117 protein-coding genes and 4 pseudogenes (2 of these 121 running past the window's edge) are annotated in these 115,343 nt (G+C 52.8%); 42 read left to right on the top strand and 79 right to left on the bottom strand.

Annotated features, from left to right (window positions below; translation table 11 throughout):
• The 4 genes from AOA63_RS02950 to AOA63_RS02935 all read left to right on the top strand — a co-directional run.
• Positions 1-1,075: the 3' portion of a hypothetical protein gene (locus AOA63_RS02950; protein ID WP_053958318.1), read on the top strand. 86 nt of this gene lie to the left of the window's left edge; 1,075 of the gene's 1,161 nt are visible here — the last part of the coding sequence; its start codon lies beyond the left edge, outside the window; the stop codon is at positions 1,073-1,075.
• 178 nt (positions 1,076-1,253) lie between these two features.
• Positions 1,254-1,934, top strand: coding sequence for an EAL domain-containing protein (locus AOA63_RS02945; RefSeq protein ID WP_082343712.1), 681 nt, complete (start codon positions 1,254-1,256; stop codon positions 1,932-1,934).
• A gap of 28 nt (positions 1,935-1,962) precedes the next feature.
• Positions 1,963-2,184 carry a hypothetical protein gene (locus AOA63_RS02940; RefSeq protein ID WP_139061480.1) on the top strand — a complete coding sequence of 74 codons (222 nt, stop codon included), beginning with the start codon at positions 1,963-1,965 and terminating at the stop codon, positions 2,182-2,184.
• Positions 2,185-2,204: 20 nt separating this feature from the next.
• A complete protein-coding gene (locus tag AOA63_RS02935; RefSeq protein ID WP_053958315.1) occupies positions 2,205-2,582 on the top strand; it encodes a MarR family transcriptional regulator in 378 nt (125 codons plus the stop codon).
• Between the two features lie 37 nt (positions 2,583-2,619).
• On the opposite strand, the gene AOA63_RS02930 is transcribed toward AOA63_RS02935, so the two are convergent.
• The 4 genes from AOA63_RS02930 to AOA63_RS02915 are packed head-to-tail and all read right to left on the bottom strand — an operon-like array spanning position 2,620 to position 4,170.
• Positions 2,620-2,982: a hypothetical protein gene (locus tag AOA63_RS02930; RefSeq protein ID WP_053958314.1), complete on the bottom strand. Its 363-nt coding sequence runs from the start codon at positions 2,980-2,982 to the stop codon at positions 2,620-2,622.
• Entirely contained in the window at positions 2,973-3,284 is a 312-nt protein-coding gene (locus tag AOA63_RS02925; RefSeq protein WP_053958313.1) for a hypothetical protein, read from the bottom strand. The genes AOA63_RS02930 and AOA63_RS02925 overlap by 10 nt, the downstream gene beginning before the upstream one ends.
• The gene (locus AOA63_RS02920; protein WP_053958312.1) at positions 3,281-3,643 is read right to left on the bottom strand and encodes a hypothetical protein; all 363 of its coding nucleotides are present in this window, start codon (positions 3,641-3,643) and stop codon (positions 3,281-3,283) included. The genes AOA63_RS02925 and AOA63_RS02920 overlap by 4 nt, the downstream gene beginning before the upstream one ends.
• 23 nt (positions 3,644-3,666) lie before the next feature.
• On the bottom strand, positions 3,667-4,170 hold the full coding sequence (locus AOA63_RS02915) for a MerR family DNA-binding transcriptional regulator (RefSeq protein WP_053958311.1): 504 nt from the start codon (positions 4,168-4,170) through the stop codon (positions 3,667-3,669).
• A gap of 444 nt (positions 4,171-4,614) precedes the next feature.
• Between AOA63_RS02915 and AOA63_RS02910 the strand changes: the two genes are divergently transcribed.
• Positions 4,615-5,049: a prepilin peptidase gene (locus AOA63_RS02910; protein WP_053958310.1), complete on the top strand. Its 435-nt coding sequence runs from the start codon at positions 4,615-4,617 to the stop codon at positions 5,047-5,049.
• Positions 5,050-5,346: 297 nt separating this feature from the next.
• Here the strand turns inward: AOA63_RS02910 and AOA63_RS02905 are convergent, their stop codons facing one another.
• Complete coding sequence (locus AOA63_RS02905; protein ID WP_053958309.1) at positions 5,347-6,540, bottom strand: helix-turn-helix domain-containing protein; 1,194 nt, start codon at positions 6,538-6,540, stop codon at positions 5,347-5,349.
• A 339-nt stretch (positions 6,541-6,879) separates the two neighbouring features.
• On the opposite strand from AOA63_RS02905, the gene AOA63_RS02900 reads away from it, so the two are divergent.
• From AOA63_RS02900 to AOA63_RS02885, 3 genes are all read left to right on the top strand, one after another.
• Positions 6,880-7,866, top strand: coding sequence for a hypothetical protein (locus AOA63_RS02900; protein WP_053958308.1), 987 nt, complete (start codon positions 6,880-6,882; stop codon positions 7,864-7,866).
• A 109-nt stretch (positions 7,867-7,975) separates the two neighbouring features.
• Entirely contained in the window at positions 7,976-8,233 is a 258-nt protein-coding gene (locus tag AOA63_RS02895; RefSeq protein ID WP_139061479.1) for a hypothetical protein, read from the top strand.
• Positions 8,234-8,511: 278 nt separating this feature from the next.
• The gene (locus tag AOA63_RS02885; RefSeq protein WP_206742804.1) at positions 8,512-8,832 is read left to right on the top strand and encodes a hypothetical protein; all 321 of its coding nucleotides are present in this window, start codon (positions 8,512-8,514) and stop codon (positions 8,830-8,832) included.
• Here AOA63_RS02885 and AOA63_RS02880 read toward each other — a convergent pair.
• The 3 genes from AOA63_RS02880 to AOA63_RS02870 form a co-directional block, all read right to left on the bottom strand.
• Positions 8,829-9,044, bottom strand: a complete 216-nt coding sequence (locus tag AOA63_RS02880) for a hypothetical protein (protein WP_053958304.1) — start codon at positions 9,042-9,044, stop codon at positions 8,829-8,831. The two genes, AOA63_RS02885 and AOA63_RS02880, sit on opposite strands and share 4 nt — an antisense overlap.
• A 294-nt stretch (positions 9,045-9,338) precedes the next feature.
• On the bottom strand, positions 9,339-10,001 hold the full coding sequence (locus AOA63_RS02875) for a hypothetical protein (protein WP_053958303.1): 663 nt from the start codon (positions 9,999-10,001) through the stop codon (positions 9,339-9,341).
• Between the two features lie 43 nt (positions 10,002-10,044).
• A complete protein-coding gene (locus AOA63_RS02870) occupies positions 10,045-10,722 on the bottom strand; it encodes a sigma-70 family RNA polymerase sigma factor (RefSeq protein WP_053958302.1) in 678 nt (225 codons plus the stop codon).
• 526 nt (positions 10,723-11,248) lie between these two features.
• Here AOA63_RS02870 and AOA63_RS02865 point away from each other — a divergent pair.
• Positions 11,249-11,974, top strand: coding sequence for a polysaccharide deacetylase family protein (locus tag AOA63_RS02865; protein WP_053958301.1), 726 nt, complete (start codon positions 11,249-11,251; stop codon positions 11,972-11,974).
• Positions 11,975-12,480: 506 nt separating this feature from the next.
• Here AOA63_RS02865 and AOA63_RS02855 read toward each other — a convergent pair.
• The 10 genes and pseudogenes from AOA63_RS02855 to AOA63_RS02815 all read right to left on the bottom strand — a co-directional run bounded on the left by AOA63_RS02855 (position 12,481) and on the right by AOA63_RS02815 (position 20,322).
• Positions 12,481-13,005: a hypothetical protein gene (locus AOA63_RS02855; RefSeq protein ID WP_053958299.1), complete on the bottom strand. Its 525-nt coding sequence runs from the start codon at positions 13,003-13,005 to the stop codon at positions 12,481-12,483.
• A 187-nt stretch (positions 13,006-13,192) separates the two neighbouring features.
• Complete coding sequence (locus AOA63_RS02850) at positions 13,193-14,260, bottom strand: hypothetical protein (RefSeq protein ID WP_053958298.1); 1,068 nt, start codon at positions 14,258-14,260, stop codon at positions 13,193-13,195.
• Positions 14,261-14,352: 92 nt separating this feature from the next.
• A pseudogene (locus tag AOA63_RS02845) lies at positions 14,353-15,768 on the bottom strand (helicase-related protein); the annotation flags it as partial.
• Entirely contained in the window at positions 15,672-15,920 is a 249-nt protein-coding gene (locus tag AOA63_RS20535) for a DUF559 domain-containing protein (RefSeq protein ID WP_431607699.1), read from the bottom strand. The gene AOA63_RS20535 and the pseudogene AOA63_RS02845, both read right to left, overlap by 97 nt.
• Positions 15,853-17,082: a DEAD/DEAH box helicase gene (locus AOA63_RS02840; RefSeq protein ID WP_053958296.1), complete on the bottom strand. Its 1,230-nt coding sequence runs from the start codon at positions 17,080-17,082 to the stop codon at positions 15,853-15,855. The genes AOA63_RS20535 and AOA63_RS02840 overlap by 68 nt, the downstream gene beginning before the upstream one ends.
• A 5-nt stretch (positions 17,083-17,087) precedes the next feature.
• On the bottom strand, positions 17,088-17,486 hold the full coding sequence (locus AOA63_RS19960) for a hypothetical protein (protein ID WP_053958295.1): 399 nt from the start codon (positions 17,484-17,486) through the stop codon (positions 17,088-17,090).
• 85 nt (positions 17,487-17,571) lie between these two features.
• Positions 17,572-18,351 carry a hypothetical protein gene (locus AOA63_RS02830; RefSeq protein ID WP_053958294.1) on the bottom strand — a complete coding sequence of 260 codons (780 nt, stop codon included), beginning with the start codon at positions 18,349-18,351 and terminating at the stop codon, positions 17,572-17,574.
• Between the two features lie 95 nt (positions 18,352-18,446).
• The gene (locus AOA63_RS02825; protein WP_053960595.1) at positions 18,447-19,154 is read right to left on the bottom strand and encodes a hypothetical protein; all 708 of its coding nucleotides are present in this window, start codon (positions 19,152-19,154) and stop codon (positions 18,447-18,449) included.
• Between the two features lie 77 nt (positions 19,155-19,231).
• Entirely contained in the window at positions 19,232-20,095 is an 864-nt protein-coding gene (locus AOA63_RS02820; protein ID WP_082343709.1) for a PD-(D/E)XK nuclease family protein, read from the bottom strand.
• A complete protein-coding gene (locus AOA63_RS02815) occupies positions 20,092-20,322 on the bottom strand; it encodes a helix-turn-helix transcriptional regulator (protein WP_053958293.1) in 231 nt (76 codons plus the stop codon). The genes AOA63_RS02820 and AOA63_RS02815 overlap by 4 nt, the downstream gene beginning before the upstream one ends.
• A gap of 152 nt (positions 20,323-20,474) precedes the next feature.
• Here AOA63_RS02815 and AOA63_RS18835 point away from each other — a divergent pair, with 152 nt between their 5' ends.
• On the top strand, positions 20,475-21,080 hold the full coding sequence (locus AOA63_RS18835) for a helix-turn-helix domain-containing protein (RefSeq protein ID WP_082343708.1): 606 nt from the start codon (positions 20,475-20,477) through the stop codon (positions 21,078-21,080).
• On the opposite strand, the gene AOA63_RS02805 is transcribed toward AOA63_RS18835, so the two are convergent.
• Entirely contained in the window at positions 21,052-21,279 is a 228-nt protein-coding gene (locus AOA63_RS02805) for a hypothetical protein (protein WP_053958292.1), read from the bottom strand. The genes AOA63_RS18835 and AOA63_RS02805 overlap by 29 nt on opposite strands.
• A 183-nt stretch (positions 21,280-21,462) precedes the next feature.
• On the opposite strand from AOA63_RS02805, the gene AOA63_RS02800 reads away from it, so the two are divergent.
• The 3 genes from AOA63_RS02800 to AOA63_RS02790 all read left to right on the top strand — a co-directional run bounded on the left by AOA63_RS02800 (position 21,463) and on the right by AOA63_RS02790 (position 26,949).
• Entirely contained in the window at positions 21,463-23,067 is a 1,605-nt protein-coding gene (locus AOA63_RS02800; protein ID WP_053958291.1) for a helix-turn-helix domain-containing protein, read from the top strand.
• Between the two features lie 34 nt (positions 23,068-23,101).
• On the top strand, positions 23,102-23,908 hold the full coding sequence (locus AOA63_RS02795) for a 3'-5' exonuclease (protein ID WP_053958290.1): 807 nt from the start codon (positions 23,102-23,104) through the stop codon (positions 23,906-23,908).
• Between the two features lie 155 nt (positions 23,909-24,063).
• Positions 24,064-26,949: an MMPL family transporter gene (locus AOA63_RS02790; RefSeq protein ID WP_053958289.1), complete on the top strand. Its 2,886-nt coding sequence runs from the start codon at positions 24,064-24,066 to the stop codon at positions 26,947-26,949.
• A gap of 944 nt (positions 26,950-27,893) precedes the next feature.
• Here the strand turns inward: AOA63_RS02790 and AOA63_RS02785 are convergent.
• The gene (locus AOA63_RS02785) at positions 27,894-28,400 is read right to left on the bottom strand and encodes an Lrp/AsnC family transcriptional regulator (RefSeq protein WP_082343706.1); all 507 of its coding nucleotides are present in this window, start codon (positions 28,398-28,400) and stop codon (positions 27,894-27,896) included.
• Positions 28,401-28,581: 181 nt separating this feature from the next.
• Here AOA63_RS02785 and AOA63_RS02780 point away from each other — a divergent pair, with 181 nt between their 5' ends.
• Both AOA63_RS02780 and AOA63_RS02775 read left to right on the top strand, forming a co-directional pair.
• Positions 28,582-29,946 carry a KamA family radical SAM protein gene (locus AOA63_RS02780; protein WP_053958288.1) on the top strand — a complete coding sequence of 455 codons (1,365 nt, stop codon included), beginning with the start codon at positions 28,582-28,584 and terminating at the stop codon, positions 29,944-29,946.
• 3 nt (positions 29,947-29,949) lie between these two features.
• The gene (locus AOA63_RS02775; RefSeq protein ID WP_053958287.1) at positions 29,950-30,909 is read left to right on the top strand and encodes a DMT family transporter; all 960 of its coding nucleotides are present in this window, start codon (positions 29,950-29,952) and stop codon (positions 30,907-30,909) included.
• 833 nt (positions 30,910-31,742) lie between these two features.
• On the opposite strand, the gene AOA63_RS02770 is transcribed toward AOA63_RS02775, so the two are convergent.
• Positions 31,743-32,330 (bottom strand): recombinase family protein, encoded by a 588-nt coding sequence (locus AOA63_RS02770; protein ID WP_053958286.1) that lies wholly within the window; start codon positions 32,328-32,330, stop codon positions 31,743-31,745.
• 863 nt (positions 32,331-33,193) lie between these two features.
• On the opposite strand from AOA63_RS02770, the gene AOA63_RS02765 reads away from it, so the two are divergent.
• Positions 33,194-33,646 (top strand): hypothetical protein, encoded by a 453-nt coding sequence (locus tag AOA63_RS02765; RefSeq protein WP_053958285.1) that lies wholly within the window; start codon positions 33,194-33,196, stop codon positions 33,644-33,646.
• A gap of 305 nt (positions 33,647-33,951) precedes the next feature.
• Positions 33,952-36,462, top strand: a complete 2,511-nt coding sequence (locus tag AOA63_RS02760) for a UvrD-helicase domain-containing protein (protein ID WP_053958284.1) — start codon at positions 33,952-33,954, stop codon at positions 36,460-36,462.
• A gap of 376 nt (positions 36,463-36,838) precedes the next feature.
• Here the strand turns inward: AOA63_RS02760 and AOA63_RS02755 are convergent, their stop codons facing one another.
• Both AOA63_RS02755 and AOA63_RS02750 read right to left on the bottom strand, forming a co-directional pair.
• Positions 36,839-37,813: a HEPN domain-containing protein gene (locus tag AOA63_RS02755; RefSeq protein ID WP_053958283.1), complete on the bottom strand. Its 975-nt coding sequence runs from the start codon at positions 37,811-37,813 to the stop codon at positions 36,839-36,841.
• 105 nt (positions 37,814-37,918) lie between these two features.
• Positions 37,919-38,254 carry a hypothetical protein gene (locus tag AOA63_RS02750; protein WP_053958282.1) on the bottom strand — a complete coding sequence of 112 codons (336 nt, stop codon included), beginning with the start codon at positions 38,252-38,254 and terminating at the stop codon, positions 37,919-37,921.
• A gap of 1,013 nt (positions 38,255-39,267) precedes the next feature.
• On the opposite strand from AOA63_RS02750, the gene AOA63_RS02745 reads away from it, so the two are divergent.
• Positions 39,268-40,269 (top strand): hypothetical protein, encoded by a 1,002-nt coding sequence (locus tag AOA63_RS02745; protein WP_053958281.1) that lies wholly within the window; start codon positions 39,268-39,270, stop codon positions 40,267-40,269.
• A gap of 591 nt (positions 40,270-40,860) precedes the next feature.
• Here the strand turns inward: AOA63_RS02745 and AOA63_RS20530 are convergent.
• Positions 40,861-41,061: a M48 metallopeptidase family protein gene (locus tag AOA63_RS20530; protein ID WP_431607692.1), complete on the bottom strand. Its 201-nt coding sequence runs from the start codon at positions 41,059-41,061 to the stop codon at positions 40,861-40,863.
• Positions 41,062-41,205: 144 nt separating this feature from the next.
• Here AOA63_RS20530 and AOA63_RS02740 point away from each other — a divergent pair, with 144 nt between their 5' ends.
• Entirely contained in the window at positions 41,206-41,544 is a 339-nt protein-coding gene (locus AOA63_RS02740; RefSeq protein ID WP_139061477.1) for a hypothetical protein, read from the top strand.
• 343 nt (positions 41,545-41,887) lie between these two features.
• Here AOA63_RS02740 and AOA63_RS02735 read toward each other — a convergent pair whose 3' ends face one another.
• From AOA63_RS02735 to AOA63_RS02665, 15 genes are all read right to left on the bottom strand, one after another.
• Positions 41,888-42,166, bottom strand: coding sequence for an RRXRR domain-containing protein (locus AOA63_RS02735; RefSeq protein ID WP_053958279.1), 279 nt, complete (start codon positions 42,164-42,166; stop codon positions 41,888-41,890).
• Between the two features lie 219 nt (positions 42,167-42,385).
• Positions 42,386-43,144: a hypothetical protein gene (locus AOA63_RS02730; protein ID WP_053958278.1), complete on the bottom strand. Its 759-nt coding sequence runs from the start codon at positions 43,142-43,144 to the stop codon at positions 42,386-42,388.
• A gap of 8 nt (positions 43,145-43,152) precedes the next feature.
• On the bottom strand, positions 43,153-44,508 hold the full coding sequence (locus AOA63_RS02725) for an RHS repeat domain-containing protein (protein WP_139061476.1): 1,356 nt from the start codon (positions 44,506-44,508) through the stop codon (positions 43,153-43,155).
• A 102-nt stretch (positions 44,509-44,610) separates the two neighbouring features.
• Positions 44,611-46,191: an IS66 family transposase gene (tnpC, locus tag AOA63_RS02720; protein ID WP_053958276.1), complete on the bottom strand. Its 1,581-nt coding sequence runs from the start codon at positions 46,189-46,191 to the stop codon at positions 44,611-44,613.
• Positions 46,192-46,249: 58 nt separating this feature from the next.
• Positions 46,250-46,567, bottom strand: coding sequence for an IS66 family insertion sequence element accessory protein TnpB (gene tnpB / locus AOA63_RS02715; protein ID WP_171822594.1), 318 nt, complete (start codon positions 46,565-46,567; stop codon positions 46,250-46,252).
• Between the two features lie 27 nt (positions 46,568-46,594).
• A complete protein-coding gene (gene tnpA, locus AOA63_RS02710; RefSeq protein ID WP_053958275.1) occupies positions 46,595-46,918 on the bottom strand; it encodes an IS66 family insertion sequence element accessory protein TnpA in 324 nt (107 codons plus the stop codon).
• Positions 46,919-47,057: 139 nt separating this feature from the next.
• A complete protein-coding gene (locus AOA63_RS02705; RefSeq protein WP_053958274.1) occupies positions 47,058-47,399 on the bottom strand; it encodes a hypothetical protein in 342 nt (113 codons plus the stop codon).
• Between the two features lie 179 nt (positions 47,400-47,578).
• On the bottom strand, positions 47,579-48,733 hold the full coding sequence (locus AOA63_RS02700; RefSeq protein ID WP_053958273.1) for an ABC transporter permease: 1,155 nt from the start codon (positions 48,731-48,733) through the stop codon (positions 47,579-47,581).
• Positions 48,730-49,404 (bottom strand): ABC transporter ATP-binding protein, encoded by a 675-nt coding sequence (locus AOA63_RS02695; protein WP_053958272.1) that lies wholly within the window; start codon positions 49,402-49,404, stop codon positions 48,730-48,732. The genes AOA63_RS02700 and AOA63_RS02695 overlap by 4 nt, the downstream gene beginning before the upstream one ends.
• Entirely contained in the window at positions 49,394-50,455 is a 1,062-nt protein-coding gene (locus tag AOA63_RS02690; RefSeq protein ID WP_053958271.1) for a hypothetical protein, read from the bottom strand. Before AOA63_RS02690 ends, AOA63_RS02695 begins: the two co-directional genes overlap by 11 nt.
• A gap of 11 nt (positions 50,456-50,466) precedes the next feature.
• Positions 50,467-51,795, bottom strand: coding sequence for a cysteine peptidase family C39 domain-containing protein (locus tag AOA63_RS02685; RefSeq protein WP_053958270.1), 1,329 nt, complete (start codon positions 51,793-51,795; stop codon positions 50,467-50,469).
• Positions 51,796-51,880: 85 nt separating this feature from the next.
• Positions 51,881-52,300 carry a hypothetical protein gene (locus AOA63_RS02680; RefSeq protein WP_053958269.1) on the bottom strand — a complete coding sequence of 140 codons (420 nt, stop codon included), beginning with the start codon at positions 52,298-52,300 and terminating at the stop codon, positions 51,881-51,883.
• A 65-nt stretch (positions 52,301-52,365) separates the two neighbouring features.
• Positions 52,366-52,575, bottom strand: coding sequence for a hypothetical protein (locus AOA63_RS02675; RefSeq protein ID WP_053958268.1), 210 nt, complete (start codon positions 52,573-52,575; stop codon positions 52,366-52,368).
• A 69-nt stretch (positions 52,576-52,644) separates the two neighbouring features.
• Positions 52,645-52,845 carry a hypothetical protein gene (locus AOA63_RS02670; RefSeq protein ID WP_053958267.1) on the bottom strand — a complete coding sequence of 67 codons (201 nt, stop codon included), beginning with the start codon at positions 52,843-52,845 and terminating at the stop codon, positions 52,645-52,647.
• Positions 52,846-53,430: 585 nt separating this feature from the next.
• Entirely contained in the window at positions 53,431-53,661 is a 231-nt protein-coding gene (locus AOA63_RS02665; protein ID WP_053958266.1) for a hypothetical protein, read from the bottom strand.
• A gap of 179 nt (positions 53,662-53,840) precedes the next feature.
• Between AOA63_RS02665 and AOA63_RS20335 the strand changes: the two genes are divergently transcribed.
• A complete protein-coding gene (locus AOA63_RS20335) occupies positions 53,841-53,972 on the top strand; it encodes a hypothetical protein (protein ID WP_278276927.1) in 132 nt (43 codons plus the stop codon).
• Positions 53,973-54,104: 132 nt separating this feature from the next.
• On the opposite strand, the gene AOA63_RS02660 is transcribed toward AOA63_RS20335, so the two are convergent.
• Genes AOA63_RS02660 through AOA63_RS02650 form a run of 3 tightly spaced genes read right to left on the bottom strand, consistent with a single transcriptional unit; the run spans position 54,105 to position 57,184 of the window.
• The gene (locus tag AOA63_RS02660; protein WP_053958265.1) at positions 54,105-55,508 is read right to left on the bottom strand and encodes an MFS transporter; all 1,404 of its coding nucleotides are present in this window, start codon (positions 55,506-55,508) and stop codon (positions 54,105-54,107) included.
• A 7-nt stretch (positions 55,509-55,515) separates the two neighbouring features.
• A complete protein-coding gene (gene surE, locus AOA63_RS02655) occupies positions 55,516-56,322 on the bottom strand; it encodes a 5'/3'-nucleotidase SurE (RefSeq protein WP_053958264.1) in 807 nt (268 codons plus the stop codon).
• Position 56,323: 1 nt separating this feature from the next.
• Positions 56,324-57,184 (bottom strand): metallophosphoesterase family protein, encoded by an 861-nt coding sequence (locus tag AOA63_RS02650; RefSeq protein ID WP_053958263.1) that lies wholly within the window; start codon positions 57,182-57,184, stop codon positions 56,324-56,326.
• A gap of 444 nt (positions 57,185-57,628) precedes the next feature.
• Between AOA63_RS02650 and AOA63_RS02645 the strand changes: the two genes are divergently transcribed.
• Both AOA63_RS02645 and AOA63_RS02640 read left to right on the top strand, forming a co-directional pair.
• The gene (locus AOA63_RS02645; RefSeq protein WP_053958262.1) at positions 57,629-58,264 is read left to right on the top strand and encodes a helix-turn-helix domain-containing protein; all 636 of its coding nucleotides are present in this window, start codon (positions 57,629-57,631) and stop codon (positions 58,262-58,264) included.
• 744 nt (positions 58,265-59,008) lie between these two features.
• Positions 59,009-59,284, top strand: a complete 276-nt coding sequence (locus AOA63_RS02640) for a transposase (protein ID WP_139061473.1) — start codon at positions 59,009-59,011, stop codon at positions 59,282-59,284.
• Positions 59,285-59,566: 282 nt separating this feature from the next.
• Here AOA63_RS02640 and AOA63_RS02635 read toward each other — a convergent pair whose 3' ends face one another.
• Entirely contained in the window at positions 59,567-60,964 is a 1,398-nt protein-coding gene (locus tag AOA63_RS02635; RefSeq protein ID WP_053958260.1) for an IS110 family transposase, read from the bottom strand.
• A 14-nt stretch (positions 60,965-60,978) separates the two neighbouring features.
• On the bottom strand, positions 60,979-61,257 hold the full coding sequence (locus AOA63_RS19630) for a hypothetical protein (RefSeq protein WP_171822593.1): 279 nt from the start codon (positions 61,255-61,257) through the stop codon (positions 60,979-60,981).
• A gap of 100 nt (positions 61,258-61,357) precedes the next feature.
• Here AOA63_RS19630 and AOA63_RS02625 point away from each other — a divergent pair, with 100 nt between their 5' ends.
• Complete coding sequence (locus AOA63_RS02625; RefSeq protein WP_053958258.1) at positions 61,358-62,674, top strand: DDE-type integrase/transposase/recombinase; 1,317 nt, start codon at positions 61,358-61,360, stop codon at positions 62,672-62,674.
• 40 nt (positions 62,675-62,714) lie between these two features.
• Here AOA63_RS02625 and AOA63_RS02620 read toward each other — a convergent pair whose 3' ends face one another.
• The 3 genes from AOA63_RS02620 to AOA63_RS02610 are packed head-to-tail and all read right to left on the bottom strand — an operon-like array spanning position 62,715 to position 66,743.
• Positions 62,715-63,926 (bottom strand): ABC transporter ATP-binding protein, encoded by a 1,212-nt coding sequence (locus AOA63_RS02620; RefSeq protein ID WP_053958257.1) that lies wholly within the window; start codon positions 63,924-63,926, stop codon positions 62,715-62,717.
• Between the two features lie 7 nt (positions 63,927-63,933).
• Entirely contained in the window at positions 63,934-65,703 is a 1,770-nt protein-coding gene (locus tag AOA63_RS02615; protein ID WP_171822592.1) for an ABC transporter permease, read from the bottom strand.
• Positions 65,703-66,743 carry an ABC transporter substrate-binding protein gene (locus AOA63_RS02610; protein ID WP_053958255.1) on the bottom strand — a complete coding sequence of 347 codons (1,041 nt, stop codon included), beginning with the start codon at positions 66,741-66,743 and terminating at the stop codon, positions 65,703-65,705. Before AOA63_RS02610 ends, AOA63_RS02615 begins: the two co-directional genes overlap by 1 nt.
• A gap of 798 nt (positions 66,744-67,541) precedes the next feature.
• Between AOA63_RS02610 and AOA63_RS02605 the strand changes: the two genes are divergently transcribed.
• From AOA63_RS02605 to AOA63_RS02580, 6 genes are all read left to right on the top strand, one after another.
• Positions 67,542-68,042 carry a GNAT family N-acetyltransferase gene (locus tag AOA63_RS02605; RefSeq protein WP_053958254.1) on the top strand — a complete coding sequence of 167 codons (501 nt, stop codon included), beginning with the start codon at positions 67,542-67,544 and terminating at the stop codon, positions 68,040-68,042.
• Positions 68,043-68,640: 598 nt separating this feature from the next.
• Positions 68,641-69,438, top strand: coding sequence for an IclR family transcriptional regulator (locus AOA63_RS02600; protein WP_053960593.1), 798 nt, complete (start codon positions 68,641-68,643; stop codon positions 69,436-69,438).
• Positions 69,439-69,441: 3 nt separating this feature from the next.
• Complete coding sequence (locus AOA63_RS02595; protein ID WP_053957974.1) at positions 69,442-70,638, top strand: CaiB/BaiF CoA transferase family protein; 1,197 nt, start codon at positions 69,442-69,444, stop codon at positions 70,636-70,638.
• Positions 70,639-70,661: 23 nt separating this feature from the next.
• Positions 70,662-71,741 carry a hypothetical protein gene (locus tag AOA63_RS02590; RefSeq protein WP_053958253.1) on the top strand — a complete coding sequence of 360 codons (1,080 nt, stop codon included), beginning with the start codon at positions 70,662-70,664 and terminating at the stop codon, positions 71,739-71,741.
• Entirely contained in the window at positions 71,738-72,604 is an 867-nt protein-coding gene (locus AOA63_RS02585; protein ID WP_053957971.1) for a hydroxymethylglutaryl-CoA lyase, read from the top strand. Before AOA63_RS02590 ends, AOA63_RS02585 begins: the two co-directional genes overlap by 4 nt.
• Before the next feature lie 76 nt (positions 72,605-72,680).
• A complete protein-coding gene (locus AOA63_RS02580) occupies positions 72,681-74,042 on the top strand; it encodes an MFS transporter (protein WP_053958252.1) in 1,362 nt (453 codons plus the stop codon).
• A 106-nt stretch (positions 74,043-74,148) separates the two neighbouring features.
• On the opposite strand, the gene AOA63_RS02575 is transcribed toward AOA63_RS02580, so the two are convergent.
• From AOA63_RS02575 to AOA63_RS02535, 9 genes are all read right to left on the bottom strand, one after another.
• The gene (locus AOA63_RS02575) at positions 74,149-74,409 is read right to left on the bottom strand and encodes a hypothetical protein (RefSeq protein ID WP_053958251.1); all 261 of its coding nucleotides are present in this window, start codon (positions 74,407-74,409) and stop codon (positions 74,149-74,151) included.
• A 771-nt stretch (positions 74,410-75,180) separates the two neighbouring features.
• Positions 75,181-75,774, bottom strand: coding sequence for a LutC/YkgG family protein (locus AOA63_RS02570; protein WP_053958250.1), 594 nt, complete (start codon positions 75,772-75,774; stop codon positions 75,181-75,183).
• Positions 75,775-75,792: 18 nt separating this feature from the next.
• Positions 75,793-77,244 carry a lactate utilization protein B gene (locus tag AOA63_RS02565; RefSeq protein ID WP_053958249.1) on the bottom strand — a complete coding sequence of 484 codons (1,452 nt, stop codon included), beginning with the start codon at positions 77,242-77,244 and terminating at the stop codon, positions 75,793-75,795.
• Complete coding sequence (locus tag AOA63_RS02560) at positions 77,245-78,081, bottom strand: (Fe-S)-binding protein (protein WP_053958248.1); 837 nt, start codon at positions 78,079-78,081, stop codon at positions 77,245-77,247.
• Between the two features lie 139 nt (positions 78,082-78,220).
• The gene (gene rhmD, locus AOA63_RS02555) at positions 78,221-79,414 is read right to left on the bottom strand and encodes an L-rhamnonate dehydratase (protein WP_053958247.1); all 1,194 of its coding nucleotides are present in this window, start codon (positions 79,412-79,414) and stop codon (positions 78,221-78,223) included.
• 42 nt (positions 79,415-79,456) lie between these two features.
• Complete coding sequence (locus AOA63_RS02550) at positions 79,457-80,218, bottom strand: SDR family NAD(P)-dependent oxidoreductase (protein ID WP_053958246.1); 762 nt, start codon at positions 80,216-80,218, stop codon at positions 79,457-79,459.
• A gap of 30 nt (positions 80,219-80,248) precedes the next feature.
• On the bottom strand, positions 80,249-81,145 hold the full coding sequence (locus tag AOA63_RS02545; RefSeq protein ID WP_053958245.1) for a fumarylacetoacetate hydrolase family protein: 897 nt from the start codon (positions 81,143-81,145) through the stop codon (positions 80,249-80,251).
• Between the two features lie 87 nt (positions 81,146-81,232).
• Entirely contained in the window at positions 81,233-82,228 is a 996-nt protein-coding gene (locus AOA63_RS02540; protein ID WP_242848362.1) for a 2-dehydro-3-deoxy-L-rhamnonate dehydrogenase, read from the bottom strand.
• 36 nt (positions 82,229-82,264) lie between these two features.
• Positions 82,265-83,053, bottom strand: a complete 789-nt coding sequence (locus AOA63_RS02535) for a hypothetical protein (protein WP_053958243.1) — start codon at positions 83,051-83,053, stop codon at positions 82,265-82,267.
• A 213-nt stretch (positions 83,054-83,266) separates the two neighbouring features.
• Between AOA63_RS02535 and AOA63_RS02530 the strand changes: the two genes are divergently transcribed.
• The 4 genes from AOA63_RS02530 to AOA63_RS19625 all read left to right on the top strand — a co-directional run bounded on the left by AOA63_RS02530 (position 83,267) and on the right by AOA63_RS19625 (position 87,193).
• A complete protein-coding gene (locus tag AOA63_RS02530; RefSeq protein ID WP_053958242.1) occupies positions 83,267-84,049 on the top strand; it encodes an IclR family transcriptional regulator in 783 nt (260 codons plus the stop codon).
• A 135-nt stretch (positions 84,050-84,184) separates the two neighbouring features.
• Positions 84,185-85,522, top strand: a complete 1,338-nt coding sequence (locus AOA63_RS02525) for an MFS transporter (RefSeq protein WP_053958241.1) — start codon at positions 84,185-84,187, stop codon at positions 85,520-85,522.
• Between the two features lie 31 nt (positions 85,523-85,553).
• On the top strand, positions 85,554-85,865 hold the full coding sequence (locus AOA63_RS02520; protein WP_053958240.1) for an L-rhamnose mutarotase: 312 nt from the start codon (positions 85,554-85,556) through the stop codon (positions 85,863-85,865).
• A 1,181-nt stretch (positions 85,866-87,046) separates the two neighbouring features.
• Complete coding sequence (locus AOA63_RS19625) at positions 87,047-87,193, top strand: hypothetical protein (RefSeq protein WP_171822591.1); 147 nt, start codon at positions 87,047-87,049, stop codon at positions 87,191-87,193.
• Positions 87,194-87,259: 66 nt separating this feature from the next.
• Here the strand turns inward: AOA63_RS19625 and AOA63_RS19620 are convergent, their stop codons facing one another.
• The 4 genes from AOA63_RS19620 to AOA63_RS19615 form a co-directional block, all read right to left on the bottom strand.
• Complete coding sequence (locus AOA63_RS19620) at positions 87,260-87,397, bottom strand: hypothetical protein (protein ID WP_171822590.1); 138 nt, start codon at positions 87,395-87,397, stop codon at positions 87,260-87,262.
• Positions 87,398-87,914: 517 nt separating this feature from the next.
• Positions 87,915-88,451, bottom strand: a complete 537-nt coding sequence (locus AOA63_RS02510; RefSeq protein ID WP_053958238.1) for a hypothetical protein — start codon at positions 88,449-88,451, stop codon at positions 87,915-87,917.
• Positions 88,452-88,506: 55 nt separating this feature from the next.
• Positions 88,507-88,842 carry an HNH endonuclease gene (locus AOA63_RS02505; protein ID WP_053958237.1) on the bottom strand — a complete coding sequence of 112 codons (336 nt, stop codon included), beginning with the start codon at positions 88,840-88,842 and terminating at the stop codon, positions 88,507-88,509.
• 150 nt (positions 88,843-88,992) lie between these two features.
• On the bottom strand, positions 88,993-89,139 hold the full coding sequence (locus tag AOA63_RS19615; RefSeq protein WP_171822589.1) for a hypothetical protein: 147 nt from the start codon (positions 89,137-89,139) through the stop codon (positions 88,993-88,995).
• A gap of 899 nt (positions 89,140-90,038) precedes the next feature.
• Here AOA63_RS19615 and AOA63_RS02500 point away from each other — a divergent pair.
• Positions 90,039-90,854: a DUF6602 domain-containing protein gene (locus AOA63_RS02500; RefSeq protein ID WP_197648374.1), complete on the top strand. Its 816-nt coding sequence runs from the start codon at positions 90,039-90,041 to the stop codon at positions 90,852-90,854.
• 177 nt (positions 90,855-91,031) lie between these two features.
• Here AOA63_RS02500 and AOA63_RS19610 read toward each other — a convergent pair whose 3' ends face one another.
• The 5 genes from AOA63_RS19610 to AOA63_RS19605 all read right to left on the bottom strand — a co-directional run bounded on the left by AOA63_RS19610 (position 91,032) and on the right by AOA63_RS19605 (position 93,722).
• Positions 91,032-91,172 carry a hypothetical protein gene (locus AOA63_RS19610; RefSeq protein ID WP_171822588.1) on the bottom strand — a complete coding sequence of 47 codons (141 nt, stop codon included), beginning with the start codon at positions 91,170-91,172 and terminating at the stop codon, positions 91,032-91,034.
• Between the two features lie 151 nt (positions 91,173-91,323).
• Complete coding sequence (locus AOA63_RS02495) at positions 91,324-91,803, bottom strand: DUF4411 family protein (protein WP_053958236.1); 480 nt, start codon at positions 91,801-91,803, stop codon at positions 91,324-91,326.
• Positions 91,796-92,974, bottom strand: a complete 1,179-nt coding sequence (locus AOA63_RS02490; protein ID WP_053958235.1) for an XRE family transcriptional regulator — start codon at positions 92,972-92,974, stop codon at positions 91,796-91,798. Before AOA63_RS02490 ends, AOA63_RS02495 begins: the two co-directional genes overlap by 8 nt.
• Before the next feature lie 190 nt (positions 92,975-93,164).
• Positions 93,165-93,425 carry a hypothetical protein gene (locus AOA63_RS02485; protein WP_053958234.1) on the bottom strand — a complete coding sequence of 87 codons (261 nt, stop codon included), beginning with the start codon at positions 93,423-93,425 and terminating at the stop codon, positions 93,165-93,167.
• A gap of 138 nt (positions 93,426-93,563) precedes the next feature.
• The gene (locus AOA63_RS19605) at positions 93,564-93,722 is read right to left on the bottom strand and encodes a hypothetical protein (RefSeq protein WP_171822587.1); all 159 of its coding nucleotides are present in this window, start codon (positions 93,720-93,722) and stop codon (positions 93,564-93,566) included.
• Between the two features lie 818 nt (positions 93,723-94,540).
• Between AOA63_RS19605 and AOA63_RS02480 the strand changes: the two are divergent.
• Together AOA63_RS02480 and AOA63_RS02475 are read left to right on the top strand one after the other, a co-directional pair.
• Positions 94,541-94,882 (top strand): annotated as a pseudogene (locus tag AOA63_RS02480) (IS256 family transposase); the annotation flags it as partial.
• 86 nt (positions 94,883-94,968) lie between these two features.
• On the top strand, positions 94,969-95,175 hold the full coding sequence (locus tag AOA63_RS02475) for a hypothetical protein (protein WP_053958232.1): 207 nt from the start codon (positions 94,969-94,971) through the stop codon (positions 95,173-95,175).
• 226 nt (positions 95,176-95,401) lie between these two features.
• Here AOA63_RS02475 and AOA63_RS02470 read toward each other — a convergent pair whose 3' ends face one another.
• A complete protein-coding gene (locus AOA63_RS02470) occupies positions 95,402-95,710 on the bottom strand; it encodes a carboxymuconolactone decarboxylase family protein (protein ID WP_053958231.1) in 309 nt (102 codons plus the stop codon).
• A gap of 349 nt (positions 95,711-96,059) precedes the next feature.
• On the opposite strand from AOA63_RS02470, the gene AOA63_RS02465 reads away from it, so the two are divergent.
• The 3 genes and pseudogenes from AOA63_RS02465 to AOA63_RS20135 all read left to right on the top strand — a co-directional run.
• Positions 96,060-96,422: an ATP-binding protein gene (locus AOA63_RS02465; protein ID WP_053958230.1), complete on the top strand. Its 363-nt coding sequence runs from the start codon at positions 96,060-96,062 to the stop codon at positions 96,420-96,422.
• 261 nt (positions 96,423-96,683) lie between these two features.
• Positions 96,684-96,926 carry a hypothetical protein gene (locus AOA63_RS02460; protein ID WP_053958229.1) on the top strand — a complete coding sequence of 81 codons (243 nt, stop codon included), beginning with the start codon at positions 96,684-96,686 and terminating at the stop codon, positions 96,924-96,926.
• 158 nt (positions 96,927-97,084) lie between these two features.
• Positions 97,085-97,363, top strand: a pseudogene (locus AOA63_RS20135) (DUF4277 domain-containing protein); the annotation flags it as partial.
• Between the two features lie 33 nt (positions 97,364-97,396).
• On the opposite strand, the gene AOA63_RS20130 reads toward AOA63_RS20135, so the two are convergent.
• A complete protein-coding gene (locus AOA63_RS20130; RefSeq protein ID WP_053958227.1) occupies positions 97,397-98,347 on the bottom strand; it encodes a hypothetical protein in 951 nt (316 codons plus the stop codon).
• 48 nt (positions 98,348-98,395) lie between these two features.
• Positions 98,396-98,992 carry a TetR/AcrR family transcriptional regulator gene (locus AOA63_RS02445; RefSeq protein ID WP_053958226.1) on the bottom strand — a complete coding sequence of 199 codons (597 nt, stop codon included), beginning with the start codon at positions 98,990-98,992 and terminating at the stop codon, positions 98,396-98,398.
• A 1,134-nt stretch (positions 98,993-100,126) separates the two neighbouring features.
• Here AOA63_RS02445 and AOA63_RS02440 point away from each other — a divergent pair.
• The gene (locus AOA63_RS02440) at positions 100,127-102,229 is read left to right on the top strand and encodes an AAA family ATPase (protein ID WP_053958225.1); all 2,103 of its coding nucleotides are present in this window, start codon (positions 100,127-100,129) and stop codon (positions 102,227-102,229) included.
• A gap of 221 nt (positions 102,230-102,450) precedes the next feature.
• Here the strand turns inward: AOA63_RS02440 and AOA63_RS02435 are convergent, their stop codons facing one another.
• Positions 102,451-102,720 carry a hypothetical protein gene (locus AOA63_RS02435; protein WP_082343696.1) on the bottom strand — a complete coding sequence of 90 codons (270 nt, stop codon included), beginning with the start codon at positions 102,718-102,720 and terminating at the stop codon, positions 102,451-102,453.
• Positions 102,721-102,727: 7 nt separating this feature from the next.
• On the opposite strand from AOA63_RS02435, the gene AOA63_RS18820 reads away from it, so the two are divergent.
• Entirely contained in the window at positions 102,728-103,015 is a 288-nt protein-coding gene (locus AOA63_RS18820; protein ID WP_082343695.1) for a DDE-type integrase/transposase/recombinase, read from the top strand.
• Between the two features lie 319 nt (positions 103,016-103,334).
• Here AOA63_RS18820 and AOA63_RS02425 read toward each other — a convergent pair whose 3' ends face one another.
• The 10 genes and pseudogenes from AOA63_RS02425 to AOA63_RS02380 form a co-directional block, all read right to left on the bottom strand.
• Complete coding sequence (locus AOA63_RS02425; protein ID WP_053958223.1) at positions 103,335-103,595, bottom strand: hypothetical protein; 261 nt, start codon at positions 103,593-103,595, stop codon at positions 103,335-103,337.
• Between the two features lie 365 nt (positions 103,596-103,960).
• On the bottom strand, positions 103,961-106,423 hold the full coding sequence (locus tag AOA63_RS02420; protein ID WP_053958222.1) for a BsuBI/PstI family type II restriction endonuclease: 2,463 nt from the start codon (positions 106,421-106,423) through the stop codon (positions 103,961-103,963).
• A 725-nt stretch (positions 106,424-107,148) separates the two neighbouring features.
• On the bottom strand, positions 107,149-108,726 hold the full coding sequence (locus tag AOA63_RS02415; protein ID WP_053958221.1) for an amidohydrolase: 1,578 nt from the start codon (positions 108,724-108,726) through the stop codon (positions 107,149-107,151).
• Positions 108,723-110,141 (bottom strand): sodium:solute symporter family protein, encoded by a 1,419-nt coding sequence (locus AOA63_RS02410; protein WP_053958220.1) that lies wholly within the window; start codon positions 110,139-110,141, stop codon positions 108,723-108,725. Before AOA63_RS02410 ends, AOA63_RS02415 begins: the two co-directional genes overlap by 4 nt.
• Positions 110,138-110,353, bottom strand: coding sequence for a DUF3311 domain-containing protein (locus tag AOA63_RS02405; protein WP_171822585.1), 216 nt, complete (start codon positions 110,351-110,353; stop codon positions 110,138-110,140). Before AOA63_RS02405 ends, AOA63_RS02410 begins: the two co-directional genes overlap by 4 nt.
• A 176-nt stretch (positions 110,354-110,529) precedes the next feature.
• Positions 110,530-111,336 (bottom strand): GntR family transcriptional regulator, encoded by an 807-nt coding sequence (locus tag AOA63_RS02400; RefSeq protein ID WP_053958218.1) that lies wholly within the window; start codon positions 111,334-111,336, stop codon positions 110,530-110,532.
• 63 nt (positions 111,337-111,399) lie between these two features.
• The gene (locus AOA63_RS02395) at positions 111,400-112,794 is read right to left on the bottom strand and encodes an aminotransferase (RefSeq protein WP_053958217.1); all 1,395 of its coding nucleotides are present in this window, start codon (positions 112,792-112,794) and stop codon (positions 111,400-111,402) included.
• 463 nt (positions 112,795-113,257) lie between these two features.
• The gene (locus tag AOA63_RS20125) at positions 113,258-113,479 is read right to left on the bottom strand and encodes a 6-phosphogluconolactonase (protein WP_278276926.1); all 222 of its coding nucleotides are present in this window, start codon (positions 113,477-113,479) and stop codon (positions 113,258-113,260) included.
• Positions 113,480-113,874: 395 nt separating this feature from the next.
• A pseudogene (locus AOA63_RS20120) lies at positions 113,875-114,385 on the bottom strand (IS3 family transposase); the annotation flags it as partial.
• Positions 114,386-114,454: 69 nt separating this feature from the next.
• Complete coding sequence (locus tag AOA63_RS02380) at positions 114,455-115,117, bottom strand: GntR family transcriptional regulator (RefSeq protein WP_053958214.1); 663 nt, start codon at positions 115,115-115,117, stop codon at positions 114,455-114,457.
• A 132-nt stretch (positions 115,118-115,249) separates the two neighbouring features.
• Between AOA63_RS02380 and AOA63_RS02375 the strand changes: the two genes are divergently transcribed.
• Positions 115,250-115,343, top strand: the start of a protein-coding gene (locus AOA63_RS02375; RefSeq protein ID WP_053958213.1) for an asparaginase. It continues 878 nt past the right edge of the window; only the first 94 of its 972 coding nucleotides appear in the window; the start codon lies at positions 115,250-115,252; the stop codon falls past the right edge of the window.

Here is a 115,343-nt window from a genome sequence, read left to right as displayed (position 1 = left end):
GAGTTGGTCAGGAGGGGGCTGGTCATCGGGAGGATGGAGTACCCCCACGACCTCCAGTAGCGGGGGGAGCACCGGCGGCTGGAGCGGGGGTTGGAGTGCAGGAGATTTAACGGGTTTTACGATTGGAGGCGTTACCATCCCCACGGCGTCCCTGTCAGGAGTATCCGTTGGAGGATGGACCTATACGGGAACGACCTCGTCAGGAACATCAGGAGGATTGGGGAATGCGACGGGAACCAGTTTGCCATCCGGGGCCATCGTCACGGGCAACAGCTTATACTCCAATGGTTATTCCGATCCGTTGACCCAAACCATTGGGTCAAGTACTCCAGGATTTCAGTCGATAGGCGGGGGGCAATATACCTACAACGCTTGTGCAGCGCAAACCGGAGGACTCAACGCCTTTGTGAACGGGCAATCTGTCTGTCTCCCCGCTGGGCAGGGATGCCCTCCAGGTGAAGCCCAAATTGACGGCGATGGGGTCTGTCAGGGCACCGGGAGCGATAATCCGGGCATTTACCCCCAATGGACCTTCTCGGCGTGCGTCAATGGCTATCAAACCGAATATACGCATAACGTGCAAACCAACGCCATCGAAAGCCAAAGCACCGTGCCGTGTGTGGCGAATCCGGTCTCCACGACCGGAACCAGCACATCGTCTGTGCCGACGACTGGCACCAGCGCACCAACGTATACGCCCCCGCCCTACACTCCACCGCCGGTGGTCACAACGAGCACCCAAACGGTGGTCGGCACTTTTACGTTTGCCGCGTGCATGCCGAACCCTGAAGAAACGACGTACAACGGGCAATCCATTCAACCTCCGCAAAACGATCAGTGGGTGACGGCAGGCAATGCGCCACCGAACACGTTATTGCCGGGTCCTGGGTGGGCGATTGATGTCGCCCCGCAAACGCTCGTCACCACGACATGCACGGGCACCGGAGCGAATCAATCCTGCGTGCAATCGTCCCAACCCGATGGGTCCGTCTATCAAGAAGCCTACGACCCGAACGATTGCCCTTATCCCGTGGTGCAGTTTTCGCCCAATCCGACGGTAGGACAAAAAGGCTAAGACCTGTTCAAGGTGCCCCAGGAATTCCCACCGGAATCTTGGGGCGTTCTTGTATTGCAACGGGTTATCCATCGCTCATCGGAGACCTATCCCACAAGTCCGTGGATGCCCCCGAATGCTCCGTGTGAACGGGATCGGGCATCGAGAATAAATAACAGAGTGGACAAAGGAGATCGCTATGATGCTCACCGTCCCCCGTATTACCCTCTGGATCCAACCGATTTGTGAAACCGTGAGTGGCCGAGTGATTGGCCACGAGTGGTTGACCCGCTGGGAACACACCGAATCCGCCGCCAGCCTCTGGCAATGGGCGGATCAGCACGACCAGATTGCCGAAGTGGAACGCCACATTCTCAGCACCCTCCACGACTGGCGACACGAACCCGAAGCCCCATCGGGGATATGGTTCATCAATTTGCATCCGCGTGGTATTGCGTCCCGGTGGGATCCATCCGATGATCAGAACTCGCCCCGATTTTGGAGTCATGCCTTGGCTCCGGTGGTTTGGGAACTGCTCGAACAGCCAGGCTGGTTGTCCCCAGTGGTCACCGCCCTAGCACAAGAAGCCTCCATCGCGCTCGATGATTGGGGTGATAGTGTGGAATCCACCACCCGGTTAGTGACGTGGCCGGTTCGATGGGTCAAATTGGATCGCGTGATCACCCGACAATTGGGACAACCGGAATTCGCGGCGTGGATCCGATGGATCCAGCACTTTGCATTTGCGGCTCCCGTCTCCTGGGTGGCCGAAGGGGTGGAAACGCCCGAGGAAGCGGAAGCGGCCCGCGTGGCTCGCATCCCCTTCGTGCAAGGATTTGGGATTGCACCCCCCCGCCCCTATCGCACCATTGCATGGTAAAATACGGATAGGATACAGAGAGGGGGTGGTGGCCCTGGTGCAGTTACGCCGCATCACGGAAGACCCCGCGTGGCGATACGCCGTCACGCAAGACCCGCCCTTTGGCCCTGGGGGAACCCTGGCCGATTGCAACGGGGGCGATGCCCTCGAAATCTGGGGATCAACGTGGGATGACTCCGAGGACTGGGTCGAATTTCGCGTCATGGCAGGGACGACCGTGATCCGCTCGTGGCGGTTTTCGGGCTTTTAAGGACAGATGGGGGTGGAACCATGGCGACAAAACCTGAATGGTACGTGTTTTGGCAACGCCTGTGGCGAGGGCCTGATCTCCCGCGATCAGATGCCCCCCCATCCCCCGAACCCGTGCAGCCAGGGGAATTTCCCCACCGGATGCCGCCCCCGGTGACGCCCGCTCCCCGCTCGGTCTCCGGGCCGGGAAGTCCCGAATGGACCATGGTGCTTCACACGGTTCGTCGGTGGCCTCCGGGCACCCCCGTGACCTCGGATTTGCTGGCTCGACGGTTTGGCGTGGGTCGGGGGCAAGCCTGGCGGTGGTTGGAACGCCTGGAACAGGCGGGCATTGTTCAAGCGCAATGGGGTCCTCCCGATCAGACCGGTCGGCGCCGCAAACGGCGCGTGGTCGTGTGAGGGTCTGTCTCGTTGGGCCAGGGATCGTTGTCCTGGCCTATTGGACATATCCGGGGGGTAACGTCGTATCCCATTGGAGTGGAATGTGCGCATTATGTTCTTGCAGGGCCGCAAAGTATTGGGCTTGCGCGATGGGATGGGCCGACCAATACGGATCAAATACCCATCCGCGCAAAATAAAAACCGCGTGATACACAAAGGGTCGCCAATGACCGCGTTCCCAGACCTCAAAAAACTGGGGATGGGTTCCCTGGGCATGCAGATACGCCATGTGTCCCGACGGCACCGCCCGCAAAAACACTTCCACGACTTCCGTGCAATCGAGCGACGGGTGTAAGGGATGGGCGGCAATGTCCGCGCACAGACGCATCGCCCGATCCCACTCGGCATCTAGGGACACGGGATGTCCTCCCCCACAATCTGCAAGGCTTCGCGCCGATAGGCCTGGGCTTCCGGAGAGGTGTCACGGGATCCCCATGGATGGGGCGGCAAGTGCCAAAACGCACTCAAAAATCCCCCAATGTGCTCATCCCACTCGAACTGGTTTTGGGCTTGCAGGATCCATTGGGCCAATGGATGTTGCCGTTCCTCAACGGTGAGGTGATCGGACCACCATTGGATACGCTCGGTGGGGCTCCACGTCGTACACAGATCAACGGCTAGGAGCTTTTTCGCGATGGATTGATCCAGAGTGACGTTCATGACGGACCTCCTGCGGGTAAGGGTAAAGGCCATGCCACGATTTTGTGGTTTTCGATGCGACTGGCCAAAAATCGTTGCACACGCTCAGTCGCCCAGCGATCCCACCACGTTTGCAATAACGTGATCGCATTATCGTCCGTAATGCCGAGTTGAGTCCGCAGAAAGTCCACAAACAGGGGACTGCGCCCCTGCAACGTATTATACTGAAACCACGCAGGATGTTCGCGGTCTTCAGGGCTCAACACAGCCAGGACACAATCACCTAAATACACCCGGTATTTTGTCCCATCCCACGAGGCTTCGTGGAGCATGTGAGCAATCCAGAGTTTTTGATAAATCGATTCATACGATGGATCCATGTCATGGGCCTCCTTTTTGCGGGTCATAACCGAGGACGGTCCGCATCGGACGGTGTCGGCCACACGACTCGCACACCATACGCCTCGAACAACCGTTCTAAATACCCATATCCGTGCAACGCTAACCGGTCGGGCGAGGACACCAACACGATCTGAAATTCGTGCGCTTGGGCTCCGCACAAGACCTCGTGGAGCACCGGACGGTTGTCATCGTCCCCATTTCCCTGTTCTTGAAACACACGGATCACATCATATCCGTGTTGCCCCGCGTAGTCAATGCACCGGATGAGTTGCTCCGCCAGATCGGGTTCGGTGGGTGCGGGAGTCACTCGGGCATAAATGACGCATCGGGCGGAAGACACGGGAGACAAAAGACGTTGCACTTCGGGCATCGCATAAAGGCGACGATTGGTGGGAGATCGCACGGCGTGAATTTTGCCTTGCCGTTCCCACCGGCGCAACGTTTGGGGACTCACTCCGAGTCGTTGCGCCGCTTGTCCAATTGTAAGCCATTGTGATGATTTCATGGTGGAATTATATCACAATTGATCAGATCTGATCAAGATTTCTCCCCACTCCCATCCCGTGGCGAGAAGTCCGGTTTCGCTCCGATGTCCTGGGGTTCCGCAGGGTCCGGGGAATTCCGTACTCCGGGCGAATTGTTGGCGTTGCGGAGAGTCGAACCCCCCGTGTTAGAAAGGAGATGCCGATCATGCGAAAATCTACGGAGTCAAGACAGGATCCGATTCTGCCACAGAACTTACTGCGTGCTGCGTCATCCCAGGGTATGACAACCCTCGTGCGATTTCTGAGCCATCCCCAATATTATGGGTCCCGCCCCACAGTCCTCTGCATCGAAAGCGTTGACGAACTCACGTAGCAAAATGACGGGAGCACAGGGATTCGCGGGTAAAAAAGTTCAAAAGAACTGTGTTTTGCTAACCTCAAACAACGAAAGGCGGGTGACCTACGTGTGGGAATGGGTTGCCACGGGCCTCTGGGGACTCTTCGCCATCACTCAGGCCATTTCTGATGCTCGATACCGCTTACTCCCCTTTCATCGCACCGGCGCCGCGATGCTGATCGGGATTCTCGCAGATTTCGGCCTGGGTGGATTAGGCTCCTGGTGGGGGCATGGGATCGCCGCCCTCGCCTTTGGGGCCGCGGGCGTGGGGTTGTGGGCATTGGGCGGTCTGGGGTTGGGGGACGCGGCCACCTTCGCCGCATTTGGAGCCGTGTTTGGTGGGGGACTAACCTTGCTGATTATCGCGGCCAGCTACGGGATCATGAGTGTCGTGGCGATGGGGTTGTGGATGACCCATCGCCCGACTCGCAATCTGCCACTCGGTATCCCCTTGTGGCTTCTGTCCTTGGGGGCGTGGGCCTGGATAATGACCCCACATTAGTGACCGTCCAGGGGCAATGAGACTGCAAAACCCCTGCAATACACCCCGTCAAGCCCTGGTCCCCTATGGGACGTTCCCCCTCCTATTTTGGGTGCCTCGTTCGCAACTTCGGAGCCATTCCCTCTGCTGTCTGCCCTGCCAATCCTCACCACGCCTCCGCGATTCGGGACGATAAAAGAGCATCATCTCGGGGTGACCGATAACGGAGGAACGGTGCGTTAATGCATAGGGGGCGGAATTGCCCCCGACAACGGGCCAATCAGCAAAAGTCCAATAAGAATCCCGAGAATGCGATGCCTAATGCGCCATGTCATTGCTTGCTCCCTCCTCTTCTTCCCATCGAAAAATGGCCAGGCTTTCAGCCAACGTCATATTCTGGAGAGTGGCCAGGCGTTGCGCTAAGGCACTTCGCCGTGGGGATCCCCATGCTTGAAAAAATACCGCGGTGGCTCGCCAAAAATCGCGAACCTCTTGTCCGAGGCCAGCACACTGCTCGGCTTTGCGCACCCACTCCTGCCCTTCCTCCCAGGCTCCCGTGGCTCCACACCAATACAACCGTTCCGTAATCCAGGACAGCGGGAGGGGAGAACGCAACGTCCTTAATTCGGAAAATATGTGATCAACGTCATTCCATTGGCCTCTCATGCGTGCGATCACTAAACGATTCTGCTGAACCGCTTGCTGTAATGCGAGATCGGCCAATGCGTCCGCCAGATGGGCGGCTCGATCCAACGCCTCCAGACAGTCCGTCGGCCGATCCTGACTCAATTGCGCTGTAGTCCAACCAATCTGTGCCCAGGCTTCTAAACTCGCCCAATGATGATCCGCGGCTTCATGCCGCACCCCGTCAAATAACCGGGCCGCTTCGCGACAGTCGCCGAGAAGCCATCGACATGATGCCCGGTTAATCATCATCTTTAATCCCTGTTCGGTTTGGATCCCCGATCGGGTTTGGGCCAACTGATAGAAGAGCTCGGCGGTCGACAATTGATCCAACTCTCGATGCGCATGACCCAAAATCGCAAATAACCGGTAAGCATCTTCACGGGACAAGTCCGATTGGCCATGAACAAGGAGCGGCACGCCCCATTGCACCACGGCCTTCCACTGCTGTTGCGCCCAGGCCGTTTGTACTTGGTGCCAGTGAATCAATGGAATCCACGTCACAAAGTGAAAGGTCGTCGCAATCCACAAGGCGTGATCCCACCATGATTGTGCGTCTGCCCAGTGTTCCCGTCTTTCTGCTTGTTCTCCGGCCTTCAAACAGTGCAAAAATTGCGCATGCGCCGTATCCATACCGTGGCCCCCAAAAAACACATCCGTCGCCACCTGTAAACGTTGAGCCAAGTACTGGACATGTTCAAATGACGGTAAGCGGCGTTCGTGTTCATAATGACTGATTAAGGTGCGGGACAATCCCGGTGCCACTAAATCGTGTTGGGTCAAATGCCGCTCTTCCCGCAACGTGCGTAAGATTTGACCAAATCCCATAGGAATCCTTCCTCACATGACGAAAACTGACGTGACATGTTGTCACTAGCATACCGATTTATCGTGCAGAATGCTGGCGACTTTCAAAAAATTCCCTCAGAAAGATCGTCCTTTCATTCAATTGCCAGCCAGAGCCCTCACTCTGTCACTCTAGACAAAATCGCATATCTCCCTCATGTGCCACATGAGATGGTTTTTAATCCACTGGAACAGGCGTGATAATGAGTCACATCGTTACCTTTTGCCCTGCGGCTTCCCAGCTTTCATAGTAAGAACTAGCACCTATCGAGTTCACCGTGCGATTACCAAATATCCTAAAGTTTGAAAGGTGGAAAGATCGTGAATTCTTTGATCGTCAAAACAATGGGGATACTGGCAGGAACTTGTATATTAAGCCCCTTCTCTCCTGGGCGTGTTGGCACCACTACTAACACAGGCCCGATGCCCTTTGCTGAAGGAAAAGTTATCGTTAACAGTGAACGCAGTTTATCCATTAACCAAGGGCTAACCTCTCCTTATAATGTCGTCTCGTCATCACCAGACCCTGCTCCCCGGTCTGGAGGACTCACTTCGACACAAATTGTGACGCAAGAACAAAAATGGATCGCTCAATATAATCATCTGCATCATGCCCAATTCGATTCGGTAACGGGAACGGCTCCGACAGCGGCCACTATCGCACGGCAAAATGCGTACATTGTTCAACTTAAGCAAGAATCTCAGACGCCCCAATTCCAACAGCAATTGACCCGCCAGTGGGAAGCGCAGCACCCATCGTCATCCTCAATAGTTATTAAGTCCAATGAAATTAACATTCCTGTTGGCGCCATCAATGTCACTACCACATATCAACCCAGTTCGACCATGCATATAGATGATGGGGGCACAAAATATGCCTCCGATTTGACTATTGCGTATACAATCGCCGACGATATTGCCACGTATTTTCTTTCGACAGTGGGTAATATCGTTCTGGATGTAGCCAATCTCCTAGGGATATCGTTGAATAGCTATGTTCCGATGTCTTCCGAACTCTGGCATACCTACCGTTATGGCTATAAGAATGTTTATGTATGGAATGGAGCAAGCTGGGTATTGTGTCTCACAACGGGCGATCGGCAATGGTTTAAGCATGCGACCATCTCGTATGTCCCTGACGGATCAAGCTATACCACGGGTACCACATATAATTGGTTGCCGCCGGCATATGGACCTATCCATACAGATTTTTCTTATCTTTGGAACAATTCTTCATTGATGGATCAAGAAGCCGAGTCAAATTTTCAGCGTGGCATTTATACGTACGTGCCCTGGTACAATAGTTAGAAAGAAAACCGTTAAGGAGACAGTGAGATTGGAAGAGCAATCGAAGAATATCATTTTTTGCTCCCGCTGCGGGGATGAGATTGTCTCAAAAAATGACCTCGTTACCATTTTGCAATGGCCGGGCCTCATTGTGCCCTACCATTCTCGCTGTTACGGGGAACGAGCACAAGGTGGCAATCCCGCGGGCGCACCGCTCAACAGTGATGCCATGATATGGCTTATCGCGATCATGACTCCATTAGGCCTTGCTGGTTTCGTGTTCTCATCGTTCGCTCCTATTTGGCTTGTCTTAGCCTTAATTATTCCCATTTTACGATTGTCGTCGTGGCTGTTAATCGAACGCAAGGTTTCACGCGAAACACACTAAATTATCGTAATATTTTGGAGATCCAACAGGATGGTCAATATCGAAATGTTGACTATTCCTTGATCAATACCGTTCAAGTCTGGGAGTGCAGAAATCGGGGAGCGAATCTATGACTCAAAGGCGTTTGTGGGGGATGGCAAGCGGAGGCATTGTCCTTGTAGGAGCTGGATGGTTTGGGGTATGGAAATTGAGCATTGCCCCTACAGCAACAGCGGCACCCCTCCCAATTAATCTGAATACGTATGTCCCTACGGATTTGGCCGCAAAGCCTGTTGCCCGTGTCAAGCGGACTCAAGGTGGCCACCTCACAAACCAGCGCGATTACGTCGGTCATGACCTATATTGATCATGTGTATCCGGCTGACGCGCGAACGATGCCCATTCGGGTGACCAGTACCCGTTTCATTCGTGCGAATTCGCTGGTTCCCCTCATTGGAACCCAATATCTGTGGTTAGTGGCCGTGTCAGGTATCCCGAATCAATGGTCGAATTCAGCGTCCTCTCCCTATAGTGATAGTTTGTTCATCGTGAGGGCCGAAACAGGAAAAGTTCTTGAACAAATCGTCACAGGTCCCCTAACGGGGCATCTAGGAAACTAACCAGGTGTCGTCCTTGTGAACGGTCCATGGGTCTGAGTGGCCAATGGCGTTTTATACCCCAATCCGCAGGGCGCAGACAATAACCGCGTACTCCGGATTTTTACCCCATCTGGCGTGCTCCCGAATAATTGCCCCATAAAAAATCCGGTCGGGGTGGCGGCCAACGGTTCCCATGCATGGGTAATGGCAGGAATGCCCTTTGGCGCATACATCCATTGTCAACCGCTCACGCAACCGCAACGGTCCTTGATTTTCGTGTAGGGGTCTCGGTTCCCGCTAACTACCCACCGCAACCATCTTTGGCTGCTCGCTGATCATGGACAGCTCGTCGCCGTGTCTGTCACCATGCATAAAGACTCTTATTCCAGAATGCCCCAGGCATAAAAGAAATGGTAATGTACCATAATCCTATCTATCCTTCTTGGCAGGGTTTAATGACAATCTCAGAATCTTAGGCTAAAGCACCCCATTGTTTGCCGTGGGTGTGAGGACGGTCTGTCAGTCGATTATCCCCCGATCACCATCACTAACCCCAAGACAATGAGGACTACCGCGGTGACCTGATGGGCGTGGTTTTCGAGCCAGGTTCCTTCCGCCACCTGATATCCTCCCCAAAGAGCTATGAGACTCAACCCGGCGATGGTGAGAATCGTTACCAAGGCAAACACGACGACGACGGCCACGGCGGTAGGACCATTCACGGCTAGTGCGCCGACAAACACGGGCAAAACGCTCACATCGGGCGACGCAGCAATTCCGGTGGAAATGAGCCAGGCGCTCCGCCTTGAAGAATGCGAGTGGGCTTGGTGTGTGGGGGCCTGATCGTAATGTGCGTCATGGTCATGGGTATGATGTCGTCGGCTATGTCCTCGCGTCCTAATTCCAAATGCCACACCAGTAACAACCAGCACCGCCCCGACAAGCGGGACGTCCCAACGCAGAATTCCTTTAACCCCATACCCCACCACTAACACCAAGCCGGCCAAAACAACCGTGCCTAGCACATGACCCACTCCCGTCCCCAGGGCGATGCGCAGAGTCCGCGTTCGGGACCATCGCTGTGCTCGTGCGACGAGAGCAATAGGCATCCAATGATCCGGCAAGACCGCGTGGATGAATGCCACAGTGCCCGCAGCGAGCAACAGAGCCCATGTCGTGGCCGATCCCATGTCTCCTGCCCCCTTTCCATCCCCGGTGCGTGGGGCCCCGACATTACCGGGCCGTCATCCCCTTTTCGCGTAATTTACGCCGAGCACGCTGCAATGCGTTATCGACCGTCTTTCGCGAGCGTCCCCAGCGTCGCGCGACGTCCTCATACGAGTATCCTGCCGCAATATCCCACACTACCCGCCACTCTAAGAGGGTGAGATCGTGAAGGGCCGCGTAAAGATCCGTTCGCATTTGATGGCGTTCGAGAACCTGTAAGGGATCGAGATCGGCCGCATTCCCCGCGAAGCCTACAGGGTGTCGACGATCCTCTGTCCAATCTGGCGCATCCCACCGCAGCAGGCGACCGTCCATGGAACGTTTCTGGCGATAGGCTTGCCGTACCATGTCATCCAGTCGTCGACGAATGACAAAACGCAGCCATGCTTCTAGCGGCACATGCCGCTCGGGTTCGTACTGCATTACCGCTTGCCACACCCCAATCCGCGCAATTTGCCACAAATCGTCCCGGTCTTGCACCCATGACGGGCCATAATAGGTCCGCAATAGAAGCCGCAAAAGCGGCTTAACCGCATCAAAAATCTGCTCCCACGCCGTCTCGTCCCCGGATTGGGCTCGCATCACCCAGTCCAACCACGGAGCGTCATCGAGATAAGAGCGTCTGGAGCGAAGATCGGACGACTGCACCCTATCTGGAAGTCCTAGGAATACATGATTCGTCATAGTTTTCCTCATTTCTTTTCGTGGACCAAAAACGCGGCCATCTTCCCACGCCGCGTATTGCGAAATGAACGCCCACGCACAGGACAGCATCCCATCAAATCTACCAGAGGCATAATCGACAAGTACATCGGCACATCTTCATGAGCGTATACCCGATTCACCGCATGATATCGTTCCCGCCCTAACGATTAGAGCATACCTTAAACGCCTTTACGGTCTATTCTCCCTATCGGGCGTCATCGTATCATCCCTGGCCGCCTGTCGCGATGGATTGCTCGGTCTCTCATCACGCTCGCATGGGGCCCATTTGTCTATTTCGCCCACTCGTGGGTCCACCTTTCGCTGATGAAAAGTGACGTTCGGCATAAACCCCTGGAACTCCTTTTTCCCGCATGACTTTTTTGTCGAAATTCAATGTCGAACACGTGCAACACCGGTCCTGAATGTTGGGGCCCATACGGGGGATCGGAATGCATAATCCGGCCCGTCGATCCGCATGCTAGAGAAAAAAGGAGGATCCCTTGCCATGATGATCGGGTTCGGGGCAGCGGCCGGGATTGCCGCCAGGCTCCATCTCACTTCGGCAGCCGTTGCGCCCATTATCCGCCAGGCGATGACACCCCATAAGGTAGTCGCGCTCACTTTCGATGACGGTCCGAGTCCCCGATGGACGCCCAAAGTCTTGGCCGTGTTGCACAAAGATCACGTGCACGCGACGTTCTTTATCATTGGCTCTCATGCGTTACGTCATCCTGCCCTTGTCCGCGATGAACAGCGAGCAGGGATGGACATAGAAAGTCATGGACACCAGCACCTCATTCTCCGTCATCGGACGGCGGCGGAGGTTCGTCAAGAAGTCGAGTATAACGCACACATCCTGAAATCCTTGGGCGTCCCTCATCCCACGTTGTACCGCCTGCCGGGCGGGGCAGCAGATCCTATCGCGTTGCAGGTGCTGGGGCAAATGGGCTATCGCGTCATTGGCTGGAGCATCGATCCCCGCGATTGGCAACATCGGTATAGCGCCGCCCAAATGGTTCATCGGATCGCAACCCAGATCCATCCCGGTGCCATAATCATCTTTCACGACGGGCCGAACGGTTCCCAAGCCACCGTGGATACCGTGGCTCAGATTATTCCGGCTCTCAAACGTGACGGGTACCGCTTCCTTACGGTCCCCCAACTGTTACAGGACGAAGCGCAAGCTCAACACCGCTCCCCGGGAACTCCGCACGCTAGCGTATTCCCATAGATTCCCAGACACGTCGGAGACCCTGTCGCCATACCCTGGTCAAAACAGCCAAGGGAGGCACGCAAGGTGTCCCGTCCAAATGCAACACGCTGTCCCCGCTGCCCCTCGGAGCAGTTGGTGGCAGCGGCCTGTCGCGGTGATTTGATCGCATGGTGGAAAACCTGGCATCAGTGGCGAAAGACCGCCCCGTCCGCCATACCCTGTGTCCGGTGTTCCCGACGAAACACTCATCCATCGTCAGAAGGTCCGTCATAAAAGGCGATCCGATACAAAACTTAGGAATTGCGCCAGACAACGATTACGCAAAAGGGGGTGGTGGCCTTCGAACCCATGGCAATTGAACGGGGTGTTTCCATGCCTAAAAAGAGCGGGGACATCCCTGACCCACATCACCAGACACGATCCTGGACCAAGGTGTTTGGCCTTGGGACCGTTGGGGGTTTTACCTATGACCACCATCCTAATAAGGTTTGCGAGCGCCTTTACATAGCACGATCCCTTTTGGCTTAAAACGGGAACACTAGATTACGTGTTTTTGGCGGATAATACAATCCAATCACCATGTATGTTTTAAACACATGTGCCTTAAGCGACGTCCCTACGAAGAAAGATAGATTGCATTTTGAATTGAGGGTGTTCAGTCTTTGGATAACTTTCTCAGAGGTTCTGGCGCGACGATAGAATTGATAAATTTTCCAGTCGATGATCGAGAGACGATGCCCCTGACACTCTGGAGAACATGCGAAATGAACATAAAACGTGTATGGTATGGGTTCTAGCGGTGACAATGCTTCCCCCCAAAAGCGCATCTGAGATAGTTGATATTTGTCCGGCCATTCGCCCTTTTCATGGTCATATGAAAAGCGGTCAATGACATAGGGGACAACCCACCCTAACGATCTCTCAGGATGCCGTTGACATTCTTCCAAGCGCGTCCACAGATCGCCAGCGGCTCGACGAGCTTGAGACGCTTTGTTCCATTCCGTTGGGGACAGGGTAACACGATAGGTGAAGACCGTCGTCTCTCGCACGGAGCACCCTCCCTTCTTGACGAACCGTTACGGTAATTAGCAGGAAACCCCGGATTGACCCCTACGGGGTCAGCGCCTGATATCTCCGCCCTGAAGGACGGAGTTTTTACGGTGCATTCCGATAAACCTGCTTCAACGTCATTGCCACACTCCTTTTCTTTACATCATACCTACCTTCACCAACGATCTACCGTTGTGAACCAAAATTCCTTTTCACATCTTGCCAGGTGCGATGGGCACAATGCGCGTGTTGGCACTGAAACCCCATCCGGTGCGTGGCGGGATCCCAAAAGACGGCGGTTTCGGAGACTCCGCTAAACCCCGAATGCTCAGACGCCCAAGGACACTCAATCCAGATGCGCCACCATCCCCCGTAGAGTTGGGGATCGGATCGCACGGTGATGCCCCAAGCCGCCAAGGTGGTGATAACGTGGTCCACCGTGACGAACCGGGGGGATGCCGACCGGCCTCCCGGGGTCAGCCGATGCGCTGGGGGTTTCTGGGGTTGAACCCATCCCAACACGCGCAAGGCTCGGTCACGGGTCAAGGGATGTTGGCGATCCGGTACAGCCAGTAAGCGGGCAGGCCACCAAGGACGGTCGGGCACGGGATCGCCCTTGCGGGGAGTCGTGCCATAAATTTTGCTAATGCGGCTGGCGTTAAAAACACTCTGATCCACGTCCACCTCGGCGTCGCTGAACCGGGCGGCGACCGCGTGCAGAATTTGTTGCACCATCGCCGTAGTGTCGGGCGTATTCGGCCAGTCGGCCAGAGGGTAAACGAGGTGCGCTCCGTTCCCCGAAATCCCTTGGGCGGGAGCAGGCCAATGCAAAGCCGTCAGTGCATCTCGAATGCTCGCGGCCCGAGCAAACGCGGCTTGTCGTTCGGATGCCGTGGCGTTGGTGTGAGGAGGGCGACGGGGATCGAGGTCAATCAACAACCACCGTCGCGTGGCGATATCTGTATCCCGGGCCGCGGGGCCTCCCCGGTGTAATCGGTTCCGGGGATACGACCAGGGAATATCCCGCCGCACGGGATTTAAGGTGGCATAGATTCCGGTCACTGCGGCATCCGCATCCGCTTGGGTAATGGCCTGACGAAACGCCCGACCATCGGTAAACCGCCCAATGGCAGGAGGCCCTTGGCGATAGAGGATGCGGACTTCCACATCCGTATCGGGCACCACCAGATACGCCCACCACCGGGCGATATCGTTCGGATCAGGTGTGGAATAAGCGGTGAAGCCATCCAGCACCGAGGATCACCCCCTCACTCATTCCCACCAGAACCATCCACTCTCCGAGGACGATCAGCACACGTCGCACAGCGGACCCCCAAACACGGTGCTTAATCGCCATGGAACAACACCTCTTCCCAGGATGCTCGCGAAGCCCGGCGAGGAGTGTGATCGATGAGCCAAGATGCTTCTCCTTTGGTAAGTCCTTCCACCAGTTCCTCCGGGGTGCCCAGGCGACGCAACCAGGCTTTTTGTTTCGCCGATGCGGGCGTGAGTTTCCAGAGGGCATCCCGCACGGCGGTCGAGACCTCATCCGGAGAGGTGCCAAACAAGTTGGCCCACTGGGTCGCTCGATTCTGGGTCCACGTCGCAAGGGCTTCGCGATGGCGGTCTAAGGCCCAGGACGCGGCCCATTTGGCCAGCTTGTCGGCTTCATCGGAAGGCCACCCGAAGTCTTGGAGACGTTGCCGTTGCGTCGGGGTGCTGGGGTCTTCGGGACGCACCATCCCAAACCGTGTGACACATTCGTGCAGAATGTCGGTCTTGAGTGGCAGATCTTCCATCACATCGGCCAAGCCATCCGCGACATCGCGCCAATCCACCGTGGGAGTCGTATCTTCGACCAGATCCGCAAAGAGATCCACCACGTCCTGGCTCTCGATGCGATGCGGAGCCACGCGGGTTAGCCAGGTTTCGGCCTGCGCGGTGACCCGAGCTTCCCGAGCCATGGCCTGACTGACGCGAGTGCCGGTGGCTAAATCCCGTCGCAGTCCGAGCAGGTGCTTGAGCGACACGATCTTATGCCTCCGGGTGGCGTCCACGATATCAATCAGGATCATGTGGTCTTTGCCCGGGGCCAGTCGGGTGCCCCGCCCCACCATTTGGGTAAAAAGAGCCAAACTTTTGGTCGGGCGGGCGAGGATCACGGTGTCAATCGACGGGTCATCAAACCCTTCGGTAAACAACATGGCGTTCACCAAGACGGAGATCGTGCCTTCCCGAAACCGTTGGAGCGTGCTCCGTCGGACATCCCCCGGAATGCTGCCATCGAGGGCTTCCGCCGTGATCCCTTGCTCCCGAAAACACTCAGCCAGGGCATACGCATGATCGACTCCCGATGCAAACACAAGGGCCTTGCTGCCCGGTGCGTGGGTTAGATAGGCTTCCACCACAATCGCATTGCGGGCGGACGTGTTCAGGGCCTGCTGCAATTGCCCCTCTACAAAGTCCCCGCCTCGGGTGGCCACCGTGTCTAAGTTGGCCGTGCCCGTAACCCGCACGGCTTGGATGTCTACCAACCAACGATCTTGGATAGCATCTCGAATGCCATACGCATACACAATGCGATCAAACACCGTCTGGAGCGAGGTCAGATCGGTCCGAAACGGCGTCGCTGTGATACCGAGGAGCAATTCCGGCTGTAAGTAGTCTAAGATTTGGCGATAACTGGGTGCGGGGGCGTGATGACAGTTATGGACAACGATTCCGTTGGCTGTATAGGTATGCCATTCTTCAACCTCCAGATTATAGACTGTACCATCTGGACACACCCGCTCAAATTGTTCATCACTGTGCGGTTCGAGCATCGTAACACAATCCACCCGTTCCCACTAAGCCATTGATTTTTCTTGAAATCGCGTTGCTGGGTTTTGATACTGTAGTGAGAGCCTCCATCGATTTCGATGGCGATTTTGTAAAAAGGATTGGCGATATCGATTTTGTAATGCGTGGGATAACCCGCCGTTCTCCCCATTTTGGTCGGGACAATGTATTCTGTCGGCCAGTTTAAGGCGTCTGCCAACAACAATTGTGGCACGGGGAGAGGGCATCCATTTCCTCCGCGAATTGGGGGTTTCCAGTTCATCGAACGTAAGGTGTGGCTGAGCTTGTCGCGAACTTGGGGCTTTTTCATAGGGTTGTTCTGTCGCATTCTCTCGGCGGCATATTTGTGATTCGTTCGTATCATGGTCTGTTTCGAATTCTGACGAATCCACGATGTCTTGCAAGTCGCTGAACAATACGCACGTCCTGTTGATCGAAATCGGCGAATAGCTTCGGCTTCCATCAACCTGGTTGTTTTCCCACACCAAATGCAGGGAGCTAAAATGCTTCGCTTTCTCTGGGCTATTTTGGCCGTGCATTTTCGACACAACTGTTGGGGAGTTTGCACCCATCGAACGATTCCGCATGAAGGGCATGGCATCAATTTCATGACAATTTCCTCCTATTACGAAAACCTGGTCGCTTTGTTGCAGTTCTTGGGCCTGGACCCATCCTCGCTGGGTCCAAAAAGGATGATTGGGAGTCACAAAAACAGATCGTGTGGGGGTTTTAAGGTGAACAAGACGATGCACGGGGCGACGAAAAACATGTGTCACACGTTTTAATGCAAACTCTCCGGTATTGGGATTAAAGGCCATCACTCGATCTCCTATACGGAGTGTCTCAATCGGTTTTCCATCAATAAGCGTGCCTGCCGGAAAGCATTCATCCACCACGATGGTTCCAAACCGATCTGGATGCCAGCGTTGGAGCCGTTTCAGGTGCAGCGACTGCACGCTGGCGACGACTACCGGAGCCTGCCATTGGTCCTCGGCCCCCTTCACCAGGCCCACGCCGGCATCGGGCCATACCATCCGAATCGTGTGGGCGGCTTGGCGGATCAGTTCGTCCCGGTGCGCCAAAAAGAGCGCGGTCTGCCCCCGACGGCGCAAAAGCTCGGCGGCCACGACGGTTTTTCCGGTGCCCGTCGGCAGAGAGACCACAGGACGATGAACCCCCTGCTCCATGCCCGCGGTGATGGCGTGAAGCGCGGCCTGCTGGTACGGTCGTAACTCCATGGTCTTTAGTCCTCCTCCTTCGTCACGGCATCGGCCAGAATCGCCCGCAAAAAGCGAGACCATGAATGACCCTGGCGCTGCCGATCTACCGCTAGATTCACCGTGTCGGGCAAATAGACCCATACGAGACATTTGTCTTCGGGGAATTTTTCGGGGGGCGTGGGGATGGAGGGGAGGGAACCCCGCGCCATGGCACGGGTAATCGCCATGCGGCACCAGGCACTGACCGACAGGCCATGCCTTTGGGCGTGGCGGTGAATGCGGTCGGCTAACGAACGCGGAACATAGACCGGATGCCGGATTACGGCCCCGCGCTGGGCCACATCCACGTCCCCTGGGGGGAACTGTGCCGTCACCCACCGAGGCATCGTGTCCGTGCGTTGGGGTTGGGGCTTCGTTACCATAAATCCATCGCTCCTTTTTGAATGTTGATGCGAATGGCAAGATGCAAATAGCAAGGCCCAAAAACACCCCGCCACGAGACTGGGCTCACCGAGAACGGTGAGCCCAGTCCCAGTTTGGTGCGGGGGTCGTGGTTTGACGAAAGATGCCCTGCGTTTTACGGGTCGGGACGGGGTGGTCCATGAGGGTGGCGATGGCGGCATCCGGAGCTGTGAGCGTCGAAGAATGGGGCGTTGTTTGCGCCACGTACTCGTTTTTAGGCATGGTGGTGGTTCGCTGGTCATAGAGCTGCGAGATCAGGATCGGCGCTTCCCATCGTCCCCGACCTTTCAGTTTCCAGATGGCGTCTTGCGCCATCATGCGTAGCTCGGCGATCAGTTTGGGCTTGCCCCGAGCGGCATTGATGGCCCGATCCAGCGCATCCAGAATCTGGTCTAGGGCTTCTTGGCGCACCGCGTTTTCCAAACTTTCTTTGTGGGCCCGGAGTGCCCGCTGGCGGGCGCGGCCACTCATGGACTCCCATGCGGTGTGCTGCACGAGGAATTGATAAATGCGCAATGGAGTGGGTGCTTTGCCGTGATGCACTCGAGGAGCCGCGGGTTCGTCTTCGGTCATGGCATCGTGCTCCAAAGCCCGCAAGAGTTCTTGGGGTCGCGGCAGGGCGTCGGCAAGCCATCGGACTTCGTCACGCGCCGCTTTAAGACCTAGCCGCAAGTTGACCAGGGTTACTCGGATCGATGCGCGAAGCTCTTTTTTAATTTGTCGGCGCTGTTGCGTCCGAGCCGCGGCCAGTTGATTACCCGAGGGTCGATGGCCCTGGGGCGTATTTTCGGATATCCGACTTTCGGATATCATTTGATCGTTCATATCTTTTTTTCTCCTTTCGTAGGAGCGGATGTGAACACACACACAATCAGTGGTAGGTCCGGCATCCGAGTGGCCGCTCGGATGCCGGATGTTGGTTAAAGGCTGGGGTCAGAAAGAGCCAGCATCGCCACATACTCGTGATACATGCGGGCTAACGGACCCTGTTGCAGGCGGTCTGCGAGATCTTGTTGGGCTGCGTCACTCAAGAGTTCCATTTCCTCTATCCGCAAAACCCCCCATTCCTCTTGCCCGCGTTTTTGGGCATCGATCGCGAGTTTCACATGGATTTGGCCGAGCTTGAGACGGCGCGCGGCGGCGCGGGTCACAAAGCGGGCCACGGATCGTAGCGACGTCGGAGGGGCTACCACGACGATGGGCAGGTACTCCCCGTCGCGTAAAAAGAGCAGTAGCCGCTTTTCCCGGCATGCTTTCCCTTTCCCTCCGTTGGGAGCGGACCGCCATTTGTTGAGCGGGCACGTGGCGCATTCGCGGATCTCCGTGGGTCCCGCGTCACCTGCGGCGGGGTCAAGCCGGTACAATCCATGTTGCGGGTCGGTCAATTCGCAAACCGTGAGCTGATCCTCGGGATTTTTTTCATCGGGCACGGCGAACCACCGGGAAGGCCGGATGGCGAGAATCACGCCCGTCATGGTTTGGACGGCTTCCGCTTCGCTTTCAAAGCTACGAACCTTTACCCGAAACCGTTCGGGGATCAAGTCCGCCTCCGGATAATCCCGGACAACGGGATAATCCGGAACGGTTGGGGGGGTGTTGGTGGAGGGTGCTAATGCCAATGGAATCATCCTTTCGTGTGTTTCGTTGTATTGTGGAACCGTGAATGGTGGTTGTTGAAAATCCCCCGTCCGGGGGCCATCCCCGCTCAAATCGATTGAGCGGAGACGGTCTCAGGACGCGGAAAGTCGAAGGCATCGCTACACGCCGACACAAACGGGCATCCCCCGCAGCCGTAGGCATTATAGGGATTCGGGATAATGTGATCAGGGTTCATCGCCAGGTCTTGAGCCCATGCCAGTTGGCGCCGCACCCGGTCGATGGCGGATTGAGTCACCGGAACCGCTACCGTGACGGCTTGGGGCGTTTTCGTCCGAATCAAATAATCGAGCATAAACGGAGCGGTTTTCCCAGTGGTCTGTCTCCATCCTTCGACGTACAGAGGGGCCTGTAGTGATTTTCGGATCACATCCATCGGGTTGGGCGTGCGTTTGGTGGTCTTGAGGTCGCGGATTTGACCCATTTGATCCACCACGTCGATCACGCACGTCACGGGGAGCCCGTCGATATCCGCTTCTAGGCGTTGCTCGACGGCCTGGGGCGTGCCGATCTGAGGCAGGATTGTACTTTCCCACACATCCACCAACGGGAGCCACGTTTCCGGATCGGTCTCAATGGCCTCATCCGCCGCCGCCGCCGCCGCGTCATCGGGGGCCATCCCGAGCAACCGCGTCTCGGCATATTTGTGCATGGCCTTGCCGATCTGGGCATCGGGTCGAAGTGGATAGTCAAAATCTTCGGGCAATTCCCACACTCCGGCGCTCCACGCGCCCCGAGCGGGACACTGGAGCCACTCTGCGAGCCGCACCGGAGACCAATTGCCGCAGGGCAAGGGGCCTTCGGGTATCGCGTCTTCCAGGATTGCGTCCAGCGGTGACGTTGCTGGTGAATGTACGGAATTTAAGCGAGAAAGTGCTTTTTCGTTGTCACAGGATAAACGGTTGGGGGTCATTGGACAACGGTCTCCTTTTCAGGGATTTTCGGATTGGCACACTCCGGAGGTAAGAGGTCGGTCAACGACACATTCAACGCCACCGCGAGCTTTTGCAGCACCGCGATACTCCCGCGTCGCTTGCCACGCTCGATTTGCGCGATGTGGCTTTGCGTGACTCCAATGCATTCCGCCAGTTGGGTCTGCGTCATGCGACGCCGGCGGCGGATTTCCCTTAAGGGACTCATCAGCGGTGCTCCTTCCTTACAGTCGTTTTGTCATCCTTGCCATTATTATATGACTTTTTGTCATATCGTGCAATATGTCATGCTTAAAATTTTCTGAATGCCATATTATTGCGTATCGTAATGTTCAACATTGATGCAATGGAGAATGGAATATGGTGTTTGGAAGCCGAATGCGAGAATTACGGCAACAGCATGGATATACACAAGCCGAATTGGGCGAGAAATTAGGTCTTTCGCAATTTACCATTTCTAATTATGAACAATCGTCCCGCCAGCCCCCGCTCGAAATCTTGGTGCGCTTGGCGGATATTCTGGGAACGTCCACCGACTATTTGTTAGGTCGGGTCGATGTGAACAATCCATCAGATCCCATGACCCAAGTCCTGCCCCACGCCCGATGGCACCACTTTGGAGAACGCCTCGCCCAAGTCCGGGCGGTGCGGCGGTTGTCCCCGGCCCAGTGTGCCCTGTTAGTGCACGTAGACCCCGAGCAATGGGAGCAATGGGAACAAGGCACCACGTTCCCCACGCTCGCCGATTTGTTGTTAGTGGCCGATACCCTGCACGTGAGCCTCGATTGGTTGCTAGATCGCCCCACGAATTTGTTTCCCCGCGATGATTCCATCACCATTGAGGAGTGGCACCGTCTGCGAACAAGCGTCGCCACTATGGAAGAACTCTGGCGGCGGAGGGTCTCCCAAGCGGAATGGGATGCCGCCCGGCGATGGGTTACCGGGGCCACTGATCATCCGGAATAGGCGGACCATAGCATCCGGATGCAATCCAGCGGTCGTACCGTCCCGCTTCGATATCGGGGAACAAGAACACGAGGGCTTCCAATTGTTCATCGGATAAGTCCGCAAAAGGATTGGGGCTGTTCGGTCGGATGATGCGCAGGAAGTCCTCCGGACACTTGGCCCCCTTCGGGGGGCGTGGGGTTTCATCGTTGATCGCCATGGGAATCCTCCTCTATCCATCAAGAACAGATGGATAATTAAGCTCTAAACTGCTTAAACCTTATCTTGTGAAACTAACTTACATCGCTATGGAATACCTTGTCAAGAAAAAATTTACCTTTTTATTCTGATTTATATTCCAATGAAATATAATTTAGCCATCAAGTAAATGGGAGGACATCTTTTGGAAGAATTGTCGTTCGGGGCCAAACTTCAAGCAATTCGCAAGCGGTTGGGGTTGAGCCAAACGGATTTAGCCAAACTAATCGGCACAACGCAGAACAACATTAGTCGGTATGAGTTGGGATTGCGTCAACCGAGTTTTGACATGTTAAAAAAAATCGCCGATGCCCTCAACATCTCAATGGATGACTTATCCGATTCCACTATCATAAGTGTGGATCAACAGGCCAGGGGATCTTCGTCTCCGTCCTGGGCATCCTTTGTAGTAGATGTTCAAACACAATACCATCTCACCACCGATCAACTCGCGTTCACTCTGGACGTTGGGTTATCTGATCTCCTGCCTCCGCGTTCGGTAGCCCGCCCCTCCATCCGGGTGGCCTTCGCCCTGGCCAATTTCTTGCAGATGCCCACGCTGGCCATGGCGGTGATTGCGGGATATATGGATCCCGATGCCGCGTTGGACCGGGTGGTCAATGTGATGCAGTGGCCGTGGCGCAAAATGGCTCCCTATCATAGCGATTGGTTTAACCAACAGGGGGGATCGTACCTCCGCACGTGCCGCCAAGCGCACCGGCATTCCGTGACAGCCGTCGTGCAGCATTGGAACGCGCACTGGAATCACCCCGTATCCGAGGCCGATTGGACCTTCTTGGAAGACCATGGAGTGTTACGCACCCCGTGGGATTCGCGGCATCCCACGACCCCCCTGGATGAATTACCGGGAGTGTGGCTATGGGCCTTGATGGACGCGTGCGTGATGGATCCCCCCACGGTTTATCAGGATGTGGTGGGACTAACTGCCCTGCTAGGCCGGATCTCTCGTCACGGCAAGGCCCGCCAGGTCTGGTTTTCCGGGCATCAGAATTATGAGGACTTACTGGCGGCGTTCACAGCCGCGCATGATAAGGCCCGTGATACCGTGAATATGAGATTCTACCGGGGCCAGATCCACGCGATTGCATGGGCTACCCCGTCTACGCCCCCGACACCCTCTACCCCCGAATGGCCCGTGCGCGCCATTCCCTTGCTAGGCCGCGTAATTGCCGGGGTGCCCGTGGAAGCGCAGACGGATCATCACGGGGATGTGTGGATTCCTCGGGATGACCCCGGAGACTTCGCTGTGACCGTACACGGGGATAGCATGCTTCCTGCGGGGATTACCGAAGGCGATACGATCATCGTGGAACACGTCCCCCCGGGGCGCGACGTGCCTCCCAACACCTTGGTTGTGGCCTTAGTCGATGGCGAACAAACGCTCAAGTGGGTGATTCGACAGGCGGATGGTTCGTGGTGGTTGCGGGCGGCCAATCCCCGCTATGCCGACATGCCTTTGGATCCCGAACGGGATCGCATCGTGGGGATCGTGCGGGGCATTCAGCGCCGCCCCCCGTCCCCGCTCCCCCGTGTCGAATCGGGAGAATCACCGGATCCCTGGGCGGGTCTGACGCCGGATCAGCGAGACTTGCTGCAAGCCCAGCAACGCGTCATCGAGGAACAGCAACGCCTGATGCAATCGATGTTGGTGCGGTTTCGGCGCATGAACCAGGCGAACCCGACCCGAATCCCCCCGGATGACGGGGATCCGCCCGAAGCCCCGTTTTAGAGTCGGGATTTCCGAAAAGGAGGGTGCATACGTCATGACCTTACCATCCCCGATTTTTGTCTTGGATCTCGAAACCATTCCCGATCTGGCTCGCCTTCACGCCGCATCCCCCACTGATCCCCCATCCGAGGATGCGACCGCCCCCGAACCATCACCCCCGGCTCGGATGCCCAAACCCGCGTTTCATCAGATTGTGGCCATTGCCGGAGCGTGGATCGCGCCCAACGGGATGTTGCGCCAATTGCGGGCTTTGGGGGACCCCTCGTGGTCTGAGGCCGCCCTGATTGAAGAAGCCTTTCGTATCATCAGTGTGGGGCACCCCCGCTTAGTGGGATGGAACTCGCAAGGATTTGATTTACCCGTCTTGGTGTATCGGGCGATGGTGCATGGCGTGGCCGCGCCCCAGTTTTATCTGTGGGGGGAGCCATATCATGGCTACCGCAAACGCTTTGATGAGGACAACCATCTGGATTTGATGGATGTCTTGAGCTTTTATGGGTCGAGTCCCCGCATGAGCCTGCACGAAATGGCCCGAGTCTTGGGCATTCCGGGCAAACTCGACATGGACGGGAGCCAGGTGTGGGACCGGTATCAAGCGGGTGAGATCGAAGCCATTCGGGAGTATTGCACAGCGGACGTACTCACGACCGCCTTGGTGTTTGGCCGGTATGCCTATCACCGGGGATGGTGGACCGCTGACCACATCACGACCTGGGAAAATTCGGTGGCTGCCTGGCTGGATGCCCAATCCGCTCCGTTGTGGGATCGTTTTCGGGATCAATGGCAACCCGTCACCCAAGTTATTGGCCGGGCCCCCTGGGATGATAGCCCCTCGGCCTAGCGCATCATCCTCTCCGCTGGATCTGTTTCTCCCCCGTGAGCCACGGCAGGAATTTGTTGCCATCGTGTCGAAATAGACAGATAGCATCTCGGTAATGAGCTCGGAGCCGAGGTCTCGGAGCGAATGGGCCAGTCGAAGGGGCGTGGGGTTGAGCAATGCCATGGGTTATTGTGTGGGCTGCGTGGATCGGATGGGTGGTGGTTCCGATATGGTATCAGCAGTTTCCGGGGCGATGGCGATGGATTCTCTGGGGATTGCTTATCGCCGTGGGGACGCAATGGGTGGCTCTGTTGACACACTGGAATCATTGGACGAACGGGGTCATTCAAGTTTTCGTGGACCTCGTGGTCGTCAATGCGATGGGGTGGACGATCACGGTGGGAGTGGCATCCCGATGGCCTCGGGTTCTGCCCATAGCTCGCGTGGCGGCATCGGTCTTTTGGATGACTCTCACCGTCTTAGGATGGTTGAGCCTGCGACCCTTGCTCCCGACAATTACTTCGTCCGCGCAACTCGTGGCACGGCTTCATCCGTTTTATCAACCCATTTTCCATCAGCTGGCTCACGTGGCCCAACACGCGGAGCATCAAATGACGTTCGGATCGGTGTGGGAACACGTCGGGATCATTTTGAGCATTGCCGGGATTCTGGCCATTCCGTCCATTGTCGCTCGGTGGGGCCGCCCCGATCCAGATCGATCACGCACCCCATGGGGGCGCGTGATCGGGCGATTCGTCTTTGATGCGATTCCCACATCGGGGTTACCTCGGGCAATCATCGGCATTCTTCTCCCCGCCGTGTGGCCCGGGTTTTATGCCAAAGATCCCGCGTCGGCCCATTGGCCGATTGTCCTCTTAGTCTGGGGCCCGGTGGTGATGGCAAGTGTGCGCACTCTGCTGATCATGGCCCAAATCTATCCCAGCTGGCGGCTGATTCTCACTGGTATTCTGGTGGCGTTCGCGTGGCATCCCGCGGGAGCCGCAGCGAGTCACGCCACCTCGCCCGCGTTCCCTCCGTCTGCAACCGGAGTGGTCTGGGCCAATCAAACAATCACGCAGTATGATGGCCCCCAGACCTCGCCTCCCGATCCGTGGCTCGTGCACGTGGCAGCATCCTCCACTCATCTGCCTCATGTCGTACCCATCAACGCGCGTGCCAGTCTCGTTCCGGCCACCGCGCCCCATCTTCCGGCATCGTGGCATCCCCAACGCTTAACCGAGTCCTTAGCGGATCAGACGTTAAATCGGTTGGTGGCGTCCACCCTGTCCACGACGAGCCTTTGGGCCTTGATTATCGCAGTCGTGATGCTCTTCGTGGCGTTGGGATCGCTCCCCACCACCGGTCTGGCGGTGGGCGTGGGAGGATTAACCAGTCTGATCACCATGGCCATCTTGCGAGGGATCGAGACCCGAATCGCCATCTCCCCCTATGCCTTAAATATCGCCAATTTGTTAGCCATGGGATTATCGCTCGATTACGCCATTTTTCAAATTCAAGCCTTTGGTCGGGCCTGGCGCGAATCTGCCCCGCTCCCCCGGACTGCCCGGGTTGAGCACGCGCAATCCCTGGCCATTCATCACGCGCAACACGCCATGCCGTGGTCGGTCTTAGCGTTGAGTTTAACGGTGTTGGCCTTCCCCCTGGCCTTGCCCGGGGGATTAGGATGGTCGTTCGCGCTGGCCAGTGCCGTGGCCGCCCTGACTGCGTGGGGCGTATCCCAATTCTTAGTCGTGCCCTTGCTGGCCGCCTGGCCCGAGTGGTGGTGGCGCGGTCGATTACCCGTCTCGTTATCCGACGTGTTAGATCGGGTTTATCGGGTCATCGGACAAGGAAGCGTCCTAATTCCCGGATTGGTGTTTTTAGCCACGTTCGTGGTGCTCTTGTTGATTGACCGGCATCCCCCGCAAATGACGGTGTTTACTCCGTCCACCGCAGCCGAACTCTTGCCCCGAACCAACACGGTGCGCGAGGCGTTTGCTCAGCAACCTGTGGCTCCGCCCTCATCGACCGCCATGCTCGTTATTGATGTGCCATCCTTCATCTCGTGGTCCGGAGTGCAGACGCAATTAGCGAACCTTCCCGATTCCCACGGGGTGCAGTGGTCGAATCCGATGGCCGGGATGTCGTCGGAGACGTTACACACTCTGGTCAGTCACCCCACGATGATTCCTCCCGCGTTGCATCGCCTCTGGCATCCCTCACGGGGTATCCTCTTGATCCGGGTGGCCACGCGCTCCGGACGGCCATTGCCTCGGTCTCAGCTGGCTTCTGCGTTGCGAACGGTCTTGCCATTTCCGTTGCGTTGGGCATTCAGTGGATCTGCGAACACCGTGCAACGCACAGCCAGCACGTGGTTTCAACGCGGGTTCCTTGTGCTCGTGGGGGCGGGACTGCTGGCTAGTGCCTGGGTCCGATGGCGACTCACCCAGACCCTCCGAGCGGCAGCGTTAGCGATTCTCTTTGAGCTGGTTCCGTTCTTAACCACCCTCACCATCTATCCGTTGATCGCCCGGCGATGGCCCCATATCTTCCCGCTGCACGTGGCGTTTCCGGTCATGCTCCTCGCCGTGAGTTTGATGTTGGCATTGGCTTTGGACTACCAAGTGCTCCTCACCCACGCGATGGGACGACACCCGACTCCGGAACGTATTGCCCAAGCGGTGGCCCAAACTGGGGGATCAATTACCAGTGCTGGCCTCGTGATGGCATCGAGTTTTTATGTCTTGTTGGCATCACCGTTGCCGTTTTTGCGGGCGGCGGGCATGTTAATTGGCACCAATGTGCTCTTTGATACGTTCTTAATGCGGTCGTTCTTAATGCCATCCACCGCCGCCGCCTTCGGAGGCGAGCGTCCGTCGCATCCGCTCTCCTGGTTTCGCCAGTGGGATCGGTGGGTCGCGTGGCTCAGTTTGGCATGGGCGGTCATCGTCATTCCCACGTTAATTCGCACGGATCTCCCGCACGTGCACATCGTGCCTCGCCCAGCAACCATTCACCTTGTGCTGACGGGGCAAACGACCGCCAGTCTGTGGAAGCCTTGATCCTCGGAGAAAGACGGTCTATGTCAAGCCTGTGGATAACCAAGGAATGGTTTGACGCTTACGTCACTGGAGAAGCCAATGCTCTATCTGGCTGTTAGCACTACTCACATAACGCCTTTTGCCGCGCGTTTGAGATTTACCCGCAGAAATCCCCGCAGAGTGGGCGGAACCCCGGTTTAAGTATGCCTCTGACTAACCTTGCCATTACTAATCTGTAGAAAAAATTTGTCCATTGGTTTTGTAGTGGAGGGATATGGTGTGCAATCCATAATTTAGCGGGTTTATAACCGGGAGGCACATTAGGATTAGGGTGGCTCACATTCCGTAGTGCCGCACCCGACTAATAGGATTATCACCAAGCTGGTGAATAAAAACGAGAGCTTGTGTACCATAGGGCAAGCCTCCTGGCTTTGATGCATGGTTTAATATGACAGAAAAGTCTCACGGGGATTGCCTGCAGGAAGCTCTCCCGTCAGCCAATCCAAAGGAACCGCCACGATTTCGCCCGTGTACGCAATCCCCACTCTTATCGCGGATGGATTATAAAAACATGATGTCTGTGAATGACTAGTGCGGACGACCAAATGAGAATCACGTAAATACCCAGGCCGGTCAGTGCACCGCCACCCACTCCTACCGTTCCCGCTATCGCCCTTCTTTCCTGCGATAGCAGAACTCTCCCATAACAGCGTGGGGTAGTGCGATGTAGAATGACCAAGCGACAAAAATCATTGCTTCCGATTATCCCGGAACTGCGTGGGTTATAGAAAGTCGCCTCATCAGAGGCAGCGATGAGGCCAGTGTCGCTCACTCGGAGCCACATGACTCTCTTTGAAAATACGCAACATCATTCACCCTCCCACGCCCTCCTGGGAATTGCAGACGGACGAACAGAGACAAAGCCCCCCCCACCAGTGTCTCCGTAACGGAATGAGGCAATCCGTTTAGCTCGGCTCGTGAGATGGTGAATGCGTCTTCCAATCCATCGGCAACGTCTCGACGAGCCGTTCCGCAAACGTTGTCGACAGCACAATCGAGGTAACGGACTGACCAAATCGCGCCAACCGGTCAATCAGCCATTCCAAGTGCTCCATCGACGAGACGCCCACCCGCAAAATAAAGGAATCGGGTCCGGCAACGCGCCAACAGCCCATAATTTCCTGGATCTGCTGTAACTGTGCACTCACGCGACGGCTCGCTTCACGTGGTGTAGTCAACCGGATAAACGCTTCAACGGGAAGCCCGACGTTCTTCCAATCAATGTCCACCCGATACCCGCGGATCACCCCCCGGTCTTCTAACTTGCGAATCCGTTCGGCTACGGCAGGTGCCGATAATCCCACGGCATGGCCCAATTCACGGTACGTGATGCGGGCATCTTTTTGTAACAAGGCTAAAATGCGCCAATCGGTACGATCCAAGAACCCGTCCTCACGAAAGCCCAATGTCATCTATCCTTTCATTTCTAAAGCTTATCCGTCATTTTTCTTATCATAATGCGTTTACTGCTACCTGTCACCTTTTTACACTAAAAGAGGGAAAAGTACAGAATCTGCCAACCCACACGGGACATAACGTTTCGCACCATTCAGAACACCCATTGGCCTATGGTAACAAAGGAGGTCTCAGAGCATGACCCAAAAATCCTCATGGGAAAACTGCGTGCAAGGAGTCTATCAGCCGTTAACCCTTCGCCAACTCGATCGCTTACCTCACCTCCAACGGCTCAGTCCGGATCTGCGACTGGCGATGAAAGCGGTTGCAACGGTCTTGCCCTTCCGTGTCAATTCTTATGTAATAGATCAACTGATTGATTGGGATGCTATTCCCGATGACCCGATTTTCCAACTCACGTTTCCCCAGCCCGGCATGCTGAAGAAACCGCATCTCGACCGTCTCTACTCCTTGCTGAAAGCCGGAGCATCCGAAGAGACTCTTCACCACGTGGCTCAAAAAATCCGGGCCGAACTGAATCCGCATCCTGGTGCTCAAATGACTCTCAATGTCCCTTCCGTGGACGGGCAACGGTTAGCGGGAATTCAACACAGCTATGCCGAAACGGTCTTATTTTTCCCCAGTCCGGGACAAACTTGTCACGCTTATTGCACCTATTGTTTCCGATGGGCACAATTTGTCGGAGATGACAACTTAAAGATGGCGTCGTCCGAGGTAGACACACTGAAAACCTACCTGGCTTCCCACCCTGCTGTCACAGATCTTTTGGTGACGGGAGGCGATCCACTCATCATGAAAGCATCAGTCTTATTCCGATTCCTGGAGCCGTTGCTCGATCCTCGTTTGGAGCATCTCACCACTATTCGCATCGGAACCAAATCACTCGCCTACTGGCCTCAGCGGTTTGTCACGGATACGGATGCGGACGAACTCCTTGGTGTGTTTGAGCGGATTGTCAATGCAGGAAAACACTTGGCCATCATGGCGCATTACAGTCATCCCGTGGAATTATCTACGCGCATCGCCCGTGAGGCCGTGCAGCGTATTCAACGCACGGGAGCACTCATTCGGGCCCAAGCTCCCCTGATTCACCACGTTAATGACCGCGTTGACGTATGGAGGAGCTTGTGGAAAACCGAAGTGCACTTAGGAATAATCCCTTACTATATGTTTCAGGCGCGTGATACCGGAGCCCACCACTATTTTTCCGTTCCTTTAACACAGGCTTACCAGATTTTTCGAGGGGCGTATCGGCAGGTTTCCGGGTTAGCCCGCACCGTGCGCGGGCCGGTGATGTCCACGGAGCTCGGGAAGGTCCTTGTTGATGGCATCGTTGAGCGGCGTGATCGATCAATGTTCGTTCTCCGATTCCTTCAAGCTCGGAACGCAGACTGGGTGGGCCGTCCATTTTTTGCAGCCTATGACTCAAAAGCTACGTGGTTCAGCGAACTTCAACCGATTAACGAAGAGACGCAGGAGTTTTTCACACCGATAACCAAGACCAGCTGGCCGACATCGGTTCAAACTCTGGAGGATGCATAATCCATGCATCCCAAGAGATTACCGGCCGTCACCGATCCACGGCGTTCCGCGGTGCCGTCACGAGCCGTTGCCGCTCTCGTCACCACAGCCATCATTTGGGGCAGTATGTATGTCGTGAGTCGACTGGTTCTGGATCACGTGTCGGTGATTCTATTGGTCTGGCTTCGTCTGGTTATCGCTGCCGTGCTTCTGGGACCCTGGGCCGCTCGATGGCAATTTTGGCGCGTATCTCGCCAGCAGTTGGGGCTCCTCGCCGTGATTGGTCTCATCGGATATAGCGTCTCCCTCCCACTCCTCTATCTCGGTTTAGCGGCAACATCCGCAGCCATGGCGTCTTTAATTTCCTCGCTGTCCCCCGTTTTCATCGTGTTGTTGTCGTTAATGACGGGGCAGCGCGCCTCCATGCGAAATGTTATCGCTTTATTGTTGGCCTTCCTCGGCGTAGTACTGATTGTCGGCATCAATGTTCACCACCGGGTCTCTGGTACCGGTATAGGAGCTTTGGGGCTTGCCGCGATAGCGTGGGCCATGTATACCGTGCTCAACCAACATCTGAAGACGCTGGCTCTCCCCGTTGTCATCTTTTGGGAGCTCGTATTCGGGGCTACCGCTTTAACCCCATGGGTTCTCGTCGCGGGGGCGTGGACGTCACTGCTCCATAGTTCTCTCACGCTCTGGTTGCAAATTCTCTACTTGGGGGCAGTCGCCATGGCGTTGGCTTTTCTTTTATGGAGCTACGGCTTTGCCCATCTCACAGCGGGGCAAGGTGCAACCTTCTATTTCATTCAGCCGCTCGTCGGTACCGGTCTTAGCGTGGTGGTGCTTCATGAGACGGTATCAGTCCCGGAAATCGTCGGGGGGACGTTGATCATTCTGAGCACCGTCATGGCCACATCTCCCCTCCCCAGACGGACACGGTTTTCGGCCTCTCGGGGGAGCCGGAGTCCTTCACACGATCGGTAAAACCCCGTTACCGCCGTTGCTCGTAGGATGATACCCGCCCGTGCTGACCGGCCCCCTCCGGCCAACACTTCTCACACCGACGAAGACCCGACCGATCGCGCCATCTCCAGGCAACAGGGCACACCGAATCGATACGTTTTCCTCGCGCCTCATCCCCGTCCCCGAAGGACTGTGCAGCTTCTAATGGCTGTGACCGAAATGGCCCCGGGGAAGCCGTATGAAAGGGGTCACCTTCTCGCCCGATCATGTCCGTCCTCTGCCTCAACCCACAGGTCGCGTAAAGGCGTAAGGGGCTGAATAGTTGGCTGCCGGCACATCGTTTCCACATCATTCGCCCCCAGTGCCACCCTACGATCTGTGGGGGTGGCACGGGCCGATAATCCGGAAGACGTTACACTCTATTCACCGGCTCGTAGAAGATACATTTTTGAGACTGGCAATACTGCGCGCAGTGAAAAATGGCCTTCGTCGTCAGATCTCCGCATCCTCCCTGCTTCTCTTTAGTCCCTTGACTCAACCGCCTCGCGTCGCGTTAAAAAGGCTGAGACGTCACGAGTTTGGCTCGGATCGATCATGCGCATCGTGCCTATCCACCACGCAAAATATGCATATTCATGGGCTGCGCAGAAGTTGGGCGTGTGGCACCGAGGGCATCGACGAGCATCCGACAAGACGAATACTTCCCCCCGACCGTTTCGCACCCAATGGCCCACATGGACTTGATACAGTTTGATATCGCTCACCTCTTCGGGGACCGTGCCCCACAAATTCCTGTCGCCCGGTCATTGGGCATGGTTGGAAGCGTCCGACCATGCCCATGCGAACAGCATAGACTATGAGCCTTGCGACGCCATCTTACTCTCCCGATCCGACATGGCTTTCAGTGCCCGATACACTGTCTGACGCGATACATGAAAAGCGCGAGCGACCTCCACGGTCGTCATGTGACCGGAAGTAATCATCTCGGCGGCCATCCGCACTTGGTCGGGCGTCAGTCGCCGGGGCCGACCTCCCAACCGTCCGCGGGCTCGGGCCGCCGCTAATCCCGCCATGGTGCGTTCGCGAATCAGCCCGCGTTCAAATTCCGCGAGCGCGGCAAAGAGATGGAATATGAGTTGCCCTTCGGCGGTGGTGGTGTCCATGTGTTCTTGCACACTGCGCAAGCCAATGTGCCGTTCGTGTAATTCCTCAACGAGGGCGATGAGATGGCTTAAGGACCTCCCCAAACGATCTAACTTCCACACGACGAGCACATCCCCGGGACGGGCATAATCCAACGCGGCGTGCAGTCCCGGCCGATCCGCCACTCGGCCCGATTGCACATCGTGAAAAATTTTTTCGCATCCGACAGCGGTGAGGGCATCCTCTTGCACCGCCAAGACTTGATCCGGCGTCGAGATCCGGGCATAGCCGATTAACATGGTCATCCCCCTTGGGGTGGACTAAGAAGTATCGGGAATGTTCCGCTGATTGCGAGTGTATCAAAACGCATGAGGGATGCCAAGGTGTTCGCTAGGAGTTATGACACTCGGTTTTGCAACGGTTTTCCGATGCATTGGGGACGCGAAGGACCCTATGACCTGTTAAGTGTCATAAACGGTCGTTTTTGATACGGGCAACACCATCAACGATGGACTCCCTCAATGCGCATCGGGCGCACAACAAAACTCATCGGGAAGCAATGCGAACCGACTCAAAGAACAACAATAGACAACATAGGTAGTTCGCCATCGGATAACGTTGTCTTTGCTCTCGTTCCCAGGCACAAGTTCGCTTAGACCGAAGCTTTAATTCATATGTTATGGTACATTTTAGATGATGGCGTCGGCCTCGGCGTCCCTTGTTCGGTGACATTATGCGCCACAGTTCAATCAGTCAGCTCCGACCCCAACGGTTTGCGATGCGGTTCGGACTCTGCTCACCCTCCTCCGATAAAAGCATCTCTACGAGATGTATCGCACGCTTCGTCTCGCATATTTCGAGAGATTAAACAGGAGGAGGAATTCGCAACGCCGCAATTGACTCTGAAATTCTTGGTAAAGGAGGGTGAATACCATATTAGTACGTGTCGACCTGTCCCCATCGCTAACAGCGTTGTCGATCGTTCCATGAGTCGCGGGCTAAGCGTGGTCGCAGTATCAGCGTCTTTTTAATCAAATCGTCGCAGTTGAGCCCACTTGGGTTGGGCGGTGACGCATACAAGGAGGGATTGTAAATAGGCCACTACATCGATAACCTACGAATTGTCTCTGTTGGATTCATTACTGCAGGGGCCATTGCGTATGTGCTCACATTAATCGGTTTATCTGCCATCACTGTTAATGTGACATGTGTCTTAGTTTTTTTCATATGGGCCACAGTGGCACAACATTGGCCTTCAGTTCCCGGCCATTCATGGTTTGTGACACTCGGATCACCGTCAATTCCGCCGTCTTCTTCCGAGATGGTTCGCAGGCTTCTACGAACGGGAAGTGCTGATGCGTTACGTTGCGCACGGCATCCTGTCTTGGAAGCCACCCAACGTCTGGAACGGTGGATCTATCGGAATCTGCCATGGAGTGCCGGAGTCGGGTTAGGTGTCATCATCAATAGCCGCTGGCTCACCCAACACCAAGTGCCTGCAGGAACCGTATGGGGTCTGGTGACAATGGCCCTAGGGGTCGTGGTGCAAGTAACTTGGCAACTTTGGTTTCTCAACCGGGCGCGATACATTCGTCGCATTTGCGGCGCGTCCTAACTAAGAATTTTCACCGCCCCATATCCGTTTCGTTTTCAGCTAACGACACATGACGGGTACCCAAGCCTGAGTGACGACTATCAGCGAATACTGCGGAGTTCAAATGAAATAAAGCCTCTCATTTGTTCTCTGCGTAACCTGACAGGATTGGACTCGTCAGAACGTGTACGAAGGATATGAAGAATTCGGTCAGCTTTTGCAGGATTTGGCGCTAAGATGCCGAATGCTACTCAGGAACAATGAAAGTAGCGCTTTCATGACCGTCTCACGGCGAGAACAGATCAATAAGGGGAATAAATATCAAGATGAACATTTGGCCATTATTGGCATCAATGATTCGAAACTTTTTCATTCGGGTTATGCCGAAGATAAAGGCACAGGAAGATTCTTTATGGAACGATTCGTTTTCGCAGAAGACTGGTCATGTAGAGAATCCTTCTTCTTTGCAACGAAAGAAAGCACCCCTTCTCGCAGATGCTACGTTGTTAGCAGAACATGCAACTAATGATCTTGAGACATTTAAGCACGAATTGAGTATATTACTACCTCCCGATCGCCAGCCGACCCGTGAGCAATGGAACATGGTGCTTTCACAAGCAACCTCGACAGCCGTAATCGCGGGGGCTGGCTCGGGCAAAAGTACAACCTTAGCTCAGCGAATTTTGCTACTAAATCAGGGACTTGGTGTCCCACCCGAAGCCATCAAGGTTTTTTCGTTTACTAAGGCTTCGGCTGAGGATTTACAAAAAACGCTATTCAACTTGTATCGTCGCTGGGAGGCTAAGCACCCTCGTTCAACTAATCAAGCAGGCGCTATTAAGCAGGTAGTGAGTACCTTTCACAGTACAGCAAAAGCAGTTTATTATAATCTGACTGGAGTACAACCGCAGTTTTTTGAGTTTTTGGGAAAAAATTCAACTGATGCTTCTATCTTCATTAACCCGATGATATTACCCGACACTCAGCAAACAGCCGAACAACAAGACATTTTGAATAAGGCTCATATTCGGGCATGGGAAAAAGATCAGGACTATCGCGACGCTTTTTTGGTACTGGAATCCTTAGTTCCTGAGCTAGCCCTGCTAACAGCGAATGCTCCCACTGATGATCGAATCACGCAGGAGTGGGAAAAAATTGAGAAGTTGGAACCGCGTTATCATGAATTGCAACAATCTCCAGAAACCTATCAATGGACTGCAGTGCCCTCTGCACCCGTCTATGATGCTCAGGGATTTACCCATACGGATAAGTATCGAGCAGCGGTCGCCAACTTCCTTCAAAGTCCCGATGTGAATGTGGAATACGAAACTAACTCGCCTTTTAAGGTGCGTGCTCCAGATGGCGGGGAAATGCAAATGTGGGCTGCTTTTCGTATCGGAGACCTCTTTTTGCATGTGCAACGCTGTATTCCTGAAAAACGCGGGCCGTTTGCTCACCATGAGTGGATTCGCAAGCACCTCTTTGCCAGAGATATTCAGGCAGCCCAACACCGTCACAAGATTTTACGCCCAAAGGAAGATTTCGAAGTGCTCGATGGCGCAATCCCACGGTTAACTATGGCTGCACAACGGCGGTTGCGCAATTGGCTCGGAAAGGCACAACGATCGTCAGCGGTACAAGCCGCATTTGATGTCCAAATGCCGGGAATGTTACGTGCTCAGTTCTTGCCCCAATGGCTTTATACCGAGGGGCAATTCGTGGAATCGATGGGGCTTGAAGTGGAACAATTGTCGGATCATTGCTCGATTCTGGATGGTATCTCCTTATCGGATCCCATTGTCCTAACAGTTCGGCTCTTGATACCCTTTTGGCGAGCATTCCGCGAAGTTTTGCAAGAAGTATCTGCGGAAAACACCAACCAACCATTGTTGCGATTTCATGATGTTTTTTCGTATTTACGGAATCACGAAAAGCCTGGTGGTCCGGCTCTGACCCATTTGCTAATCGATGAATTTCAGGACATTTCACCCGAATTGTTGAATTGGATCCAAGCGGTAATCAAAAGTCAATCGGGATCTGCAACCGTCCTCTGTGTCGGCGATGATTGGCAAAGTATTTATGGGTGGCGTGGCAGCGATCCAGAGTTCCTCATTCATTATTCGAACTATCTCCGTGCCCCTACGATGCAAACAATTCAGTTAACCATGAACTTTCGTAGTCGTCAAATTATTATCGATAGTGGAGAAATATTGCTAAAAGATGTAAAGAATAAAACCAATAAACATGGAAAGAGTGCTATTCCTGAACCTCCACAACTTACGACGCATCCGGTCCGGCTCGACTCTCAATATGATTTGAACCACATGAAGCAAATATTAGTAAGTTTTAGCCATTTCGTTAACGGAATAATCGCTGATTATCAACAGGTAGCAGGTCATCCTTTGACGTCTTCCAATACCGTCGTCGAAGTACTCATCTTAGCTCGCACAAACAATTCCTTGGATAAATTTCAGACGCGCCTCTCTCAAATTCGAGTACAATTGACTAAACAGTTGGACCGTGAAGTTGACGTGAAAGCCTATACTTTTCATCGAGCTAAAGGGTTAGAAGCCGATTTTTCCCTCCTGGTGGATGATGTTACACCTCCACCATCGTACCCATTTCGAGACTTTATCTATAAGGCGAGTAATCATCCGCAAAATTATACAGAAGCACAGCGAGACGAAACGTACCGCCTGGGATATGTAGCCTTGACGAGAGCAAAATATGGGGTGTACTGGGTGGCCGATCCTAAACCCGACGGTGCGTTCCTGCGTCTCAAGCACTGGATGGAAGAGCAGGGACGAAAGAAAAAGCGTTCAAAAGTGTCACACTGAAGTACTCACTTTTCGCAGTGAGTCGTCGTTAATGCCCTCACTAACTTACCCTCCGCACGTGGTGAGAATAAAAAAATTATTTTTTCGCTGAGAGGAAAGATGTTATCAGATATGTCAACACTTTGATTTTGAGGAAAAATTGCGACCCTGAGCCAGGGTCAACCCCTGCAGGAACAACCCTTTTATGTCTGACACTAACTACCAATTCTATGGAGCGGAACTCCATTTCTTCGCCATGCGCACCTGCTCTGAGTGTCAGTATAGGGGCCGACCCGCAACGTCTCATGCCAAAGGCCACCAAAACGTGAAAACCGAACAGCGTAATCGATACCGCGTTCGAAATGATCGTACACCGCTTGAAACGAAGAAGCCTGGCCTAATCTTTCAAGAGATCGTTAACCTTTGTTAGGGCATTTCGTATGTCTTCGTCCAATTTGTTCGCCAATTTGTCTGCAGGAGGAAATTGCTCTTTTTTAATTAGTGCTGCTCGTAACGTTAACCGAAGGATTTCCATGGCCCTGTCAGCCGCATCACCTAATTGATTTCTTTTTTGACGAGTATCGCCATGCACGACAGACGAACGAAACTCATACAAGTTTTTAAGTGTTTGGAAGGTCTCGTTCACATTAGGAAAACCCGTCGCATACTTAGATAGGTAAAAAGCTGCACGCAAACTTAATTTATGAACAATTTCACCTTTGTCTCCTCCACCATACAACGCCTCCAACCCGATCCAGGCACTAAGAAGCCTATCTTTTACTTCCGATTGATCGGCAGCTTTGTTGTACCATCGCAATGCTATCCGCAGCCGGGAATCACGCTCGAGATGGCCCAGTGCAGAATAAATCCTATGAAGATCCGCTTCCTGTTCATTGTCCCACATTGCGTTTCCACTGTTTCCATAAGGCCCACGATATGGAGGGTGGACCACTCTTCCCGCCACCATGGGCACTGGCACGTCACTCATTACCGCTAACCACGAACTTGTAATCTTCGCGCCGAAAATGCATCGAAATGCCATTAGTACTCGTTGTATGCCACGGTCACAGCTGTCTACAGTAGGGTCACTGCAGTTACGGGGACGGTATTCGATTACGTGCTGAATGTGCACTAACTCATTTCGGGGAACAAGGGGAACCAAGATTGAGACTACCGGAAAACTCGGAAGTGGATTAAATAGCGCTTCAACATCTTCTCGAGTAACAGGACGCACGAGGGTCTCGGTGTCCAGTTGAAGGCGAAGCTCAGCCGGTAAATGAAGACCCCAAAGTGGCGCAAGGACATAAGACGGTAAACAACCCTCCGTCTGGAGCCATATAGTAAACGTTTCATCCACACGCTGTACCACCATTGCGACATCCACCTCTCCCCGAGGTCTAGGGGGAAATAGTGCGCGAGATAACAAGGGCTTGACCAGCCGACGATACACCCAGTCTTGACGTGGTACCGTCGGTTCTTAAGGCGGCATCAACCCTAGCCCTGGAGGTGCTGGCGGCCTTTGAGCCACCAACTTGCGAAGACGCAAATCTCGTTCTATGATGTTGGTGATTTCGGTGGCGAGGGGATGTCGACGCCACTCTTCTTGGCCTTTTTCCCCCAACCAAAAATCCCAGTTTGGAATTTCTATTGGCTTGGGTGTTATAGACATTGTGCGTTTCATTTCGCCATGAATGTCACGTTCCCAGATGTCATCTTGTAACATATGTGTAGCTGTAAAAGGCAAGTCTGAGGTTAAAGCCGTCCCAACTAAGTCGCCAGCCACATCACGCAGCTTCTGAGCTATTCCAACCATTGTCTCTCCCCTCCATACCGTGTTCAATTCAAGAGCGCCACAACGGGGAAGTACGTGGATAATGCCACCTAGTCTTACAGCAAATCCTCGTGTTCGTCGAGTCCGACACGTTGCGGCCTCAAGCTCTTCCGATAATCTTCCAGTTCCCAGTGCTCCATCGCTCAAACAACCATGGCTGTCCGGCTCACTTTGTCGTATCGGCCTTGGGTAAAAACGCGAATGGCCCAGGGATTCCATCCAACCGTTCGTCATCTGTGTGGTGACAGCAACCCAAAATTTTTAATGTAGATCCCAAGAGTCGGGATGATTTTGCTCTTGATAGCCATCAAAAACCGATTCGAATGTCACACGATTCCCGAATGTCAATGAAGAGGGATACATGTCTGTAATTTGCGCCCTTTCGTTGGCAGATCGTCTACATCAGGCACGGCTCTTTCCTCCATCATTTCCACGCCCTGTGTTAGTAAAGTCGTCACCTCTCTATCCCAATTTAATGTTGATCATCACTATTGCCTCCTCGTTGTTCCATTTTCGTCTTCCTGAACCTCTTTCACTTCTCCCCAAATCCTCCCAAATATTGTATCATTTCCAATATAATCGAATAATTCATCGAATGGCAGGAGATTCCAAAGCTCATGACTATGACACTCCAATACGTCGAATCCCACCTCAGATGGCACCCCTGACGAATGAGGCCCAAGCATCGATCAAGGGAGTCCAAGCAACGGACTGTTTCCTACCGTTTCTGCATTTCGGCGTCAGCTGGCGGAGCCCTTGGACGATCGGGCCAATGGACGGAGGCCATGACCGCGTTGGCGGAATCCATTGTGGAAAACCTGCAAAAGATGCGGGACATTTGAGTGGTAAGTCAAGAACGACGTCCAACGAGAAATGCAGAAGATTATTCGGAGGCAATTACAGTTCGTCGAAGTTGTAGAGTCCAGGACGTTGTGTCGATTGATAGGGAAGTTGATGGCATTGGCGCGGGTGAATTTTAAAAAAGAGGAGATCCTATGGATGACGAAGTGATCTTTCAATTGACCGAAAATCAGGAAGAGTGGTACTATTTCCGCCTCTCCCCTCGCGAAATCAAAGGACACGGCGGTAGTATGGCCCCGGCCCTTATCATATCGCCTAGGCTCTATCGGGAATCTCGTCAGGATCATAGCATCATTCCCAAATACGGATCAGAAGTCCGCGCTCTCGCAGTGTCGCTGTATCAGGATAATGACGGGTTTCCCTTAGTTACGTCTGGTTTGCAATATTTTAAAAACTCCTATTGTGTTCTCCCACTAAATCGACCGATGGTAGAGTTCTTGTCCCATCAGATTCAAATAATCCTCTCATTCGATGTATGGCTATCTCAGGACATTGATCCCGAAAACCTCATTCTGCTACGTACAAAAACACACCCCATCACACTTGACCAAACACATTGGCAAACACAAGTTCTTCCACAGCTTGGATATCCTGAGACTCGCATGGTACCCCTTTCACTCACTCTCCCCCGGCCTTCGACTTCTGATAACCCACTAGCCAGGGCAACATGGTCATCTAACATCAAACAATTTGAACAAGCAGTTAAGTTGTTCCGAACATGGCACTTTGAACCGACGGATCTCGTCCAGCAGCTGCGCCCCATCATCGAGAACACTTTAACCACATGGCTTCACATATGGAACCTCCCTATTCCATCCTCCGGGAAGAGTAACGACATGCTCCAAACGTTGAATAAGGCGTTACAACCCGATGATCTTCCAACAATGAAGCCATGTAACGCTCCCAACGGTATCATTCCTGTATCGACCCCGCATAAACGACTCTGTATAGTGTTGACCATGTTACACGACTTGCTGTCACTATCCAACATCGAGCATCATGCACACAGTCAAGGCACCTTCACAATGGCAGACGCTGAATCGTTGCTTTATATGACCACAGGCATTTTACGGTCCCTCCCGCAATTGTGGAAGGAATATCCTACACCACCGACTTCGCCCGTGGCGACATCATGACACCGGGATCATTGTCGTCAAGTGTTCATGTCGTGGTAATTAGCCCATGGGGGACTCCCTTTTTAAGTCTCATCGAAGCCATTGTAGGACACGGAGCAAATGTCGGTGCGACAGAATTTCGACGAAAATCCGATAAAAGAAAAAAGCCACAACGCAATTCTAAATGAATTCCTACGCCGCCTGCTATCGAACAATATCTTTCCTCATCAATGAACTTGCCCGGTGATGGGACCTCTTAGGCGCCTAAATGCCGCAATGATTTGTAAACCGACTCCTGAGTGGATAAAAAATGCAGCAGTTTTTGCACAAACATATTATCAATATTCTTTAGATCCTACGGCAGAAAGGCTGCCAAAGGAAAAATCCGGACCTTTTGGATCGAATCAAAGAATTTAGCGATGTACGTTTCTTCCCGCCCTCTCTACGGAAACGAAAGGAAAGCGCTCCAAGAAAGTCGCATCCCCCTAACTGAAAACTTCCGAAAAACATACAGCGAGTGGAAAACGAACATGCGAAACACTGTGGGGATGCATAGGGTTGAATCGTATAGTCCCATTACCACCCCAACTCCGCCCCATGATCCCACCACCTCTACTTCTGCGGCAGAAGGCTCCGGACCGCCGCCCAAAATTCCCGACAATGATGCGGATAACTGCGATGCGTCAACTCGTGAACAATGACATAATCTATCACCGAGAGAGGAACCTGCACCAGACGCCAATTCAGCGCGATCAGTCCATCTGCGTGACAAAATCCCCGGCGCGTCTTGTACTCTGGCGGTTTAACCCCCAATATCCAGACAAATCGTCTGATCGCAAGCTCACGATGACAACGAGATGGAATCTATTGCCATAATCATGGAGGTGGGGAGCTTCCTGCACTCGCGACGCGGACGATACCGTCTGGAGCGATCGGGCGTCCCAAGTGTGCTATGCCGTGGCGTCGCAGCGCTTGCAACGCGTGCAGGCGGCACAGGACCGGGCGGCGACGTTTGTCGTCATCACCAATCTGCCAACCACTGCCTGTGATGCCCATCAAATGCTCGAAGAACCCACAGGCCAGACGGTCATCGCACACCGTTTTCGCTTTGTAAAAAGATCCGGTCTTTGGGGATGCGCTCTCGGGACACAAGCCGGAACGGTTGGAGGCCTTGGGTTATATGCTCTGGCTGGCCGCTTGGGTGCTCAGCCTCATCGAACGCCGGGCCCGGGCAGGCCCCGTCCCTCCACGCCGACCCGTGGTCTATTAGCTCGGGCCACCGGGCCGGAGGTGTGACATCCTCTGCGCGGATGGGTTGTCATGCCCCTGGATGTCCAGACCCATCCACTCGTTGTCCCGGCGGTTCATACCCAGTCGGTGGCGGCCATGTGGGCCGCATGGGGTTTCACGGACGCGATGACCACGCCAGTGCCGTCGTGACTCTCGGGATAAATTCCACGGCGTTCACCCAGCACGTGCGGAAGAGGAGACTTATCGTTTGTGCAGGTGTTTTCGTTTCCTCTTACAACCGACTCGTTTGAAATATCATAATCTTGAGCGACTTGCAAAGGCGAGAGTTTGCCCTCTGGATTCCTTCAAGAAGGGAAGTAAAGGGCAATGCCAAGTCTAGCGATTACGGTTAGTACACATCACTCGCTACCCACGACAGTCGTACTGGGATGTTGTCTGGTGCGCTATCTTGACCGTCGCCGCAAACTGCTTCGGCACTGGAGGTCTTGCCGGGATCTCGGCCGACATAAGCGAGCTGGGTATCGCCGAACGAACCGAATAGCAACTGGATGGTAAACGGGATACGCCGGATCACCTTGATCTTCCCGGCGTTGAGCAGTAGTCGGGCCTTGCGCGGATGGGTCAGCATCAGAAGCCGACCGTCTTTATTCACCACGTGGACGAACACAACGTCTACCTCCTTGTGGAGTGTTTGTGCCTTCGCCAATGTTGGGAAGGCTTACTGAGTCCGAAACACCGCCGCGTCCCCGCAGAGCTTTTAATTCCGGACGGCCGTCAACTACGGGTTAGGGCTACGCCCGTCGACTCCGTGACCTTCCCAACGGAGACCGCTCGCTCTTGAGATCTCGCCGGCCGAGGCTAGACAACGCGAGCTTGGAGAATTTTTTCAAATCCGGTCTTCTGGCCGGGGACCGTTGACCTTTACGGCATGTGCTACATAGTTACGCTGTTTCGCGGTAAACTGCCGCTCCCACCGCACCACAAAGGGGGACAAACTCGGGGCCCAATACCACCGCACGGGCACGGGCGGATCCACCGTTTGGGGCACGTTCACCGGAAAATGCTCCGAACACTGGCTCCAGCGGGTGGTTTTGTCGGGCACGGGCGGGACACCCGTGATTTCACTGAGCACCGTGACCGTATCGCCTCCAGGTCGACGGATCCGACCAATCCAGATGCCTGGTTTTGCTTGCCGGGTGGGATAGGGCAGAATCATCCACGCCTCTAAAAGACCTTCTTCCCACTGGCGTCGCCGTTTCCAGACGATGACAACGATCATCGAAAAAATAAAACCCAGGATAGGTGCCAAACCAACCGTAAATACAAACTGTGCCGTCTGAGCCACGCTCTCTCCCCAAACGCGGGCGAACGCTTGCTGCGCCCCGATCACGACGACGATAAGCAATCCGAGACCGTAAAGCACAAATAGACCAGACAGCCCCATCATAAAAAGAAAGCCCGCGGCGCCAAACACAGAATCCGTCATCCAGCGTCCGATACCCCAATGCGATCCGGTGCCGTCAAAGGGCCACGGGCTCCGTACGCGAACCTCGTGAAAGGTCTTCTGGAAAGTCCTTAGAACGGGTGTGGCCAACAGCACAATGATGAGGGCCCAAATAATTGCCGAAATAACCGGATCGCTCATGTGTTATATTATCCTCCTTGTTTGAATCCCAGTATCGTAGGAATTGTCGTGGTCATATCATGGAGCCATGACGACACTGGCAACATCCACGGAACTGCAGCCAGAGAATAATGGCCGATAAAAATGTTGGATGCATAGCTAGCCATATTCTGCTCGGCACCGAGTTGCGTGAGACCTTTAGCCAAGAAGCCACTTAGTCCGCCAAAACCGAAACTATAAATGAAGTCAGTACCCACAGAATTGACCGAATATCCTTGTCCCCCAGCTAATTGACCAACAAGGCTTGTGGAAAATGTGATGCCACTGGAAGCTAAAATATTGCCCACCTGACCCAAGTCGAGGGAGACCGATCCGATCTCGCCTCCAAAAACGCCACTGACCCCTCCGCCAAAAGTATCCACAAGTACAGTGCCCACCTTTTGACCAATGGACATATTGTTAGGCACGACAAAGGCCGTGAGGAGCCCACTCGCCAGTCCTAGTCCCGCTCCAATAATGGCTCCCGGTATGCCCTCGTGCCCTGAGGGATCCGTTAATACAGTAGGCGCGTTTCCCGCATAACTATACGATGGGCTGACAAATTGGCCATCAGGGCTGAGATATTGCCCCAATTCTGGTAAATAGAAGCGTGACCCGACGTGGTCAATAACAATCCCCTCGGCTCCTCCCACATTATACTGACTATATCCCCCATAGCCGTAAGTCAACGGTATCGGAGCACCTGTGGGTGTCTGGAACATTCCAAAGGCGTCATACGTCTGAAGGGGTCCCAACTCACCTCCGGGATTCACTGTACTCAATACTGAACCGTCCGGTAGGCTCGTCCAACCAAGGGTCTTGTGGTTCTGTGTTGCGGTTAAGCGAGTCGCCCCCAACGCATAATCCACGAATCCCGACGAGCTCTGTGCCGACACCGTCGGCACAACTGTCCCCATGGGCACCCGAAGCAACTGCCATGAATTGGATGAACCGGATCCGGTACTCTGTCCGGTCAGCCATCCCAGTCCATTATACTGAAACGTCGTTGTATAGCGACCACTAGTCGCACGAATAAGGTTGCCCATGGTGCTATAAGTGAACTCCGTTGAAGGTCTTTTGGAAGCGACGACTTTGACAAGATCCCCCGCGCTATTGTACTGAAGTTGGGTTGTTTGCCTCTCATCATTCCCCAAACTCGTCGTTGCTTGGATAATAGCGCCATTGGCGTTGTACTTGTACTGTGTTGTCCTTTTTGGCCCGTCTTGGGTAAGCGTCAAACCATTCCCACCTTGACGGAGAAATAGTTTATGCAAGAGCGTTTTCAGTGACCGCGGTGGGGCTGCTGTGACGTGAGTCGATAACACGTGAGCGGTTCCGAGAGCCATCGGCTCTCGGGAGCGCATTCATTCGCCATATCCGTGGTGGTGCTGGCGCGAAGAGCGAGGAGGTGCACGTCGTCACAAAATCCCCACCTGGCGGTGGGGATTTTATCGATCCGAAACGGGATGGCGGCGAGGGGCTTTAAGCGAATCCGGCAACGCCGGAGACCAGGGCCACAAATCATCCCAGATGGTCGGGTCTTTGAGATTACGCTGGGGCAACTGTTCCAATACATATTGCAAATAGGCACGAGGATTCAACCCATTTTCTTTGGCCGTTTCCACGATGCTGTAGATGATGGCACTCGCCCGAGCGCCGCGGGCGGTGTTGGCAAATTGCCAATTCTTGCGACCAATTACAAAGGGCTTAATGCTACGCTCACTGCGATTGTTATCGATCGCTAACCGCCCGTCGCGAAGAAAATTCGTTAACGCATCCCACTGGTTCAGGCAATAGGACACGGCCTGCCCTAACCCACTTTTGGGCAGCACAATCTGGCGCTGGGCGCGCAACCACCACAGGAATCGGGCCAATACGGGTCGGCTCCGCGCCCGTCGGGCGCGCTGGCGTTCCTCCGGGGAAGCATTTCGCAGGTCGCGTTCAATCGCAAACAATTGGTTGCAAAATTCGAGGCCGTCGCGGACTAAATGGGGTCCATCGCGTTGGGCCGCAGGCAAGGATTTCAACGCCTCCATGAACTTGCGCCGGGCATGGCTCCAACATCCCACCAACACCACATCGGGAATGTCATGATACCCGCTGTACCCATCCACCTGGAGGTATCCTCGAAATCCTGCTAAAAATGCTTTCGGATGATCTCCGCTGCGGGAAGGCTGATAGTCATACAAGACAATCGCGGGCGTTTCGCTTCCGGTTCGATAGAGCCACATATACGATTTCTGCTGGGCGGCCCGGCCGTCTTCGTGTAAGACTTGCACGGTGGTTTCATCCGCTTGCAGAATGTCGCGTCGCCACAACGCCCTCTGGAGTTGCGTATACAAGGGTTGGAACCATTCATGCGCGGCATAGATGACCCAGTTCGCTAAGGTTTGGCGTGACAACGGCACGCCAAGGCGTGCCCACTCTTGTTCTTGGCGATACAAGGGGAGACTCTCGGTGAACTTTTGGTGCAACACCTCGGCGAGCAAGGAGGGGGAGGCCAAACTTCCGGGATACACGGGTCGCGGCATCGGCGCCGTCTTGATCGGGGTCGTGAGCGCCTCGCGCTCACATTGCCGGCAACTATAGACCAGTTGCTCGTGTTCAATCACTTTGACTTGAGCCGGAATGATTTCCAGTTCGCGTCGAACCTCACTGCTCATTACGTGGAGGGGACCGTGACAGCTGTCACAGGACTGCTCGGCATCGGGTAATCTATAGACGCGGCGTTCAACCGGCAAATGCTTTAGCTGCGCGTCCCGTTGGCCGGCCATCCTTTTCTTCCGTTCATCCGTAAGGGTTTCGGTCGCGGGTCCGATCGGCTGGGTGGCTTCCGCCTCCGCTTCGTTAAAGAGTTGCCACGGCTGAACATCGGACCGTTCGGCGGAGGCTGCGAAACGACGTTGAACCGCCAAGCGCAGTTGGCTTTCGTACCACTCCACTTTAGCGGTTCGTACTGGTATTTGTTGTTCGAGATGGGCCACTTGAGTGGCCCATTCTCGGGATGATCGTTCCGGAATAGCCGTCATACTTTATAATTTCGCCATCGAGGGCTCGAATTCCTTTATGGGATCAAAAATTTTCCATTCAGACAATGCGTCGCCCGCGTAGCGGGCGATGGGCTTCCGGTTGATCGAGCGCCAAACCGTCCAATAGCCATTGCCATGGCCGTAACGTGATGCTCTGCGTGGCCGTGTCTCCTCGCGTTGGCCATTGGATATGCCCGTATTCCAAACGCCGATCGTGTAGCCAAAAACCCGCCTCATCCCATTCCAAAATTTTGAGCTGGGTGCGATCGCGATGACAGAAGACAAAGAGGGCCGACGAACACGGGTCGAGCTGGAAGGTCAGTTGGTCCCAATGCCGCCAAGGCCTCGAGGGATTTGCGCAAATCCGTGGGCCCACAGGCGAGATAGACGGGGCGTCCCGTTGCTACCGTGAGCATGTGGCCAGCACCTGCACGATGCGTGGGAGCATCTCGGGATGAAAGGCGGGAGGCCCCATAATGGTGACTGGACCGACCCGGATCTCGAGCACCGTGGTGGGGTCAGTGGCAGAAGGCGTTTTCATGACAAGCCAACCGGTCTCCGACGCGCACGCGTCGGTTTCTGGAAATTTTCGATTCCAATAGCGTAGTTGTTTCACGTTGAGTCCACGGGGGCCACACCATTGGGGTCCGCTGAGTCCGCTGGCCCGAAACTCTTGCACTCGCGTGTACCAGATGTCTTTGAGGGTTTCACGTTCCTGAGCTGTCATGAGGATTCCACTCCTTTGGGAGATGTTGCACCCAGTATACGGCCCCTTCCCCGTCAGCGAAATGTGGGTCAAGTTTGACGCTTACAAATTAACCCGGCGCAACGGGTCAAAATAAATACGGCGTTGGCAATGGCGAGCACTAGTACAACGGCTCCACTCCATCGCAACCCGCGCTGGATCCACCGCTGTAGGGATTTTGCCCCTCTAACACAGAGTGTCCCGTGCGCCGCCGCTCATCGGGCCCGCCGGTTCGCAAAGGCTGACGGACGGCGACTGGGCACGACCGCGGAATTGAGGGTGTACTTAATGCGACAACCCACGGTCGGCCTGGAATATGCGGTGGGAACCGGGTCGCGCCAGCCCAGATGAAAAAAATCGCGAGACACTCCACGCTAGCTCCGGCTGAAGAGACGCCTGCCACCGCCCCAGCCACCATGAAGCCAATGCCCACGAGCCACAGGCCGTCGATATATGCTTCCATGTCATTCCACTCCTTGTTCGGCAACAGCTGAGCCCGTTGTTAGAATGCTAAGATCACAACCGCGACAGCCAGCCAGCTTACGCGATACCCCGGATCTTACAATCGGCCTCCGACCTTATTTGAGAGGCTGGCAGATCCACCCACTCGATCACCGAAAGGCCGCCCGATTTTTTAGTGTTTTATTCATCAATAGTTAATCGATATGGATTTGTCTTCTGCAAGAACCACACCATAACTCCAAACGTTGTTGCCACACTCACGCCAACAACAATTCCGAAAGAGGTGCCCCCTACAAGAACGGTACTGGCTGTCAGTTGGGGAATTGCTCCGTGAATGCCCAGCCAAACTAATCCCATGCTTATACCCAGTCCCCATCCAATGGCCCCTTGCACGCCCGCTACTGTTATTTCTCGGATAAACACGGATGACCATAGGGCACCAAAGCCAAGCGCTACCCCAATATACCGTCGATACCGCGCAACATCAACCCATGTGGCCAAGCTATTGTATAGGGACAACAGCCCAAAGATGCTAACTTGTTGCGTGCGGTCATAATCATGAAAAAGACCGGTTAGCACATTAAAAGCTGACAGGATGTTTGAATTGGAAATTACGGTAAACGATGCGTGCGGTATTCCTTCGTAAATTGCCGTATACGCCTTCAGAATAGCTGGCACACTTCGTGCAAGTTGCGGCACATCCTGTGACCTACGAGCAATAACGCCCCAAGCCGTCACTGAATTCAAAGGCCCCCAGCGAGCGGCGGCCTCCCATGGCACGTACGCCACCGGGGCATTCGATAACGCTAAGGTTCCCGAGCTCGCTACCCCCAAAACCGTCAAAGGCATTCCAGCTACATCAATAGCTTGAGGGTGTTTAACTTCCTTTGACCAATGTAACGCCTGTATTGCGGCTGGATTAAGCACTACGACCGGTTGCTGTGTCCCCTTCGTCCACCAGTGGCCCCATCGCCATTGGAGGGGAGCCAGTTGAGGATAGCGGGATCCAGTGGCGACCACGGTTAAGGTGACCACATGACTAGAAGTCGACTCCGCGACGCGCGAGGATACGATTAAGGGCACGGTCGCGGCCACGGAGGAAGCATGGGTGAGAATCCACTGGTCCATCCCCCACTGTAAGGTATTGGGCGGACGGTTGGGCATAATATATAGACTGCGGATTCCTAACGATCCCAAGCGAACCTGGAATTGATTGGCCAGAAAAAGCGTGCGTCCCATGGAAATAGTGAGAATAATGGTCGCTAACCCTAATCCGGCTATGCGCCCCCACAGCGAAACCGCCGAGTACGGGCGATACCCCCACCGTGCTTTCATGTCAACATCCCATCAACAAGCTTCATCGTGCGTGTGGCCAATTCCTCATCCATGGTCAAATGGCTAATAAGAACCACACTCCTGCTCCCCACGGCGAATGTCCGAAAAATTTCGCGAATCCTTTCCACCATCTGCGCATCCAACGATCGGGTCGGTTCGTCCGCGATTAAAATTTCCGGTTGACAGGCTAGGGCCCGCGCCAAGGCCAATCGCTGTTGTTGACCACCCGATAGTGTCCCAGCGAGTTGGTCCCGAAAATGAATGAGGCCCACGGCATCCAACATTTCCCACGTGCGTTGAAGCCGTTCGATGGGTTGGAGCATTTGCCACCGGAGAATGTTGTAGATATTTCCCCACACTGTTTCTCCCGGCAATAAGGCCAGATGCTGCGGAACCAGGACAATGCGCCGCCTGGTCAAAGCAGGCTGGGAGCCACAGAACCGTATAGGTTTGCCGTTTATTAAAATCTGGCCGGTATCGGGTGGATCCCATAATGCTAACAAGCGCGCCAAGGTGGACTTCCCACTACCGGAAACCCCAAGAATGAGAATAATTTCACCAGGATAAATTGTGAAATTGACATCGCCTAAAACCGGACGACGGCGTCCATCTGGCAGCTGATATGATTTCCAGCATGCCACTAATTGGAGGAGAGGTTGGTTAGGATGCATGACCGACTCCTCCGATGGCAATGCGAGTCCCGGGAGTCAGTCCGGACACGGCCATGCGCCATGCGGACGTTCCTAGTACGTCGACCCGGCGAAATTGCCAACGGCCATGATACCACACATACACTCCCCCCTGCCCGTGAAGGAGACGATAGGCCGTGTTAGGAATAATAACCGCATGGCGCCACTGGCGCGTTACCACGGCGAACGTCTGGGCGACGCCCCAGAGTGTAGGGAAAGTGTGATTCAATCGGGTCGCATAGACCCAATATCCCTGAGTTCCTTGGTAGGTCACCGGCGACGCCACCACCACCCGAACGACACCTATGGCCCGACCATCCTTCAGAAGAGAGTCTCCGGGATGAATCGATGACACTTGACCGGCTGGCACAAAGCCTTGCCAGGCCAGAGATGGGGGCTGAAGTGGCTGGAGTTGGCCCAGCGATTCGCCGGCGGAGACATACGTGCCACTTGGGGTCGCTGTCGTGACCAACGCACGTTCTGGGCTCGTCAACGGTGCCGACTCGGCCTTGAGGGCCTGCCATGCCGCATAATCGGCGTCGGCTTGGTCAGCCGCTTCTTGAGCGGTCTGTTGCGCGGCCACGACGGTTGGATCAGAAGATGGGTCAGATGAAGCAGCATGCCGGGCGATCTGAACCTGGGCTTGTGCGGCAGCCGATTGAGCGATGGCGGCTTGCCACGTTAGATAGGCTTGTTGAAGCTCAGCCGAAAGTCCAGGCGGATTGACGCGAACTAAAGACTGGCCCCGTTTCACGATTGATCCTAGTCCAATTCCGGGCATCCATTGGACGACCCCGGATTGTGGCGCAGTTAGGGCCACGGTCGGAGCAGCTCGCCACCAACCCACGACAGCAACAGTGGCCTGTAGCGCGCCCTGAATCGCTACGGTTGAAGAAACAGCTGATGAGCTACCAGGCCCCTTCCTGGGCCACGTTACAATTAAACCCACTGCAATCAGTCCGATGCCCACGGTCACACTCAACCCATACCATAATCCGTGAGTGCGCCGTATCACTAATCCCTGCTCCATCATTCAGCCCCTCTTCAAAAGTCGAATAAGCGATAGACAGAGGGACGGGCGATTTGCCAGGCCACATACTTCTGGTAAAGGCTATGAGAGGCACTCGTCACATAATTGACCAAAAATACGACGCTAAGTAAAGGAGCCAGATAAGGAGCATGATCACCCCCTAAACCAACTAATAAGGCCACGACCAAAATCCCTAACAATGATGTTTGACTGACAGCTGACGACACGGGAATCCCCCACAGTGTTTGCCGATAAACCGCCTGAATCAGGTTGTCCCACGCATGCATAAGGGCATCCAGCGACGTGCCGTCCCAGAACCGTCGTAATTCGTTGTTTAGCCGAGCTGAACGCAAGCGGATTTGATAAAGATAATCCCGAACCCGTAAGACAAAGGGCGTAAGGCCCGTAAGCAACAAAATCATGAGACCGATGAGAACCAATACCAGCCCGATGTGATGACGTCCCAAGTAACCCACGGCCCCTATCCAAATCACCACGGTGTATGGCAAATCTCGAGCCAAGCCTAAAACTACACCAACGAGACTTTGAATGTCCTGAAACCGAGTATATCCATCCCCCAACGTATAAAATCGCTTATTAATTCGCTCAAAAACCGGTTCAATCTGATGGACAAGCGCGTAGCTCAAGTCCCGTTGAGAACGTGCATAAGCCCATGACGTAGTGGCAGATAAGCCCATGTCCACTAGGATAAACGCTGCCGTGAGCAACGCTAACAGATGCAATCGGGAAAGATAATACGGAAAAATCATAGAAAAGAAAGCATTGGATATGCCCAAGAGGGTCGCGGGCACTGCAACAATGCCGATGGCCCCGCTCCTGCCGCGAAAGAGTTCGCGGGCAATCTTGGCCGCAGAAATTGGTCGGGTCTTATAAACCGCCTGCCGCGGGACGTGCGGTCGAGGTCGGAGAACTATCGTGATGCCGTCCCAGTGTTGGAGTAAGGCCGAGAGAGACAAGGTTGACACGCCAACGCCCGGATCGCCGACTGTTACACCGTTCTCATGAACATGCCAGACGACCACAAAATGTGCTTGTTGCGAAAAAAATGCAATAAACGGGGTAAGATCGGCCTCAATTCGCGGCAATGACTGGCGGCCTATGGAGACGTCGAAAATATCAGACAATCCCTCAGAAAAATATTTCAGTAGTGTACCGCGGTCAGGATCGGTTACCAGTCGCCGTCTAAGTTCATCGAGCGAAATCGAAATTCCATAATATTCCGCTATTGCTAACACACAAGCTGGTGCACAATCGTTGGACGCCAATTGAAAATGAAAAGGAACATCCGAAAGGCGAATCATGGATTTCTTTGCTAACCCCATCTTAAATCCTCCAAACTATTGAGTAAGCACATACTGGTGCTACGACTCGAAGCAATGGAACTGATTGTCGGGCCGCACGAATTAGTCACATTTGTTTCGCCTTTTCGTTTCGTGGCGGCTTTTCAACAGGAAACCGAGACGCTAGAACAGACCATGCCTGTTGAACTTCATGAAGATCACCGACGACGTATAATTGGTAGAGAGGATTAAAATAAATCATAAATTTGCCGGGTCCTAAAGGTACAATGTATTTAATTCGGGTGGAAACATCGATGAGTCTCTGCCGAATAAATACCCCGTGGCCATTGATATCGACAAAAATTCGTTGGGAATAGAGAAACAACAGGCCGGCGAACACCAGCACCATCCCTACGGCGTACCCCATCCAAGCCCATCCTCCACCTGTTTGCAGGGCATAGAAAAACAACGCAACAAAAAGGAAAACCGTCACACCATAGAGGAGTTTAATAGGCCATGCGTAATAACCGAACAACCCAGATTTCATGACATCCTCCCACAAGAAAATGCATAAAGGATAGGTAACCATCCCCTATGCATGGAGATTACGTCCTACGTGAGAAATCCTCCAACGGTGGACATTACTCCTCCCGCAATGACCATACCCGCTCCAACTCTGTACATCGTAAGCCATGCAGGAGCCAATTCCGGAGCCGTCATTAAACCAACTGTTCCCACTAAAATACCCCCGAGGCCGATTACAACATCTCCAAAATTTCCGCCTTCATATTGAGTGATCTCCATGTCTGAAAGGGCCATCATAAACATTCACCTCCTGAAGCCATTAAAACGATAAGTTAAAAGCACTTAACGAAGTATGTGACGTCGTAACTATCGGGACAAAGTCCCTAACCCGTATCCAATCGCCGCATCACCCAATATCGATAAACCTAATCCAGCTGCTGCTAGACTAACACCTCCAGTTTCGGGAGCTAATGCTACGGCAAACGCCATTATTGCCGAACCCCACAAACCCAATCCGCCACCGACATATTCGAGTCCAGATCCAATACTACCCCCGTTCATAGTCATTTCATCTATATTTAGACACTGTAGGGACTCCACCTAAAATCACCTCTTTTGTGTAAATTCTCCTAATTTCTTCTCGATATTGGTTAAAAATCCTCCTAATTTACTGATTACGGTGTAGAATATTAATCGACCTATTGCGACAAAACTAGACAGACTCTGGTAGGAGAACGGACACCTCCCGCTGGTAATACGCGTTCGGCTGGTCACCTAAGCCGCTCGAATGTCGGAGACTAATGCCTTGATCGCGCGACGTCATTACGTGTGGGGCACACGACGTCCTGTCAAGTGTCGGAATTTCGGGTTCAGCGATTTGTCGATCGCCCAGATGTCTGTTTGTGTGGATGCCATAGAACACTTTAAAGAATTCAACAAAATCCCTATCCACGCCCCTCCACACAATCTGCAGGCGGGGCCAAAACGCTATGAAAGGTAGCAATCCTTCGTCGATGGTACTCGGGGGTTGTCGATCAAGACGTGCTGGTTTAACCCCCTAACCCCTAATTCTGGACAAGTCGCGATTCGCTGGACCTGGAGCCTCGCGGGGCGTGATGTTGGACAGATCAGGCCAAAGGGTTATGGCGTGAGCTATTCCAGCCTATCACGCCCCGTTCTCCACCTCCAGCGAAACCATGGCCAACGCCCGTTGTGGATTCGTTTTGTCCGGGTCATTAGGGGACTTAAGAGAAAACGTTGTTCGATGACCGTCTGGCCTGTGGGTTCTTCGAGCAGTCGGCGGGCATCAAAGGAGGAGGCCGGCAGATTGGTGATGAAGACAAACGTCACCGCCCAGTCCTGTGCCGCTTGCACGCGTTGCAAGCGCTACGAAGCCACGGCATCGCGGAGGATACCCCCCGGAGCGGCCGGGCTATAATGCGTCGACAAGAGCGCAGGAAGCTTCACAACCCCATGATATAGAAATTTATTCCCTCTCATCGTTATCGTGAGCGATCCCATGCGATCAGACGATTTGTCTAGATATTGGGGGTTAAACCGTCATGCCCCTTGATGCCCAGACCCGGCAACTCGTTGTCCCGGCGGTTCATCCCCAGCCGGTGGCGGCCATGTTGGCCGCATGGGGTTTCACAGACGCGATTACCACGCCAGTGCCCCCTAGACTCTCGGGATAAATTCCACGGCTTTCACCCAGCACGTGCGAAAGAGGAGTTATTAACGAGGGACGATCCCATCCAAAGCCCCACCCGAGGCACAGTGCATGCCACGGGTGGGGTCATTTCATGCCGTAGTGGCGTGGTGCGCCATCAAATATCGGGGGCCCACGCTTCGCTTAGATGCCTGGCGGGCTCATCGGCATCTCGCGCCGTGTCTTCCAACGACCGCTGGCGCGTTTCGGGAACGCCGATCAGGGTAATCCCTGCCGCAAGCAGCCCGATGCTCGCTAAAAATCCCACGGCACCCGATTCCCCCCAGTGATGAAATAACGCGGGAAAGACAAATGCGCTGAGGGAGGCGCCTACCCGTCCGGAGGCGACGGTTACGCCTTGTACCACGCTCCGAATCTTGGTGGGGGCTAACTCCACGCCCAACATCCCCGCCGCGGACACCGATCCCGGACCGGCTTGAGATACCAGGTTGTACCCCCCATAGAGTAACAAGCTGAAGAGCGGTACGGCGTGGCTGCTTTGTTGGTAGACCCCAAACGCCGCTAACGTGGCCGCAATGCCCACGAATCCCAAGACCTGTAGAGGTTTGCGACCCCACCGATCGATCAATAGCAGGGCAATGAGGGCTCCGGGCACGACAAACGCAAATTCCATGAGCAGTTGAAACGTCCCCGGGGAGAGTCCTAACCCTTTCGCGATAAGGGAGGGACCAAAAAGAATCCCAGAATATGCTACCATATCAAAGAGAAACCATAAGACCGACGCGACGATGATGCGGCTACCATGGGTCGTCCAAAACTCGTGGAACGATCGGCGATCGGCCGAGACCGCCCAGTCCGCTGGCGGGGTGACCTGGGTCGCCTGTGTGATCACGGCTCGGGCCTCATCGGCTTGGCCCTTGATGCGGCCGAGAAACCGGGCCGTTTCAGGCATCTTACGGCGCAGGGCAATAACGGACAGGGCTGGCACGGCCCCAAATCCGAGCACTATGCGCCAAATGAGGCCGGGAGGCACGTGGGCCGCGACGAGGGCCAGGTACAAGGCCGCCGCCGTGGTGGCTCCGAGTCCCCACGTCAAGCCGAAGCCGGCAGCGATGGTTTTGCCGCGGTCCCGGGCATTGGCATGTTCCGCCATAATCACGGGCGACAGAACATAATCCGCTCCAATCCCTATGCCCATGATAAACCGCACGGCAATTAACGCGTCCACATTCGGCACGATGGCTTGGAGGATTGCCCCCACCGCCATAATGGTCACATCCCAGCCATAAAATGCTTTACGACCGCGGTTGCCCAAGAATCCAAACAGCACGGCTCCGACCGCTGCGCCAATTAAGGCGGAACCGGCTAAGAGAGAGCTTTGCAGTCCGGTTAACGAATGGACCCCAAAACTGGCCAACACCAACGTTAAAACAATGCCCACGGACGATAAATCGTAACCATCCGTGAAGACGCCCATCCCGGTAGTGATCATGGAGCGCCATTGAAACCAGTTAAAGGGCATGTGATCTAACGGGGCAAAGGCGTTTGTTGATTTTGACATCACGCTGTCACTCCTTTTCGTGAACGAAAATAGTTTGTGCGTCGCAGAACCTGGCGGCCTGTCGTCCGGGTGGCACCTGTGCCGCATTGGGATAGAACGCGGGCGGGCGGGCGGCAAGCGCTGATACCGCTATGTGTCCCCGCTGAATCCACGCGACATCCGTGAGCTCTGCTCCGGGTTTTTCGACGATTAGGGGCGGTTCAGCCATCCGAAGTCTGAGGACATCGGTGCCGGGGATCGTGTCCACGGCTAATGGGCCCGGCGTAGGATCCCAGTCCGCCCAATGCCAGTCCCGGGCGGGAGAGGATGGCAGATTGATATTCAGATAATACCCTGGGATCTGCGCCGCCCCTGTCATCCACGCCGGTAAATCACGCACGAGCACGGATACAATCCCGTCCTGAACCGGCCCATCGGCCATTGACAACGCCAAGGCTGGGACACCATACCACGCCGCTTCGCGGGCCGCCGCCACGGTGCCCGATGTCAGGACGTGCTGCCCGACATTCCATCCCCGATTGATGCCGGATACAATCCACGCGGGCCGCGGTCCCCAATACTCTGCCAGGGCTAACCGGACACAATCGACCGGAGTGCCATGCACGACATAAGCGGGGATATTTTGCGGAAACCGCGTGGGCGTAACGGAGAGCGTTCCGAGCGTGATACTATGGCTTTTTCCGCTTTGGTTAGTCGCAGGAATCCCCACCGTCACCGCAAATCCGAGCCCCGTGAGCACGGTCATCAACACCTCCAGTCCGGGGGAGGGGATGCTGTCATCATTGGTCAGAAAAACAGAGCGAGCTTGCTGCATGTCACGCCTCCTTGTGTGCGGATAATAGGGACCAACGCTGATATCCTGTGCGAGATCCTTCTCCATCCAAGTGATCAATAGAAGCCTGTGTGGCATCGTGCCAGAAGGCTAAGGGACCATTGCCTAAGACGGAAAAATAGGCCATTTGCGTCGGTTCTACCCAATAGACAAAGAATTGACTGGCACCCGTGTCGAGTGCTCCCGCACTATACTGCCAAACCTCCCGCCAAAGCCAGCGACGTGAGGCGACGTGGACATGTCCACAGCCATAGAGCACGACGTGCTCAGACTGTTTCAATATCGCTGTCAGGTCATTGAGCGTATCGCCTAAATAGTCGCGTCCTCCCAATGCGGCTAAGATGCCTTGGGCCGCGACCGGCACCAGGGGATAATGGCCAAACACCAGAGTGGGTCCGTCCACGCGCTGTAAGATGGTTGTGAGTTGAGCTAAACTGCCATCGGGGTCACCTTGGCGGAGAGAAATCGTGACCACATGGATATGATCCTGGCTCCACAGCAGCACGGGGGGTTGGCGAAACACCTGGGCAAAATGGGTTTCGGTCCAGGGACAGTGTTCGTAGGCTTCGATCGTGGGAAAGGCGGCTCCCCGCACGGGATTGGCCCCGAGATCATGGTTTCCCGCAACCACCACGTATTCACAGCCTACGCTGTCCAAAACCTGCTTTGCGGCAACCAAGGCTTCGCGCTGCGCACTGCCCGTCGAAGTGAGATCGCCACTGACGACAATTAAATCGGGTTGCACAAGGCACAGGCTGCGACGCAGAGAGTCCCAGTGCCGCGGGGTCTGGGCGAGCGTGTTCTCCCAATGGAGGTCAGACAGGTGCACGATACATAATCCCACAGGATTCCCTCCTTGTTCCGTTCGGGACGATGATCGGTATCGTCCTCTTTGACCCTATCAAACGTGTGTGATGGTCCGATAAAGATCGCGTTAACAGGCGGTGAAGATTGCGTGAGGATCGTCAGAGGGAACGAGCCGATTGGTACCCGACAACCATCTGACCGGGATGATTACCCATCGAATTCGCCACGCGTCATCGTTTAAGGAACCTGGATGAGGAATCCGGAGTCTCGCGGACTACGAACCCGAATTCCGTCGTTCCGCTCTTCACGCGGTTGACGGGGGATGGGGCCAGAGCTTTCGGGAATGCGGAGGATGACGCCGGAAGAAAAGTGAGCGGGTCACATAATCAAACGTTAACACCACGACAACGAAACCGTCATAATTCTGTGATGCAATGACTATGACGAAGGAATCTGAAAAGGAGCATCCCCCGCGATCGTGATGTGTGGATACGTCAGCCCAAGACCGATTTCCGAGTATTTTCCGGTGTGGTCCGCGATGATTCCGTTTCGGCGCTTCGACACGCTGAATCAAATGATCGAGGCGCTGGGCCAGCGGCGCCTGCGGTGTCTCGCCATTGACCCCCAAGCGTTACCCGATGCCCCCAGTTTGGCGGCGATTCTCGAAACGGCGCACCGGTACGGGGTGCCCGTGGTGTTGCTGACCCATTATCTGCAACCCACTCTGTGGCACTTGACCGTCGTGAACCGTCCGGACGCTTGGGCATCGCTCTGGACTATGCCGTCTTGTGTGCAACTCTGGCCCGCGGTCGCTCACCACGGGGATCCGGTGAGTTTGACCCCGCGCCTACGTGAGTTATTGGCGATTTTCGCGACGTATCCGGGTCGGATTTTGACGCTGTCGGCCATCAATGCCGAGGCGGTGCAACGCGGTGTGCGGCCATGGACCGCGCAGAATCTCCGCACCGTTATCGCGGCGTTGAACCAACGACTTCTGCCCCCCCATGTGCAAACGCGTCGCCACGCCGGGTATCTCTTCACGCCCTGTTCTCCGAACCGGGAATTTGTGGAGCCGGGAGGTGCCGCCAAATCCATCGATTCTCGTCCCCCTCAGTAATTAGTCCAGACTTTCTTCACCGTACTCGCTGCCAGACATTCTCGACGCGACCAGGAGAACGCTTATAGGATAACGAGAACCCCAGGCTAAATCCTATGACGAGGACACTGACCCACGCTAGTTCCCGATAGACACCGTGCATGCGCCATCTCGGAGACAGGGCGGTCGCTGCCAAAACGAGCAAAAAGCCTCACACGATAGGCAAACGTCAGGCGTTCATATCACCTCATCCAAGTCCCCCGCGCCGGCAACGGACACGACTAATGCCGCCATGAGACTCGCCCCGAGCAGTCCTAACCCCAATACGACTCGTCGGATGTGCCGAGGGAAGACAGGCGTCAATTCTTGGGCGATTGCTTGGACCCTGTTCAAGGGCCGATGGGGATGCGTGGCCTATCGCCGTGAGACGGGGATGGTTCCTGTATCTGATGGGGGTTATCGGGTATATTGCCTCGCGGGCACATTATTGGCAGCGATTGGGTGACAAGCCGTTGGGCGGGATATGGATCATCCTTTATAGGCTATCTCTGGCGTCATACGTTGGCCCACACGCATGCCAGGTATAGCGCTTCTTTTCCAGCGATAGCAGAACTGTCCAATGACGGCGTGGGTTGAACGGGCTTACAATGACCAGGTCATGAAAATATTGGGCCCGTCTGACTGAGAACCTTCCAGGTAGTGGAAAAGAGGGGCCCCCGGTCGCGCCGAAAAAAATTGGAAAATCTGAGGGAAAGTGGTGTGGAGATGAATATCAGCGACCAGGAAAAACAAGCCCTGATTTTGGCGTCATTTCGGCAGGAAGTGTCCGTCGCGGACCTCTGTCGTCGGGCGCAAGTGCCGGAGTCGACCTTCCGGGATTGGCGGGATCGGTTCATCGCGGCCGGGACGGCCGCGTTACGCCAGACGAAGCTGAGCAAAGAGGATGCGGACAAGGCGGCATTGATGAAGGAAAATGCCCGACTCAAGACGGTGGTCGCCGACCTCTCGGTCGAAAACCTCGTCTTAAAAAAGATGCTATAGGGGTTCGTCAACCCCGCATTTTGTGGATAACATCGATCCGGAGCACACGGAGAGTCAGACCGGCAGACAAATGGGCATTTCTCCCAGCTTCCGATCCCACTTCCTTCGATTGATGGACGCTTCCATCGAGAATCCTAGAGGCTCTCCCTGACAACGCGGGCTGTGGTCCCCCGATGCTGATTCGAGCTTAGGCCGATGGCGAACAAAGAACCGGGGGTTGGACCCCTCTTTTTTTCGGGTTGGGTATCCCTGGGCGGACCGGTCTCCCCCGGCTGATTCGGGTTAATGGGCGCGTCGATCGCGCGTCAGGCGGCTCCAGGTTTCTTCGCCCCGGGCGCGATTGCGCGCGTAGCGGAGTTTTTTGCGCCAATCCTGCGCTAAGGGCGGACCGTCCCAGGTCGGTGGCGCGAACACCTGGCGTTGTTGCAGCATGGCCATCCCGACGCGGAGAAATTTGTTGCCGACGGCCACCCGCACTTGCGCCGCCGAGAGTCCCCGCGCTGCCAGCCGATCAGCAAAGGCGACGAAGTAGGGATTGGGGCGCGGATGGGCCATCAGACTGTCGCCGACTTGGGTCACCGCCGCTCGTAAATGGCGATTTCCCTCCCGACTGGCCGCTCCATAGCGCCCGTGCTGTTCGCCGCTGTCGTGTACGGTCGGGTCCGTTCCGGCCAGTTTGATGGCCGTCTTGGCGCTCGGAAAGCGCTCGATGCTCCCCAATTCCCCATAAAGGTCCGCCGCACATACGACGGCAATGCGCGGAGTGGTCAACCACAGTAAGGCATCGGTTTGCACCACGAGGGCTTCCAAGTCGGCTTCATATCGAGCGATGAGGGCTTCGCAGTGCCCTAAGAGGGTGTACATGCGAAGGATCTGTTCGCGCCATACTTCGGCCGTCGCGGCGGGGAGGGGAAGGGCCCGTTGGGCCGCCATCCAAATCTGATCGAGTGTGTCTTCGGAAAAGCCCAGGTTCCTGCACTGATTGAAAACCGTGAGGTCCGTTCGCGTCTTGTCCGCAAAGTCTTCGGGGAGCGGGAAGGTTTCAATCCATTCACGCCCGGCCTGGGTCCACGGATTGAGGAGCGCGACGGGTTTTTGCGTCGGGTCCGACGCAAATCCTTGATATTCCAGCAACGTCTGATCCAGGATGCTCCGGATGATGTTCTTGCACTGGGTGGCTTGGCGGACCACGGTCCGCCGCGAGCGACTAATCGCCCGAATGGCCGCAGGAATCCCGTCCACTAGCGGCCATTCAGATCCCCGTTGGTTCAAGACACACCGGGCGATAGCCATGAGATCAATCGGGTCCGTTTTGGATCGACGCTGGTCGGCCCGACGCTCGAGGGCGGTCGCATTCGGCGAGATCACCCGAACCGTCCAGCCCCAGACCCGGAGTTCGCGCACGATGGGTTCATGGTATCGTCCCGTTGGTTCGATGCCGACGACAATGTGATCCCAGCCTTGCTGGGTCTGATGATCGGTCACCCGCTGCCGGATGTCCGCCAGACCCGTCGCATGCGAGCCGAAGACAAACGGGGGTTCCACAATCTGGCCCTGGTAATCACACAGCAGCGCCATCGAGCGATACTTCGCCATGTCAATCGCCAGGATGCCCGTGGTCGGCGTGATCGGACTCGACGACGGCGATTGGCGGCGATGAATTGTGCTATATTTGGACAAGGAAAGGCCTCCTTTCATTTCAAGGGGAAGTGGGTTCTGTCTGTATTCGTGCCCAGGGGGTCTCCATCCTCTTTCTGACTCATCCATGCGGGATCGACGATTTGGCGCGCCCCCTGTAACAACATTTCCCGCGGTGTCGTCTGTGCGCGGTGGCAGGCTTCTGGGACGAGACGGTACTCCGACCACCAATGAACAGTCACAGTCATTGGGGGATGCCAAAATCGGTAGCTGGCTTGACGGTCCTTCCCGGGTGTGGGCATTCCACGCACCTCTGGGGCCGTTCTCGCTGTCACGAGTGACAGCGGAGGTGAGTGGTGGGCATGATCTTCTGGGTACGTCGTAAATGGCTGGACCGCGAAACGACCGGGGTCCGAGCGGGGATACCCACCACTCATGACAGCCTCAAAAACCTTATTGAATTATCCACAACCCGAGATGATAGTATCAGGGGCGGAATGGGGCCTCGTCCCTGGCCAGCATTTAACGGAAGCCATTCAGCGAGACTTGGAAGCGGTCATCGAGGCCTCGCCCTGGTCGGCACATCGAGTCCTGGCCCTACTAGGGATCCCGGAAGCCCGTGATGACCGGCGGAAAAAGCGCACAGTATGGGAACATGGTGGAGGGCGACGGCCGCTCGCCGTCGCCCAGGTCAGTGCTATCCTGACCACCGCTCGAGCGCATACCGCCTATGGCTATCGCCAAGTCCATGCGGCCTTGCGATGGGAACATCCCGCCGTACAGGTGGCCCCCATTACGGTGTATCGAGTGTTGAATCGTCATGGGCTCTTGGGACCCCGCACCACGCAAAAATCGCCGCAAAAGCAACGACCGTGGGTGCGTTTTGAACGAGCCAAACCCCATGAACTGTGGCAAGTGGATGTGAGCTACTGGTACATTGAAGGATGGGGATACTATTATCTGCACACCGTCCTCGATGACCCCAGTCGATATATCATCACGAGCCGACTCTATCGCACGTATGGGGCCGACGATGGAATCCAGACGTTACAGGAAGCCTTAGCGGCGGTCCCCGCCGCGCAACGAGCGGGGGTGCAACTTTTGGCCGACCACGGAGTGACGTATATCGCGGACACGTTTCGCCAAGCCTGCCAGGCGGCAGAGGTCGAACTGATTTTTGCGTCCGTGGCGCATCCCCAAACTAAAGGAAAGCGAGAACGATGGCACCGAACCCTTCGCGAAGCCCTGGGAGATCGCGTCCATTATGCGGCAACGCCCCAGGCAGCGCAAGGGATAATCGATGAATATGTGGCACATTATAATCATCAACGGCCCCTCAGCGCATGCAATGGATATCCCCGATCTGGCGCTATAATCGCGCCGAGGCGCGGAAGATATTGGGACTATCGAGTTCCAGAGATTGCCAAACCGTATGAGCAGGAAATCAGGACGCCCACGGCGAATAATGTACTACCGCTATCACAACAAAAGAAGCACTACACACACGCATGCCAGGAAATCGATGAACAGTCCAGCCCTCCCCATGTGCAGAAACGTCTAACATGGGATCAACGGACAACACGTCTTACGTGGGTGAGCATCGGCCACTTTGTTCATCACAGACACCTTGACGCGAATCATGGGGTATCGCGAGATCCCCTTGTTGCAAACGGCCTTAAAAGGCGCGTGTTCAAAAAAAACCGAAACAAAAAACCGAGCAAATCGGTTAAATCACGCGAAAGGATGCGCTAGCGAAATTCCACGAAGCGTGGACAACCTCCGTTTGCGGAAATCATCCTTGCCGTTTTGGGGACATGTCGGTGGCCCTTGTGGGGAGTGTAGACCCACCTCTAACACCAGGAACATCCTGGCAATCAAGGCTCCGGAATTTCCACCGAACCCTTGGACTCAATCCGCCGGCGTCTCCAATCACCCAGGTCCGACCCACATCCACCGCGACCCGCACCGTCTGACCACGCTCGAGGGGCCGGTTGTGATGGCACACGAGGGACTGCAGTTCGTCCAAAATCGCAAGGTCAATTTGCCAGTGGCTCCCCGCATAGGTGGACGACCGGACCACGGCTGGAAATGTGCAGGCGGCCTCCGACTGCCCGGAACTTTCCTCGTCCAGCACCTCGAGGTTTTCCGGTCGGATCACCCAGGCTCCGGAGGCGGAACCGCCAGCGCGGATCAGGCCCGGGACGGTGGCCCGCGTGCCGTCGGGAAGTTCGATAGCGATGCGGTCTCCCCCGGTCTCGTCCCGAATCGTCACGGGCAGCACGGAGGCCGGGCCGATAAATTGGGCCGCAAACACGGTGTGAGGAGTGCGGTAGACGGCCTCGGGAGGTGCCACCTGGACCAGACGCCCCTCATTAATGATGGCTAGCCGATCCGCCAGCGCGAGCGCCTCCAAACGGTCATGGGTGACGTAGATGGCCGTGACCCGTTCATGACGCAGTATCTCCTTGAGCTCGATCCGCATTTGCTCACGCAGTTTCGCGTCGAGATTGCTCATCGGCTCGTCCAACAGTATGAGCCGCGTTCTTGGCGCAAGCGCCCGGGCAATCGCCACCCGCTGACGCTGCCCTCCCGAAAGCTCGTGCGGGTAGCGCGCCCCGTATCCTTCGAGATGCACCAGGCGGAGCACCTCATCCACCCGCGCCCGTCGCTGCTCGCGCGGCACCCGCTTCATGCGCAGGGGAAACTCGAGCGTTTCCGCTACGGTCATATGCGGCCAAAGCGCAAAATCCTGAAATACAAATCCGATATGGCGATCTTCCGGCGCGCGGGCGTACCCGGGACGAGACAATACCTCGTCTCCCAGCCGGATCTCACCGCCGCTCGGGGCAAGAATGCCGGCCACGAGTGAGACCAAGGTCGTTTTCCCACTGCCGGACGGGCCGAGGAGGGCCAGGAGCTCTCCCTCCCGGACCTCGAGATTAAGGCCTCGAAGCGCCACGGTATTGCCGTAGTGATAGGTGAGGTCGCGGATGACGAGACTCAAACGGTTTCTACCTCCCTCGAGCAAGAATGCCGGTTGCCGGAACGGACCCCACCGGCTGCGCACGTGGATTGATGAGGGTGCTTATGCCAAGCGCCACTGCCCCAACGGCAGCCGTTGACATAACCGTGAGCGCGGCGCCGACCCCAAACTCCGTCGCGTGGAACTGATGGACGATGGATACTGCGAGCGTGGGCTCCCCGGGTGGATAGAGAAGCTGTGAGACCGGCAGTTCGAAAATGACTCCGGTAAAGAGCATGAGCCACACTCGGAGCCAGGTGTCGCGGAGCATCGGCACGATGATGTAGCGCATCTGCTGCAGGAGCCCCGCTCCCGACATCCGGGCGGCGTCCACCGCTCCTTCCGGAACCTGCGCAATGCTTCCGGTCACCACGCGCACGGCATAGGGAAGCCCTCCAGCCACATAGGCGAGCCCTAGCATCACAGGCGTGCCATACACGTGCAGCTGACGGAGGAGAGGCGCGTTCCACATAAATATGTATCCGGCTCCCAGCACGATCCCCGGAACGGCGATGGCGGTCATGAGGAAGATCTGAAGAACCGTCGTGAGCCAAGTTGACCGACGTCTCCATGCCAGCGAGATAACAAGCGTGGCCAAGATACCGAGGGACGCTGCTGCCAGCCCGTAGGCCAGGGAGCGCACGAAGGACCCCGTCCCGTAGGGAACCTGCCACGCGGCCCTATAGTTGGCGAACGTCAAGTGCGCATCAGTCGTGATGACCCCGCCCGCTCCGCTCGGTAGGAAACTGGCGATGACCGTGGTCCCAGCCGGGATTCCGAATCCCACAACGATGAGTGCCATCGCTGCCGACAAGGCGACCCATCGCCGCCTGCCGAGCGTCACCGGCACCAGGGTCTTGTTGCCGCCCCAACGGGTCGCGTAGGATCGGCGGCCGCTCACGTAGCGCTGAAACATCTGCGCCACGAAGACCGACGCCACCAGTAAGAGAGATGCGGCGGCCGCCTCCGAGAAGTTTACCGGGAAGGTCTCGAGCGCGGCGTAGATCGCGAAGGTAGCGAGCGGGAAGCTTGCCGTCTGGGCCAGCGTGGCGGCAATCCCAAAGTCACTCAGCACCTCGGCAAACACGATGAGGCCTCCGGCGAGTACGGCCGGAAAGATGAGCGGCAGAAGAACTCGCGTCCATACCTTGAGTGAACTCGCCCCGGACAGTCGGGCCGCATGCACCACATCCTGCCCGACTCCCTCGAGCGCCGAGGCCACGGCTATCGTAGAGAACGGAAAGAGTTTCAGTGACAGAACCAGCATCACACCCACCGGCGAGAGGAGCGTCCGGGTCAGGATTCCGCCCAAAAGTGCATGGGTGAGTCCCCCGGGATCCAAGAGAAGTTCCCAGCCCTGGGCCAAAAGGAAGGAGGGCGCAATCAATATGAGCCACACCAGTGCCCAGAGAAATCCTTTGACCGGAATGTCGGTTAGAGCGAGAAGGTAGGCTACCACCGTACCAAGAAGGGAAGCGAAAACCGCGGTCGAGGCTGCGAGCAAAAGAGAATTAAGGCCAGACCGGAGCGTGTAGGGGTCTGTGATTAGGCTCTTTAAGCCGCTAAGCGAGAACGCGAGGCTTGGCGGCACATTGAAGACGTTCGGCAAAAACGCCTGCACCAGCAAAAAAATGAGCGGCATCACTACGAGGCCGACCACGATTACGGCCGCCGCGAGGGAGAGCCCTGCCTCGCCGAGACCGATGCGCCGCCGAGGACGGGATCCTCGAGGCCCCGGCTTCCCCATCCGGAGACTCATCAGCGCACCACGTTGTTTTCGAACCATGTGACCCACGCACTTTCGTGTTCTCCGGCCCAGACCGGGTTCAGGAAAATCCATTTGACGCCGTTACGCGAGACGAGCGGCTTCACTTCATTCGTGACCGGCTGGAACAGGGAGTCGGATCCAGCGGCCTGGATATCCTGCATGGTCTTCTGGCCCTTTTGGCCGAGGACGAAGTTGACGAACTCCTTGGCGGCCTGCATGTCGGGCGCCTTGGCATTGATGGCGACGTCGGAGGGCAACATCGTCACACCCGACGGCGGGTACACGACCTGCACCGGGTCCTTGGCGAGCTTGGCGCCAAGCTCCGCCGAATCCTGGAAGATGGCCGCCTTGATGGTTCCGTCGAGAAGGGCCTGAAGGGTCGCCCCGTTGGTTGCGTAGATCTTGAGCCCATTGTTATGAAGCGACGTAAAAAACTTCTCGCCGTTCGCAACCCCGTACTCCTTGAAGAAACCTGCGATAAACGGGTAGGTAGGACCCGAGATGGCCGGGTTGTTCATGCCCACCGCACCTCTGAAAGCCGGTCTCAGGAGATCGCTCCACGTCTTCGGCGCCTGCCTCGGCGGGACCAGCTTGGTATTGTAGATGATGGCCCCGGCTGCCGTCACCCCGGTCGGAAAGTACGCGTGGTTCACGGGCAGCAATGACCGCCCAAGGGAGTTGTAGTGGCTTAGATTGGGCGGACTGTAGCCGGTCAGAAGCTGTCCCGACGCAGCCATGCTGGCCATAGGGCCGTTGCCGTCGAACCAGATGACATCCCATCTGGGATTGGTCTTCTCGGCCGCCACCTTGGCGAGCAGGGGTCCGGTCGACATGTCGGACAACTCAACTTTAATCCCCGTCGCCCTTTGAAATGCAGCGGCTTCGGCTGCATCGTATCCCTGGGCTGAATAAAGGACGAGCTTTTGGGACTCTTTCTGGGTCGCCGCGGCCGCAGAGCTCGCCCCACAACCCGCCGCCAGAAGAGTCAATCCACCCAAAAGAGCGCCTGCCGCGAAATATCGGTGCCACATTCTTGCTGTGTCCTCCTTATAATTCAGGATAAGCTGTTCTGGCCTAACTGTAACAAGCAACTGTTAAACTCTCGCGAAATTGTGGTTAACGAATGAGGAAGATTCGGTTAAACTGGAGCGAGGGTTTGGTAAAGATCTGTGCGACGATTCGAAGAAAAGAATAAGTGGACTTGTGTCAATAACATAGACACCCAAAACTCGTAGCCATCGGAAATCGGTGGAATCAGTACCATCCTTGGAGGAGAGGTCAGATTATTGCAGATTTCGGAAATAATTTACCATCCTGTTCGAAAACGTCCTACCACGGCCGTCGGAAATGCCTAACCACCGAGAACTGAAATTTCCTACCACGCAAAACGGAATTTTCTTACCACCATGAGGATTCTCGGGGTTTTCATATGGGATCTGAGGGCGTCGCCCTCAGATGGATAGACAAGGAGGCCCGAATGATTGCGTACACGGAGGCTTACCATGCGACCAATTCGTGATATATTACGGTTAGTGGACGAGGTCGGATTGGCGCGACGATTTTACATCCCAAAGTGACATCGATGTGCTCTATGCACTGGGACCTACGTCACCCCATTCGACGACTCTTTGATATGAAAGTTTCCTGGGAAACCGACACAGGAGCCGTGGGATTGTCGCGTCGCTGTGGCCAACAAGCCACAGCTCTATGCTCGTGTGGCGGGACGAAATTCTTTCAACACCGCCAGTGATTTCTGCCGCCGCGTTGAGGTGCTTTGGACAGTGATATCCCGTGAAAGAATGATGTGAAGTGTGAGTAGGAGATGGAATATGGAGATTCGGCAAATCACCGAGGATGATGCGGAAGCATTTTTGACCATGCAGCGCCAACTCGACCTGGAAACCGATTTCATGCTCATGGCACCGGGGGAGCGGCAAACAACCGTCGCACAGCAGCGGGACATCATTCATAAAATTCTCTCGGATGGTCGTTCTATGATATGGGTAGTGGCGGACGGCCAACGTCTGGTCGGAGCCTTGACATTTCAGGCCATGGCCCCGCTCAAGATTCGCCATACCGGGTACATAGTGGTGGGAATTCTGGCTGCACACCGGGGCCGGGGTTTGGGATCCGCACTCTTTCGGACCATGGAGGCCTGGGCACATAGCCATGAGTTTCATCGTTTAGAACTCACGGTGATTTGCGAGAACCGCGCTGCACTGAATTTATACCTCAAACAGGGTTTTATGGTTGAGGGCCTTCGGCACGACAGCATACTGCAACCCAATGGGCATTGGGTGCACGAGTATACCATGGTTAAACTTCTATAAAATTCTTCGGAGCCGTATATTGCAATCGGAAATTTTACGCACGTCTCCAACTGTCCATGATGTAGACTGGGAGTACTGCAACACGTGCAATGGAAAATTTGACACTCTTAAGGGAAATGAAATTTTTCTGCGGTCCGGTGTTGCGCTCCACCGGATGTTTCAGCCCGTGAGACAGGCCTCCCACGGTGTCCGTGTTTTATTGGAGTGCTCACCTTGCGCGTCAGGGTGCAGACCACTCGTGTGTCAGTACTATGGGCATCTCTGCGTTTCTGATACCGCCCAGCACAATGCAAGAATTTCCTGCAGACACGATTCCCCCAACATCGTCCACCCCGTAACATTTTTCCCCAGGTTAGAACCTACGCACCGACGGAATTAAAGAAATCTTCTTTCGGCGCGATCTTTTCTCGACGGTCAACGGGTTAGAGCAGGAAGCAACCTTGTGTCAGGTGACTGGATAGTCACTCCTATCAGGCGGCCCCGGGCCGAAATGGATCTCAGCGGGCAAAACTCTCTAAAATTTCTGCATGTTGTATTGATTTTTATTTCTCCCATTTCTATAATAAAAGTGTCCGGAATATGGAAGGTGTTGTCCACAATGCGAACCGATGCAAATCGAATTGCTGTCCTCGTGAAAATGGCAGAAATCCTCGATGGGTTCACCGAGGATTCCTCAATCACGCTACAGGCTCTGAGCCGGCAATTAAACGTGCCGCGGCCAACGATTTACCGTATTGTCCAAACCCTTATTGACCTCGGCATTTTAACGTCGTCTCATCAACCGGGTCCCCGGCTTATCCACTGGGCGTCCCCTTCACGGAACACTCACGCCTTAGAACAGGCCAGTCAGGAAAGTTTACAACGCCTCGTCAGCACCTTTCGAGACACTGCGAGTGTTTACACCCGTGTTGGCTCCGCCCGCGTGTGCATTGCCCGGATCGAAGGGGTTGAATCCTTACGCCATACGATTCAAGTCGGGACGCCCCTTCCATTACATGCGGGTTCCGCGGGACGGATTTTACTCGCATGGCTCGACGATGAAACACGGGATCGTCTCATTCACGAGTCTCAAACCTTCTTTCCCGGACCGTCGCCACCAAGCTTCTCGGATTGGCAAGAAATTCGTGAAAAACAATGGGCCATATCTTTAGGAGAACGAGAATCGGCTCTCGGCTCCATCAGTGTACCGATTTTCACCGGAACCAACCACGTCATCGCGGCGTTAAGTATTTCGGGTCCCCAAGAACGGTTTGTGACAGACCGTCAAGACGCCATCATTTCCGCCTTACAGCAGGAAGCGCAAAAGATTACGCGACTTCTCTGTTCGGCAAAAAATGAACACGCCTTGGCCGCGACACCGCAACCATCACAGGCCATAGTAAATAAGGAAGACTAAACCATGGAGTCTATGAGCTTACAAGGCATTCGCGTATTGGAAATCGGCCAATTGGTCGCCGCCCCGTCAGCGACTCGCATCCTCGCGGATTTTGGCGCTGACGTCATCAAAGTGGAACCCTTAGAGGGCGATCCGCTGCGTCATTGGGGGGCTATGAGTCCTTACGGGCATTCATGGTGGTGGTCGATGCAATCGCGCAACAAGCGATTAGTTGCCATCAACTTGAAACATCCCACCGGTCAGCACATCATTCGCGAGTTAGCCAAACAAAGCGACGTCCTCATTGCGAACTTACGACCTGGACGTTTAGCCGAATGGGAATTAGATTATGAGCATCTTCATGCTCTGAATCCGCAACTCATCTATGTGGACATTTCGGGTTTTGGACTGACAGGTCCATACCGCGACCGTCCGGGGTTTGGAAATATTGCGGAAGCGATGGGAGGTATCCGCTATATTACGGGTTTTCCTGATCGTCCTCCGGTGCGCACGGGAGTCTCGCTCGGCGATGAATTGGCGGCGCTCTATGCGGTCATTGGGATTCTCATCGCTCTGGTTCAACGCGGTCGTGATGGATTAGGGGAGCACATTGATGTCTCGTTGGTCGAATCGGTTCTGGCCATTACGGAAGCGTTGATTCCCGATTATGTCAATGCCGGCATTATTCAAGAGCGCACTGGCAATCAACTTCTGCGAGCCGCTCCTTCGAACACGTATCCAACCCGCGACCAGCAGTGGATTGCCATTGGCGCCAATAGTTCGGCGACATTTGCGGCACTCACCACGGTTATGCAACACCCCGAACTGGTTCACGATCCCCGCTTCAGTTCCAATGCACAACGGGTGCGGCATGCGACCGAACTCGATACGCTGATCGCCGCATGGACCATCGAACACGACTTATCAGATTTGATGCAGCGCTTATTACAGGCAGGCATTCCAGCCGGTCCTGTCATGAGTGCCCGCGATATTGCCGAAGATGTCCACATTCAATCCCGCCAAATGATTACCTATGTTCCGCAGGATAATGGGGAACCCACGGGCATGCTGGGGATTGTGCCCAAGCTCACCCGTCATCCCGGAACCGTGCGTTGGGCAGGCGGCGCCATCGGACAACATACCGACGACGTACTAACCTCCCTTCTTCACATTTCTCCCACAGAGTTAGCCGTTTGGCGTGACCAAGGAATTATTCGCTAAAGGCCGGAAGGAGGAAACGCTCAGTGGGGACATGGCAATTTGAGGGCGGACTAAAATTTGATCGAAACGGCTCCCTGGTCATGAACAGCCAGTGGAGTATCGCAACGCCCGACGAGGATCGCGTGTTTTCCTTGCGTGATACGGATCTTCTTCTCCCCGGTCTCGCCGATTTCCATGTTCATATTCACTGGGGGCCCGATACGCTGGGAGTATCCCCGCCGGTGTTACTGCGCGCGGGCGTCTTGGTGGGAGGCGATGCGGGGACCCTGGGATGGCGCGACCCGGTTCCCACACGGAGATCGCCCCTGCCCCACATTAAACTTTGGATCTCCCTGCTTCCCCATGGCCTGAAACATCATCCCGCCCGGATAGCATTTCCCGGGTTGACCCCCCTGGATACCCAGCATATTGAGCACCTCATGGAACACCATGGCCACGATATCGCGGGAATTAAAATTCGACTGGGGCAGATTGACGCCGCCGATGACGCTCGACTCCTGACGACAGGGATTGCCATTGCCCAACAGGTTCACGTTCCGTTGATGGTGCACGTCAGTGGATCATTTTTACCGCCTGAGTCCCTCGTCGAATCCTTAAGACCCGGCGATGTGATGACGCATGTCTTTCATGGCTTACGTGGCCACTTTGCCCAGAGTGCCTCAACCATAAATGCCTTGGCAGAGGGCGTGAAACGCGGGATTTGGCTGGATGTGGGACACGGGTCCCGGCATTTTTCCTGGCGAACATTTCACCGTCTTACGGACGCAGGTCTCTTGCCTCATACCATAAGCACCGACGTCACCCAAGCCACCTGGCATCATCCGCCCGTTTATGATCTCAGTTATGTTTGCTCCAAACTGTACGCCGGAGGCTTGGCCTTGTCGACGATTTATCACGGGGTGGTGACCCATCCCACACAATATCTGGGAAGACCACTGCCCCCGCATTCCCTGGTCGTTTGGCGCTACCGCTCTTCACGCACGAGATTTCCCGATGCTGAAGGTCTGGTGGAAGAGGGGCCAGGATACTGGCGTCCCATCGTGATCGTGGCCCATGGCCAGGTCGTCAAAAATCTGTTAAAGAAGGGGGCAAAGACGGGATGACGCCAGTCAAGATAGTGGATGTGACACCCCGCGATGGGCTTCAGGATGCCACGGGTTACGTTCCGGTTCCCGACAAAGTCGCCTTGATCCGCGCTCTGTTCCAGGCCGGTATTCACGCGATCGAAGTCGCTGCATTTGTCCATCCTCGCTGGGTGCCCTTGTTAGCCGATGGCGAGGCCGTTCTGTCCCAGCTGCAAGACCTTCCGGGGGAGTGGATCGCCTTGGCCCCCAATCTCAAAGGCGTGGAACGCGCGATTGCCGCCGGGGCCAATACGGTGACGCTAGTCGTGTCCGCATCAGAACGTCACAACCAAGCCAACCTTAATCGTTCTCGCGATGAGACGCTGTCCCAACTCACAGCCGCTACGAGACGGGCGCACGAGGCGGGTCTCAAAGTCCGAGGCGCTATTAGCACCGCGTTTGAATGTCCCTTTGAAGGGGTTGTCCCCATCCATGCGGTCGCCCTGATCGCGGAACGTTATTGTGACATGGGGGTGGATGAACTCGGGATTGCCGACACCCTAGGAACCGCCACGCCCCTTCAGGTCAAAGAACGCATCCGTGTGGTTCAGTCCATCGCACCGACAATCCCCTTAGCCCTCCATCTTCATGACCGCATGGGATGGGGACTGGCCAATGTCGCGACGGCTTATGAGCTCGGAGTTCACACATTTGAATCGGCCTTAGCCGGACTGGGGGGCTGCCCATATGCCCCGGGAGCGGCGGGGAATCTGGATACGGAAAAACTTGTTGCCTTCTTTCAGTCTCAAGGCCTGGCCACCCACATTGACATCAGCCAGTTGCCTTGGATTCGGCAGCGCTTATTGAACGTGATTGCGCAACACCTGGCGCCCCCGCATTAATCATGGGGGGCGCAGCAAGCATGATTACGCATAAAATTGTCAGATAAATCGAAATCATGAAAGGAGTGGATGAAGTATGGCAACGGCTGCAAATACCCGCTTTACGATTGCCGACCGAATGAATCGATTGCCACCAGCGCCCTATTTTCAACGCTTAGTGGCAAGAGTCTCAACCGGAGGACTCTTTGAATTTTACGAATTGTTCATGGCGGGGGCCGTGGGGGCCGCCCTGGTTCATGCTCAAGTGATGCCCGTCTCCGGATTAGCCTATTTTGTGGGCGCGGGATTTTTGGGGATGTTTTTTGGCACATCGATCTTCGGCAATATTAGTGACAAAATTGGTCGCCGCAATGGTTATGTCTATTCGTTGCTCATTTATTCGTTTTTCACGATCCTTATGGCCTTTTCGCCCAATGCCGTCTGGATTGATGTGTTCCGTCTTCTCGCGGGGTTTGGGGTCGGTGCGCAGCTTGTTGTCATCGATACCTATGTCAGTGAAATGACTCCGGCCTCCCGGCGCGGCTATTATATTGCCTTCAGTCAATTTATCACCTATTGGGCGGTCCCGGTCGTGGCGTTTTTGGCCTATACTCTCGTCCCCACCCACGTGCTGATGGCTGGATGGCGATGGGTGGTGTTAATCGGTGCCTTAGGTTCGGTTGTCGTCTGGTGGATCCGCCAAGGATTACCCGAATCCCCGCGCTGGTATGAGAATCATGGCGATATGACCCAAGCTAATGCGGTGATGCAACACATTGAAACGGCGGTAGCGAAGGAAGTCGGATCCTTGCCCCCGGTACGCCCGGGCGCTGAGGAAAATGAATCCCGCGGTCACTTTCGGGAAATTTGGGTCCCTCCTTACCGTTCCCGTACGATTATGTTATTGATTTTCAATCTCTTCCAAACCATTGGGTTTTACGGTTTCGCATCGTGGGTTCCCACCTTGTTGGTGAGTGAAGGGATTACGTTAATTCATTCGTTGCTGTACACCTTTTTAATTGCGTTATTTAATCCATTGGGACCGATCATTGGCATGGTGATGTCAGACCGCTGGCAAAGAAAGTGGCAAATTGTTGTCGTGTCCCTGAGTATCGGCATTGCGGGTTTAGTTTTTTCCCAGATGCGCACGCCGGTGGGCATCATTACCCTGGGGATTGTCATTACGCTCCTTAATAACTGGTTTAGCACGTTGTTTCATTCCTATCAAGCCGAATTGTATCCGACACGCATTCGAGCAACCGGTGTGGGCTTTACGTATAGTTGGAGCCGGTTAAGTTCGGCGCTCGTCGGATTTATCATCGTGGCCTTATTGAAATCCTTTGGCGTCCTGGGCGTTTTTGCATTCATTTCGCTCGCGATGGCTATTGTGGCTTCGGTTATTGGTATTATGGGCCCACGGACCAACGGACGGAGTTTGGAAGACATCTCTTCCGTATGAATGCGTGTCCTGCTCTTTATTATGTACCCCTTGCCAAACCCCCGGGAAGTCCCGGGGGTTTTCTCGCTCTGCACTCTCTATTTCGTGATGTTTGCTCAGAAACTAATTAGATCCTTTGCGACAAAGCTTCTTGGTAGATGCCGTCATACATGCTCGCTTCCGATCCCGCAATGTCTTGACCAATCTCCAAAATATGTTGATAGGAATCCGCTGGCGTTTCTTTCAGAAGGACCGTGCGACATAAGGCATAATGCCGGAGTTCATCCTGGCAAGCATGCACCTCCCAAAATGTCGTATTCACGGAAGATTGTTGTTGGTACCGGGGGTGACGTAGTCCTTGACCAATCGTTCCCAGAATGTCAATCACCCTAAGAACATCTTGCCTGAGCACGCATTGAACTGCGTGGGAACTTTTAATGCATTGTCAGAGATCGTGTTCCATTCGGTCAACTACCCAGTAGTTTGAGCGCATCGGGCGATGCTCCTACCTTTGGTCGTCGGCTCTCGCAGACGTGGTGTTGCATCGTGGGCGGGTTGACGACCACCCAACTACACGCGACAATGCCCGCATAGCGTCGGCCGTTCGGACTGAATTTCCACAGTCGGCAGACATCGTGAAGCGGCCTGTATCTTTTACGCAGAAAAGGCCTACTATCTGCAACCCCGTAGATCCAGATGTCACAGGCCACGGTGGAGTGCCTTTATCAACGGTTGTATCAACGGTTGTCTCTAGATCCCATTATACCAGAAAAGAAGGGAGCGGCGGCCTCAAACGCCGGAGTTCCCACGCCGCGATATCTGATAAAAGGGACGTGATTTGTTACGGAGGCGAAGGCCGATGGGTATTCGCCCAACTCGTCCACTTCATGAAATACTTTATCGCTGACAACAATTAATGTCGCTTCTCTTCGGACGTGATGGGTGAAACGTGCAGGAATCTAACGGTGTTGGTTTACAATGTCTGTGACACTCTGATGAGGAGCATGAGCTTCACACTCCAATCCTCTAGAACCTCAGTTATCGTAGGAATTAGGCTTATTCTCCCGTTGACTTCAAAAACAGCTTCATAAGACGCCCCCGTATGGATGTCTGTCCTGATCTCTCCTTATCAAAACCTTGGCCTTTTAAACGTGCGTCATCAGACCAAACTCTTCTCGATCACGATGGCATAAAGGTCTTTGGGCCCATGAACGCCCGTAATGAGCTGCCCTTCGATATCCCCTGTCATGCTGGGACCCGCAATAATCTTGATGAACGGCGGCGAAACGGAGTGTGGACCCTCTTGAAGTGAGGACTGTACATAGGCCAACCCTTCTGCAAAGGTTGGAAATATCTGTGAGGCTGATAAGATGACAACATGAACCGGGGGCAATAAACTCGGGAGCAAGCTGTTAGCGCGGGTCCCATACAGAGTCACGCTCCCGGTATCGGCCGCCGCCCATGCACACCCGGTAATGCCTACGCTCGCTTGGGCGCAGTTCCGGCAAAATGCTTCGGCATCTTCGTCCGATTTCCACACAACCAGTTGGTCAGGCTCCCAGAGTCGTCGCAGAACCTGTCCCCACGCGTCTGGCAGTCCCGTGACCACAATCGTGTTGGCCCTCGCGTTATTCCGATCATCATACGGGATAATCTGTTGCAAGACTTCGGGCAACTCCGTCGCGTTGGCAATATGATAAATTTTTGCCCCATTCTTTTGCCATTGGTAATCAAATTGTTGCGTTACAGGCATTACCGCATCATCCTCCCGTCATGGACCTGTTGCTATGGGTCGATGCCGCTTTCGCCACCATTCATGAAAAGTTTGATTGGCCACAGCGGGCATGTCTCGGGTTTCAAACCATCCCGCAAATATGCCGGGTGCCACGTGCAGAGCTTGTTGTTGACCAGATAAGCGCGCAGCCAAGCGAGCGATACGCACCGCACGCCGATATCCCCCGGGTGTTGCCCAAAAGCGAGCCCATGTTCTCATCGTCCAATCCCACAGACCCGGCGTCATTTTGCGTCTAACCTTGATCTGCCGCAACTTCACAATATATTGGGGTAAGGGGATCTCCATGGGACACGCTTCTTCGCACGCATGGCACAGCGTGCACAGCGAAGAAGGCAACTCCGACAACATCGTGAAATCGGTCAATAACGGGGTTGCGACGATGCCAATGGGGCCCGGATACACGCTGCCATATGCATGCCCTCCCACTTCACGAAAGACGGGGCAGACATTTAAACATGCGCCACACCGGATACAGCTTAACACTTCCTCAAATGCCGTATCCCGCAAAGCCATGCGCCCGTTGTCCACCAAGATAACATGCCATTGCTCCGGGCCATCGGCAGATCCCACCTCTTTGGGGCCCTGAACGAAGGTCGTATACGACGACAGATGACGACCAATCCCACTCATCGCCGGCTGTTGAATGATGTGATTTAACGAGGTCCAGTCGCGGACAATTTTCTCGACGCCCACAATCGACACGAGAATGCGCGGCAATGTGGTCACCATATCGGCATTGCCTTCATTGGTAATAAGAACGAGGGTCCCGGTTTCAGCCACCAAGAAATTCCCCCCCGTGACGCCCATATCGGCGGTCAGAAACTCTTGCCGTAATCGTTGCCGGGCATACGCGGTCAAATCGGGAATGTCATCGCTTGAAGGTGGCATCATCCCGTGCCGGGCCGCATCCTGTGCGAATAATTCATCGATTTGATGACGGTTCCGATGAGCAGCAGGCGCTAAGATATGAGACGGTTTCTCGTTCGCTAATTGGATGATGTATTCTCCGAGATCGGTTTCCCGGACCATAATGCCGGCTTGCTCCAGGGATCGGTTTAATTCAATTTCTTCAGTCACCATCGATTTACTTTTGATCACCAAACGGACCTGCTCATCATGCGCAATGTTCAGCACACGTTGAACGGCGTCGTGGGCATTCGTCGCCCAATAGGTATGTCCGCCATGCGCTTCAATCCGCTCTCGGAGTGTCTCGAGGAGTTCCGGGAGATCACGAATGGCTTGCCGCTTTTCGTGAAGGGCCAAAAGGCGGAAAGCTTCAAGCTCTGGATGTTGGCGGTACACGTCTCGTTTGGCGACGGTAAAGCGTCGTGTCACAAAACCGATCGTGTGACGCATCGTGTCATCGTGCAACGCCTGGGTGCGTCTTTGCGGCCAGGGACGATGATCATAAGGGAGTTGTCCCGCCATTTATCGGCCTCCTTGGAATCCGGTCGCTTGAATCCGTTCCGCGGTCAGACGTTTGCGATCTGCCAAATCCACCAATTCCGCGACATGACACGCTGGGAATGTATAGCCTTGCCGCATGAAACGGCCTTTCAGATGGAGAAGACATCCCAGATCCGCACTGGTCAAGCACAGGGCCCCCGTACTCTGGCGTAATTGATCGAGGTGTTGCCATTTCTCATCCGCTAACGTGGTCGAGATAATCGGTTCCGTAAAACTGTACGTTCCACCAAACCCACAACATTGGTCCGCATCGTCAGGTTCTATGGCTTCGATGCCGTAGTGCCCCAAAATTTGTGCCGTGTCCTTCGCACTTGGCAACAAACGACGCATATGACAGCCCAAATGATAGGCCACAGGGAGTTTCGGTGTCGTCACGGATTCCGAAGGAAAATGCTGTCCCAACCACAGCGTCCATTCCTGGAGACGTTGGCCCAATTGCACGGCCCGGTGTTTCCAGCTTTCAGCCATCTCTTCAGGTTCACCCTCCGCTAAAGCCTCGTCATATAATAATTGCGGATAAATTTGGATAACCATCGCGGCGCAGGACCCCGATAGGGACACAATGTCCGGCGGTTCGCCGTCACTTCCGGCTTCGAAAACCGTCAAAAAATGCCTCGCTAAGATCGCAGCCTCGTGGTGATATCCCGCATTATAGCTAAATTGACCACAACACGTTTGATTCTCCGGAAATTCGACGGAGACGTGTCGCCGTTCCAGCACATGGACAGCCGCCATCGCCGCTTGGGGATGAACAAGATCTACCAAGCAGGTCACAAACAATTGCACACGTTTTTGCAACCGATCATCCTTCTTTCTCTGTTCCGCATGAATGCGATACGAATATCTTTTTAGCGATTATTAACATCGAATAACCGGCGACACATTGTTCGGTTTGGAAGTTATAATGTTTCCAAACTCCATAGGGTTCAGACGGACGTCAAGGCAGCGCCAAGGAAACGTGACCTAACGGTCTTAAAATTTCTCGATTTAGTTCGACACCAAAGCCCGGGTTATCAGAAAGCTTCATGTGCCCATTATGGGGAACAGGTTCATTCAACAATAGAGGCGAAAACATCGGCACGACTTGCGTCGCATCTTTATGCATCATCAAAAATTCGGCAAACGGGCTGCTATTGCGCGTGATAACAAAGTGGTAACTGTATACACTCGAACCATGCGGAATAACCCATGCCCCATGACTTTCCGCCAAATCTGCGATTTTTATTAATTCCGTTAGTCCGCCGCACCAGGTGACGTCCGGCTGGATAAAATCGGCGGCCGCATGATCGAATAATAATCGAAAACCCCAACGCGTCGCTTCGTGCTCTCCCGTACTGACCAACATGTTCCCATTCAGCACCTGGCGCAATGCCTGATAAGACCAGATATCGTCAGGTGGAAAACATTCTTCAATCCACTTAACATGAAAGGGGATCATGGCTTCGGCTAATTGCATCGCATAGGGTAAATCCAACGCCATCCAGCAATCAAGCATCAACCAGAAGTCATCCCCAACGTGCTCTCTCGCTTCACGAACCGCCGAAATATTCTTGCGTAATCCTTCTTCACCCGAGGCCGGTCCATATTGCAAGGGGAGTTTACCGCCAATAAACCCCAATGTTTTGGCGACGTCAGGCCTGGGCCCGGTAGCATAAAATTGTAGCGAGTCACGCACCGCCCCTCCGAGCATGGCATAGACCGGTTCTTGGCGAATATGGCCCAGCAAATCCCAGAGAGCCAAATCAATGGCCGATATGGCGTTCATGACCACCCCTTTTCGACCATAGAAAAGAGTTGACCGGTACATTTGATCCCACATCATCTCAATATTCCATGGACTTTGCCCCACAATGAATCGAGACAAATGATGTTCGATAATCCACGAAGCAATTTGTCCTCCAGTACTCACGCCAAATCCCAGACTACCGTCACTGGCTTCAATTTCTACGACGATCGTTCCTAAAACATCGAGGCCCCACGAAGACCGACGGGAACGATATTGTGGGTAAATGGACATGGGGGTTGCAATTTCTCCCACAATCCAGTGATCCGCATGTTGAGCATGATAGTCACCCCCCGCTTGCGATAATGTATACGTTCGTAATTGCACAATTTTCAGTGCATTTTTCATGTAAAATCCCTCTCCTTGTGATGACCCTCTCTTTATGACCGTTCACTGTAAATTCACAAACAGTCCCCCATCGACCAGGATATCGGCTCCGGTAATATACCGGGCATCATCTGAAGCTAAAAAGGCCGCGACCCCAGCGATGTCATCCGGATTCCCTAAGCGGCCTAAGGGAATTCGGTTCACATCCCGTTCGAAAATTTTCTTATCCGCATAATGCTCGCGATTGATATCGGTTAGGATACTGCCGGGGAGAATAGAATTACAGGTAATACCATAAGGACCCAGGACAATGGCCAACGATTGCATAAGGGATCGAATTCCCGCCTTGGTGGGAGTGTAATGGGTTTGTAATCCGCCTCCCACTAAGGCCGAAATAGAACTGATGCTAATGATTCTTCCACCGTGATGATGGTCGCGCATGATTTTCGAGGCATATTGGGAACATAAGAACGTCCCCTTTAAATTAATGGCGTGGACACGATCCCATAAATCCTCGGTCACCTCAAACCAATCGACAAACGGACAAATTCCGGCATTATTAACTAAAATGTCTACAGTATGATATGTTTCCAGAGTTTTTCGAAACAGAAATTCCACCTCTGTGGAGCTTGATACATCGGCTTGAACACTAATCACTTCACCACCAAATTTTTTAATTTCCGACATTGTTTCAAACGCGGCGTCATCATCTCCGGGATGATCAATGACTACCCGGGCCCCTTCCTGGGCCATGCGTATGGCGATCGCACGACCAATACCACGGGAGGCCCCGCTGACAACCGCCACTTTTCCTGTCAATGCCATGATGTGAACCCCCTTTTCTCTTACACTTCCTTACTGGTTGTCATCTTTCGGTGTTCCCATTTCATTTATCAATTCTCCCAGTCCTTCGACGGATACCGTAAGAGTTTCGCCAGGTTTTAACCAGTTTCTGTCACTGATGGGTTGTCCCAAAATCACCCCTTCAGGAGTGCCCGTAAATATCACATCACCGGGATGGAGCGTCATATAATGAGAAATGTAACTGATAAGATATCGGCATGAAAAAATCATTTCGCGGGTGTTGGCATGTTGAACGATTTCCCCGTTTCGTTTCCCAATAATCTCTAAATTATCGGGATCATAAACATCTTCAGACGTTACGACATAAGGACCCATCGGCGCAAATCCATCGCAACTCTTGCCTAATACCCATTGCCCCGTACGGAATTGCAAGTCGCGAGCCGAAATGTCATTGCCATTACAATAACCGAATACATGATCCAAAGCGGTGTCTTCCGTGACGTGCGAACACGTTCGCCCGATAATCAGAACGAGTTCCGCCTCGTAATCCATCTCTCGAGCATCCCGAGGCGGATGAATCAAATCGCCGGATGCCGCGACAGCGTTGGGATATTTCGAAAATAATACCGGATACTCTGGTATTTCCATTTGAGACTCTCGCACATGAGGACGATAATTTAGCCCCACGCATAGAATTTTTTTTGGATAAGGCACAGGCGCCAATAATTTATCAATCGGGGTATCCCACACCAGTTGATCCGTGAGAGCTCTTTGAATTAGGTCTTGGCAATAATGAAATCGGTCCGCATCTTGCATCAATTGCTCCATGGTGAAAGGATTGATTTTTTTCCCGTAATATGCTGCTAAGTCCACTAACGATACATAGCCCTGCGAGGCAACCCAGACCACCTGCTCACGCCCTTTAATGAGGGCACTGGCCAGCTTCATCTCTTAACCCCCTGTATGCCAATAATTTCAGCGTTTAATGAATGGAAGTGAGTGCATGGTGACGAGTCACGGAGACACGTCCAAACTCTAAAAAGTTAGGATGATTTTGGCAAATGGGGAGCCACTGACTAATTCTTTAAACGCCGTAGGCCCTTCTTCGACAGATCTGACATCGAGCCATTGACGGTTTAAAGGAAGAAATCGTTGCGAATTAATCAAACGCACTGCACGGATGAATTCATCATCGGTATAGCAAAAGCTACCGCGCACTTCCAGTTCGTCACGAACGATCTGATTCCCATCGAGATGGGTTAAAGCTTCATGAAGTCCAATCCAGACCGCTCGGCCTCCTCGACGGAGTACATTCAAACTATCCCGCCGGGTCACCGACAAGCCCACCGCATCGATCACACAATCCACACCCTTGGTGCGATTATCTGTGACCAATGCATCCAGATTAGGCACTATTTCAGTCGCACCCCAAAGTTGGGCTATCTTTAAGCGTTTGTCATTCGGTTCGACAACGACAATGCGTCCAGCCCCTGATAATTCCAGTAACCGTACTGTCATCAGTCCTATGATGCCGGCTCCGATGACGACCGCCGTATCCCCGACTTTTAACCGGGCGAGTCCGACGGCTCTAACGGCACACGCCAGCGGCTCAACAAGGGCCCCGTCAATGGGCTCTTTTACCAAATAACATTGATGAGCCGGAACCACAACACGCTCCGCGTAAGCCCCCGGAAAATCAATCCCAATAATGCGGCGCGAGTCGCAACGTTGCCGCTCTCCCTGCAAGCAATGGAGGCATTTTCCACACGTTACCAAGGGATTGGCGGTGACTAAATCGCCAATTTTAACGTTTGTTACCCCGTCACCGACATCCTCAACCACTCCGGAAAACTCGTGCCCCATGATTAACGGCGGTTTTCGTAGTTCATTGTGTCCCAAGTAACCAGAAAGCTCAGAGCCACAAATACCTACCCCCGCGACCCGCAATGCAATCCATCCCGGCTCCGGCATCGACTCGGGAACCGATAAAATGCTCATCGTCTCATTAGCAGTCCACGTTAACGTTTTCATCACTGTTCGCCCTCTCCTTGAATTCACCGTACCAGTCTATTCGGTGGCAACGCTTATGACCCCCTGCGGAAATCGCGTCATAGTCGATGGATCGTACGGGGAAACGACGACGTCGGCTTTATCTCTCAGCATCTGGTAAGCAATGCGACATTCTTCCATGCTCTCCTGAATTCCCAGCGGATGATTTCTTTCAATATTTTCATAGTAAAAAACGATGTCACTAAACGCCACCAGGCCCCGAGCCGTGGACACCATGACAGCCAAAGAACTCCGATGATGCGTTCCGACCCAGATCGTGTGGAGTCCCGGTGCAATATAGTCTTCATCTTTTAACAGACGAACCCGTTTCTCTGGCCACGCCGTAAACATCAGATATTGAAGTAACCGATCTGGAATAGCCATATGGCGTCGTGGATCGAAAAATCGCGGAGCACACAAATCAACCCATCCGGTACGTGAAAGACAAATCGTAGCGTTCGGAAACTTATCAATATTACCATCCGCATACGCCTGTAACGGGGTGACAATGATGGTATCGACCTGTTCACACGATATGCCATGACGGCTGAGCACGGTTTCGATATGTTGAGATGGCTGCACAGTAATATGGGCCTGATCCCCCAACTCTTCACGCCACACGCTGTTCATGTGATCCAAATAATCTAACGGCGGACCTGTATTCACTAAAATGGTACGTCCCTCACCGACTATTAAAAGAACATGAATCTTCAGGGGCAACCATTCTCCAAAACGCGCCATCCAAAATATTTCCGGCCCAGGAACTTTACCCAAATCGGCAACCTCTTCAACCCAAACATTGTACAAATCCAACGCCTCCAGTTCTTATTTATGAACTTTGGTTCGTTATATATTCTATTCGACATCATCGATATATTTCCTGCTGGGATACAAGATAAAAGTTTTGGCTCTATCGCTTTAGGGCTTTCCAACACATATGGTAAGATAACAATCACAAATTCGACTTGCCTTTTTAATATCTATACAAATATACCGATGATTTTCTTTAGGAGGTTAGCTTTGAATTCCGTAAAATCTGCACTTCGCGTCGCAGACATTTTAGAAATAGTATCTGCTCATCCTCCCGGCTTAACCTTTTCGGAGCTGCTGGAAACGAGCCAATTACCCAAAAGCAGCCTACATGAATTATTGACAACAATGACCCAACAACGGCTTCTAACATATAATCACGTAACCAAGCGTTACAGTTTGGGCAGCAGAATATGGGAATGGGCATCGACATGGGCTCAAGGTATTCAAATTGTTCCTGTAGCGTGGCCGTACTTACAAACTATTCGCAACGAGTTAAACGAGACAGTTCAATTAGCCATTTTGGACCAAGGCAACGTTATGTATGTCGCAAAAGTTGAGTCCAGCCATCCTTTACAGTTAGCGTCTCATGTCGGGATTCGTCTTCCAGCCTATGCTACCGGCATTGGCCAAGCTATCCTAGCCGCGTTGCCAAGAACCGAGGTCACCCGACTATATCCCGATAAGTTGCCCACTTATACGTCTATCACCACCCCTACCCTGCAAAAACTGTTAGAGAAACTTGATGTCACTCGAATAGACGGATATGCCACAGACTGGGGCGAATATTCCCCGGATATTCGGTGTGTCGCTGTTCCTATTTTGGGAATGAACAACCACGTCATGGCGGCCTTAAGTATTTCGGTCCCAAAAGACCGATTTAGTCCCTCTCATCGAGACCGCATGGTTCAAACGATTACTCGCTACAGCCATCTCATTGCTCAAGAATGTGGAGCCACAGACCCAGAAGCATGGCGAACACCGCAATCATGACATTGTAAAAAATTTTCGCGCGCTAGTCATATAAGAAGGAATTGTGCGACTAATAGCGAATATATTATACAGTTCGTTATGAACTAATTTTCATATTTGTGAACTTTATTGCCATTTATCTAAGGAGGCAGAATCATGTCCCACTCCGTATTTACGAACATTGACGATTCGCAATTAACCGGGAAACATTGGTGGTGGACGGTTCTATCCGGCATGGGGGATTATTTGGATGCAGGGTCCATCGTAGCCGGCGGTGTGGCATTACTATTATGGATTAAATATTTTCATATGAGTCTATCCCTTGTCGGGCTCATTGCAGCCTTCAGCTCTAATGGCATTTCTACCGCCCTAGGAGCTTTTGTTGCCGGATTTTTAGGTGACCGATTTGGCCGCAAATTCATTTACAATATCGATTTGCTTCTTTACATGTTTGGCACCCTCCTCGTAATTTTTGCTTTAAGTCCCTTCATGTTAATTTCCGGCTACCTTGTTATGGGTTTTGCAGTGGGAGCAGACGTTCCGACTTCATGGTCTCTCATAGCCGAGTATGCCCCCAAAAGAGCCCGAGGGAAATTGATGGGAATGACAAACATATTTTGGTATGTGGGTCCCATTGTCATTCTCTTATTAGCCTTGGCACTTAATCCCCTCGGGTTACTCGGCATGCGTCTTTTATTTGGAAGTCTATTCATTGTCGCTCTGGCAACTTATTTATTACGGCGTTCCCTCGTCGAATCACCTCGCTGGGCGTATAGCCATGGAAAAACTGAAAACCTTTTTTTAGAACAGGAAATTACTGTCCCCCTCGCTCCACAACCAGCGACCTCCGCTAAAATGAGTTTCAAAGATTTATTTCAACGGACAAACGTAAAAAGGTTACTGTTTATCACCCCAATTTATGTATTATGGGGTATACCTGCGGGCACATACGGATTCTTCTTCCCCTACATTTTTAAAACAATTGGTGCAACAAAGGCCACAACCTCTGACCTGATGGAAATTCTCTATTTTTTATTAGCCATTTTAGCGGTCGTGTTTGTCTTTATGCCACTAAATGATCGCATTGATAGACGCGTGCTTTATGCGATTAGCTCGTTCTTATGTGCCCTGGCCTTCTTTATCTTGTTATTTGCTCCCATCACCAATCCGTTTGTCGCGTATGCCAACGTTATCTTATTCGGCGTCGGGCAAGGTATCGGTTTATGGCCATTACAACGAATTTGGTCCGTGGAATTATTTCCTACTGAAATTCGCAATACTGCCCAAGGTTTCTTATGGTCGATTATGCGTCTCATATTAGGCATTTGGAGTTTTTACCTCCCGGTTGTGACGGCCGCTATTGGAGGCTTTAAGGCAGTTGCCTTGATGATTACCCTCATGTTCACCTACAACCTCATCGTAGGAGGTCTATTTGGACCTCGAACAAGTGGCAAGACCCTCGAAGAAATTAATCCAGTGAAATCTATGGCGTAAATATTTCCCCGTTACTATGGAGGTGGAACCTGTGCAACGCGTGGGATTTGTCTTAAAGATCCATCCTGGAACCGAAAAAGAGTATCAAATTCGCCATCAGCATGTCTATCCAGAACTACTACGGGCTTTTAAGGCAGTAGGGATACAGACGTATAGTATCTTCATGTACGGAAATACCCTCTTCGCCTATATGGAGGTCAGTGATTTTACTGAAGCCATGCAAATTTTGTCTAGCCATCCGACCAATAAAAAATGGCAGGAGTACATGGCTGACATTTTAATGACTGACGAGCAGGGAAATTCTATGCACATCATTCCTGAAGTATTCCATTTTCACGGATAATTTTGACTGTCAAACAAAACGGCATGCCTTTCTTTTGGTGTGCCGTTTTAGGTCATCCTTACAAGCACAATATATTGCCTGTGTATCCCTTAATTTTCGCACGTTTTGAGTCGATACCATTAGCTTCCACACGCTTCACTTCGGATACTGGGCATATCACGCAGGCGACACTGCAATCAAGACACAACGCTGGCGTCCATTGGAGTATTTGGAGCTGAATTTGTAAAATGGAATGTGATTCAGACTCGCTTACAGGTCGTCACGTCCTTCAGGGGACAGGCTAAGTTTGACACAGCCATGCAAAGTCATAGTGTTGTTGATGCGCTCATAGACGCAATAATTAATCACGTTCTGACCAATATCAAGACAAATCAAGGCCACGCTAAACATTCGTGGGATTCCCGCCATAGTATTTGCTAGATTCTTGGTTATGCATGGCTGAACTGGTGAGATAAGCATCACATCCAGTACGGCGGAATATATCGCTCGTCTCGACTTGCTTCTAGCATGGGCCTTGCACATCACATACTTCCATCCGATAGATCTCCTGGGCATACGGGATTAGGTTAGGGTTTGGGCAGAACAAGAACGCGAGAGCACCGAAGCCACGACGTTTATTCCGGATGGGACGATCGGAATTCCGTTGACTCCTGATAGTCAACGGGGACTAAATACGTCGGAACAAAAGGACTTCTTCACTCGGGTGTTATGCTCTTTTTTAGGAACCCTGTGGTAGTAGATGGCACCACCTACATCGTGTTGCTGGATGATAAATCCAGTACCTTCCCAAAAATTGGTGTTAGCCTAGACGAATTGCGTCAAAATTTTATCAACTAGCGAACACCATGGTGTGAGCATTTATACTGAGAAGTCGCTCGGAGGCCTGCGAAAGTAAAACGGCGTCGGCCTCAAGTAGAAAAATTGTGACAACAGCTCTCCAGTAACTTTTCTCCTGTGATGTTTGATGTTTTCTTTACCCAATATCTAGACAAATCGCCTGATCGCGTAGGTCTCACAGAATGAGGTAAGGTCCTGCCGAAACGGATAGCTCGCAACCCCTTGATCACCCTCCGGTTCCGGGATCGAGGGGACCTGTCAATATATAACTCCCCTGGGACGTTGTTTGCCCCCTCTATCCGTCGCGAGACGGCAAGAAGAATAAACTTTTTTGCTACCGCCGTATGGGCACGAGGACCTCACATGCCACCCAAGTCACGGCCAATGAACAACTGGCGCAGCATTTAGCCACCTTACACAGCGATCCTCAATGCGGGGAAGCCAGCCGACCGTGGCAGATGACCCTGATGTTTTATGCCGCTGTGCATTGAGTCGAACATCAGTTTCAGCACAAGTCCTATTCAGCCTCTTTCGACCACCAGACCCGCAACAAGCGTTTACGGCAAATTTGGATCTCCCAAAAGTCCGCTATCCGCGCCGATTTGCTCTTGGAACATTTCTCCCGACGAGCCCGCTACGAGAGCTGGATTCCGACGGATGCCGATCTCCAAGACGCTCAACGTTATCTCACCCACGTCAAAACCTCTCTCCTCTAAATCTCTGGCCATCCTTTTTCTTCTTTTCTTCTGAGGACGCTTGTATCATATCACCATGTCGGGAGCATTTCTGCAGAATCCTCCTTACAACGAGGAGCGTGGTGCCCGGAGCAATCGGAGTTTTCGCAGTTTAAGGCGTCCTAACGGGGTCGTGGCCACATATATTCCACTCGGCAATGAAATGGCTCAAATAGCGGTTATTCCCCGTTGGGATATGCATTGTATAACGTATAACCCAAATGAGGCCCAAATGAGGCGTGGGAGTGGCATCGGGACTACAAACTCTCGACAGCTTCTAACAAGAGCGAAAACCTTGTGAAGCCACCGCACGCGAAACACCACATGCTTTGAGCCATTTGCATGCCTTAGCAAAGAGTTGTACGCAACCATTGATCGGAGGCAAGCGTACTGTAATAACCCCGCGGTAAACTCCTCAATAAGTAGATTGAAAACTCTCTGTATATACTATGCACTCTGAAGATCTCGCTAGAGCCCGCTAAGGCCGATGCGTCGCGAAGAACTCGCCAAGGTTTCCTGTGAACTCGATCTCGCGCTTAAGGTCGCGAAAATAAATCCATGAGGAAATTGTGGGCTCCACCGTTTCCACAGCGACGATTCGTCCTTCAAAGAGATTAAAAATGTTCACGTATACATAGCCTACTCCGCCACTCGGGACAAACGCTACGAGCAGAGTATCTGGTGAGCAGAAGGATTTAAGAGGATTGACCTGCTTTTCAGTATTAGACACGAATTGAATAGTACCTGAAATGTTGGCCGCTTGTAGGCGTTTTTGATCCACTGGCGCTTCTCTCAACAACGTCCGGAGTCTCACTGCAACTGCATCGTTCAGGTATGAAGGTCCTATATGCAGATAAGCAAATTCATATGCAATTTTTAAGATAGCGAGTTGCCAGTCGATCATGCTCATTTGCATTGTCATGTTAAGGCGTGGGAAGTCTTCATGGAAGGAAACCCTGTCGGTTTCCGTGACCTTGACGCCCTTTCTCTTCTGCCGCTCTATAAATCGATCCATCTTCTCATCTAGCCGCTCATCTTGGCCATCAAACCAAAATCGAACGGTGTGGTCACTAGCTATTGGCTTCTTTCCTCGGAATCAGTTCCAAACGGTCCGGGTTTCCCTCAGGGTCCAAATGATATCGATATTGATTGCCATGATCGTCGGTCAATATCACATAGTCAAACGGGTTGGGTACATCGCCGCCTTTGCCTGGTATACGAAGCCTTGCCCTCGCGGTAGCAACGAAAAAGTTGTTCAGCAACAGCGAATCCACATGGGTTCCCAACAGGCTATTGCAACTAGAACAGACATCTTGGAATGTCAACGTTCCTCCAATTGAATCTGGTATCACGTGTTCGATTGTGCCGTTGTTTGACAAGGGAGTCAGACAAATGATACAGTCCATGACCTCTCTCCTCAAGATTACCGGGTCTTACATCATGCTCGTCCAAACGCCAACTATTCGTACTCCATTATAGTCGCCAAACGAGTTGCAGGTACCTGTTTGGCATATACAGTCAGGAGACCCGGTCAATTAACGCCGGGTTTCCTGCCGTCACGTCTTAGAGCGGGGAAAGCGGGATACGTTTTCCAGCACATAGCCTGGACATCGAGCGCGGGAATGCCGGTCCAATCCTGCTGCGGGCGCTGCAAGTACTTCTACCACGGGATGCTCGCGGCAACCAGGTCCATCATCTGGCATCAGATTCATGGCCGCCTTCGAGGCGGCGCGGCACGATACGCTGGATTTGACACCCGGCCCAGTCGAAGCACTCCATCAAGCGTGCCTGCAAAAACTTCCGGCCCCACTCCGCGACCGGATCGACGGCCTCCAGAAGTCAAGCTCCGCTCAAAAAGCCCGCAAAGCGGCATAGCTCAAGGCAAAAGGCTCAGTTTTTACCTGAGAAAGTTGAGTTGTTTAAAAAATAACCCACCGAGACCGGCGGGCTCATGGGTGTGACAAGACACCGCAAAGCACAAGATTCTTTTGGGCCCACAAATAAGCCGCATTCACATTATTGCGAAGCTTATCCGCCTCCTGCCAAAGCGTTTTCTCAAACCCCAGCTCGACATGATTTGTCTCAGCTTTTCGACGTCGCGGCATACGACACCCCCTAATGCATACTGTCGCATATTATGCTGTTTTGGCTATAATTGTTTGACACTTGTCAATATGCCCTCCCGCGCCGATTTCCTCGGAAGGACTGCGCGGATCATTATATCACCCTGAAATCGGGGTACGCGGTGCGGACCCGTTATTTTCTTTTTATTTTATTATAGTCGACTAGCCGAAATGCAGATGTATTTATTATTAAAGAAGTCAAATAAATGAATACGATGAATTAACGATCGCCGCGCTTACCTTTTCACATCTCACAGAACCGACAGCCCCTTTGGGTAGGTGATTAAATTATGGACAGTCGCCGTCAAACACTCCTCATGCGATCCCAAAAGAACGGCTTGGCCTTATTATGTCGTTAGAAAGCTAAATGAGAGCGTTTATAGACGGATAGCGAGTCGACCGTTCACCCCAAAGTCTATAGCGTTCGAAGAGAGACAACCAGAAATGATAATAAAGTCATCACGGTGGAGGAGATTATTATGTTAGTTGAACACATCAATGCATACGAGAACAAACTGTTGGCGATCTCAAGAATCCCAGATAATTCGGGGCACTCGCTACATAAGGGAACCCCCCGAGAAGCTTTTATCAAAGAGTTCCTGCAAAGTCATTTGTCGGAACTCATCGGATTCGGAAACGGTGAGATTATTGATTGTGATTCACAACCTAACCAGCAACGAAATCAAGTAGACATTGTGCTATACAAGAAAAACTACCCAAAGCTTGACTTCGGCGGCGGCATTAACGGGTTTTTTGTCGAGTCCGTTGTGGCCACTATTGAAGTGAAATCTGCGCTAACGGAAGGAGAATTGACAGCAGCATTTAATTCGATCCGCAACACCAAATCCCTCCAGCGAAACATGGTAACTAGTTTTTATACCGGGTATCAACCTCCAGGTATCTTCTCCTGCATTGTGGCGTACGACGGTCCAGCAAATATGAGTACCGTGTATGGCTGGATAAATCGTTATGTGCAAAACAACAACATCACAATGCCGAGTATGGCACCAGATTTAAAATCCCGAATGAACATCCCAAGTCCATTAGCTGATCTGATTGTGATTCTTGGTAAAGGATTTGTACAGTTTGACAATAGTCCTATAACCTTTTTAAGCGACGCCCATCGTGCGCAAGATCCTACGAAAAAATGGCTGGTCTCCACAGGCCAAGACGGCAACTTGCTAATGCTGTTTAGCCACCTAACCGTTGCACTATCTGGCGTTTCCGCTAGTTGGATGAATGTAATACCGTATTTGGCCAACGTACAAAGGTCCAATTTTGATTTTTTTCCGTAAAGAATAGCAAGGATGGATCATGTCTTGTCAAGTGGTGTAAAAAGCTTCGGTTTCCTGAGAGCTGTCTCAGCGCGTTGTTTGTCGTCTTCTGCAGGTCATCTCTGCGGCGCGTCCGCCTGGCGCTGCAATTTTTCCATGGATGTTTGACTGACATACCTGCCGGGGAAAATGTCCCACTCATCGCTGATCCTCTTCCCGATTGAGCCGCTCCAAGGAGTTCGTGGACGCGGTTTGCATGGCCGCATTGGGTTTCACCGACGCGATTACCACGCAGGTGCCATCTAGACCCTCGGGATAAATTCCACGGCTTTCACCCATCACGCAATGCATAGTGCGTGGCGTAGTTATCGCCATTGGGTCTTGGGGTTCTTGTTATTGTAGTCCTTCGGCTCGTGACCAGCACATGGGACGAAGGTATATCAAGGCCAAATCGACTCATTGTGGGAAACCCTGTGGGGTCAGTTCTGAGTTAAAATGTCCATGCCTCCTGGGACATGAACTCAATCGCACGCATGTGGGGTATTCCCACACACTGACACAAACGAGGAATTTGAGGCGTATTCCGTCCCTTAATAGATTCGTGGCTAACCACAATGCGTTGAGGGCATCCACTATACGCCAGAGCCACAACCCAGACATCGGCCTCATTAGATTGATCGACCCGATTCAAATCCACGCCATCCAGTCGAGCCATACGCAAAACGTCCGTGACAGCCGACTGTAGTGATGCATGCGGCACGAACATGCTAGCCTGATCGTTTGCCCATATTCGGACCACGTCATCGGGTTTGCCCCGAAGCAGTTCGTCCCGAACGCCTTCGGGGGCCAGAAGCCTCTCTGATTGAACCAAGTCGCCCAACTTATTCCATAATGTCGGAAATATACTTGGGGGATAGACGCGTGCTAAATCGAAAAGGGCCGATGAATCGATGCAATAGAGACTACTCATGTGACCCCTCGAAATGTTGCCGTACAATCATTTCGGCATCCGGTAAATACCTGACAGGCAAGTTGTCGAGATAGCGGCTAGCTTCGATGGCCGTAATTTTCTTTGCAGCTAACGCTTCGAAAACGAGTTCCCCAAAGGCGTAGCCTACCCGACTCATCGCCAGTCGGTCACGAGGGGGGCCACCAGTTGTTCGCCGCACATTTTCGGTATACGTTCCTCGGACTTCTTCAACCGCCTTGTAATACTTTTGACGGTTCAACAAGCCAAGTTCGACAGCACGCACCAGAGCAGATTCGCGGCTGGCTCCAGTGAGTGCTGAAATGGTTGCACTTGCTGCCAAGGGATCGGCATCCAAGTTTCGGACCACCGCTGCGGAAAACACGCTCCGAGGAATTAATACCTCTGCTGCCACACGGTTGCAAAAACGTTCGATATCCTTACCCGATTCTTCCGTGTCGTACTGTGGCGAACAAATGCCGGCCTGATTCAGCGCGATGTGCACCACTTCATGCAACATCGTAAACAGCCGCCCTGAAATCGCATCCCTCTGGTTAACCAAGATGGCAGGGGCAACAGAATACGAAACGGATAGTCCTCGAAATTCTGAGACAGCCACTCGTTCCCGCATTTGCATAACGATAATGTCCGTGTCTTCTAATGCACGTCTCCATCTGGCATACCACAAGTCGGGTTTGGCGCGTTCCCTACCAGGTTCGGGAACCGTAGTTCTTCGTTTAAGCGCATCAACAATAAGTGTTGCTGCCTTCTCGACATCCATTTGTAGCGAAATACGGGCCCCAAATGCACATGGGTTACGTCCCAAGCTTTCACGGAGTTCGATGGCCACATTCCGCACATTATGAAGTCGCCGCAGCTCGGCCGCTAGCCATGGCCTGCGATCTTGCCCGGCCCCGGACGAAGAGCGGAAATCGGGGGGAGAGTGACTATCTGAAGGGGGCGAGTCCATGTAGAAGTATACGGTGGGCAATCGATACCATTTCGCCAGCGAAGATAGTTGGGACCAGGACGGGAATGAGACCCCCTTTTCCCAATCAGCAACCCGTGCTACGGGGACTCTGAGCTTTCTGGCAACGTCATCGACACTAATGTTTCCAGATTGTTCGCGCGCCCACCTCAACGCTGCAGGATTCACCGCAGCCGTGGTGCCCAAGGTAACCCCCCCTTTTTTGCACAACTCTACACAAATATTTTGACAAATACTATTGTTGAGGTCGCCCCGCAATCGCATTTCGCGTCAGGTCGCTATGTAATGTTCTCGTAGGCGTTATAGGCCTTGCCGTCTTTGTGCAAGTCCTAATCCTTAATGTGAAATGCAACGCAATGTTGTCCTCGGCCTGCCATCAGCCGTGCAACCCCATATCCTTTCCATCTTCAGAGATGTTCCCAGTGATCTTTCGAAGTGACAGGTAAAATGTTTCATGGCCGTTAATCCTGATCTCCATTGAGATCACATCGCTTGTCTTGGATAACGGGGCGACGAATACGCGGTTAAGCGTGACCGCCTTTCCGGAAAATCCGCAAACACGCCCATCAATTGGGAGGTAGACTGTTTGGTCGCCCAACGCCTCATTACATAAATGTGATGCATCAATCATGTTCATTAGGTTGGCCCTCCTCGGTTAATTGAGGTCAGTCTGGCGTCGGCATGCCATCCAACACGGTGAGCGCCGCTTTCCCATCCCACTCCTTGAATACGGCGTGGAACTCCGGAAAGTACTGATGTCAATATCTTACGACTTTTAGAGACATTCGATAACCGTAAACGGGCGGAATCCCTTCATGGCCCGCCATGCCCTCACCATGTCATCGGGCACAAGGGAATATAGAGAACGTTGCAAGACCTGATGATAGGCAATAGGCACGGACAATGATCCTGAAAAGCGTAACCGAATACGCACAATACGTCGTCCCTTTCTTGGGTCAGCCGTCTGGCCACAGTCTTTTGTCGCTTATTTCGCTATGCGACGGAAAAATTCCTTCCTATTTCTCCAAAATTTAATTTTTTTGGAGCGTTGATACGATAGTGGGAGTGCCCCGCTTGTGTCCACATGGGTAGAACACCGCGTCGCATTGTTCCCCCACTGATACCCGAGCCCAGAACGAACCGACTTTTTGCAACGATTTTCACCTTTCGATTTAAGATAACTAAAGACGGGAGCTTGTAACACCCCAATACCCCAATAGTCTAAGCACATTGAGCGCTGCTCCCTACCTTTTGTCGCCAACTCTCGCAGATGTGGTGTTACATCGTCGGTGCGTTGACAACCACGCCACGATACGTTCCCACGCTTTAAGTCGATATCATTAGCTTCCACACGCTTCACTTCGGATACTGGGCATATCACGCAGGCGACACTGCAATCAAGACACAACGCTGGCGTCCATTGGAGTATTTGGAGCTGAATTTGTAAAATGGAATGTGATTCAGACTCACTTACAGGTCGTCACGTCCTTCAGGGGACAGGCTAAGTTTGACACAGCCATGCAAAGTCATAGTGTTGTTGATGCGCTCATAGACGCAATAATTAATCACGTCCTGACCAATATCAAGACAAATCAAGGCCACGCTAAACATTCGTGGGATTCCCGCCATAGTATTTGCTAGATTTTTGGTTATGCATGGCTGAACTGGTGAGATAAGCATCACATCCAGTACGGCGGGAGAATGCCCCATTTTTCGTGGAAATTGACACGAGCGATCCTGAGGGCTCTTGGGTTGAATAGAGAGTGCTTAACCCATCTTCAGGAGGAATCGCTCGTAACGACCCGTATAAAGAAAAAATCGCTTCCCGAACAGTCGGTGACGGTGCCGGGGGTGGACATCCTGCGGGATGCCGAAGACGGATTGTGGGCCCTGTCGGCTCGGGTGGGATTGCGGGTCTTGCCAGAGAGGATGTCCGCAGAGGTTGAGCAACTGGCCGGGCCTAAAGGCCGGCATGATCCCCAGCGCCAAGCGGTTCGGCACGGGACCGAAGTCGGCAGCGTCTTTTTGGGGGACCGGAAAATTTCCCAGACACCTCCGCGAGTCCGTGCTGCCGATGGTTCGGAGGAAATTTCCTGAGACACCTATCATCCGTGAACGAGGTACACTGTGTCACATAACCCGGCACTGGGATGGGCACCCCCCCAATGGAGGCGATTCCTATGTTTTCTGCACTTATTCCTCTCATCGCTGTCGTCGGCAACCCAATTACAGGATTTACCACTTTTATTGCATCCCAGCTCGCCACGCTCTTCCCACTCGCAGTCGGAGTCATGGCCGTTATCTTCCTCATCAAGCACAAGATCCGCGATCTGATCATCTTGCTGATCACAGCCGGTATTGTGGCATCTTCGATCCCGCGATCTTGACACAGCTCGACACGTTCATCTCCTCGACTTTCGGGATCTAAGCGCGGGATCCGCCATCGGGAAACCAAAACACACAGCCTGCTGGGAGTTGGGGCTGTGTGCTTGGTGGTGGATTTAGCGAGTGGGCATCATCAGGACGACTGATCTCACCAGATCGATGCAGGCTGAATTTTCGAGAATTGCAGAGCTCATATCCCATTAGTTGGGAACTCGCTTCCACGCAGGGTCACTCGGATTCAGTTGCGGTAATCGATGGCACGGAGTCATCCAAAACACGGAACGCCACACGAGCCTGAGGAAATGTTAGTGAGCCTCCGGCCAAGACCGCGATATGGATAGACTCGAGAATTTTGGCCCGGTCAATTGCAAGTTCCACGCAACGGGTCATGTGGTACATCACACATTCGTCGCATCGTGTGGCAATCGAGATCGCGAGTCCCATCAATTCCTTCATATGTTCGTCTAGGGATCCATTGGCGTATACTAATCTCTCTAGGTCACCGAACTGCTGAAAGAACCGATCAGCCTCCGCCATATGACGATTCTCACGAATGCGCCGTTCTTGGAAATGTTCTACGTCCTCGATGATAATCCCTTCTTCCCTCGTCTTCGCATATCGATCTTACCCAGTCTAGATCGCAGATCACGTCTTGTAAAGCAGATCACGTCTTGTAAAGTGGTGTAAAAAGCTTTCGGTTTTCTGAGAACTGCCTTAGCGCGTTTTTTCTTCTTCTGCAGGTAATCTCTGCGGCGCGTCCGCCTCGGGTTGCAGTTTTTCCATAGATGTTTGACTGACATACCTGCCGGGGAAAATGTCCCACTCATCGCTGGTCCTCTTCCCGATTGAGCTGCTCCAAGGAGTTCGTGGACGCGATTTGCTTCCCATGGTCATGTGGGAACAGCCTTGGCCCCACAATATCGTCTGGGGTATCATCCTGAGGCTCGTCTCCTTGGAAAAGCGGATCGGGGCCTCTTGCTCGAGGGATGGGCAATGGACCACGCTCACGCAGGCCGAAAGTCAGGATGTGTTGGAAATCGTGGATGACCGCTATCAAGCCAAGGGGATCGCCATGGCAGGCCCAGTCGCCCTAATTCAATGGCATGCCCTATTTCCGGATCCTACATTAGCAGAAACGATTTGCGATGGGCTCATTCACGGGCCCCATCGTGGGAGTATGCAAGGCGGGTCAATGCGCACAGTCTTGTCAAGCCCAGCCGAACGCGATACAACCAACGTCACGGAGTAATCTGTGGAAAGGATCCAGAATTTGAGGGGATGCCGCGTAAGAGATTTCCGATCTCCCTGGTAAATCACACCGACGTATGCAAAAGCGAAGGAGACGATGGCGAATATCCAGAATACCCTGAAAAAGTTCGGATGACGTTCGGGTACCTCGCATCGGCTCGACCTCACCTAACACTCTGTGATTCCCATATGAAATCCGGGTGCATCCCAAGATGCCCGGATTTGCTACAATCTAACTAAAAGAAGAAAGGGATAACGACACATGGTTCTCGAATGGTCTGTTTATCGCTCGATCCCGCCCCAAGGTGACCGATGCTGTATCGCCACCGGTTCCGATCCGGTGCATCCCGGCGAGTCGCCCGTTGAACGCGTGATGAGCCTCATTGAACGCTGGACTCACCATGCAGCTATTCCTGAGCAAACGAGTCCCACATCCTGGGCCTATTATGGAGATCATGGGACAGATCACGATGATGTTGTAGTTTTTGCTAAAATCATTGAGTAGGAACGCAAGGCTCCGATGTTGAGCATATTCCAGAAAATCCCCCTTACCTTACAACTTACCTTCCGCACGTAGTGAGAGCAAAAAAAATTATTTTTTTTGGGCTGATCGCAAAGGAGATGGTGTCTCGCATGGCGAAGTCATCGCTTATAAACACACCCATGCTGACACCCATGGTTGTGGGAGCCGGACCGGTCATCCGGACCCTCTGTGAGGAAATCGGATTCGTCGAGGCCGTGAATCAGACCGTTGCGTGGGATTCGCCGCGTGGCCACCTGTCCCCCGGCGAACGACTTTTCGCACTCATCGTCCATTGGCTCACCGCGCGTCGACCCCTGTATCGCGTCCATGCACCATGTCAGTGGACCGATGTGGCCTTGTTGTTGGGATCCGGCCGCACCACGGCCGATTTTACCGATGATGCGCTCGGACGCGCTTTGTGGCTTGTCTACGATATCTTCGCCTGTCATTGTTTATTCCCGGTCTTTCATCCTCGCTTGGAGAATGGCATGCAAAACCTGTTGATGCGAGTGGATAACGAAATGACCATGATAACGGCTCGCGAACTTCTCCGTGTTCAAAATCACAGGAGTTGTCCACAAATATTGCGTTTCTTTCAACCCACGGGCCAGAGGATTGATTATGCCGAGAAGTGAAATAAATCGCGGCCCAAAGATGCGGCAAGGAACTTTGACACCCCAGAGTTCCTGCACCATGCCCTGCATGGTCTGTCCAGTAATGGGTTCGTCTCCTGCCACGTGCCAAATTTGTTGATAAGCGCCATCGTCTTCTGCTATCAACCTAATAGCGCGTGCCGCGTCGCTCGTGTCAATAAATTGATGCGGCTGATCGAGCGGCCCAAACCACCGCAGATACCGCGGAAGAGAATCGGTGACAATATTGTAGAAATCCGGAAACCGGACAATGACGATGGGCCGTCCTTGTTGCATTTGCATCACAAGTTGGGTTTCAATAGCGAAACGGATCGCGCCTTTTTGGCTGATCGGGCGTCGCGGTACGGTCTCCGTCACCAGCTGATCACGCGGAGGAATCCCATACAGATAAATATTATCGATGTAAACATACCGGGCCCCCGTATTTTCCAAGGCTTCTAACGTCACGCGAATCATCTCCGGATACTGACTCCAATCATCATAACGCTGATTACAGGCGTCAATGACGATATCTGCTCGCTCAAATAGTGCATGATGACTGGAACGGTCCATAGGATCCAAAACCGCCCACTCAACACCTTGTATCGCATGAACATGCGCCGGATTTCGCGTCACCGCGGTAATGAGATCAGACGAGACACCTAACACCCCCGCGGCAGATGAATAAGGCAAGCATTGTGATCCATTCGTCCATGTTTGAACCACCGCTTGTCCTAAACGACCACTCGCTCCCAAGATGACCACATGCATCTTCTACCCTCTCCTTACTGATCGTTCGTTCATTTTTGAAGCACATTTTTATGTGCCAATTATCGCGTGACACAATTCCCGTGTGTGGTGAGCACATCGCCGTGCTTCGTCATAAGACAAGGACTGGGGACTGGTTACAATCATGTGGTTGATCACTCCCTGACAGGCTTTGACTAAAAATTCTGCTGACAACGGGCGAATCCTTTGGCCTTCCCGTTGGCAACGCGTTAAGACGAAAGTCGCCCACGTTACCAACCTTTCAATGGCATCGTGACCCTCATGGGCGAAAGGAATTTCCGTGTGCCACTGGATAAAACAGAATCGGTAAGCCGCTTGATGCAGTAATCCCCAGACCATTAGATGTTCGATGATATTCAACACATCATCCATAGTGGCTTCCGTTTCTGATCGAAAATAAGGCGCTAACGCATGGTTTTCTTCTTGGAGAATACGATCAAACAACGTTGACGCAATGCGCTCTTTACTGGAGAAGTGGGCATAAAGGCTTGACTTGGTACGAAATCCTGCGGCAATCCGGATAGCTTCCATACTCGTACCCGCATAGCCATATTGATCAAACAAATTCAGGGCTACGGCTAAAATGCGAGACTTCGGATCATGGTCTTGGCTGTAATCGGTTTTCACACGCAAGATGTCCTTTCGAAAAAAGAATGACCGAACGTTCGGCCCTCCATCATCAAAGAATACGCCTATTCATATTGAGGAAACCCGTCTTATCCTTTCTCTCGTTTAGACATTTCCTAAGGGTTCAACATACATCATTAAAAAATGGACGTAGAATACATCTAATTTTATAACAAAGACATTAGGAAAGAACATCAATCCAAGCAATCATTTTTGGATTAGGTGTTCAGCTTATCATTCGTTTTCACCATCTTGTGAGAAACAACCTCTTAGTCAGTCTATCGATCACGTCTTGTCAAGTGGTGTAAAAAGCTTCGGTTTCCTGAGAGCTGTCTCAGCGCGTTGTTTGTCGTCTTCTGCACGTCATCTCTGCGGCGCGTCCGCCTCGGGTGGCAGTTTTTCCATGGATGTTCGACTGACAGACCACCGGGGAAAATGTCCCACTCATCGCTGGTCCTCTTCCCGATTGAACCGCTCCAAGGGGTTCGTGGACGCGATTTGCATGGCCACATTGGGTTTCACGAACACGATTGACACGCCAGTGCCGTCGAGACCCTCGGGATAAATCCCACGGCGTTCATCCATCACGTGCGGAAAAGGAGTTTAATGCTATAGGCAAAGCATGCCCGCCGTCGGGAAATCATTGGGGAACGCGAAATGGCAACCCATGCGTAAAGAATTTTCTCCATAAAATTGGTTTCCGGCACGCATTCAGAGGTCGACGGCCGATTGGACCCCATCGCGGCCAACCTGGCCGCGATCCCGGGAAACTGCATACACACAAGAAAAACAGGTCAAGCTCTGGTACAATGGCAATATCACGCACAATTTTTCGGAAGGAGGGGGCCTCATGGCTATCATGCCGATGTGCTCCCTCCTTTCGTGGCAAGATGTCCATGAATTGGGTGAACTCGCTGTTCAACCTCCTAGTTCGTAACAAGTCATCAATCGCAGAACATGGAGCTTTTCGGTGCATGATTTTTGGTAGACCAGGTGTTCAACCTATTCCCTATTAGACGGCCTAATCGGATGTGGAGCAACTCTCATAATCTCGACGAGACTTCCGCACAGTTTTGGAGTTATTTCTGTAGGATAAACCATGATTAAGTGAAAATAATTCGATGGAGGATTCCTATGCGGTTACGAGGATTTCGCGCCGAAAATCTGTTGTCATTCGATAACCTTGCTGTGGATTTTTCTTCACCAAGGCCCACAATTCTCGTTGGACCGAACGGAGTCGGAAAAACCAATCTCTTCCGTCTGATAGATACTTTGCTGGGTTTAGTAACTCACGAGGAACGGTTACGAGGGGCGGAACCAGTGGATTGGCGAGAGAGGCTTGATGCCTGGAAACGCAATCCTGATCGCCCTAGTCGAATTGAAATCGATGTGGAGTGGACTGAACCTTCTGAAGGTCAAGTAATCGCTACCTATTTTCAAATGGCCCTGGCTAATCGTGAGGAGATCTGGCGGGCATTGAAGCCTACTGAAAATCTGACTGGTACCTTGCCGGGTTGGATGAAATTTGTTGACATATTATTTCAATCAGCCTCGGGGAAAATATACCAGTCGGCATGGTCCGGTACGTTAGGCTGCCAACAAACCGGTTTGCGGGATACGGTTATCTATTACCGTCCGAAGGTTGCAGAGGGACAGTGGGTACATCTCTTAAACCCGTATGCCGGCCTTTGCCAAACAGTTCCGACTCAACTCTCGAGTTACAGCAATCCCTCATTAGCTAGCGTTTGGATTAAATGTCTACCAGAAAAAACTCAAACGATCCTTTTAAAAATGCTGCAAGGAGACAAAAACCTCCAAAATCTCACTTTGTCACTCGATTGGAAATCTCTCTGGAGCACGGTTCAAACATTAGTATCTGCAGGGTCTAATCAGATTGTTAACACAGGCCTTAGGAACGACGATGTAGCGACAGCGTACCCACCATGGCAGAAATTTTTGCGCGAACTTGAGGTCGAACCTAACGGTAACCCAACATTTGAACGCGTGCTGGCTTACTTGTTGAGGCGATGTATTATAACCGAAGACCTTTTGAGTCCACCCAAACAAAGATATTCTGAATCGGAATGGTGGTGTCACACAAAGAATCTTGCGAGTCGTCATATTGGACCGTATTTGCTGGCGCTCAAGATAGGCCGAGACCCTGAGAGAGACCGCTTCAGTCGCATTCAAGAGACGTTCAAAACTCTTTCCACCCATGACCTTGACGTCACGATGGAACCCTTGAGTAACCGTGACCATGCAGAAGTTAACATTACGCTCGTGCAAACGGGAGATGGAATCCACAGTTTTCCTGTTCATTGGAGTGGATCAGGTTCCGTCGAGATCGCATACCTTAGTGCTGCGTTAACTAGTTCCAATGCACATGTACTACTCTTAGACGAGCCAGGTCGGTCTTTACATCCTCAGGCGTTGATTCGACTTCGGAAGTTATTGGAAGACCGTGCTACGAAACCTTTTCCTCCACAAATCATCCTCATTACGCATTCGCCGTATCTTATCGAGCCCTCCCACCCACATACTGTTCGCCGTGTCTATCGCCATTCTTCCACACAATGCACCGAAATTATGCAACTCCCAAAATCGGCAATCCACGGCACCTCGCGAAGAACCCAAAGAGATACCCAAAAGATGGTCTACCAACGTCAAGACCGCTGGGGACGCTCCCCGAATTGGCCCGCTTTGTTATTTAGTACGGCGGTACTACTCGTCGATGGTGACACAGAACTCGGTGCTCTACCGGAGTGGTATCAAAAAATTTACCTCGAACCCCCTGAGGCTCTGGGGTTAACAATTTTGAGCCTCGGGGGAAAAGCGAACGCCGGATCAGCCATAAGGGACCTGAACGGCTTTAAAATTCCATGGATCATGCTCGTCGACGGTGATAGTTTAAAGCCCGGATCTGGGAATATATGGACCGAATTGAAGAGGGCACAATACGTGACCACTAGCGCAGCTAACAGATATCGTAACAGGGAATTCGAGAAGCAAAGAGACCGCCTTAAGAGCCTAAACATATACATTATGGGAGAATCCCCAGACGAGAATTTTGAAGCGGTCCTCACCCGGCGTAACACAGGAATAAAACCTCCCAGTGAATTGGGTAACAGTAAGGTCATTCAGGGACGCTGGTGGGCTGAAACCGTAGCCTGTCCGTTCGAAATTCATGACGTGTTCGAAAGGGTTCGTCAGATCGCCAGAACCCAAGCAGGGTTATGAGACGAAAATGCACATTTAGAACATACCGATCGCATGGACTTGCGTCCATAGCATGGACACCAAAAACTCGTGGCCATAGGAAACCAGTGGAATCGGTTCCATCCTTGGGGGAGGACAGCGGAGACTTTGGTCAGGCCCCCAAGGATGGTGAGGCGAGGACTTGTTCGGTCAGCACGGCGTGGGAAGTCCGATATCCCCATGCTCCATGCACCCGTTGGCGATTATAAACGAATGCGTTGATTACCGCCGGCGAGGGACAATGCTATGGCTATCGCCAATGGACCACAGGGATCCGTCGGGAGCACGACCTGATCATCAATAAAAAGACGGTCTATCGCCTCTTGCCGGGACAACGCTTGCGGTCTCCCGACAACCGGCCGCCTCGCGTCATCGCCGCCCATCGCGTGGTCACGGGCCCCAGTCCACTGGGGGAAATGGATTTGAAATACGGATACATCGCCGGCGAAGATCGCTTTTTTTACCTCTGTCACGTCATCGATGTCTTTGATTCGGTCCATTCTCGCCTACCATATTGGGTCTCATTGTCCCGCTGTTCAGGCGTTCCGCGCCTTGCAAGGCGCGGTACGAGCCCGTCAAGCGGATTGGGGGAAGACGGTCCCGGTCATTCGGACCGACAATGGGCCCCAATTTGTGGCCCAAGCGTGGGCCACGGGATGTCAGGCCTTAGGGATGACGCATGAACGCATTCCCGTGGCCACCCCGAATAAGAATGCGCCCAGCGAATCCTGGCACCGTGGGCTCGAAACCGAATGCTGGCGAAATTAGGGATTTCAGACAGGGGCCGAGGCGTATACGGTAACGACCGAGGGGATCCGGTTTGACCATGAGCGCCGCTTGCATGGACGTTGGCATGATGGGGCTCCGGCTCCATATGATGCCCAATATCGCATGGGCACCGCGCCGACGATTCGGGCCGTGCGTTGTTAGCGCTTCTGCGCTCTTGTCGACGCATTATGGCCCGGAGGGCCGAGGGTCCCAAGCGCTGCGAAGCCACGGCATAGCGGACTTGGGACGCCCGGCCGCTCCGGGCGGTATCCTCCGCGTCGCGAGCGCAGGAAGCTCCCCGCCCCCATGCTTATGGCAATCAATACCATCTCATCGTTATCGTGAGCAATCCCATGCGATCAGACGATTTGTTTAGATATTGGGGGTTAAACCGCTGAAATCCCTGGTTCCACCGTTCTTCGATATACTCTTTGTATGGATCGCGTTGACTCTCACGGGTACGACGGGTCAGGTCGTGCCCGTGTTTTTGTTCGGTGACCACTTTACGAATAGTTTTGCGATCGCGACCGGTGGCCGCTTGAATCGCTGTAATCGTTGGCTTCTGTTCGTGCATCATCATGATCCTGCGACACTCCTCGGGGGATAGATCATACGCCATGTCTCGCATCGCCTCGGTATTCGGATAGTGCCTCATAACATCCCGATAATCCTGTCGATTGTGAGGAAATTCAACGGTCGTTTTTGAGGAATTTACCCTACCGTTTTGCGGGAAATTGCGTTGGCGTTTTGGGGATTTTAAACCTGTCGTTGACACATACCCATCGTAACAGATTGCATTGTTCTTTTTTCAGGGCTGGGAATTATTTTCCGGAGAAATCTAACTAGCGGTTAACGAATATCGTAATGCGTCTTTTTCCGACGATGACGATGGTAGCCACCTAAAATCCCGTCTCACTTCCATTCTTGCTCGGGCGTGGGAAGCCGTCATCTTGGTCCAAAGAATTTATCTCCGTTCATGTGCATCATGTGTTCGGGAAATTCGGCCACCCAAATCTCCGTCTCCCATGCAATGTTTCCAATATGGCGTCTAAGTTCTGCCATATCGAGAAATGCACTGATATATATTCGGCTAGCATTACATCCTGATAGTACTTTTTCTAATTCGCTATACCGTTTCGGCGACACAGGTCCATGTGATGTGACAGCTTCTATAAGATACAACCAATTTCTGTCTTCGTCGTACATCACTACGTCTGGCAATTTGTCGTGGTTAAATTCTTCAATGCCTATTGTGGATAGCATGCCTTTTTCCATGTGGAGGATCTTCTTCTCGGTGTCTCCTAGGTATAAAATGGTTGCTCCATGGGCAAATATGGCGCCAAAATCCTCTACAATAGCTTTTTGTAGTAAATTGTGTTTTCCAGGTGATAAACTTAATACCACTTCATTGGATAAATGTACAGGCACGCGATGTACCTGCCTTCTCATGGCGTATTTCTCACTTAATGCAGAGTTTTGTTCCAAAAAGGACTCAACCTTGTCTGCCCATTCAGCAGTATTATAGGATTTAATAACCTCTAACGCTTCGAAGGTAATAGCATACATTGTGTTACCACTGTTTGTAGGTCTAGTTGGATCGTCAGGGTTCCTCTCAACAAGTGCTGCTTGTTCAAACTGATGAATAGTTTGCCGTCGGAAGGTTTCGCGACTATTTTCAGCATAGTGTCTTTGATAGTTGTTGGATGCAAAAACCAACATATCGTGGATTCTCAACAGTCTTCTTTCGGCATCCGCCCAAGAACTGTTCTGCTTAACGTTGAGTAGAGCTAAGAGTACCAGTGCCGAACGGTCGTTCTGCTGTCGTCGAGGTAATCCCAAAACTGATAGGATGTCAATTGCTTCTTGAATTTTATCTGTCACTAAATTCAACTCCTCTTTCAACGCGGAATCGATATTCTGAACTGACACTTCTTCTTTCAAAAACTTCTCTCCTAAACGGACAATTGCGCGCCAAGGGGGTATGGGCAATGCGCGGATGTCAGTTGCGTTAACCTGGGTGCTGCCATTGATAATGCGAAAATAAGAATCAACAAGGGTGGAGTTCAAAAATGCAGCCAAACCATATGTCTCGGCATCCGTCAGTTCTCCATCGACTCTGTATAGATAATTCACGTGATTTTCGAAAGCAACTAATGGATGGTCGTACGAATTTTTGAGGAAGACTGCAGCTTCGACTCGTCGCTTTTGTTCCTTGGCTGAAAATCGCTTTAATAGGACATAATTGCTGTTTTTAAGAAGCAGTTTATGATCCTTTGTTTTTTTACTAATTCCTTCGTTTCTTTTGCCGTGAATGGGAAAGTCTACTTTCATAGGTTTAATATGATGCATGCAAATCATAGGATAGTTAAGATTAGGATTATAGTTTTGAATTGAGTCAGTTGCTCGAAAAGTTACGACTGGACCCGTCGAAATTTCGATGCCTAATGAAGCCAGTGTATCCGACCATGTGTCAAACATGGTGACAATTCGCTCATCGTGTTTAGTAGTAGGAATTCGAACAACGCAATCTTCGTAGGTATTATCCATTACCAGCTCCCGTTTTACCGAGCGAACCTTGACACGTGACAAGTCTGAATCGGTAGACACGCTGATTTCAATACTTTCGTCTTTTTTTACCGCCTTATATGCACTCAATATGATGTTTTCCTGTAATATTTTTTCATTCAAAAAGATGTTTTTTCTAGACTCGAACAAATGGATCCGGTCTGGAACCATAATAGTGAAAAATTCGTGTCTAAAACGTTCAAAGTATAGGCCAGACAGGTAACTTCTTGGTGTGATGAATACTAATTGGCCCCCTGGGCGAAGTAACTCCGCTGCTACGGCCATAAACATAAAATACACGTTGGGTTGACCTTTGACATATCGACCCATAATTTGAGCATATTGAGAATCTATGCCCACCTTAAAGTAGGGTGGGTTAGCAATCGCAATATCATATTCTGTATTGGGTACTGCCGTATTAAAAAGATCGTATGTAAATAGAGCAGAATTTTCTAAAATGAAATCGCGAGGAATAATGCGATACCGAAAGGTACGGCCCACGATTTTCATGTTTTCTTCGCATTTTTTTAAGGTCTGTTCGAGATATGGTAGCACTGTGTGATCTATCTCAAACAAATCGACATCCATATCTACACTTCTGTTTTCCGAAATAATTCTATCCACTAAAGAAGCCGTTAAAATCCCAATCCCTGCCCCTGGATCTAGGACCTTGATCTTGTTTCTATTAAATGTCACAAGACTAGCCATAAATTTAGCGATAGTCGGTGGAGTGAAAAACTGGCCCTTTTGCCGTTTCTCGTTTAGGATAGACGTTTCGTTTGCCTTGTACGCAAAGTCGTTAGCGAGCTCAACAAGATCCGTTGGTTGCAGTTGGGTTGACACGTTGAACCCCCTATAAAGTTAGAATAGTTTGCAAATGTTTCATGTAAACGCGTTTGCTCCCACCTTCCCTTATACCATAATTGACCTATGTGTATCCCACCGTCGCTAAGAAGCTTGAATCTCTTCATACACACTCAATAATGGATATAATTATATTAGGCAATAATTTGTTTGTATTAATCCAGACGTAATTCTCATTATACAATCTCTTGGCCAAACATGGTTAAACAAGATATTCGTAATCGATGATTGAAATCGATTCAAACACCTATGTTTCCACCCTTTGGTTAATGTTCAACTGACTGGTATAGATATGATGGGATCCAAGCCGCGGGTTGACCCGTCGGCAGGATCTGCGAAGGAGTGGGTTACTGACTGGTGCGGTAACATCATAAAAATTATGATCCTAAGCGTCGAAAAAACTGCAAAAGTTCTTTTTAATTGGGGATCTTGCTGATGCAATTCGGCGACTCTGTATACAGCAACGACAACAGCCGCCCACACCAGTGTTCCAGAAAAGCATACACTCCTGAGTCAAACCTTGGCCAAACGACACCCATCGCCTAAATCGTATCGTGAAGATCCCAGTTGGACAGCTACTCGAACAAGATTGGAATGTTTATAGCCAAACAGATGAATAAAAAGGTCCGTCTAGGGAGCGTCACCGTCGGTAGATTATGCTCCCTAATGCCAACATGAACGTCTTCCCCGCGATCCCGATACTGTCAAGACACCGTATATTTACATTCTCCGGACATCCATGTGGACAACACCGTTGGGACCACATCCGAATATTCCAATGGATCTTTGTCTATGACGACAAAGTCTGCCCAACGCCCTGGCGATAAGCTACCAACATATCTTTCTCGAAACCCTAGATAGGCTGCCCAATCGGTATACGTGTGCAATGCCTCAGGTGCTGAAATTTTTTGCATGGCACCCAGCACTTTCCCGTCACGAGTCACTCGGTTTTGCGCAATCTGCATGGTATGAAGAGGATTTAACGGAGTGACCGGACAATCGGAATGCACAGAAAACTGAAGACCTAAATTCAGAGCATCCTTTAATGGGCTAATACGTGCTCCTCGTTGAGGTCCTAAAAACACTGCTTGATGTCTGTCTCCATAATAATAAACATGATTCACAAAGAACGACGGCAAAATACCCAACCGCTTCATTCTCGCCAATTGCTCTCTCGTGGCTGTTTGAGCATGCTCAATTCGGTGTCGAACGTGTTCTTTGGGATATTGCGTTAAAACCTTTTCAAACGCATCTAAGGCCGTTTGAATAGCCCGATCGCCATTACAATGGATAATAATTTGGCGATCCCGCTGGTGAAAATAAGAAAATACGTCGGCTAATTCATCGCGTTCGAAAAGGAGCATTCCATTCTCTCCGGGCCGATCAAAATATGGCAATTCGAGTGCCCCGGTATGCCCTTGAATGGACCCATCTGCAAACAATTTCACGCCACCCGCCCACAAGTTTGCACTGACTAGCGGTTCCGGAACAAATGATTCTTTGGACAGCACGCGGGCGTAACATTGTACTCGCACCTTCAAATCCCCCGTCTCACTCGATTTTTGGTACGCGTGCCAAATCATTTGACTGGCGTCCGGATCTCCTAATCCCATCGCCGCATCCGTCATCGACGTCACCCCAACTTTTAGGCAGTCCTCGCTCCCTAATCGAATAAAACGCCTATATTCATCTAAATGAGGTTTAGGAATATGACGAGAAATCGTTTCGAGGGCCGCTGCTTCTTGTAACAATCCGGTTAACTCACCTTTACGTTTTTCAATACCGGGCACCGATGTCTTCGACGTCACTCCTGCAATTTTTAATGCTAGACGATTGACCACTGCCAAATGTCCTGAATTGTGAACTAAGTAAACCGGATTATCAGGTGCGGCCCCCGTCAATTCATCAACAGTTGGAGGACGCCCTTCAGCTAACAACGATTCATCATAGTGAAACCCAACAATCCATTTCCCAGGTCCTACCGTCTCTGCTGCTTGGGTCACTTGCCGTAAAATGTCATCGATGCATCGATTGGGCGGTGTTCCGCAGTCGATTTGGCTTTTAACTTGTCCCATCATGAGTAAATGAGCATGCGACTCAACAAATCCCGGTAAGATTACCCCGCGGTCAATTCGGATGCGTTGAGTCTGCGCATCTATCCATGTGGTGAAATCGGCGTTAGCTCCCTTGCCCACGATCTTCCCATCTTGTACCGCCAAAACCTTCGCGATAGAACCGTCAGAATCAATAATTTTCTCGGCTTCAACCAAGAGCTTTGTCATGCTACCACCTCTTTTTTGGCCTGTTGTGCTCGCGTCAATAGTGACACCCCGACTGTTACGATAAAGTTCCCTAGGAGAGCAATCAGTCCCAAATTTAGTCCCCATGGCAATACATGGGCAAAATATAAACTCAGGGCAATAATATCTCCCACTATTAGACCAGTCCCGACCCCAATAGCCGTTGCCCGAGGCCAAAACAACACGGCCAAAATAGCTGGAAAAAATTGAGTAAACCCATAATAGGCCGTATTGATTAAGTTCAGCATGAGATGAGGCGCCAGAACTGTCAGCAGCAAGCTAATCCCTAAATACACTCCCACTACAACCTGCGCCCAGCGTTTGATCTGCTGCTCAGATGCCCCTGGTTTAATTAACTGTCGCAGCACATTTTTGGATACTATTGCCGAAACCGTGAGACTGAGGCCCGTCAAAACTACGATGGCGGATAACGCGGCTCCCGCGACTACGACGCCTTGTAGCCATCCCGGTAAAAGATGCGCTGACGCCATAATAATAGCCAAGTCTGGCGCTTTGGCTAGACCAGGAATGTGTAACACCGCAAAAAACGCCGCAATAATCAAAAAAACATACATCAGCATATATAAAGGCATGAAGACCTGCGCTTTGGCAACCGCTCGTGATGACCGTGCTGTAAATACATACTGCAAGCCAAACGGAGATGCATAGAAGCCCATCGCTTGAAAGACAATGGTGGACAACACAAAAGGCACGGCGTGGGCAGGAACGACTACCGCAGCCTTCCTTGAGACTATTAATTGAGTAAAAATTGCTCCTGCACCATGGGCTGCAAACCAGGCGGCCGATCCAATGATAATTATTCCCAATATCATGAAAATGTCTTTGAGAACGGCCACCATAGCTACGGCTCTCATTCCTGATAGGACGATATAAATGAGAGCCAAAAGCCCAGCCAAGGACAACGTCATCATCGGGGATAAAGAAACTTTAAAGGCATGCAATACCACCTCCAACCCAGCAAATTGTAATTGACCCCACGGGATAATGAACACCAATCCCGAAATGGCCGCTAGGATACCCAAGCCCTTACTGTTAAAATGGCTTTGTAACAAGTCCGGCCCCGTCTCCGATTGATACTGCTTTCCTGCTCGCCATATCAACGGATTAATGAAGTAGCCAATTGGATAAGCTAGCAGAATGTATCCCATAAACCATACCGCATAAGTAGCGCCGCCTGCGTAAATTCCTCCTGGAAACCCCACTAAGGTGCCTATGCTATAAATTTCCCCCACGGCGAGAAAAAAGAATAACAAACTGGCAAAAGACCGCTCGGCGACAAAAAACTCACTTAACGTATCATGGCGTCGTTTAATGCGGGCATAATAGGCCAATGCCAAGCTAGTCATCATAATCACACCAAACACTAATAGTTTCATTCTGATTTACCCTCCTTTTCGTCCATCCGCGTATCGAGGCGCCAAACTACGTATAAGCATAAAGTCGTCACCGGAAACCATAGAACAATCCAAAAGTAAACAAATGGGAACCCGCCTATTAATGGATAAGTGCGGTCATACCAAGGAAACAATCCGACAATAGCAAAAAACGGCAGTCCAATCCCGATAATGATTCGCCAAAACGTCCGCATATTTTTCACTCCCATCACATCCACCATGACGTCGCACTTTCTGCCACATTTTGTAGATCTGAAAACGTACGTCGTGAGTGCCGATATAACATCCCTGGAAACGGTTCAATGTAAAGGCCGTATCTGTTATTAGTGGGTTGATAAACCTTGTGAAGGACTCAAATTGAAACGACGTATTACCAAATGCGGCCATCAATCATGTCGAGAATTCCTGTCCCAATCGTCGTGTTTGAGAGCGAGGTGACGGGGATATTTTTTCCTTGCCGGATCGTAAACGAAAAGCGGTCGCCCCGAAAGATGGTGCGTACCCGGGCCAGTTTTGTTGGTCCCGTCGCATAGATGAGACCTTGCCACAGCATGAGGGGGACTCCGCGCCGAATACCTAACAGTTTGGCCTCCTTGGTAGTCGCCGCGATGGATTGAAAGATTTGCTCGGCCCCTGTCAAGACCAGTCCATACTGTTCCTGAAGAATATGGTACACGTCGGCATTGTAATGAGACCGGGTTAATTGCCTCATCAAGTCCGGCGCAAATTTTTCCGGGATCAGGGAGGTGCGCACGGCAAGTTTTTCATCCTGCGTGCCGCGGACGGTTGTTATTTCATAGACGCGATCCGCGGGAGATAAATCGAGCTCGTGAGCCACCTTGGCCGGAGGAACAAGGACATCCATCTGGACTAAATGGGTTTGATTTACAATCTGACTCAGTGCAGCATCTTCGAACGTCGTAAAAACCTGGGCATTATCGACAATAATGGGATGGGATACAAACGTCCCGCGCCCTTTTTCCCGTATGAGATAGCCTTCTTGGGCCAGTTCTGCTAAGGCTTGCCGAATCGTTGCGCGACTCACTTGGTATTGATGCGCTAACTCGGGCTCTGAGGGTAATTGGTCTCCAGCTGACCAATGGCCTTGGGCGATATGCTGGATAATATCTTCTTTTATTTGATAGTAATAGGGAATGTGAGACGAAAAGGCTTTCACGATAACCTCCTTGGATGGGCGATCCCACGATGGCAAATAGCATGGGCGGTCATTCAGTGTCCATTAGATCCTGGGATTTTCCATTACGGTGATAATCGCTTCGCGAATGATGGTCACCAATTGGGTAATCTCGTCATCGGTAATCACCAGGGGTGGGGCGAACATTAAAACATTATTACGCTGATGCTCAACGTCTGAAGCTTTCCCGAGAATGATCCCGCGTTGTAATGCGTATTGCGTAATCGCCCGCATGACCTGGTTAGAGACGGGCTTCTTAGTCTGTCGGTCTGTTACGAGTTCTACGCCTACCAATAACCCCATGCCGCGAATATCGCCCACGGCTGGGACATTGGCCAAGGCATCTTGTAACTGGTGCAGCAACTGTTGGCCAGCTTGTTGGCTTCGTTCACAGAGATGTTCCGATTCAATCACCTCTAGATTAGCTAAGGCCACCGCCGCGGCGACAGGATGACCCCCAAAGGTATTGACGTGTCGGAGATGCCGCCCACTATCCATTTCGCCCAGAAACGTATCAAAAATGTCTTGACTAAATGCAGTGGCAGAAATGGGCATATACCCACTGGCCAGGCCTTTGGCCATCGTAATAATGTCCGGCCGGATTCCATATGGCGTATGGGCGAACATCGATCCCAGCCGCCCAAAGCCCGTGACAACCTCATCCACAATGAGTTTCACATTGTACTCGTGCGCAATCCCCTCGACACGTTGGAGATAGTCGACGGGAGGCACAATGACTCCGCCTCCGGCGGTGACGGGTTCTATGATTATCGCGGCCACCGTGTCGGGATCTTCGATCTCGATGCGTCGTGCGAAATCCTCGGCACACTGGAGGTGACATGACGGATAGGACAACTGAAAGGGACATCGATAGCAGTAGGGTTGACTGACTTGCAAAAACCCTGGGGGTAAGGGTTCGTAGTCTCGTCGCCGTTCCGGTTGTCCCGTGGCCGCGAGAGCTCCCAGGGTTGTCCCATGATAACCGCGAAAGCGGGACAAAATTTTTATCTTGCTGGGTTTTCCCTTTTGTTTCCAGTATTGCCGAACGGCTTTAAATGCCACTTCATTGGCTTCCGATCCGGAATTGGAAAAATAGATATGCGGCGTGTCGGGAAGGTATCCGGCCAGACGCGTACTTAATTCAATGGCCCGGGGATGGCTTTGGATGAGAGGATAGTAGGCTAATTCGTATAATTGTTTCGACCCGGCTTCGGCCAGCTCTTGACGTCCATAGCCCACGTTGACGCACCAGAGTCCTGCTGCCGCATCAAGAAATGCCCGCCCATCTTGAGAAATGACAGTCGACCCGTGTCCTCCCACAATGATCAACGGCGTAGATCCCTCAGTAAATATCTGATGTTGAGTCAGGGGATGCCAAATATGTGCGCGATCTAAATCGTGCAGTGTTGGATGGGATTGCATATCAATTCTTAATGACATCAGATCTCCTCCCCAGGGGCTAACGCTGTAAGAGCTGCCGTGACTACATGGACTACGGTCTTGATTTACCCAATACTCCCTAGTAAAGTCAGCCTCTTAGCCATCCAAATCAACGACTGCAAGCTACTTCTAAACCATATAAAAGCCTCGCACATCCGCTATGCTGCGCTCGGGCTCTGCATTTATCCTTCAATATGACAAGATGTCTAGACATCTTGGGACAAAAATAAACAGAACTGCAGAATTGTCTAAGATCATGCACAACCGCCATAAGATAAGGTAAACAACAACATAATGGATAGTATTTGGACAACTTTTACCTTAGCGTACAGTGAGAACCTCATTCGAGCAATGTGAAAAATTACAAATTAATCCGTGGATATTCATCTTAACATTGGTTCAAATAGGTACTGACGCCGGCGTGACCACGATCGCTGTATGATGGCACAACACCCTCCAACAATCACAGAAGAAACTTTACGCATGAGGAACCCAATGCCTCGCGATCAGCGATCACGGTCACATGGGGATGAATTTGCAAAGTGCTGGCTGGGCACGCCTCGGTTACTGATTCCGCGAGAGCTTGCGTTAACGCATCGCGTTTGGCGGCCCCAAATGCAACCAACAAAATCTGGTGCGCATCAAGTATGTTCTGAATTCCCATTGTCAGTGCTTCCTTCGGCATTAACCTCGGAAAGTGCAGTTGGTTGCGTTGCAGAGTATCGGTCGGGAGTATAACCCGCCGAGTCCGGGTGGTCCACTACGTGCCCGGTGCATTAAACCCAATATGACCGTTGACCCCTATTCCTACGAGCTGCAAATTCCGCGGCGCCTTCTGCAACAACCGATCATACCGCGCACATTCGCCGTCGGGTCGGATGACCCACTATTGAGGTAAGCGTCAAACCATCTTGACGAGGGAAATAATTTATGTGGAAGCGTTTTCAGTGACGGTGGGGCTGCTGTGACGCGAGTCGATAATATGAGGGTCCCGACAAAACAGCGGCCCCCTGGCGGCATTTGCAGGCCCTGGCGCGAAGAGCAAGGAGGTGAACGTCGTCACAAAATCCCCACCTAGCGATGCGCCAGCCGGATATATGTCACGTCAATACCCCAGACATGATGAGGATACGCGGGCGTGCCCCCCTTCAACAAATACCGATACACGGGGTGCTGCGGCTGGCGGATACTCGTCTGGGGACCCGGCGCGAGTCCCTCAATGTCCAACTCCCGCATGGTCGCGCTACACACGCTGACGGTTCACGGCGTAACCCTCCGGATTCAACTGGGCCGTCATCCGCCGGGATCCGTCAAAGGGCCGAGCGGTATCAATGTTATCGATACGATACTTGAGGTCGCCCGTTGATCGCGGGTTAGGGTCGAGACCAGATTTTTTGAGCCACTCGACTTGGGCGGCCCGTTGGCCAATTTCCGTATAGAGCTTGGTCCTTGTGAACAAATACGGAGCGTTCACAAGCGCTTGGCACTTCTAACGATGCTGTGGACTATGATGGATGTTGTATTCGGCGACAAATTGAGCTATCGTTTTTTCTTTTTTGAGCATTACAAGAACCACTTGAGCTTTGAACATGGCCGTATGACGTTTTGTTTCGACATAATATCTCTCTAGTTTTTGGGAACCACTATATTTCTACATTACTTATGACAAATTTATAATGTATTCTAATTGTTTAATTACTCGCTGTTGAGCCTGTTTAAAATGTTCTTTCAAACTGTCACGAATCATTGTTAGATTGAGGTTTCGATAACCTAAAAGGATTTTTTCGTGCTCTGCAGCAACATTCGTAAGGTCATTCGTTTGAGGATGTGAAGCTAGGCATAAGACCCGCATAACCTCATCTTGTAAATTGCTCCATGCCTTATGAAGTCTAGAGTTATTAACAGCTTGAATAGGAATTTGATGAAATTCTAAATCCTTGTTTGCCAATTCTAAAACAGAGTATAGATTAGTAGAACAATATTCTCGATGACTTTTCTCGAGTTGCTCAACAATGAGAGAAATATTAGATTCTGAAACCAATTCTGCCGAAAACGCTTCTATCACATAACGAAATTGATAGATTTCCTGTATATCATTTACCGTAAGAGGTTTCACGAAGTGTCCACGATACGGTATGTTGACCACTAATCCCTCATTTTCCAACATCGACAATGCACTGCGAACGGGGATACGGCTTACCTTAAAAATATGACTCAGTTGCTGTTCCACTAACTGTTGTCCCATCATGTACTCACCCAAAATAATCCGTTTTTTGATTTTTTCATAAATTTCTTGTTGTAATGGGCGCTTATCTATGTCCACAGTTCACCACTCTCCCTTCTACTCTTCACACATTGTATACAATTGTAATAAATCACAAAAAAATGCATTGACGACATTGTATACAATGTATACTATCTTATTCAAACCGAAAATCAAAAAGGATTGATTTTGGTGGCCATTCATATTATTACCACAGGAGGGACCATTGCATCTACTGGCACGAACCACGGCATAGTACAAGCACAAATACCGGGTTCAGTACTAA

Origin of the sequence: Sulfobacillus thermosulfidooxidans (assembly GCF_001280565.1) — a bacterium.
Taxonomy (GTDB): domain Bacteria; phylum Bacillota; class Sulfobacillia; order Sulfobacillales; family Sulfobacillaceae; genus Sulfobacillus; species Sulfobacillus thermosulfidooxidans_A.
This window is presented reverse-complemented; position numbering and strand designations above follow the sequence as displayed.

What these genes read in the sequence shown, in the direction of transcription:
- AOA63_RS02945 (WP_082343712.1), top strand. Translation starts at nt 1,254, where the DNA reads ATGATGCTCACCGTCCCCCGTATTACCCTCTGGATCCAACCGATTTGT.
- AOA63_RS02935 (WP_053958315.1), top strand. Translation starts at nt 2,205, where the DNA reads ATGGCGACAAAACCTGAATGGTACGTGTTTTGGCAACGCCTGTGGCGA.
- AOA63_RS02925 (WP_053958313.1), bottom strand. Translation starts at nt 3,284, where the DNA reads ATGAACGTCACTCTGGATCAATCCATCGCGAAAAAGCTCCTAGCCGTT.
- AOA63_RS02920 (WP_053958312.1), bottom strand. Translation starts at nt 3,643, where the DNA reads ATGGATCCATCGTATGAATCGATTTATCAAAAACTCTGGATTGCTCAC.
- AOA63_RS02915 (WP_053958311.1), bottom strand. Translation starts at nt 4,170, where the DNA reads ATGAAATCATCACAATGGCTTACAATTGGACAAGCGGCGCAACGACTC.
- AOA63_RS02905 (WP_053958309.1), bottom strand. Translation starts at nt 6,540, where the DNA reads ATGGGATTTGGTCAAATCTTACGCACGTTGCGGGAAGAGCGGCATTTG.
- AOA63_RS02880 (WP_053958304.1), bottom strand. Translation starts at nt 9,044, where the DNA reads ATGTATGCGCCAAAGGGCATTCCTGCCATTACCCATGCATGGGAACCG.
- AOA63_RS02875 (WP_053958303.1), bottom strand. Translation starts at nt 10,001, where the DNA reads ATGGGATCGGCCACGACATGGGCTCTGTTGCTCGCTGCGGGCACTGTG.
- AOA63_RS02870 (WP_053958302.1), bottom strand. Translation starts at nt 10,722, where the DNA reads ATGACGAATCATGTATTCCTAGGACTTCCAGATAGGGTGCAGTCGTCC.
- AOA63_RS02865 (WP_053958301.1), top strand. Translation starts at nt 11,249, where the DNA reads ATGATGATCGGGTTCGGGGCAGCGGCCGGGATTGCCGCCAGGCTCCAT.
- AOA63_RS02840 (WP_053958296.1), bottom strand. Translation starts at nt 17,082, where the DNA reads ATGGAGTTACGACCGTACCAGCAGGCCGCGCTTCACGCCATCACCGCG.
- AOA63_RS19960 (WP_053958295.1), bottom strand. Translation starts at nt 17,486, where the DNA reads ATGGTAACGAAGCCCCAACCCCAACGCACGGACACGATGCCTCGGTGG.
- AOA63_RS02830 (WP_053958294.1), bottom strand. Translation starts at nt 18,351, where the DNA reads ATGAACGATCAAATGATATCCGAAAGTCGGATATCCGAAAATACGCCC.
- AOA63_RS02825 (WP_053960595.1), bottom strand. Translation starts at nt 19,154, where the DNA reads ATGATTCCATTGGCATTAGCACCCTCCACCAACACCCCCCCAACCGTT.
- AOA63_RS02820 (WP_082343709.1), bottom strand. Translation starts at nt 20,095, where the DNA reads ATGACCCCCAACCGTTTATCCTGTGACAACGAAAAAGCACTTTCTCGC.
- AOA63_RS02815 (WP_053958293.1), bottom strand. Translation starts at nt 20,322, where the DNA reads ATGAGTCCCTTAAGGGAAATCCGCCGCCGGCGTCGCATGACGCAGACC.
- AOA63_RS18835 (WP_082343708.1), top strand. Translation starts at nt 20,475, where the DNA reads ATGGTGTTTGGAAGCCGAATGCGAGAATTACGGCAACAGCATGGATAT.
- AOA63_RS02805 (WP_053958292.1), bottom strand. Translation starts at nt 21,279, where the DNA reads ATGGCGATCAACGATGAAACCCCACGCCCCCCGAAGGGGGCCAAGTGT.
- AOA63_RS02795 (WP_053958290.1), top strand. Translation starts at nt 23,102, where the DNA reads ATGACCTTACCATCCCCGATTTTTGTCTTGGATCTCGAAACCATTCCC.
- AOA63_RS02790 (WP_053958289.1), top strand. Translation starts at nt 24,064, where the DNA reads ATGCCATGGGTTATTGTGTGGGCTGCGTGGATCGGATGGGTGGTGGTT.
- AOA63_RS02785 (WP_082343706.1), bottom strand. Translation starts at nt 28,400, where the DNA reads ATGACATTGGGCTTTCGTGAGGACGGGTTCTTGGATCGTACCGATTGG.
- AOA63_RS02780 (WP_053958288.1), top strand. Translation starts at nt 28,582, where the DNA reads ATGACCCAAAAATCCTCATGGGAAAACTGCGTGCAAGGAGTCTATCAG.
- AOA63_RS02775 (WP_053958287.1), top strand. Translation starts at nt 29,950, where the DNA reads ATGCATCCCAAGAGATTACCGGCCGTCACCGATCCACGGCGTTCCGCG.
- AOA63_RS02770 (WP_053958286.1), bottom strand. Translation starts at nt 32,330, where the DNA reads ATGTTAATCGGCTATGCCCGGATCTCGACGCCGGATCAAGTCTTGGCG.
- AOA63_RS02760 (WP_053958284.1), top strand. Translation starts at nt 33,952, where the DNA reads ATGAACATTTGGCCATTATTGGCATCAATGATTCGAAACTTTTTCATT.
- AOA63_RS02755 (WP_053958283.1), bottom strand. Translation starts at nt 37,813, where the DNA reads ATGGTGGTACAGCGTGTGGATGAAACGTTTACTATATGGCTCCAGACG.
- AOA63_RS02750 (WP_053958282.1), bottom strand. Translation starts at nt 38,254, where the DNA reads ATGGTTGGAATAGCTCAGAAGCTGCGTGATGTGGCTGGCGACTTAGTT.
- AOA63_RS02745 (WP_053958281.1), top strand. Translation starts at nt 39,268, where the DNA reads ATGGATGACGAAGTGATCTTTCAATTGACCGAAAATCAGGAAGAGTGG.
- AOA63_RS02730 (WP_053958278.1), bottom strand. Translation starts at nt 43,144, where the DNA reads ATGAGCGATCCGGTTATTTCGGCAATTATTTGGGCCCTCATCATTGTG.
- AOA63_RS02725 (WP_139061476.1), bottom strand. Translation starts at nt 44,508, where the DNA reads ATGGCTCTCGGAACCGCTCACGTGTTATCGACTCACGTCACAGCAGCC.
- tnpC (WP_053958276.1), bottom strand. Translation starts at nt 46,191, where the DNA reads ATGACGGCTATTCCGGAACGATCATCCCGAGAATGGGCCACTCAAGTG.
- tnpA (WP_053958275.1), bottom strand. Translation starts at nt 46,918, where the DNA reads ATGACAGCTCAGGAACGTGAAACCCTCAAAGACATCTGGTACACGCGA.
- AOA63_RS02705 (WP_053958274.1), bottom strand. Translation starts at nt 47,399, where the DNA reads ATGGAAGCATATATCGACGGCCTGTGGCTCGTGGGCATTGGCTTCATG.
- AOA63_RS02700 (WP_053958273.1), bottom strand. Translation starts at nt 48,733, where the DNA reads ATGAAAGCACGGTGGGGGTATCGCCCGTACTCGGCGGTTTCGCTGTGG.
- AOA63_RS02695 (WP_053958272.1), bottom strand. Translation starts at nt 49,404, where the DNA reads ATGCATCCTAACCAACCTCTCCTCCAATTAGTGGCATGCTGGAAATCA.
- AOA63_RS02690 (WP_053958271.1), bottom strand. Translation starts at nt 50,455, where the DNA reads ATGATGGAGCAGGGATTAGTGATACGGCGCACTCACGGATTATGGTAT.
- AOA63_RS02685 (WP_053958270.1), bottom strand. Translation starts at nt 51,795, where the DNA reads ATGGGGTTAGCAAAGAAATCCATGATTCGCCTTTCGGATGTTCCTTTT.
- AOA63_RS02680 (WP_053958269.1), bottom strand. Translation starts at nt 52,300, where the DNA reads ATGAAATCTGGGTTGTTCGGTTATTACGCATGGCCTATTAAACTCCTC.
- AOA63_RS02675 (WP_053958268.1), bottom strand. Translation starts at nt 52,575, where the DNA reads ATGATGGCCCTTTCAGACATGGAGATCACTCAATATGAAGGCGGAAAT.
- AOA63_RS02670 (WP_053958267.1), bottom strand. Translation starts at nt 52,845, where the DNA reads ATGACTATGAACGGGGGTAGTATTGGATCTGGACTCGAATATGTCGGT.
- AOA63_RS20335 (WP_278276927.1), top strand. Translation starts at nt 53,841, where the DNA reads ATGCCCCTTGATGCCCAGACCCGGCAACTCGTTGTCCCGGCGGTTCAT.
- AOA63_RS02660 (WP_053958265.1), bottom strand. Translation starts at nt 55,508, where the DNA reads ATGTCAAAATCAACAAACGCCTTTGCCCCGTTAGATCACATGCCCTTT.
- surE (WP_053958264.1), bottom strand. Translation starts at nt 56,322, where the DNA reads ATGCAGCAAGCTCGCTCTGTTTTTCTGACCAATGATGACAGCATCCCC.
- AOA63_RS02645 (WP_053958262.1), top strand. Translation starts at nt 57,629, where the DNA reads ATGTGTGGATACGTCAGCCCAAGACCGATTTCCGAGTATTTTCCGGTG.
- AOA63_RS02640 (WP_139061473.1), top strand. Translation starts at nt 59,009, where the DNA reads ATGAATATCAGCGACCAGGAAAAACAAGCCCTGATTTTGGCGTCATTT.
- AOA63_RS02625 (WP_053958258.1), top strand. Translation starts at nt 61,358, where the DNA reads ATGACAGCCTCAAAAACCTTATTGAATTATCCACAACCCGAGATGATA.
- AOA63_RS02615 (WP_171822592.1), bottom strand. Translation starts at nt 65,703, where the DNA reads ATGAGTCTCCGGATGGGGAAGCCGGGGCCTCGAGGATCCCGTCCTCGG.
- AOA63_RS02610 (WP_053958255.1), bottom strand. Translation starts at nt 66,743, where the DNA reads ATGTGGCACCGATATTTCGCGGCAGGCGCTCTTTTGGGTGGATTGACT.
- AOA63_RS02605 (WP_053958254.1), top strand. Translation starts at nt 67,542, where the DNA reads ATGGAGATTCGGCAAATCACCGAGGATGATGCGGAAGCATTTTTGACC.
- AOA63_RS02600 (WP_053960593.1), top strand. Translation starts at nt 68,641, where the DNA reads ATGCGAACCGATGCAAATCGAATTGCTGTCCTCGTGAAAATGGCAGAA.
- AOA63_RS02595 (WP_053957974.1), top strand. Translation starts at nt 69,442, where the DNA reads ATGGAGTCTATGAGCTTACAAGGCATTCGCGTATTGGAAATCGGCCAA.
- AOA63_RS02585 (WP_053957971.1), top strand. Translation starts at nt 71,738, where the DNA reads ATGACGCCAGTCAAGATAGTGGATGTGACACCCCGCGATGGGCTTCAG.
- AOA63_RS02580 (WP_053958252.1), top strand. Translation starts at nt 72,681, where the DNA reads ATGGCAACGGCTGCAAATACCCGCTTTACGATTGCCGACCGAATGAAT.
- AOA63_RS02570 (WP_053958250.1), bottom strand. Translation starts at nt 75,774, where the DNA reads ATGCCTGTAACGCAACAATTTGATTACCAATGGCAAAAGAATGGGGCA.
- AOA63_RS02565 (WP_053958249.1), bottom strand. Translation starts at nt 77,244, where the DNA reads ATGGCGGGACAACTCCCTTATGATCATCGTCCCTGGCCGCAAAGACGC.
- rhmD (WP_053958247.1), bottom strand. Translation starts at nt 79,414, where the DNA reads ATGAAAAATGCACTGAAAATTGTGCAATTACGAACGTATACATTATCG.
- AOA63_RS02550 (WP_053958246.1), bottom strand. Translation starts at nt 80,218, where the DNA reads ATGGCATTGACAGGAAAAGTGGCGGTTGTCAGCGGGGCCTCCCGTGGT.
- AOA63_RS02545 (WP_053958245.1), bottom strand. Translation starts at nt 81,145, where the DNA reads ATGAAGCTGGCCAGTGCCCTCATTAAAGGGCGTGAGCAGGTGGTCTGG.
- AOA63_RS02540 (WP_242848362.1), bottom strand. Translation starts at nt 82,228, where the DNA reads ATGAAAACGTTAACGTGGACTGCTAATGAGACGATGAGCATTTTATCG.
- AOA63_RS02525 (WP_053958241.1), top strand. Translation starts at nt 84,185, where the DNA reads ATGTCCCACTCCGTATTTACGAACATTGACGATTCGCAATTAACCGGG.
- AOA63_RS19625 (WP_171822591.1), top strand. Translation starts at nt 87,047, where the DNA reads ATGGGCACGAGGACCTCACATGCCACCCAAGTCACGGCCAATGAACAA.
- AOA63_RS02510 (WP_053958238.1), bottom strand. Translation starts at nt 88,451, where the DNA reads ATGGATCGATTTATAGAGCGGCAGAAGAGAAAGGGCGTCAAGGTCACG.
- AOA63_RS02505 (WP_053958237.1), bottom strand. Translation starts at nt 88,842, where the DNA reads ATGGACTGTATCATTTGTCTGACTCCCTTGTCAAACAACGGCACAATC.
- AOA63_RS19615 (WP_171822589.1), bottom strand. Translation starts at nt 89,139, where the DNA reads ATGCCAGATGATGGACCTGGTTGCCGCGAGCATCCCGTGGTAGAAGTA.
- AOA63_RS02500 (WP_197648374.1), top strand. Translation starts at nt 90,039, where the DNA reads ATGTTAGTTGAACACATCAATGCATACGAGAACAAACTGTTGGCGATC.
- AOA63_RS19610 (WP_171822588.1), bottom strand. Translation starts at nt 91,172, where the DNA reads ATGGGTGAAAGCCGTGGAATTTATCCCGAGGGTCTAGATGGCACCTGC.
- AOA63_RS02495 (WP_053958236.1), bottom strand. Translation starts at nt 91,803, where the DNA reads ATGAGTAGTCTCTATTGCATCGATTCATCGGCCCTTTTCGATTTAGCA.
- AOA63_RS02485 (WP_053958234.1), bottom strand. Translation starts at nt 93,425, where the DNA reads ATGAACATGATTGATGCATCACATTTATGTAATGAGGCGTTGGGCGAC.
- AOA63_RS02475 (WP_053958232.1), top strand. Translation starts at nt 94,969, where the DNA reads ATGTTTTCTGCACTTATTCCTCTCATCGCTGTCGTCGGCAACCCAATT.
- AOA63_RS02470 (WP_053958231.1), bottom strand. Translation starts at nt 95,710, where the DNA reads ATGGCGGAGGCTGATCGGTTCTTTCAGCAGTTCGGTGACCTAGAGAGA.
- AOA63_RS02465 (WP_053958230.1), top strand. Translation starts at nt 96,060, where the DNA reads ATGGTCATGTGGGAACAGCCTTGGCCCCACAATATCGTCTGGGGTATC.
- AOA63_RS02460 (WP_053958229.1), top strand. Translation starts at nt 96,684, where the DNA reads ATGGTTCTCGAATGGTCTGTTTATCGCTCGATCCCGCCCCAAGGTGAC.
- AOA63_RS20130 (WP_053958227.1), bottom strand. Translation starts at nt 98,347, where the DNA reads ATGCATGTGGTCATCTTGGGAGCGAGTGGTCGTTTAGGACAAGCGGTG.
- AOA63_RS02440 (WP_053958225.1), top strand. Translation starts at nt 100,127, where the DNA reads ATGCGGTTACGAGGATTTCGCGCCGAAAATCTGTTGTCATTCGATAAC.
- AOA63_RS18820 (WP_082343695.1), top strand. Translation starts at nt 102,728, where the DNA reads ATGTCTTTGATTCGGTCCATTCTCGCCTACCATATTGGGTCTCATTGT.
- AOA63_RS02425 (WP_053958223.1), bottom strand. Translation starts at nt 103,595, where the DNA reads ATGATGATGCACGAACAGAAGCCAACGATTACAGCGATTCAAGCGGCC.
- AOA63_RS02415 (WP_053958221.1), bottom strand. Translation starts at nt 108,726, where the DNA reads ATGACAAAGCTCTTGGTTGAAGCCGAGAAAATTATTGATTCTGACGGT.
- AOA63_RS02410 (WP_053958220.1), bottom strand. Translation starts at nt 110,141, where the DNA reads ATGAAACTATTAGTGTTTGGTGTGATTATGATGACTAGCTTGGCATTG.
- AOA63_RS02405 (WP_171822585.1), bottom strand. Translation starts at nt 110,353, where the DNA reads ATGCGGACGTTTTGGCGAATCATTATCGGGATTGGACTGCCGTTTTTT.
- AOA63_RS02395 (WP_053958217.1), bottom strand. Translation starts at nt 112,794, where the DNA reads ATGTCATTAAGAATTGATATGCAATCCCATCCAACACTGCACGATTTA.
- AOA63_RS20125 (WP_278276926.1), bottom strand. Translation starts at nt 113,479, where the DNA reads ATGCCGAAGGAAGCACTGACAATGGGAATTCAGAACATACTTGATGCG.